Origin of the sequence: Nocardioides aestuarii, from assembly GCF_039527245.1 — a bacterium.
In the GTDB taxonomy this organism is placed as follows: Bacteria; Actinomycetota; Actinomycetes; order Propionibacteriales; family Nocardioidaceae; genus Nocardioides; species Nocardioides aestuarii.
Genome location: NZ_BAAAJT010000002.1, coordinates 2,379,232 through 2,492,838, shown reverse-complemented (window position 1 = coordinate 2,492,838; position 113,607 = coordinate 2,379,232). Strand labels below are relative to the sequence as shown.

The 113,607-nt window shown below is 71.7% G+C and carries 107 protein-coding genes and 1 tRNA gene (1 of these 108 only partly in view); 55 read left to right on the top strand and 53 right to left on the bottom strand.

Going from position 1 to position 113,607, the window contains the following annotated elements; genetic code table 11:
* Positions 1-946, bottom strand: partial view of a pirin family protein gene (locus ABD091_RS12590; RefSeq protein WP_343918904.1) — the 5' portion only. It extends 20 nt beyond the left edge of the window; 946 of the gene's 966 nt are visible here — the first part of the coding sequence; it begins with the start codon at positions 944-946; its stop codon lies off the left edge, out of view.
* A 15-nt stretch (positions 947-961) separates the two neighbouring features.
* Positions 962-3,316: an FdhF/YdeP family oxidoreductase gene (locus tag ABD091_RS12585; RefSeq protein WP_343918902.1), complete on the bottom strand. Its 2,355-nt coding sequence runs from the start codon at positions 3,314-3,316 to the stop codon at positions 962-964.
* A gap of 82 nt (positions 3,317-3,398) precedes the next feature.
* Here ABD091_RS12585 and ABD091_RS12580 point away from each other — a divergent pair, with 82 nt between their 5' ends.
* Entirely contained in the window at positions 3,399-4,574 is a 1,176-nt protein-coding gene (locus ABD091_RS12580; RefSeq protein WP_343918900.1) for an alkene reductase, read from the top strand.
* Between the two features lie 55 nt (positions 4,575-4,629).
* On the opposite strand, the gene ABD091_RS12575 is transcribed toward ABD091_RS12580, so the two are convergent.
* On the bottom strand, positions 4,630-5,856 hold the full coding sequence (locus tag ABD091_RS12575; protein ID WP_343918898.1) for a homogentisate 1,2-dioxygenase: 1,227 nt from the start codon (positions 5,854-5,856) through the stop codon (positions 4,630-4,632).
* Between the two features lie 173 nt (positions 5,857-6,029).
* Between ABD091_RS12575 and ABD091_RS12570 the strand changes: the two genes are divergently transcribed.
* From ABD091_RS12570 to ABD091_RS12555, 4 genes are read left to right on the top strand one after another with little or no spacing between them, the layout of a single operon-like run.
* Complete coding sequence (locus ABD091_RS12570) at positions 6,030-6,482, top strand: NAD(P)H-dependent oxidoreductase subunit E (RefSeq protein WP_343918896.1); 453 nt, start codon at positions 6,030-6,032, stop codon at positions 6,480-6,482.
* Positions 6,479-7,993 carry a formate dehydrogenase beta subunit gene (locus ABD091_RS12565; protein WP_343918894.1) on the top strand — a complete coding sequence of 505 codons (1,515 nt, stop codon included), beginning with the start codon at positions 6,479-6,481 and terminating at the stop codon, positions 7,991-7,993. Before ABD091_RS12570 ends, ABD091_RS12565 begins: the two co-directional genes overlap by 4 nt.
* Entirely contained in the window at positions 7,990-10,815 is a 2,826-nt protein-coding gene (gene fdhF, locus ABD091_RS12560) for a formate dehydrogenase subunit alpha (protein ID WP_343918892.1), read from the top strand. Before ABD091_RS12565 ends, fdhF begins: the two co-directional genes overlap by 4 nt.
* Complete coding sequence (locus ABD091_RS12555; RefSeq protein WP_343918890.1) at positions 10,812-11,084, top strand: formate dehydrogenase subunit delta; 273 nt, start codon at positions 10,812-10,814, stop codon at positions 11,082-11,084. Before fdhF ends, ABD091_RS12555 begins: the two co-directional genes overlap by 4 nt.
* Positions 11,085-11,093: 9 nt before the next feature.
* Here ABD091_RS12555 and ABD091_RS12550 read toward each other — a convergent pair whose 3' ends face one another.
* Positions 11,094-11,399, bottom strand: coding sequence for a WCX domain-containing protein (locus ABD091_RS12550; RefSeq protein ID WP_343918888.1), 306 nt, complete (start codon positions 11,397-11,399; stop codon positions 11,094-11,096).
* A 35-nt stretch (positions 11,400-11,434) separates the two neighbouring features.
* On the opposite strand from ABD091_RS12550, the gene ABD091_RS12545 reads away from it, so the two are divergent.
* The 3 genes from ABD091_RS12545 to ABD091_RS12535 all read left to right on the top strand — a co-directional run bounded on the left by ABD091_RS12545 (position 11,435) and on the right by ABD091_RS12535 (position 15,756).
* Positions 11,435-11,824 (top strand): VOC family protein, encoded by a 390-nt coding sequence (locus ABD091_RS12545; RefSeq protein WP_343918886.1) that lies wholly within the window; start codon positions 11,435-11,437, stop codon positions 11,822-11,824.
* 147 nt (positions 11,825-11,971) lie between these two features.
* Positions 11,972-13,834, top strand: a complete 1,863-nt coding sequence (locus ABD091_RS12540; protein WP_343918884.1) for an ABC transporter ATP-binding protein — start codon at positions 11,972-11,974, stop codon at positions 13,832-13,834.
* Entirely contained in the window at positions 13,831-15,756 is a 1,926-nt protein-coding gene (locus tag ABD091_RS12535) for an ABC transporter ATP-binding protein (protein ID WP_343918882.1), read from the top strand. The genes ABD091_RS12540 and ABD091_RS12535 overlap by 4 nt, the downstream gene beginning before the upstream one ends.
* Here ABD091_RS12535 and ABD091_RS12530 read toward each other — a convergent pair.
* From ABD091_RS12530 to ABD091_RS12520, 3 genes are all read right to left on the bottom strand, one after another.
* The gene (locus ABD091_RS12530; RefSeq protein ID WP_343918880.1) at positions 15,753-16,571 is read right to left on the bottom strand and encodes an alpha/beta fold hydrolase; all 819 of its coding nucleotides are present in this window, start codon (positions 16,569-16,571) and stop codon (positions 15,753-15,755) included. The two genes, ABD091_RS12535 and ABD091_RS12530, sit on opposite strands and share 4 nt — an antisense overlap.
* Positions 16,572-16,587: 16 nt before the next feature.
* Complete coding sequence (locus tag ABD091_RS12525) at positions 16,588-17,151, bottom strand: DJ-1/PfpI family protein (protein WP_343918878.1); 564 nt, start codon at positions 17,149-17,151, stop codon at positions 16,588-16,590.
* Between the two features lie 83 nt (positions 17,152-17,234).
* Complete coding sequence (locus ABD091_RS12520) at positions 17,235-18,020, bottom strand: GntR family transcriptional regulator (RefSeq protein ID WP_343918876.1); 786 nt, start codon at positions 18,018-18,020, stop codon at positions 17,235-17,237.
* A gap of 173 nt (positions 18,021-18,193) precedes the next feature.
* Here ABD091_RS12520 and ABD091_RS12515 point away from each other — a divergent pair, with 173 nt between their 5' ends.
* The 10 genes from ABD091_RS12515 to ABD091_RS12470 all read left to right on the top strand — a co-directional run bounded on the left by ABD091_RS12515 (position 18,194) and on the right by ABD091_RS12470 (position 29,419).
* Positions 18,194-19,468, top strand: coding sequence for an iron-containing alcohol dehydrogenase (locus ABD091_RS12515; protein ID WP_343918874.1), 1,275 nt, complete (start codon positions 18,194-18,196; stop codon positions 19,466-19,468).
* Positions 19,465-20,940, top strand: a complete 1,476-nt coding sequence (locus ABD091_RS12510) for an NAD-dependent succinate-semialdehyde dehydrogenase (RefSeq protein ID WP_343918872.1) — start codon at positions 19,465-19,467, stop codon at positions 20,938-20,940. The genes ABD091_RS12515 and ABD091_RS12510 overlap by 4 nt, the downstream gene beginning before the upstream one ends.
* Before the next feature lie 154 nt (positions 20,941-21,094).
* Positions 21,095-22,459, top strand: coding sequence for an extracellular solute-binding protein (locus ABD091_RS12505; protein WP_343918869.1), 1,365 nt, complete (start codon positions 21,095-21,097; stop codon positions 22,457-22,459).
* Between the two features lie 10 nt (positions 22,460-22,469).
* Positions 22,470-23,405: a carbohydrate ABC transporter permease gene (locus ABD091_RS12500; protein ID WP_343918867.1), complete on the top strand. Its 936-nt coding sequence runs from the start codon at positions 22,470-22,472 to the stop codon at positions 23,403-23,405.
* Positions 23,405-24,313: a carbohydrate ABC transporter permease gene (locus ABD091_RS12495; protein WP_343918865.1), complete on the top strand. Its 909-nt coding sequence runs from the start codon at positions 23,405-23,407 to the stop codon at positions 24,311-24,313. The genes ABD091_RS12500 and ABD091_RS12495 overlap by 1 nt, the downstream gene beginning before the upstream one ends.
* Positions 24,313-25,380 (top strand): ABC transporter ATP-binding protein, encoded by a 1,068-nt coding sequence (locus ABD091_RS12490; RefSeq protein WP_343918863.1) that lies wholly within the window; start codon positions 24,313-24,315, stop codon positions 25,378-25,380. The genes ABD091_RS12495 and ABD091_RS12490 overlap by 1 nt, the downstream gene beginning before the upstream one ends.
* The gene (locus ABD091_RS12485; RefSeq protein ID WP_343918861.1) at positions 25,380-26,462 is read left to right on the top strand and encodes an ABC transporter ATP-binding protein; all 1,083 of its coding nucleotides are present in this window, start codon (positions 25,380-25,382) and stop codon (positions 26,460-26,462) included. The genes ABD091_RS12490 and ABD091_RS12485 overlap by 1 nt, the downstream gene beginning before the upstream one ends.
* Positions 26,459-27,664, top strand: a complete 1,206-nt coding sequence (locus ABD091_RS12480) for a Gfo/Idh/MocA family protein (protein WP_343918859.1) — start codon at positions 26,459-26,461, stop codon at positions 27,662-27,664. The genes ABD091_RS12485 and ABD091_RS12480 overlap by 4 nt, the downstream gene beginning before the upstream one ends.
* A gap of 37 nt (positions 27,665-27,701) precedes the next feature.
* Positions 27,702-28,709, top strand: a complete 1,008-nt coding sequence (locus ABD091_RS12475) for a sugar phosphate isomerase/epimerase family protein (RefSeq protein WP_343918857.1) — start codon at positions 27,702-27,704, stop codon at positions 28,707-28,709.
* On the top strand, positions 28,706-29,419 hold the full coding sequence (locus tag ABD091_RS12470; protein WP_343918855.1) for a VOC family protein: 714 nt from the start codon (positions 28,706-28,708) through the stop codon (positions 29,417-29,419). Before ABD091_RS12475 ends, ABD091_RS12470 begins: the two co-directional genes overlap by 4 nt.
* Before the next feature lie 3 nt (positions 29,420-29,422).
* Here ABD091_RS12470 and ABD091_RS12465 read toward each other — a convergent pair whose 3' ends face one another.
* The 3 genes from ABD091_RS12465 to ABD091_RS12455 all read right to left on the bottom strand — a co-directional run bounded on the left by ABD091_RS12465 (position 29,423) and on the right by ABD091_RS12455 (position 31,526).
* The gene (locus ABD091_RS12465; RefSeq protein WP_343918853.1) at positions 29,423-30,349 is read right to left on the bottom strand and encodes a YihY/virulence factor BrkB family protein; all 927 of its coding nucleotides are present in this window, start codon (positions 30,347-30,349) and stop codon (positions 29,423-29,425) included.
* A gap of 139 nt (positions 30,350-30,488) precedes the next feature.
* A complete protein-coding gene (locus ABD091_RS12460; protein ID WP_343918851.1) occupies positions 30,489-30,950 on the bottom strand; it encodes a methyltransferase family protein in 462 nt (153 codons plus the stop codon).
* A 3-nt stretch (positions 30,951-30,953) separates the two neighbouring features.
* Positions 30,954-31,526, bottom strand: coding sequence for a maleylpyruvate isomerase family mycothiol-dependent enzyme (locus ABD091_RS12455; RefSeq protein WP_343918849.1), 573 nt, complete (start codon positions 31,524-31,526; stop codon positions 30,954-30,956).
* Positions 31,527-31,573: 47 nt separating this feature from the next.
* Between ABD091_RS12455 and ABD091_RS12450 the strand changes: the two genes are divergently transcribed.
* Entirely contained in the window at positions 31,574-32,017 is a 444-nt protein-coding gene (locus ABD091_RS12450; protein ID WP_343918847.1) for a MarR family winged helix-turn-helix transcriptional regulator, read from the top strand.
* 18 nt (positions 32,018-32,035) lie between these two features.
* On the opposite strand, the gene ABD091_RS12445 is transcribed toward ABD091_RS12450, so the two are convergent.
* Positions 32,036-32,410 carry a hypothetical protein gene (locus tag ABD091_RS12445; RefSeq protein ID WP_343918845.1) on the bottom strand — a complete coding sequence of 125 codons (375 nt, stop codon included), beginning with the start codon at positions 32,408-32,410 and terminating at the stop codon, positions 32,036-32,038.
* Between the two features lie 175 nt (positions 32,411-32,585).
* On the opposite strand from ABD091_RS12445, the gene ABD091_RS12440 reads away from it, so the two are divergent.
* Genes ABD091_RS12440 through fahA form a run of 9 tightly spaced genes read left to right on the top strand, consistent with a single transcriptional unit; the run spans position 32,586 to position 41,347 of the window.
* The gene (locus ABD091_RS12440) at positions 32,586-33,887 is read left to right on the top strand and encodes a 13E12 repeat family protein (RefSeq protein ID WP_343918843.1); all 1,302 of its coding nucleotides are present in this window, start codon (positions 32,586-32,588) and stop codon (positions 33,885-33,887) included.
* A gap of 28 nt (positions 33,888-33,915) precedes the next feature.
* Positions 33,916-34,569 carry a hypothetical protein gene (locus tag ABD091_RS12435; protein ID WP_343918841.1) on the top strand — a complete coding sequence of 218 codons (654 nt, stop codon included), beginning with the start codon at positions 33,916-33,918 and terminating at the stop codon, positions 34,567-34,569.
* A gap of 16 nt (positions 34,570-34,585) precedes the next feature.
* Entirely contained in the window at positions 34,586-35,110 is a 525-nt protein-coding gene (locus ABD091_RS12430) for a hypothetical protein (protein ID WP_343918839.1), read from the top strand.
* Positions 35,111-35,166: 56 nt separating this feature from the next.
* Entirely contained in the window at positions 35,167-36,498 is a 1,332-nt protein-coding gene (locus ABD091_RS12425; RefSeq protein WP_343918837.1) for a sensor histidine kinase, read from the top strand.
* The gene (locus ABD091_RS12420) at positions 36,491-37,159 is read left to right on the top strand and encodes a response regulator (RefSeq protein ID WP_343918835.1); all 669 of its coding nucleotides are present in this window, start codon (positions 36,491-36,493) and stop codon (positions 37,157-37,159) included. The genes ABD091_RS12425 and ABD091_RS12420 overlap by 8 nt, the downstream gene beginning before the upstream one ends.
* Before the next feature lie 55 nt (positions 37,160-37,214).
* A complete protein-coding gene (locus ABD091_RS12415; protein WP_343918833.1) occupies positions 37,215-38,120 on the top strand; it encodes an ABC transporter ATP-binding protein in 906 nt (301 codons plus the stop codon).
* Entirely contained in the window at positions 38,117-39,286 is a 1,170-nt protein-coding gene (locus ABD091_RS12410; protein ID WP_343918829.1) for an ABC transporter permease, read from the top strand. Before ABD091_RS12415 ends, ABD091_RS12410 begins: the two co-directional genes overlap by 4 nt.
* A 22-nt stretch (positions 39,287-39,308) precedes the next feature.
* Complete coding sequence (locus ABD091_RS12405; protein WP_343918827.1) at positions 39,309-40,139, top strand: hypothetical protein; 831 nt, start codon at positions 39,309-39,311, stop codon at positions 40,137-40,139.
* Entirely contained in the window at positions 40,136-41,347 is a 1,212-nt protein-coding gene (gene fahA / locus ABD091_RS12400; protein WP_343918825.1) for a fumarylacetoacetase, read from the top strand. The genes ABD091_RS12405 and fahA overlap by 4 nt, the downstream gene beginning before the upstream one ends.
* Before the next feature lie 7 nt (positions 41,348-41,354).
* Here the strand turns inward: fahA and ABD091_RS12395 are convergent, their stop codons facing one another.
* Positions 41,355-42,695, bottom strand: a complete 1,341-nt coding sequence (locus ABD091_RS12395; protein WP_343918823.1) for an MFS transporter — start codon at positions 42,693-42,695, stop codon at positions 41,355-41,357.
* A 38-nt stretch (positions 42,696-42,733) separates the two neighbouring features.
* On the opposite strand from ABD091_RS12395, the gene ABD091_RS12390 reads away from it, so the two are divergent.
* Both ABD091_RS12390 and ABD091_RS12385 read left to right on the top strand, forming a co-directional pair.
* Complete coding sequence (locus tag ABD091_RS12390; RefSeq protein ID WP_343918822.1) at positions 42,734-43,669, top strand: metallophosphoesterase; 936 nt, start codon at positions 42,734-42,736, stop codon at positions 43,667-43,669.
* A 16-nt stretch (positions 43,670-43,685) separates the two neighbouring features.
* Positions 43,686-44,408 (top strand): siderophore-interacting protein, encoded by a 723-nt coding sequence (locus ABD091_RS12385; RefSeq protein WP_343918821.1) that lies wholly within the window; start codon positions 43,686-43,688, stop codon positions 44,406-44,408.
* A 32-nt stretch (positions 44,409-44,440) separates the two neighbouring features.
* Here ABD091_RS12385 and ABD091_RS12380 read toward each other — a convergent pair whose 3' ends face one another.
* Genes ABD091_RS12380 through ABD091_RS12370 form a run of 3 tightly spaced genes read right to left on the bottom strand, consistent with a single transcriptional unit; the run spans position 44,441 to position 47,642 of the window.
* Positions 44,441-45,382 carry a carbohydrate ABC transporter permease gene (locus tag ABD091_RS12380; protein WP_343918820.1) on the bottom strand — a complete coding sequence of 314 codons (942 nt, stop codon included), beginning with the start codon at positions 45,380-45,382 and terminating at the stop codon, positions 44,441-44,443.
* Positions 45,379-46,293, bottom strand: a complete 915-nt coding sequence (locus ABD091_RS12375; RefSeq protein WP_343918818.1) for a carbohydrate ABC transporter permease — start codon at positions 46,291-46,293, stop codon at positions 45,379-45,381. The genes ABD091_RS12380 and ABD091_RS12375 overlap by 4 nt, the downstream gene beginning before the upstream one ends.
* An 11-nt stretch (positions 46,294-46,304) precedes the next feature.
* On the bottom strand, positions 46,305-47,642 hold the full coding sequence (locus tag ABD091_RS12370; protein WP_343918816.1) for an ABC transporter substrate-binding protein: 1,338 nt from the start codon (positions 47,640-47,642) through the stop codon (positions 46,305-46,307).
* A 210-nt stretch (positions 47,643-47,852) separates the two neighbouring features.
* Here ABD091_RS12370 and ABD091_RS12365 point away from each other — a divergent pair, with 210 nt between their 5' ends.
* Both ABD091_RS12365 and ABD091_RS12360 read left to right on the top strand, forming a co-directional pair.
* Positions 47,853-49,838, top strand: a complete 1,986-nt coding sequence (locus tag ABD091_RS12365; protein ID WP_343918814.1) for a beta-galactosidase — start codon at positions 47,853-47,855, stop codon at positions 49,836-49,838.
* A gap of 10 nt (positions 49,839-49,848) precedes the next feature.
* Positions 49,849-50,646, top strand: a complete 798-nt coding sequence (locus ABD091_RS12360; protein ID WP_343918812.1) for a DeoR/GlpR family DNA-binding transcription regulator — start codon at positions 49,849-49,851, stop codon at positions 50,644-50,646.
* 52 nt (positions 50,647-50,698) lie between these two features.
* Here ABD091_RS12360 and ABD091_RS12355 read toward each other — a convergent pair.
* Positions 50,699-50,780, bottom strand: a tRNA-Tyr gene (locus ABD091_RS12355).
* Between the two features lie 86 nt (positions 50,781-50,866).
* Between ABD091_RS12355 and ABD091_RS12350 the strand changes: the two genes are divergently transcribed.
* Positions 50,867-51,358, top strand: a complete 492-nt coding sequence (locus tag ABD091_RS12350; RefSeq protein WP_343918810.1) for a YajQ family cyclic di-GMP-binding protein — start codon at positions 50,867-50,869, stop codon at positions 51,356-51,358.
* Positions 51,359-51,380: 22 nt separating this feature from the next.
* On the opposite strand, the gene ABD091_RS12345 is transcribed toward ABD091_RS12350, so the two are convergent.
* Genes ABD091_RS12345 through ABD091_RS12330 form a run of 4 tightly spaced genes read right to left on the bottom strand, consistent with a single transcriptional unit; the run spans position 51,381 to position 55,024 of the window.
* Positions 51,381-52,361: a sulfate/molybdate ABC transporter ATP-binding protein gene (locus tag ABD091_RS12345; protein ID WP_343918808.1), complete on the bottom strand. Its 981-nt coding sequence runs from the start codon at positions 52,359-52,361 to the stop codon at positions 51,381-51,383.
* On the bottom strand, positions 52,358-53,164 hold the full coding sequence (locus ABD091_RS12340) for a sulfate ABC transporter permease subunit (RefSeq protein ID WP_343918806.1): 807 nt from the start codon (positions 53,162-53,164) through the stop codon (positions 52,358-52,360). Before ABD091_RS12340 ends, ABD091_RS12345 begins: the two co-directional genes overlap by 4 nt.
* Before the next feature lies 1 nt (position 53,165).
* On the bottom strand, positions 53,166-53,999 hold the full coding sequence (cysT, locus tag ABD091_RS12335) for a sulfate ABC transporter permease subunit CysT (RefSeq protein WP_343918804.1): 834 nt from the start codon (positions 53,997-53,999) through the stop codon (positions 53,166-53,168).
* Positions 53,996-55,024 carry a sulfate ABC transporter substrate-binding protein gene (locus ABD091_RS12330; protein WP_343918803.1) on the bottom strand — a complete coding sequence of 343 codons (1,029 nt, stop codon included), beginning with the start codon at positions 55,022-55,024 and terminating at the stop codon, positions 53,996-53,998. Before ABD091_RS12330 ends, cysT begins: the two co-directional genes overlap by 4 nt.
* Positions 55,025-55,263: 239 nt before the next feature.
* Between ABD091_RS12330 and ABD091_RS12325 the strand changes: the two genes are divergently transcribed.
* The 4 genes from ABD091_RS12325 to ABD091_RS12310 all read left to right on the top strand — a co-directional run bounded on the left by ABD091_RS12325 (position 55,264) and on the right by ABD091_RS12310 (position 60,346).
* Entirely contained in the window at positions 55,264-57,129 is a 1,866-nt protein-coding gene (locus ABD091_RS12325; RefSeq protein WP_343918802.1) for a 2-oxoacid:acceptor oxidoreductase subunit alpha, read from the top strand.
* Entirely contained in the window at positions 57,126-58,223 is a 1,098-nt protein-coding gene (locus ABD091_RS12320) for a 2-oxoacid:ferredoxin oxidoreductase subunit beta (protein ID WP_343918800.1), read from the top strand. Before ABD091_RS12325 ends, ABD091_RS12320 begins: the two co-directional genes overlap by 4 nt.
* Positions 58,208-59,125, top strand: coding sequence for an EamA family transporter RarD (gene rarD / locus ABD091_RS12315; protein ID WP_343920940.1), 918 nt, complete (start codon positions 58,208-58,210; stop codon positions 59,123-59,125). Before ABD091_RS12320 ends, rarD begins: the two co-directional genes overlap by 16 nt.
* Positions 59,126-59,206: 81 nt before the next feature.
* Positions 59,207-60,346 carry a flagellar hook assembly protein FlgD gene (locus tag ABD091_RS12310; protein ID WP_343918798.1) on the top strand — a complete coding sequence of 380 codons (1,140 nt, stop codon included), beginning with the start codon at positions 59,207-59,209 and terminating at the stop codon, positions 60,344-60,346.
* Positions 60,347-60,361: 15 nt separating this feature from the next.
* Here ABD091_RS12310 and ABD091_RS12305 read toward each other — a convergent pair whose 3' ends face one another.
* The 17 genes from ABD091_RS12305 to ABD091_RS12225 form a co-directional block, all read right to left on the bottom strand.
* Positions 60,362-61,804: a CBM96 family carbohydrate-binding protein gene (locus ABD091_RS12305; RefSeq protein WP_343918796.1), complete on the bottom strand. Its 1,443-nt coding sequence runs from the start codon at positions 61,802-61,804 to the stop codon at positions 60,362-60,364.
* Between the two features lie 126 nt (positions 61,805-61,930).
* Positions 61,931-62,929, bottom strand: a complete 999-nt coding sequence (locus ABD091_RS12300; RefSeq protein WP_343918794.1) for a polyprenyl synthetase family protein — start codon at positions 62,927-62,929, stop codon at positions 61,931-61,933.
* The gene (gene nuoN, locus ABD091_RS12295) at positions 62,926-64,515 is read right to left on the bottom strand and encodes an NADH-quinone oxidoreductase subunit NuoN (protein ID WP_343918792.1); all 1,590 of its coding nucleotides are present in this window, start codon (positions 64,513-64,515) and stop codon (positions 62,926-62,928) included. The genes ABD091_RS12300 and nuoN overlap by 4 nt, the downstream gene beginning before the upstream one ends.
* A complete protein-coding gene (locus tag ABD091_RS12290) occupies positions 64,515-66,041 on the bottom strand; it encodes an NADH-quinone oxidoreductase subunit M (protein WP_343918790.1) in 1,527 nt (508 codons plus the stop codon). Before ABD091_RS12290 ends, nuoN begins: the two co-directional genes overlap by 1 nt.
* Positions 66,038-67,921 carry an NADH-quinone oxidoreductase subunit L gene (nuoL, locus tag ABD091_RS12285; RefSeq protein ID WP_343920938.1) on the bottom strand — a complete coding sequence of 628 codons (1,884 nt, stop codon included), beginning with the start codon at positions 67,919-67,921 and terminating at the stop codon, positions 66,038-66,040. Before nuoL ends, ABD091_RS12290 begins: the two co-directional genes overlap by 4 nt.
* Positions 67,922-68,010: 89 nt before the next feature.
* The gene (gene nuoK, locus ABD091_RS12280) at positions 68,011-68,304 is read right to left on the bottom strand and encodes an NADH-quinone oxidoreductase subunit NuoK (RefSeq protein ID WP_343918788.1); all 294 of its coding nucleotides are present in this window, start codon (positions 68,302-68,304) and stop codon (positions 68,011-68,013) included.
* Positions 68,301-69,131 (bottom strand): NADH-quinone oxidoreductase subunit J, encoded by an 831-nt coding sequence (locus ABD091_RS12275; protein WP_343918786.1) that lies wholly within the window; start codon positions 69,129-69,131, stop codon positions 68,301-68,303. Before ABD091_RS12275 ends, nuoK begins: the two co-directional genes overlap by 4 nt.
* Positions 69,128-69,718 carry an NADH-quinone oxidoreductase subunit NuoI gene (gene nuoI / locus ABD091_RS12270; RefSeq protein WP_343918784.1) on the bottom strand — a complete coding sequence of 197 codons (591 nt, stop codon included), beginning with the start codon at positions 69,716-69,718 and terminating at the stop codon, positions 69,128-69,130. The genes ABD091_RS12275 and nuoI overlap by 4 nt, the downstream gene beginning before the upstream one ends.
* Complete coding sequence (gene nuoH, locus ABD091_RS12265; protein WP_343920936.1) at positions 69,711-71,048, bottom strand: NADH-quinone oxidoreductase subunit NuoH; 1,338 nt, start codon at positions 71,046-71,048, stop codon at positions 69,711-69,713. The genes nuoI and nuoH overlap by 8 nt, the downstream gene beginning before the upstream one ends.
* Before the next feature lie 8 nt (positions 71,049-71,056).
* Entirely contained in the window at positions 71,057-73,480 is a 2,424-nt protein-coding gene (locus ABD091_RS12260) for an NADH-quinone oxidoreductase subunit G (RefSeq protein WP_343918782.1), read from the bottom strand.
* On the bottom strand, positions 73,480-74,790 hold the full coding sequence (gene nuoF / locus ABD091_RS12255; protein ID WP_343918780.1) for an NADH-quinone oxidoreductase subunit NuoF: 1,311 nt from the start codon (positions 74,788-74,790) through the stop codon (positions 73,480-73,482). The genes ABD091_RS12260 and nuoF overlap by 1 nt, the downstream gene beginning before the upstream one ends.
* On the bottom strand, positions 74,787-75,554 hold the full coding sequence (nuoE, locus tag ABD091_RS12250) for an NADH-quinone oxidoreductase subunit NuoE (protein WP_343918778.1): 768 nt from the start codon (positions 75,552-75,554) through the stop codon (positions 74,787-74,789). The genes nuoF and nuoE overlap by 4 nt, the downstream gene beginning before the upstream one ends.
* Positions 75,551-76,897, bottom strand: coding sequence for an NADH-quinone oxidoreductase subunit D (locus tag ABD091_RS12245; protein ID WP_343918777.1), 1,347 nt, complete (start codon positions 76,895-76,897; stop codon positions 75,551-75,553). The genes nuoE and ABD091_RS12245 overlap by 4 nt, the downstream gene beginning before the upstream one ends.
* Positions 76,897-77,604, bottom strand: coding sequence for an NADH-quinone oxidoreductase subunit C (locus ABD091_RS12240; RefSeq protein WP_343918776.1), 708 nt, complete (start codon positions 77,602-77,604; stop codon positions 76,897-76,899). Before ABD091_RS12240 ends, ABD091_RS12245 begins: the two co-directional genes overlap by 1 nt.
* Positions 77,601-78,155, bottom strand: a complete 555-nt coding sequence (locus ABD091_RS12235; protein WP_343918775.1) for a NuoB/complex I 20 kDa subunit family protein — start codon at positions 78,153-78,155, stop codon at positions 77,601-77,603. The genes ABD091_RS12240 and ABD091_RS12235 overlap by 4 nt, the downstream gene beginning before the upstream one ends.
* 13 nt (positions 78,156-78,168) lie before the next feature.
* On the bottom strand, positions 78,169-78,528 hold the full coding sequence (locus ABD091_RS12230) for an NADH-quinone oxidoreductase subunit A (protein ID WP_343918774.1): 360 nt from the start codon (positions 78,526-78,528) through the stop codon (positions 78,169-78,171).
* Between the two features lie 175 nt (positions 78,529-78,703).
* Positions 78,704-79,396 (bottom strand): demethylmenaquinone methyltransferase, encoded by a 693-nt coding sequence (locus tag ABD091_RS12225; protein WP_343918772.1) that lies wholly within the window; start codon positions 79,394-79,396, stop codon positions 78,704-78,706.
* A gap of 106 nt (positions 79,397-79,502) precedes the next feature.
* On the opposite strand from ABD091_RS12225, the gene ABD091_RS12220 reads away from it, so the two are divergent.
* Both ABD091_RS12220 and ABD091_RS12215 read left to right on the top strand, forming a co-directional pair.
* Positions 79,503-80,582 (top strand): L,D-transpeptidase family protein, encoded by a 1,080-nt coding sequence (locus ABD091_RS12220; protein WP_343918770.1) that lies wholly within the window; start codon positions 79,503-79,505, stop codon positions 80,580-80,582.
* A 65-nt stretch (positions 80,583-80,647) separates the two neighbouring features.
* The gene (locus ABD091_RS12215) at positions 80,648-81,916 is read left to right on the top strand and encodes an isochorismate synthase (protein WP_343918768.1); all 1,269 of its coding nucleotides are present in this window, start codon (positions 80,648-80,650) and stop codon (positions 81,914-81,916) included.
* A 7-nt stretch (positions 81,917-81,923) separates the two neighbouring features.
* On the opposite strand, the gene ABD091_RS12210 is transcribed toward ABD091_RS12215, so the two are convergent.
* Positions 81,924-82,556, bottom strand: a complete 633-nt coding sequence (locus ABD091_RS12210; protein WP_343918766.1) for an MBL fold metallo-hydrolase — start codon at positions 82,554-82,556, stop codon at positions 81,924-81,926.
* A gap of 204 nt (positions 82,557-82,760) precedes the next feature.
* Here ABD091_RS12210 and ABD091_RS12205 point away from each other — a divergent pair, with 204 nt between their 5' ends.
* From ABD091_RS12205 to ABD091_RS12185, 5 genes are all read left to right on the top strand, one after another.
* Positions 82,761-84,425 (top strand): ABC transporter substrate-binding protein, encoded by a 1,665-nt coding sequence (locus tag ABD091_RS12205; protein ID WP_343918765.1) that lies wholly within the window; start codon positions 82,761-82,763, stop codon positions 84,423-84,425.
* A 140-nt stretch (positions 84,426-84,565) separates the two neighbouring features.
* Positions 84,566-85,576 (top strand): ABC transporter permease, encoded by a 1,011-nt coding sequence (locus ABD091_RS12200; protein ID WP_343918764.1) that lies wholly within the window; start codon positions 84,566-84,568, stop codon positions 85,574-85,576.
* 4 nt (positions 85,577-85,580) lie between these two features.
* Positions 85,581-86,546: an ABC transporter permease gene (locus ABD091_RS12195; protein ID WP_343918762.1), complete on the top strand. Its 966-nt coding sequence runs from the start codon at positions 85,581-85,583 to the stop codon at positions 86,544-86,546.
* 5 nt (positions 86,547-86,551) lie between these two features.
* Positions 86,552-87,547, top strand: a complete 996-nt coding sequence (locus ABD091_RS12190) for an ABC transporter ATP-binding protein (protein WP_343918760.1) — start codon at positions 86,552-86,554, stop codon at positions 87,545-87,547.
* Positions 87,540-88,649, top strand: coding sequence for an ABC transporter ATP-binding protein (locus ABD091_RS12185; protein WP_343918758.1), 1,110 nt, complete (start codon positions 87,540-87,542; stop codon positions 88,647-88,649). Before ABD091_RS12190 ends, ABD091_RS12185 begins: the two co-directional genes overlap by 8 nt.
* Before the next feature lie 107 nt (positions 88,650-88,756).
* Here ABD091_RS12185 and ABD091_RS12180 read toward each other — a convergent pair whose 3' ends face one another.
* Positions 88,757-90,619: a Na+/H+ antiporter gene (locus ABD091_RS12180; protein ID WP_343918756.1), complete on the bottom strand. Its 1,863-nt coding sequence runs from the start codon at positions 90,617-90,619 to the stop codon at positions 88,757-88,759.
* A 23-nt stretch (positions 90,620-90,642) separates the two neighbouring features.
* Between ABD091_RS12180 and ABD091_RS12175 the strand changes: the two genes are divergently transcribed.
* Positions 90,643-90,996 carry a nuclear transport factor 2 family protein gene (locus ABD091_RS12175; protein WP_343918755.1) on the top strand — a complete coding sequence of 118 codons (354 nt, stop codon included), beginning with the start codon at positions 90,643-90,645 and terminating at the stop codon, positions 90,994-90,996.
* Here ABD091_RS12175 and ABD091_RS12170 read toward each other — a convergent pair.
* Positions 90,993-91,904, bottom strand: coding sequence for a helix-turn-helix domain-containing protein (locus ABD091_RS12170; protein WP_343918754.1), 912 nt, complete (start codon positions 91,902-91,904; stop codon positions 90,993-90,995). The two genes, ABD091_RS12175 and ABD091_RS12170, sit on opposite strands and share 4 nt — an antisense overlap.
* A 129-nt stretch (positions 91,905-92,033) precedes the next feature.
* Between ABD091_RS12170 and ABD091_RS12165 the strand changes: the two genes are divergently transcribed.
* Positions 92,034-93,026, top strand: a complete 993-nt coding sequence (locus ABD091_RS12165; protein ID WP_343918752.1) for a hypothetical protein — start codon at positions 92,034-92,036, stop codon at positions 93,024-93,026.
* On the opposite strand, the gene menD is transcribed toward ABD091_RS12165, so the two are convergent.
* The 3 genes from menD to ABD091_RS12150 are packed head-to-tail and all read right to left on the bottom strand — an operon-like array spanning position 93,010 to position 96,544.
* A complete protein-coding gene (gene menD, locus ABD091_RS12160; RefSeq protein ID WP_343918750.1) occupies positions 93,010-94,599 on the bottom strand; it encodes a 2-succinyl-5-enolpyruvyl-6-hydroxy-3-cyclohexene-1-carboxylate synthase in 1,590 nt (529 codons plus the stop codon). The two genes, ABD091_RS12165 and menD, sit on opposite strands and share 17 nt — an antisense overlap.
* A complete protein-coding gene (locus ABD091_RS12155; protein WP_343918748.1) occupies positions 94,596-95,546 on the bottom strand; it encodes an o-succinylbenzoate synthase in 951 nt (316 codons plus the stop codon). The genes menD and ABD091_RS12155 overlap by 4 nt, the downstream gene beginning before the upstream one ends.
* Positions 95,543-96,544, bottom strand: a complete 1,002-nt coding sequence (locus ABD091_RS12150) for an AMP-binding protein (protein ID WP_343918746.1) — start codon at positions 96,542-96,544, stop codon at positions 95,543-95,545. Before ABD091_RS12150 ends, ABD091_RS12155 begins: the two co-directional genes overlap by 4 nt.
* 64 nt (positions 96,545-96,608) lie before the next feature.
* Here ABD091_RS12150 and ABD091_RS12145 point away from each other — a divergent pair, with 64 nt between their 5' ends.
* On the top strand, positions 96,609-97,973 hold the full coding sequence (locus ABD091_RS12145; protein WP_343918744.1) for an MFS transporter: 1,365 nt from the start codon (positions 96,609-96,611) through the stop codon (positions 97,971-97,973).
* On the opposite strand, the gene ABD091_RS12140 is transcribed toward ABD091_RS12145, so the two are convergent.
* Positions 97,956-98,204, bottom strand: a complete 249-nt coding sequence (locus tag ABD091_RS12140) for a hypothetical protein (RefSeq protein ID WP_343918742.1) — start codon at positions 98,202-98,204, stop codon at positions 97,956-97,958. The genes ABD091_RS12145 and ABD091_RS12140 overlap by 18 nt on opposite strands.
* 60 nt (positions 98,205-98,264) lie before the next feature.
* On the opposite strand from ABD091_RS12140, the gene ABD091_RS12135 reads away from it, so the two are divergent.
* Positions 98,265-99,596 (top strand): HNH endonuclease signature motif containing protein, encoded by a 1,332-nt coding sequence (locus tag ABD091_RS12135; RefSeq protein WP_343918741.1) that lies wholly within the window; start codon positions 98,265-98,267, stop codon positions 99,594-99,596.
* Between the two features lie 62 nt (positions 99,597-99,658).
* Here ABD091_RS12135 and ABD091_RS12130 read toward each other — a convergent pair whose 3' ends face one another.
* Positions 99,659-100,120 (bottom strand): P-loop nucleotide/nucleoside kinase family protein, encoded by a 462-nt coding sequence (locus ABD091_RS12130; protein WP_343918737.1) that lies wholly within the window; start codon positions 100,118-100,120, stop codon positions 99,659-99,661.
* Positions 100,121-100,154: 34 nt separating this feature from the next.
* On the opposite strand from ABD091_RS12130, the gene ABD091_RS12125 reads away from it, so the two are divergent.
* From ABD091_RS12125 to ABD091_RS12115, 3 genes are read left to right on the top strand one after another with little or no spacing between them, the layout of a single operon-like run.
* A complete protein-coding gene (locus tag ABD091_RS12125) occupies positions 100,155-101,021 on the top strand; it encodes a 1,4-dihydroxy-2-naphthoate polyprenyltransferase (RefSeq protein WP_343918735.1) in 867 nt (288 codons plus the stop codon).
* 6 nt (positions 101,022-101,027) lie between these two features.
* A complete protein-coding gene (locus tag ABD091_RS12120) occupies positions 101,028-102,308 on the top strand; it encodes a GNAT family N-acetyltransferase (protein WP_343918733.1) in 1,281 nt (426 codons plus the stop codon).
* A 20-nt stretch (positions 102,309-102,328) separates the two neighbouring features.
* Complete coding sequence (locus ABD091_RS12115) at positions 102,329-102,463, top strand: hypothetical protein (protein ID WP_343918731.1); 135 nt, start codon at positions 102,329-102,331, stop codon at positions 102,461-102,463.
* On the opposite strand, the gene ABD091_RS12110 is transcribed toward ABD091_RS12115, so the two are convergent.
* On the bottom strand, positions 102,464-102,724 hold the full coding sequence (locus ABD091_RS12110) for a DUF4229 domain-containing protein (protein WP_343918729.1): 261 nt from the start codon (positions 102,722-102,724) through the stop codon (positions 102,464-102,466).
* Between the two features lie 55 nt (positions 102,725-102,779).
* On the opposite strand from ABD091_RS12110, the gene ABD091_RS12105 reads away from it, so the two are divergent.
* From ABD091_RS12105 to ulaA, 3 genes are read left to right on the top strand one after another with little or no spacing between them, the layout of a single operon-like run.
* Positions 102,780-102,989, top strand: a complete 210-nt coding sequence (locus ABD091_RS12105; RefSeq protein WP_343918727.1) for a hypothetical protein — start codon at positions 102,780-102,782, stop codon at positions 102,987-102,989.
* Positions 102,990-103,007: 18 nt separating this feature from the next.
* Positions 103,008-103,802, top strand: a complete 795-nt coding sequence (locus ABD091_RS12100; protein ID WP_343918725.1) for a PTS sugar transporter subunit IIAB — start codon at positions 103,008-103,010, stop codon at positions 103,800-103,802.
* A gap of 19 nt (positions 103,803-103,821) precedes the next feature.
* Positions 103,822-105,369 (top strand): PTS ascorbate transporter subunit IIC, encoded by a 1,548-nt coding sequence (gene ulaA, locus ABD091_RS12095; RefSeq protein ID WP_343918723.1) that lies wholly within the window; start codon positions 103,822-103,824, stop codon positions 105,367-105,369.
* On the opposite strand, the gene ccsB is transcribed toward ulaA, so the two are convergent.
* Genes ccsB through hemL form a run of 6 tightly spaced genes read right to left on the bottom strand, consistent with a single transcriptional unit; the run spans position 105,366 to position 111,197 of the window.
* Positions 105,366-106,361 (bottom strand): c-type cytochrome biogenesis protein CcsB, encoded by a 996-nt coding sequence (gene ccsB, locus ABD091_RS12090; RefSeq protein WP_343918721.1) that lies wholly within the window; start codon positions 106,359-106,361, stop codon positions 105,366-105,368. The two genes, ulaA and ccsB, sit on opposite strands and share 4 nt — an antisense overlap.
* Positions 106,358-107,902: a cytochrome c biogenesis protein ResB gene (gene resB / locus ABD091_RS12085; RefSeq protein WP_343918719.1), complete on the bottom strand. Its 1,545-nt coding sequence runs from the start codon at positions 107,900-107,902 to the stop codon at positions 106,358-106,360. The genes ccsB and resB overlap by 4 nt, the downstream gene beginning before the upstream one ends.
* The gene (locus tag ABD091_RS12080; RefSeq protein WP_343918717.1) at positions 107,902-108,651 is read right to left on the bottom strand and encodes a cytochrome c biogenesis CcdA family protein; all 750 of its coding nucleotides are present in this window, start codon (positions 108,649-108,651) and stop codon (positions 107,902-107,904) included. The genes resB and ABD091_RS12080 overlap by 1 nt, the downstream gene beginning before the upstream one ends.
* Complete coding sequence (locus ABD091_RS12075) at positions 108,644-109,216, bottom strand: TlpA family protein disulfide reductase (protein ID WP_343918715.1); 573 nt, start codon at positions 109,214-109,216, stop codon at positions 108,644-108,646. Before ABD091_RS12075 ends, ABD091_RS12080 begins: the two co-directional genes overlap by 8 nt.
* On the bottom strand, positions 109,213-109,893 hold the full coding sequence (locus ABD091_RS12070) for a histidine phosphatase family protein (RefSeq protein WP_343918713.1): 681 nt from the start codon (positions 109,891-109,893) through the stop codon (positions 109,213-109,215). Before ABD091_RS12070 ends, ABD091_RS12075 begins: the two co-directional genes overlap by 4 nt.
* Positions 109,890-111,197, bottom strand: a complete 1,308-nt coding sequence (gene hemL, locus ABD091_RS12065; RefSeq protein ID WP_343918711.1) for a glutamate-1-semialdehyde 2,1-aminomutase — start codon at positions 111,195-111,197, stop codon at positions 109,890-109,892. Before hemL ends, ABD091_RS12070 begins: the two co-directional genes overlap by 4 nt.
* Before the next feature lie 214 nt (positions 111,198-111,411).
* Here hemL and ABD091_RS12060 point away from each other — a divergent pair, with 214 nt between their 5' ends.
* Positions 111,412-112,578, top strand: a complete 1,167-nt coding sequence (locus tag ABD091_RS12060; RefSeq protein ID WP_343918709.1) for a lytic transglycosylase domain-containing protein — start codon at positions 111,412-111,414, stop codon at positions 112,576-112,578.
* Positions 112,579-112,590: 12 nt separating this feature from the next.
* Here the strand turns inward: ABD091_RS12060 and hemB are convergent, their stop codons facing one another.
* Positions 112,591-113,586, bottom strand: coding sequence for a porphobilinogen synthase (gene hemB, locus ABD091_RS12055; protein WP_343918707.1), 996 nt, complete (start codon positions 113,584-113,586; stop codon positions 112,591-112,593).
* Positions 113,587-113,607: the final 21 nt, after the last annotated feature.

Genomic DNA, 113,607 nt, shown 5'->3' with positions numbered 1-113,607 from the left:
GGGCGTTGGGGAGCCCGGGGGCGGGGATCCGCTCCATCGGGTTGTCGACGACCCCGAAACGGCCGTCGCCACCCTCCTCGACCTGGCGCTGCCACTCCTCGCGGTAGCCGACGACCTCCTCGTGGGTGCGGCCGACGAAGTTCCACCACATGACGATGGACGCGCCGAACGGCGGGCCGCCGAGCACCAGCAGCCGGACGGGTTCGCTCCCGGCGGCGAGCCGGAGCGACGTCCGTCCCGGGGCGACGTAGGCGAGGTCGGCGGTCTTCGTCTCCTGTCCGCAGACCTCGACGACGCCGGTGTCGACGAGGACGCCGTGCTCGAACGCCTCGTCGACGTCGAGGTCGACGACCGTCCCGGCCTCGAGCAGCAGCTCGGCCCCGAGCAGCGGGGTGTGGGTGGTGACGGGCGACGTCGAGCCGAGCAGCGAACCGAGGAAGACGCGGGCCTCCCACCCGTCGCCGGCCACCGGCTCCGGGGCGTGGTGCTCGAAGCCGGGGTCGGCGTCACGGGTCGCGTCGGGCAGGGCGACCCACAGCTGGGCGCCGTGGAGGACCTCGGTGGCGGGCGTCGACACCTCGCTGTGACTGATGCCGCGACCGGCGGTCATCAGGTTGACCTCGCCGGGACGCACCATCGCGTGGTGGCCCGCGGAGTCGTGGTGCTCGACCTCGCCGGTGAACAGCCAGCTCACCGTCTGCAGCCCGGTGTGGGGGTGCGGGGCGACGGACATCCCGCCGGTGTCGGACACCCGGTCGGGCCCGTAGTGGTCGACGAAGCACCACGCCCCGATCAGCGAGCGGTGGCGCTGCGGCAGCGTGCGGCGTACGCGCATCGCCCGGGGCCCGCCGAGCGGCACCTCCCGCGCCGTCAGGACCTCGACCTCGTCGGCCGCGGCGCAGGGGTCGAGGTGCAGCTCGTCGGGGTCGCGCTCGGGGTTGGTCACCTCACCATTGTGACGTCAGGACAGCTGGTCGGGGTCCGTGGAACGCTTCGTCCCCGTCCCCGGGGTGTCGTGGCCGTCCCCGCTCGGGGCGTCGGGGCCGGGCGGCTCGAGCCGGACCACCACCGACTTCGAGGACGGGCAGTTGCTGCCCTCCGCGACGTGGTCGAGCGCGATCAGCGGGTTCGTCTCCGGGTAGTAGGCCGCCGCGCAGCCGCGCGGCTGGTCGTAGCCGACCACGCGGAACGCCTCGGCGCGCCGCTCGCCGTCGTCCCACTCGCTGACCAGGTCGACCCGACCACCCTCGACCAGGCCGAGAGCAGCGATGTCGTCGGGGTGGACGAAGACCACGCGGCGGCCCCCCTTGATCCCGCGGTAGCGGTCGTCGAGGCCGTAGATCGTGGTGTTGAACTGGTCGTGGGAGCGCAGCGTCTGGAGCAGCAGCCGCCCCTCGGGCACGTGGAGCACGTCGGTGGGACTGACGGTGAACTTCGCCTTCTCGACGTCGGTCGGGAAGGCCCGCGAGTCGCGCGGCGGGTGGGGCAGGACGAACCCGCCCGGCTGGTCGACCTTCGCCTCGTAGGCCTCGCACCCGGGCACGACCCGGCCGATGCGCCGCCGGATCCGGGTGTAGTCGTCGCGGAGATCGGCCCAGGGGACCACGTGGTCCTCGCCGAGCGTCGCGAGGGCGAGGCTGCAGACGATGTCGACCTCGGAGCGGAGGTGGGAGGACGGAGGGGAGAGCGGACCCTGGGACGCGTGGACCGAGGAGACCGAGTCCTCGACGGTGACGCGCTGGGCCCGGCCGCCGGTGTGGTCCTTCTCGCTGCGCCCGAGGGCCGGGAGGATCAGCGCCTCGCGACCGTGGACGACGTGGGAGCGGTTGAGCTTGGTCGAGACGTGGACCGTGAGCTCGGCGCCGCGCATCGCGGCCTCCGCGACCGCGGTGTCGGAGATCGCCCCGACGAAGTTGCCTCCCATGCCGAAGAACACCTTCGCCCGGCCGTCGCGCAACGCCTTGACCGCGTTGACGCTGTCGAGGCCGTGCTCGCGGGGTGACTCGATGCCGAACTCGGCGTCGAGGGCGTCGAGGAAGCTGTCGGGCACCTTCTCCCAGATCCCCATGGTCCGGTCGCCCTGGACGTTGGAATGGCCGCGGACCGGGCAGACGCCGGCGCCGGGCTTGCCGATGTTGCCCTGGGCGAGGGCCAGGTTGGCGATCTCCTTGATGGTCGCGACGGCGTTGCGGTGCTGCGTGATGCCCATCGCCCAGCAGAAGACCGTGGCCTGCGAGTCGCGCAGCATCTCGGCGGCGGCGCGGATCTCGGACCGGTCGAGCCCGGTCGCGCGGTCGACGGCGTCCCAGTCGAGCTCCTTGATGTGGGCGGCCCACTCCTCGAAGCCGTGGCCGTGCCGCTCGACGAAGTCGCGGTCGATCGCGTCCCACTCGAGCAGGTGGAAGGCCAGCGCCTGGAGCAGCGCGAGGTCGCCGTTGACCCGCACCGGCAGGTGGAGGTCGGCCAGGCCGGTGCCGTTGCCGACGACGCCCCGGACGTTCTGGGGGTTGTGGAACCGGACCAGGCCCGCCTCGCGCAGCGGGTTGACCGCGAGGATCTTCGCGCCGTTGCGCTTGGCCTTCTCGAGCGCGGTGAGCATGCGCGGGTGGTTGGTGCCGGGGTTCTGGCCCATGACGACGAGCAGCTCGGCGGTCTCGATGTCGCGCAGCGTCACCGAGCCCTTGCCGATGCCGATGACCTCGTCGAGGGCGACGCTGGTCGACTCGTGGCACATGTTCGAGCAGTCGGGCAGGTTGTTGGTGCCGAGGGAGCGGGCGAACAGCTGGTAGACGAAGGCGGCCTCGTTGGAGGTCTTGCCGGAGGTGTAGAAGACCGCCTCGTCGGGCGTGGCGAGGCCGCGCAGCCGCTCACCGAGCATCGAGAACGCGGCGTCCCAGCCGATCGGCTCGTAGTGGGTGGCGCCGTCGCGCAGCACCATCGGCTGGGTGATGCGGCCCTGCTGGCCCAGCCAGTAGTCGGTGCGTTGCTCGAGCTCCGCGACCGGGTGGGCGGCGAAGAAGTCGGGACCGACGGTGCGCTTGGTGCCCTCCTCGGCGACCGCCTTGGCTCCGTTCTCGCAGAACTCCGCGGTGTGGCGGTGGCCGGCCTCGGGGTCGGGCCAGGCACAGCCCTGGCAGTCGAAGCCGTCGACCTGGTTGAGCTTCAGCAGACCCTTCGTCGCGCGCAGCGGACCCATCTGCTCGATGGTCCGCTTCATCGCGACCGCCACGGCCGTCACCCCCGCAGCGGCGTCGCTGGGGAGGCTGACATCGAGGTCGGCCTCGTCGATGTCCTCGGCTGGAGCGCGTCGGGTCATGGGTTCCATCCTCACCCACGCTCCAAGGTGACTCGGCTCACCCCCGGGAATGACCCGGCGCCCGCCGCCCGTTGCACCCCGCGTGGCTGACCTCTTCGACGAGCTGACGATCGGCGCCGTTCGCGCGCCCCACCGGGTCCTGATGGCCCCGCTGACCCGGATGCGCGCCCCCGCCCCCGACCACCTGCCCAACGGGCTCATGCGCGAGTACTACGCCCAGCGCGCCTCGGCCGGGCTGCTGGTCAGCGAGGGCACCCAGATCTCCCCCGAGGGCCAGGGCTACGCCGACACCCCGGGCATCCACAGCGACGCCCAGGTCGCCGCGTGGCGCGACATCACCGACGGCGTGCACGAGGCCGGCGGCCGGATCGCCGCGCAGCTCTGGCACACCGGCCGGGTCAACCACCCCTCCCTCCACGGTGGTGAGCCGTCGGTGTCGGCCAGCGCGATCGCCTCGGGCGGGCGTACCTCGGTCCTCGGCGCGGACGGAAGGGTCACCCGCGCCGACTCCCCCGCACCACGGGCCCTCCTCGGCAGCGAGATGCCGCGCGTGGTCGAGGACTACCGCCGCGCGACCGCCAACGCCCGCGAGGCCGGCTTCGACCTCGTCGAGGTCCACGCGGCCCACGGCTACCTGCTCCACCAGTTCCTCTCCCCGAACAGCAACCACCGCGACGACTCCTACGGGGGGTCGCCGGCCAACCGGGCTCGACTGCTCACCGAGGTCGTCGACGCCGCGGTCGCCGAGTGGGGCGCGGACCGGGTCGGCGTCCGGATCTCCCCCGTCGGTGCCTTCAACGGTGTCGAGGACCCCGCCGGTGAGGCCACCGGACTGCTGGTCGCCGAGCTGCTCGCCGAGCGCGACATCGCCTTCCTCCACCTCTCCGAGCCCGACTGGGTCGGCGGGGACCAGCTGACCGACGGCTACCGCGAGCGGCTGCGGGAGGCCTTCCCCGGTGTCATCGTCGCCGCCGGCAGCTATGACCTCGCCAAGGCCGAGCGCGTGATGTCGCAGGGCTTCGTCGACGCCGTCGCCTTCGGTCGTGCCTTCATCGCCAACCCGGACCTGCCGCGTCGGCTCCAGGACGGGCTGCCGCTGAACGACCCCGACAAGGCGACCTTCATCGCCAACCCGGACCTGCCGCGTCGGCTCCAGGACGGGCTGCCGCTGAACGACCCCGACAAGGCGACCTTCTACGGCGGCGACGACGCGGGCTACACCGACTACCCGAGGTACGGCGAGGGCTCGGCGGCCTGACCCGGGCTCTGCGTCAGCCAGATTCGGTCACCGTGACCGATTCTGGCTCTGAGGTCTAGCTGTTGGAGTAGACCGCGGGGCCTCCGTCGCCGTTGTCGGCGTCGGGTCCGCGCCCCGCCCAGCTCCACGCGTAGGCCGGGTCCTCGGCGGCGAGGCCGCCCTCGCCGAGCTCGAGCGGCTTGAAGGTGTCGACCATGACCGCCGACTCCTCGAAGTAGTCGACGCCGAGGGAGGCCTCGATCGCGCTGGGCTGGGGACCGTGGGCGTGGCCGCCGGGGTGGAGGCTGATCGACCCGATGTTGATGCCCGAGCCCTTGCGGGCCTCGTAGTCGCCGCCGACGTAGAACATGACCTCGTCGGAGTCGACGTTGGAGTGGTAGTAGGGCACCGGGATCGCGAGCTCGTGGTAGTCGACCTTGCGGGGCAGGAAGTTGCAGACCACGAAGTTCCAGCCCTCGAAGACCTGGTGGACCGGCGGCGGCTGGTGGACCTTGCCGGTGATCGGCATGTAGTCCTCGATGTTGAACGTGTAGGGGTAGAGGCAGCCGTCCCACCCGACCACGTCGAAGGGGTGGGTGGCATACGTGAGCCGGGTGCCGACGACGCCGCGCGACGTCCGGTGCTTGACCAGCACCTCGACGTCGGTGCCGTCGACGAGGTGGATGGCCGTCGGACCGTGGAGGTCACGCTCGCAGTAGGGCGCGTGCTCGAGGAGCTGGCCGAAGCGGGAGAGATAGCGCTTGGGCGGGTGGAGGTGGCTGTTCGCCTCGATCGCGTAGAGCCGGCTCGGCTCGGCGGGCACCCAGCGGTGGTCGGTCGCGCGCGGCACCACGACGTAGTCGCCGGCCCGGTAGGGCACGACGCCGAAGACGGTCTCCACCGTCCCGCTGCCGGACTGGACGTAGACGCACTCGTCGCCGATGGCGTTGCGGTAGAGCGGTGAGGCCTCGACGCCGGTGACGACGTAGGCGATCCGCACGTCGGCGTTGCCGAGGACGAGGCGGCGCCCCTCGACCGGGCAGGCACCCGCACCGTCCTCGAAGAGCGAGTGGAGCCTCAGGTGGCGCGGCTTGAGCGGGTGGTTGGGGGTCAGAGCCTGGTCGCCGAGCTCCCAGACCTGGCTGTCGACGATCGCCGACGGGACGCCGCGGTGGTAGAGCAGCGAGGAGTCGGAGGAGAACCCCTCCTCCCCCATCAGCTCCTCGCGGTAGAGGTGGCCCTCGGGGTCGCGGTGCTGGGTGTGCCGCTTCGGGGGCACGGTGCCGACCTGTCGGTAGTACATGTCCGTTATCCGATCTTGCTCGTCCGCAATGAGTGCGTTGCTGGGCATCGTGCCACGCGGGTGTTGCGCATGCCGAACCACGAGGCCAAGTGATGGACAGGGGTCCGTCGTACCGTGTGGACTACGGGGTGAGACCCGGGTCACACCCCCGGCCCACCGTCTGCGGAGGCACCTTGACGACCGACTCCCTCAGCACCCACGCGCAACGCACGCGCGCCATCGCGGAGCAGCACCTCGGGGAACGGGGGCCCCTCATGCCCGTGCTCCACGACCTGATGGAGGAGCACGGCCACGTCTCCCGGGAGGACATCGAGGTGGTGGCCGACGTCCTCAACCTCTCGGTCGCCGAGGTCCACGGGGTCGTCAGCTTCTACCACGACTTCCGCACGACGCCGGCCGTGTCGCACACGGTCGCGCTGTGCCGTGCCGAGGCCTGCCAGGCGGTCGGCGCCGAGCAGGTCTTCGTCGACGCCGTCGCGGCCTACGACGCACGCGAGGCCGTCGAGGTGCGCGAGGTCTTCTGCCTCGGCAACTGCGCGCTCGGCCCGAGCGGCATGCTCGACGGCCGGCTCCACGGCCGGCTCGACGCCGCACGGCTCGAGCAGCTGACCCGGGAGTGGTCATGACGACCGTCTGGGTGCCGTGCGACGCGGCGGCGGTCTCCGTCGGCGCCGACGAGGTCGCCGTGGCCCTCGAGGCCGCCGGCGCGACCGTCCGCCGCAACGGCTCGCGCGGGATGCTGTGGGCCGAGCCGCTGGTCGAGGTCGAGACCGACGACGGCCGGGTCGGCTATCCGAACGTCTCCCCCGACGACGCGGCCGACGTGCTCGCGGGCCGCCACGAGTCGCTCGGCGTCGTCGACGACCATCCCTGGCTGACCGGCCAGCGCCGGGTCTCGTTCGCCCGGGTCGGCGTGATCGACCCCCAGGACATCGAGGGCTTCGAGGCCCAGGGCGGCTGGGCCGGCCTGCGGAGGGCGCTGGCGATGACGCCCGCCGAGGTCGTGCAGGAGGTCACCGACTCCGGCCTCCGCGGCCGCGGCGGTGCCGGCTTCCCGGCCGGCATCAAGTGGAAGACGGTGCTCGAGGCGCAGGCCGACCAGAAGTTCGTCGCCTGCAACTTCGACGAGGGCGACTCCGGCACCTTCGCCGACCGGATGGTCGTCGAGGGCGACCCGTTCACGCTCATCGAGGGCATGGCGATCGCGGCGTACGCCGTCGGCGCGAGCGAGGGCTACGTCTACGTCCGATCGGAGTACCCCCACGCGATCACGGCCCTGCGCCGTGCCATCGAGACCGCCTACACCCACGGCTTCCTCGGTCGCGACGTCCTCGGCAGCGGCCACGACTTCGACCTCCACGTCCGGGTCGGCGCGGGCGCCTACATCTGCGGCGAGGAGTCGTCGATGCTCGAGAGCCTCGAGGGCCGTCGCGGCGAGGTACGGGCCAAGCCGCCGATCCCGGCGCTCAAGGGGCTGTTCGGTCTCCCCACCGCCGTCAACAACGTGCTCACCCTGTGCGCGGTGCCGATGGTGCTGGCGGAGGGCAGCGAGGCCTACGCCGGACTCGGCGTCGGCCGGTCTCGAGGCACGCAGGTGTTCCAGCTCGCCGGCAACGTCGCCCGCGGCGGCATCGTCGAGCTGCCGATGGGCGTCACGCTCCGCGAGCTGGTCGACGACTGGGGCGGCGGCACCCTCACCGGCAGACCCGTCCGCGCGGTCCAGGTCGGTGGTCCGCTGGGCGCCTATGTCCACCCCGACCGCTTCGACGTGCAGATGGGCTACGAGGAGCTCGCCGAGATCGAGGCGATGCTCGGGCACGGCGGGGTCGTCGTCTTCGACGACACCGTCGACATGGCCCGCATGGCGCGCTTTGCCTTCGAGTTCTGCGCGCTGGAGTCCTGCGGCAAGTGCACGCCGTGCCGGATCGGCGCCGTCCGCGGCAAGGAGACGCTCGACCACGTGATCGCCGGACGCGACGTGAGCCGCAACCTCACGCTGGTCGACGACCTGTGCACCACCATGACCAAGGGGTCGCTCTGCGCCATGGGCGGCCTCACCCCGATGCCGGTGCGGAGCGCGATGCGCCACTGGCCCGAGGACTTCGACCGTTCCCAGCTGGAGGGGGCTTCCTCATGACGACCGTGGACGACTGGACCCCGGAGACCGACCTCGGCACGCCGTACGTCGACGGCGAGACCGTCGGCGTCACGATCGACGGCCGCACCGTCGACGTCCCCGCCGGGACCTCGGTGATGCGTGCGGCGGCGCTGGCCGGGATCGAGGTGCCGAAGCTCTGCGCGACCGACTCGATGAAGGCGTTCGGCTCCTGCCGGATGTGCCTGGTCGAGGTCGAGGACGCCAAGGGGGTGCCGGCCTCGTGCACGACGCCGTGCGCGGACGGCATGGTCGTCCACACCGACACCGAGCAGGTCCAGCAGCTGCGGCAGGGGGTCATGGAGCTCTACCTCTCCGACCACCCGACCGACTGCGACGGCTGCGCCCGCGGCAACTGCGAGATCCAAGCCCTCGCCACCCGCGTCGGCTCGGCCGAGGTGCGCTACGGGCTCGGCCAGCAGCACGTCGAGGAGGCCACCGACGCCTCGAACCCCTACTTCGACTACGACCCCGCCGCCTGCATCGTCTGCTCGCGCTGCGTGCGGGCCTGCAGCGACATCCAGGGCACCTTCGCGCTCACCGTCGAGGGCCGCGGCTTCGACTCCCGGATCAGCGCCGGCGGCACCGATTTCCTCTCCTCCGAGTGCGTCTCCTGCGGCGCCTGTGTCCAGGCCTGCCCCACCGACGCGCTCGCCGAGAAGTCGCTGGTCGACCTCGGGATGCCGACGCGGTCGGTCGACACCACCTGCGCCTACTGCGGCGTCGGCTGCTCCTTCCGCGCCGAGGTGAAGGGCGAGGGTGACGACACCCGCGTCGTGCGGATGGTGCCGAGCAAGGACGGCGGCGCCAACGAGGGCCACTCCTGCGTGAAGGGCCGCTTCGCCTACGGCTACGCCAGCCACGACGACCGCCAGATGCACCCGATGGTCCGCGACACGACGGCCGACGAGTGGCGGGTCGTCTCCTGGGAGGAGGCGATCGGCCGGGTCGCCGAGGGGTTCCGGGCGATCCAGGCCGAGCACGGCGTCGGCTCGATCGGCGGCATCTCCTCCTCGCGCTGCACCAACGAGGAGGTCTACGTCGTCCAGAAGATGGTCCGCGCGGCGTTCGGCAACAACAACATCGACACGTGTGCGCGCGTCTGCCACTCCCCGACCGGCTACGGGCTCAACCAGACGTTCGGCACCTCCGCCGGCACCCAGGACTTCAAGTCGGTCGAGAGCGCCGACGTCGTCCTGCTGATCGGCGCGAACCCGACCGACGCCCACCCGGTGTTCGCCTCCCGGATGAAGAAGCGGCTGCGGGCCGGCGCCCAGATCGTGGTCGCCGACCCCCGTCGCATCGACCTCGTCCGTACGCCGCACGTCGAGGCCGCCCACCACCTGCCGGTCCTCCCCGGGTCCAACGTCGCCTTCGTCAACGCGATGGCCCACACCATCGTGACCGAGGGCCTCCACGACGAGGAGTTCCTGCGCAGCCGATGCGAGGGCGTCGACGACTACCTCGCCTTCATCGCGCGCGAGGAGAACTCCCCGGAGTCGACGGCCTCAGCGACCGGCGTGCCGCCGGAGGAGCTGCGGGCGGCGGCCCGGCTCTACGCCGGTGCGCCCAACGCCGCGATCTACTACGGCCTCGGCGTCACCGAGCACAGCCAGGGCTCGACGATGGTGATGGGCATGGCCAACCTCGCCATGGTCACCGGCAACATCGGGCGCGAGGGCGTGGGGGTCAACCCGCTGCGTGGGCAGAACAACGTCCAGGGCTCCTGCGACATGGGGTCCTTCCCCCACGAGCTGCCCGGCTACCGCCACGTCTCCCGCGGCGAGGTCCGTGACATCTACGAGTCGCTGTGGGGCGTCACGATCCAGCCCGAGCCCGGGCTGCGGATCCCGAACATGTTCGACTCCGCGATCGGCGGCAGCTTCCGCGGCCTGTTCGTCCAGGGCGAGGACATCGCCCAGTCCGACCCCAACACCCAGCACGTCGAGGCCGCGCTGTCGGCGATGGACCTCGTCGTGGTGCAGGACCTCTTCCTCAACGAGACCGCGCGGTTCGCCCACGTCTTCCTGCCGGGTTCGAGCTTCCTGGAGAAGGACGGCACCTTCACCAACGCCGAGCGCCGGATCAACCGGGTGCGGCCGGTCTTCCCGAGCCGCGTCGGCAAGGACGAGTGGCGGGTGGTCTGCGAGATCGCGCAGGCGATGGGCTACGACATGCACTACGACTCGGCCGCCGAGATCATGGACGAGATCGCCGCGACCACGCCGACCTTCGCCGGCGTCTCCTTCGCCCGGCTCGACGCCGAGGGCTCGATGCAGTGGCCCGTCAACGACGCGGCCCCCCACGGCACGCCGACCATGCACGTCGGGGAGTTCGTGCGCGGCAAGGGCCACCTCGTCGAGACCGTCTACGTGCCGACCACCGAGCGCACCACCCGGCGCTACCCACTGGTGCTCACGACGGGACGGATCCTCAGCCAGTACAACGTCGGCGCCCAGACGCGGCGTACGGCCAACCAGACCTGGCACCCCGAGGACGTCCTCGAGATCCACCCCGCCGACGCCGAGGTCCGCGGCATCTCCACGGGCGACCGGGTCGAGCTCTCCTCGCGCGTCGGGACGACCACGCTCACGGCCGTCGTGTCGGAGCGGATGCCGGCGGGCGTCGTCTACACGACCTTCCACCACCCGGTGACCGGCGCCAACGTCGTGACGACCGAGAACTCCGACTGGGCGACCAACTGCCCGGAGTACAAGGTCACCGCCGTGCAGGTGGGTGTGGCCAACGCCGAGCAGCGGGCCGACGGCGCCGCAGCCCAGCGCGACCTGGCGGCCCAGCCGTGACCTCCACCTCCCACCAGGGGCTGCCGCCCGAGATCCGGATGGGCAACGACATCGCCCGTCAGCTCGCCCACCTCGACCCCGAGCAGGCGGCCGTGCAGGTCGGCACCCACCTCGAGAAGTTCTGGGAGCCGCGGATGCGACGCCGGCTCCACGAGCTGCTGGCGGCCGGTCACGCCGACGACGCCGACCCGCTGCTGGTCGCCGGGATGCGTCGCCTCGAGCGCGACGCGACCGACGACGCCGAGAGGCGGAAGGCGACCGGCGGCTGAGCCGACCCCTCAGTCGATGCGCCAGGCCTCGCGGAACTCCGAGGGATCGAGGACCTGCAGGTCCTCGCGCACCATCGCGAGCCAGGTCGCGGCGTCGTCGACCACCGGCACCGGGAGCCGGAGCTCCGCGACCCCGTCGTGGCGGCGCCGCACCACGACGTCGGCGGCCCGGCTCAATTCCATGCGCCCGCCGGTCTGGGCGCACCACAGGTCGAGGGCGCCGAGCAGCAGGCGGCGCGCGACCGTGCGCGGGCGTGGCTCGAGGGCCGCCGAGTAGACCTCGCCGGCGTCGTCCACGTCGAGCACACTGGTCACCGTGCCATCGTAGTGAACCGATCCGAGGGGGACCCGTGACCGAGCAGCACCTGACGCCCTACCTCTGCGTCCGCGACAGCCGCGCCGCGATCGAGTGGTACGCCGAGGCGCTGAGGGCGCGCGTCGTCGTGGAGCCGATCGTGATGGACGACGGACGCGTCGGCCACTGCGAGCTCGCGGTCGGGGACGCCCGCTGGATGATGTCCGACGAGTTCGAGGAGGCCGGGGTCGCGCCGCCGGCCCCCGATCGCGGCGCCTGCGCGACGCTCCACCTCGCGGTGGCCGACGTCGACGAGGTGGCCACCGCCGTGGTCGCGACCGGGACACCGCTCACCCGGGGCCCCGAGGACGCCGGCGAGGTGGGCCGCGTCGCGGTCTTCGTCGATCCCTTCGGCCACCGGTGGTTCCTCAACGCGCCCGCTTGAGGTGAAGGGCGCTCGAGGTCCTGGCGTCGGCGCGTGACCCTCAGCACGACGCCGAAAATCCATCGCGGTCCGTCGGCGCCGAGACCTACGCTGGACGACGCGATGCAGACAGATCAGACCAGGGGACTCCGGGACTTCCCCCCCACCGTGACGACGTACTGGTCTCCCGAGGGGGACCGGTCCCTCCAGCCACCCCCCGACGTCACCAGCCCGGTGCGCTTCCTCCGCTGGATCGTCCGCGAGCAGCGCGGGATCGTCTGGATCAACACGGTCCTCGGCGTGCTCTGGCAGCTGCCGCTGATCGCGGGCCCGTGGCTGTTCGGCCGCGCCGTCGACGTCGCGATCCTGCCGGGTGACGGCGCCAAGGTCGGCGAGTTCGCCGGGCTGCTGCTGCTCGTGACCGTGATCGGTGCCGTGTTCGGCATCCTGCTCCACACCCTCATCGTCCGGAGCTGGCTGATCAGCCTCTACGGCACGACGATGCTCGTGACCCGCAAGGCCGCCCAGATGGGCCACGTCCTGCCGCGCCGCTCCCCCACCGGCGAGATCCTCAGCGTCGCCTCGAGCGACTCCGACGAGTTCGGCGCGATGAACGAGATCCTCGCCCGCGCCCTCTCCCAGCTGGTCGCCTTCCTCGCGGTCGCCGCGATCGTGCTGGTCACCTCGCCCCGGCTGGGCCTCGTGGTGCTCGCGGCCGCGCCGATCCTGGTCGGCGTCGCGCTGCCGTTCCTCAAGCCGCTCCACCGCCGCCAGGAGGTCGAGCGCTCGCGCAACTCCGAGCTGACCTCGATGGCGACCGACATCGTGGCCGGGCTGCGCATCCTGCGCGGGATCGGCGGCGAACGGACCTTCGGCCGCAACTACGCCCGCCAGTCGCAGAGCTCCAAGGCCGCCGGCGTCTCGGCCGGCATCTGGCAGGCCGTGATCGAGGCGCTCGGGGTGCTGTTCTCCGGTGTCTTCCTCGTGCTGCTGCTCTGGCTCGGCACCCGGGAGGTGCAGGAGGGCCGGCTCACGATCGGCGAGCTCGTCAGCTTCCTCGGCTACGGGCTCTACCTGATCGGGCCGATCCGGACGTTCTTCGAGTTCGCCCAGAAGATCACCCGGTCGCTGGTCAGCGCGCGCAAGGCCATCGCGATCTTCGAGCCCGAGCCGCCGTGGCGCGACCCGTCCTCTCCGCTCGCCCTCGACCCGGCCGCCGGCCTGGTCGACGACGCCAGCGGCTTCACCGCGCGCCCGGGCGAGCTGACCGTCGTGGTCAACGCCGTGCCCGAGGAGAGCGCCCGGCTCGCCGACCGGCTCGGCCGCTACCTCCCGCCCGACACCGAGCCGATCAGCGAGGAGCCCGAGGAGGGCCTCAAGGGTCGCGCCGCCCGTCGGGCACGGTCCGAGCGCGCCCGGCGCCGGGCCGAGATCGCCGCGCGTGACGCCGAGCGCACCAGCGGCGCCTGGGGCGTCCGGCTCGGCGACGTCGACCTCGCCGCCGCGTCGCTGGGCGACGTACGCCGCACCGTCCTGGTCAGCGACACGACCAGCCAGCTGTTCGCCGGCACCCTGCAGGACGCCGTCGACCCCCACCGCCGGTTGAGCCGCGCGGAGGCCGAGGAGGCGCTGCTCGCGGCCAACGCCGAGGACGTCTACGACGCGATGCCCGGCGGCTGGCAGGGCATCCTCGACGAGCGCGGCCGTGGCCTGTCGGGCGGCCAGCGCCAGCGGGTCGTGCTGGCGCGGGCCCTCGGCATGGACGCACCCGTGCTGGTCCTGGTCGAGCCGACGTCGGCGGTCGATGCCCACACCGAGGCGCGGATCGCCGAGCGGGTCGCGCGGCTGCGCGCGCGGCGTACGACCGTCGTGTGCACGGTCTCGCCGCTGTGGCTCCACCACGCCGACCGGGTCGTGCTGATGGCCGACGGGCGGGTCGTGGCCGAGGGCCGGCACGACGAGCTGCTGTCCGACGACCCGACCTACCGCGAGGTCGTCGCCCGCGCGATGGACGAGGAGGTGACCGCATGAGTGACCTGCTGTCGACGTCCGCCGCCACCTGGAGCGACCACGCCGACGACGCGCCCGTCGTCGACCCGCGACTGCGTCCGCCCGCGGACGCCGCGTGGAACGAGCGCCTCTCCGCGTGGCGCGTGCGCCACCACCTGCGCCGCGACACCGCCGAGCAGGTCTACCGCGACTCGCGCTTCCCCGAGCGGGGCTGGCCGGTCGCGGGTGACCGCGTCGTGTTCCGGTTCTTCCGCGACCTCGTCCTCCAGCGGCGCGGGATGTTCGGCGCGCTGGTGCTGTTCAACGCGCTGGCGGCCGGACTCGGCCTCGTCGTGCCGCGGCTGCTCGGCGACCTCGTCGGACTGGTCGAGGAGGGGCGTGCCGACAGCGGCCGGCTCACCGACCTCGCGCTGCTCGTCGTCGTGGTCGTGCTCGCCCAGGCGCTGATGACCTTCCTCGCCCAGTGGACCTCCACCCTGTTCGGCCAGGACCTGCTGGCCTCGGCGCGCGAGTACGTCGTCCGGACGATCCTGCGGCTGCCGCTGGGGCAGGTCGAGAGCGCGAGCACCGGCGACCTCGTCACGCGCGTGACCCGCGACGTCGGCACGATGAGTCGGGCGGTCCAGTTCGGCCTGCCGATGGCGATCATCTCGCTGCTCACCGTCGTGCTGTCGGTCGTGGCGATGCTCGCCAACTCGCTGCTGCTGGCCGTGCCGTCGCTGCTGGTGATCGGCAGCAGCTACTTCGCCGTGCGCAACTACCTGCGCCGGGCACCCAAGGGCTACATCACCGAGGGCTCGACCTACTCGCGGATCAACACCACGCTGACCGAGACCGTCGAGGGCGCCCGCACCGTCGAGGCGCTGCGGCTCAGCGACCTCCGGGTCCGCCAGGGCGACGACGACATCGAGGTCTCGGCCCAGGCCGAGCGCTACACGATGTCGCTGCGCAACCTGCTCTTCGGCGTCATCGACATGGCCTTCAACTCCCCTCGGGTCGTGACCCTGGTCGTGGGCGCGTGGGGCTACTGGAACGGCTGGGTCGGCCTCGGCGAGATCACGACCGCGATGCTCTACGTCGAGGCGCTGTCGGGTCCGCTCGACCGGCTGGTCGGCGAGCTCGACCGGCTCCAGGTCGGGGCGACGTCGACCGCCCGCCTCCTCGGCATCGCCCAGGTGCCGCAGGACCGGACCCCGGGCGAGGCGCTGCCCGACGGCGTCGAGCTGGTCGGCGAGGACCTGCGGTTCGCCTACCGCGAGGGCCATGACGTGCTCCACGGCGTCGACCTGACGCTGCGCACGGGTGAGCGACTGGCGATCGTCGGTCCGTCCGGCTCGGGCAAGTCGACGCTGGGCCGGCTGCTGTCGGGCATCAACCGGCCGCGCACCGGGTCGGCGACGGTCGGCGGGGTCGAGCTGGTCGAGCTGCCGCTGGAGGTCCTGCGCACCGAGGTCGCGCTGGTGACCCAGGAGCACCACGTCTTCATCGGCACCGTCCGCGACAACATCGTCCTCGCCCGCGAGGACTCCTCCGACGACGCGGTGTGGGGCGCGCTGCGCGCCGTCGGCTCCGACGAGTGGGTACGCCGCCTGCCCGACGGGCTCGACACCCGGATCGGCTCGGGCCAGACCGCGCTGACGCCTGCGCAGGCCCAGCAGGTCGCGCTGGCGCGGCTGATCATCGCTGACCCCCACACGCTGGTGCTCGACGAGGCGACCTCGCTGATCGACCCGCGGACCGCCCGGTCGCTGGAGGGGTCGATGAACGCGCTCCTCGAGGGTCGCACGGTCGTCGCGATCGCCCACCGGCTCCACACGGCCCACGACGCCGACCGGATCGCCGTGGTCATCGACGGCGAGATCGCCGAGCTCGGCAGCCACCACGACCTCGTGGACCGGGAGGACGGCGAGTACGCCGCCCTGTGGCGGGCCTGGACCAGCTAGCTCGGTTCGTCGTCGAGGAAGCCGGCCAGCAGACCCTGGAAGGCATCGGGATGCTCCAGCTGCGGTACGTGACCGCACCTGTCGAGCACGTGGACGCGCACGTCCGGGAGGTGCTCGACCAAGGGTGACGTCGCCGTCGCGAGCGGGGTGACCTCGTCGTCAGCCCCGTGGATCAGCAGCACCGGAGCAATCACGGCCGCCAGCAGTGCGGGCGGGAGCGTCAGGTCGTCGACCCACCTCTGCCGTGGTGGCGGGAACAGGGCGGCGTAGGCGGGCGCGCCCGCCTCGATCGCGGCGGCTCGCGACCGGACGGCAGCGTCGGTGACGTGGGACTCGTCGTGCACGAGTGCCTGGAGCACGGCACGCGCACCGGACTCGCCCGGGGTCGTGCCCCAGAGCATGTCGAGCGCCGGCGAGAGCGGAGCGCCCGGAGCGCCCATGGTCGAGACGGCGACGACCTGCGTGACCTGCTGCGGCCGGGAGGCGGCGAGAGCCAACGCCACCGCACCGCCCATCGAGTGGCCGACGACCGCGTAGGAACCGAGACCGAGAGCCTCCATCAGGGCGGCCGCCCGGTCGGTCCACACGCGCAGCCCGCCCCGCGCTCCGGGCGGCAGGGGACTGCCTCCGAAACCTGCCTGGTCGGGAGCCACCAGGCGCCACCGGCCGGCCAGGGCCTCCGCGGTGGTCCCCCAGGCTCCGGACCCGGTCGTGCCGGGTCCGGAGCCGTGGAGCAGGAGCACCGGGGGGCCGACACCGACGTCGAGCACCTCGACCGGGGTGCCCTCGACGCTGACGGCGTGCGACGGGCTCACCCCGGAACCGCCGCCGTCACGTCGAGGCGACCGACTTGTCGAAGACGTCCATCATCGCCCGACCGAACTGCGGCATGTCGGGCCAGCCGCGGCACGACACCAGGTTGCCGTCGACCACGTCGGGAGCGTCGATGACCGTCGCCCCGGCGTTCTCCATGTCTCCCGTGATCGGCGGGAAGCAGGCGGTCTTCCGGCCCTTCATCAGCCCGTAGACCGCGGGCACCTGGGCACCGTGGCACACCAGGGCGATCGGCAGGTCACGGGCGAAGAAGTGCTCCGTGATGCGGCGGACGTCGTCGTCGACCCGGATCCACTCCGGGGCGCGACCCCCCGGGATGATCAGGGCGTCGTAGAGCTCGACGTCGACCTCGGCCCACGGGACGTCGACCGGCAGCTTGCGGCCGTTCTTCTCCACGTAGGCGTCGGAGTCGGGGTCGAATTCGTGGATGACCAGCTGCACGTCGCGCATCGTGCGAGACGCCACGTCGACGTCCCAGCCGCCCTCCTGCACGCGGTAGTAGGGATACATGGTGTCGAGCTCTTCGGCGGCGTCGCCGGTCAGGACCAGTGCTCTGGGCAACTGACTCTCCTTGCGTTCACGGGTGACTGCGCGGGTGCTGCCTCGTCGCAGCGACCGCAGAGATCAAATCCGATCCGATTCGATCAGTGATGCCTAGGATCGCTGGACGGTGCTCCGGCGTCAAGACCCGACGCGTCCTGGACGCGCCCGTCCGCCTCGTCGAAGAGCCGCCGGAACCGGTCGCCGGAGAGCAGGATGTGCTGGCGCATCGCGTAGGCCGCGGCATCGGGGTCCCTCGCGGCGATCGCCGACAGGATCTCGTCGTGCTCACCCATCGCCGCATAGGTGACCTCGCGGTCGTAGAGGAGCCGGAAGAGGTGGACATGGGTGTGCAGTCGACCCAGGGCCTCCCGCACCACCTGGTTGCCCGCGCTGTTGGCGACGAGGTCGTGGAACGCGGCGTCGCGCAGACCGAAGGCACCGTAGGCGAGGTGGCCGTCTCCGGCGGCGAGCTCCTCCATCTCCTCCAGCATCCGCCGGAGCCGTGAAACCTCCTCCGCTGAGGCACGTTCTGCCGCTCGACGCGCTGCTGCGGGCTCCAGCAACAGCCGGATCTCGAGCATGTCCTCGAACCTGACCCGGGTGATGGGTGGCGGGATCCGGTATCCGGCGTGGGGCACCCGCACGACGAGGTCGTCGGCCTCCATGCGGTTCAGAGCGTCGCGGATCGGGGTCTGCGAGACGCCGAGCTCGCGCGCCAGTGCGTCGATCGTGACGCGCGAGCCGGGCACGATCCGCAACGACATCAGCTGCTCGAGCAACGTGTCGTAGACCTCGTCCGCGAGCCGGCCGCGCGCTCGGCCCAGTCGGCGCTGCGACGTGCTCGTCAGGGACGCGAGGTCACCCTCGCTCACCGCGTCGTCGTCCACGTTCCCGTCACGTCCCTTCCTCGCCAGGCAGGAACTCGTCCTGACCACCTGTTGACAGCGGCTGCACCGCTCCCCCATGCTCTCGCACAATCAAATCGTATATGAAATGGGTCAGCAACCCCCGCCCCACCCCCTGGGTCGCGAGGGTCCGCCACCGGAGCACGGGAGATTCCATGAGCACGTTCGGCGTCCTGCGCGGGCCTCGTCAGGTCCTCTTCGGGGCCGGGCAGCGCCACGCCCTGGGCCGGGTGTCCGCAAGCCTCGGGGCACGGGCCCTGGTGTGCACCGACGCCCGGTTCGGCGAGACCCCGGAGTTCGCCGAGCTGGTGGGCCTGATCGAGGCCGCGGGGGTCCACGTCACCTCGTTCACCGAGGTGCTGCCCGACGTCCCTGTGCACCAGGTCGCACAGTGTGCCGAGCTCGCCGCGGCCAGCGACCCTGACGTCGTCATCGGCATGGGGGGCGGCAGCTGCCTCGACCTGGCCAAGGCCGTCGCGGTGGTGCACACCCACGGCGGTCAGGCCTCGGACTACTACGGCGAGCTGCGGGTGCCGGGGCCGGTGCTCCCGGTCATCGCGCTGCCCACCACGGCCGGCACGGGGTCGGAAGTCACTCCGGTCGCCGTGCTGACCGACCCCGAGCGCATCAGCAAGGTCGGCATCTCCAGCCCCTTCCTCATCCCCCACACCGCGATCTGTGACCCGGAGCTCACGCTCGGGTGCCCGCCGGCCCTCACCGCGAGCGCCGGTGCCGACGCTCTCGCCCACGTGATCGAGGCCTTCACCGCGGTCCGGCGCCCGGGGACGGCGGACCTGGCGGGCGAGCGGGTCTTCGTGGGCAAGAACGAGCTCACCGACACCTTCGCCCTGCTCGGGCTGCGCCTGATCTCGGCGAGCCTGCACCGGGCCTGGTCCGAACCCGGGGACGTCGCCGCCCGTGAGGCGATGATGCTGGGCGCGACCGCAGGGGGCTTCGCCCTCGGCACCGCGGGCACCGCCGCCGCCCACGCCATCCAGTATCCCGTCGGCGTGCTGACCCACACCCCCCACGGGGTCGGCGTCGGCACGCTGCTGCCCTACGTCATGGAGTTCAACCGTCCGGCGCGCGTGACCGAGCTGGGGGCAGTCGGTCGGGCCATGGGTCTCGAGCCGGGGGGCTCGGAGGAGGACCTGGCGGACCGGGCCATCGACGGGGTGTCCGACCTGCTGGCCTCGGTCGGGATCCCGGCCACCCTGGCCGACCTCGGCCTCCCGGCCGACCAGCTGCGCTGGACGGCCGAGCAGTCGCTCGGCGCCGAGCGACTGGTCTCGAACAACCCGAGGAGGCTCGACCTCGACGCCCTCGAACGCATCGTCCGGGCTGCCCACGCCGGTGACCGGAAGGCCCTCCGGGAAGCACCGTCACGGCGGTCCGTGCTCGATCCCGCAGCCCCGGCGGCCTCCTCATGACCGCCGTCGACACTGCCCTCGACGTCGTGACCGACGCCCTGGACGTGCCCTCCGGCCTGCTGGTGGGCGGCGCGTGGCGTGACGCCACCGGCCGCCGCCGGCTCGACGTCCACGATCCGGCGAGCGGTGCCGTCCTCGCGACCGTCGCCGACGCCGACCCCGCGGACGCCGCGGCGGCGATCGACGCTGCGTCGGCGGCTGCCCCGGGCTGGGCGGCCACCGCGCCGCGCTGCCGCGCCGAGCTGCTGATGCGGGTCTTCGAGGAGATGCAGGCACGGCGCGAGGAGCTGGCCCTCCTCATCTCGCTCGAGAACGGCAAGTCGCTGGCCGACGCTCGGTCCGAGGTCACCTACGCCGCCGAGTTCTTCCGCTGGTACGCCGAGGAGTGCGTACGCCTGCGCGGCCAGCTCGGCCAGTCCCCCACCGGCGCCAACCGGCTCCTGGTGAGCCACCTGCCGGTCGGCGTCAGCGTGCTCGTCACCCCGTGGAACTTTCCTGCGGCGATGGCGACCCGCAAGATCGCCCCCGCCCTGGCGGCCGGCTGCACGGTCGTGCTCAAGCCCGCGGCCGAGACACCGCTGACGGCGCTCGCGGTCGCCGCACTGCTCGAGGCCGCCGGCCTGCCGCCCGGTGTGCTCAACGTCGTCACGACGTCCCGTCCCGGGCCCGTCGTGGACGCGATGCTCACCGACCCGCGCACCCGCATGCTGTCCTTCACCGGCTCGACCGAGGTCGGACGCCTGCTGCTGCGCACGGCGGCCGACAACGTCCTCAAGTGCGCCATGGAGCTCGGCGGCAACGCGCCCTTCGTCGTCCTGGCCGACGCCGACCTCGAGGACGCCCTCTCGGGCGCGATGGTCGCCAAGATGCGCAACGGCGGACAGGCCTGCACGGCGGCCAACCGCTTCTACGTCCAGGCGCCGGTCCACGACGCCTTCGTCGCGGGCCTCGTGGAACGGATGGCCGCGGTTCAAGTGGGTCCCGGCAGCGACGAGCGCACCGAGTGCGGCCCGCTCGTCGACGAGGCGGCAGTGCGCAAGGTCGACGAGCTCGTGCGCGACGCAGTCGGCCGGGGCGCTCGAGCGGTGCTGGGCGGTCGCCCGGGCGACGGTCCGGGGTCGTTCTACCCGCCCACCGTGCTCGTCGACGTGCCTGCGGACGCGCGTGTCCTGCACGAGGAGATCTTCGGGCCGGTGGCACCCGTCGTGCGCTTCGAGCAGGAGGACGAGGTGCTGACCGCGGTCAACGACACCGCCTTCGGCCTCGTGAGCTACCTCTACACCGCCGACCTCGCTCGCGGCCTCCACCTGGCGGAACGCATCGAGAGCGGGATGGTCGGCCTCAACCGAGGGCTCGTGTCCGACCCGGCCGCACCGTTCGGCGGGACCAAGCAGAGCGGCCTCGGACGTGAGGGGAGCACCGAAGGGCTGCTCGAGTTCATGGAGACGCAGTACGTCGCGACGTCCTGGTGACGTCACCCGATCACCCAGAAGCAACAACACCACAACCACCACGGGCCCCGGCCCGCAGCACGACACACAAGGAAGCAGGAGACAGATGCGGTACGCAAAGCGAGTGGGACGACGGTCTCTTCCCCGCAGGCGGGCGGGACTGGCAGCGGCTGCCATGGTGATGGCCACCGCCCTGGCTGCCTGCGGCGGCGGAGGCGGCGGGAGCGAGAGCGACGACCCCGAGGCCACCGGACCCAAGGCACCCGGCACGATCCCGGAGCTGACCGACGAGCCGATCACGCTCAGCTTCATCTGGTTCGAGTGGCCTCCCGCACAGGCGCTGGAGGACTTCGCCAACTCGGAGTACGCGAAGGAGCGGCCCAACGTGACCATCGAGGTCAACACCGTGCCCAACGCCAACTGGCACGACGCGATGTTCACCCAGTTCGCGGCGCGCCAGACCGACTTCGACATCGCGATCCTGGACTCCCAGCACATCGGCGAGGCGGTCACCAACGGCAACATCCTCGACCTGACCGACTTCGTCGACGAGAACATCGAGGTCGACGCCTACGACCCCTACCTCCTGGCCGCGTACGGCCAGTACCCGCAGGCCGAGACCGGCCAGCGGGACGAGGACGCCAGCCTCTACGGGCTCCCGCTCCTCGGTGACACCTGGACCATGATCTACCGCAAGGACCTCATCGGTGACGAGCCGCCGCAGACCTGGGACGAGATGATCGACGCCGCCGCGCAGTGCCAGGAGGAGAACCCCGGCGTCAGCGGTCTCGCGTTCCACCAGTCCAACGGCTCCGACGCCGCGGCCGTCACCTACAACACGGTCAACGGCGTCTACGGCGGCAACCTGTGGAACGCCGGCGACCGCCAGATCGAGGGCATCATCAACGACGATGCCGGCCAGAAGGCGATGGACGTGCTGGTCAACGAGATGAAGCCCCTGACGGCCCCCGGCTCCGGGAACTGGTTCATCGACGAGGTGAACGCCGCGGTCGGCCAGGGCAAGGCCTGCATCGCGTTCCAGTGGATCGCGGCCAGCGGCGGTCTGCTCGATCCCGAGCAGTCGACGCTCGGTGAGACCCGCGACGAGATCCTGGACAAGCTCGGCTTCGCGACCCTCCCGTCGCAGGAGACCGACCTCGTTCCGCTGGGCGGAATGGGCATGCACATCTCGGCCTACGCCGCCGACGAGAACCAGGCGGAGGCGCTCAACTTCATGCGCTGGTTCGAGCAGGCCGACGTCCAGAAGAAGTGGGCAGCGGCGGGCGGCGTCCCGGCACGCACCGACGCGCTCGAGTCGCCGGAGTTCCTCGACGCTGCTCCCTTCAACCAGGTCTACGCGGACTCCGTCTCGCGGATGCGTGACATGTGGAACGTGCCGGTCTACGCCCAGCTGATCGACATCGAGAACACCAACGTCAACGCGGCCCTCAACGGGGCCAAGGACCCGAAGCAGGCGCTCGACGACATCGCTGCCGAGCAGCAGGAAGTGCTGGACTCCGGCTCCGGCGGCGGGCTGTGAGCTGACAACGATGTCGATCACCGACCACCCGGTGCAGGAGGCGTCCTCGACGCCTCCTGCACCGGGGAGATCACGCCGCCTCAGCGACCGCGGGCTGGCTGCGCTCTTCATCTCGCCGGCCATGCTGCTGCTGCTCGGCATGTCCATCTTCCCGCTGCTCTGGGCGCTCTACCTGTCGTTCACCGACTACTCGGCCACCCGGGACGTGCCGGCGAACTTCGTCGGCTTCGAGAACTACGTCGCGGTCCTCACCTCCGCGCAGGTCCACGAACGTGCCCTGACGACGTTGATGTACGTCGTCGGCGCGGTCACGCTCCAGACGGTGCTCGGCTTCTCCATCGCCTACCTGATCTCGCGACGCACCCGCGGTCGCGGGTTGCTCACCACCCTGTTCCTGGTCCCGATGATGCTCTCGCCCGTCGTGGTCGGCCTGTTCTGGCGCTTCATGCTCGACGCCCAGTTCGGCGTCATCAACAGCATGCTGGCCTCGCTCGGGCTGCCGCAGGTCGAGTGGCTCACCGGCCAGCGGACCGCCCTGCTGTCGCTGATCGTGGTCGACACCTGGCAGTGGACGCCGTTCATCATGCTGATCGCCCTGGCCGGCCTGACCGCCGTGCCCAACTACCTCTACGAGGCAGCCTCGATCGACCGGGCGTCGGAGTGGTTCCGGTTCCGCCACATCACGCTGCCCCTGGTGTGGCCCCTGCTGCTGATCGCGGTGATGTTCCGGGGGATCGAGGCCTTCCGGCTGTTCGACCTGGTCTACATCCTCACCAACGGCGGTCCCGGCGTCTCCACCGAGACCCTCTCGTTCCACGTCTACAAGGTGGCGTTCCTCGGCTTCAACACCGGCACCGCCTCGGCGTACGGGATCCTCATGGTCCTCGTCGTCATCGTCCTCACGCAGCTCTACCTGCGCTACCTGAACAAGCTCAAGGAGGGTTGATGGCCATCTCCGTCGACGAAGCCCTGCCCGCAGCGTCCGCCCCGGGCGACACCTCGACCGCGCCCCGAAGGAGGAGGGGACGTGCGGTGGTGGAGGTCGGGCTCCTGGCACTGCTCGCGGTCGCCATGCTCTTCCCGGTGCTGTGGATGCTGGAGACCTCCATCAAGGAGAACCGCGACGTCTACGCGGTGCCGGCCGAGTTCTTCGGGTTCACCGTCACGCTCGACCACTACAAGGACGTCTTCGTCGCGCCCGGCGGCGGGGCCTCGGACCTGTCGACGTCGCTGTTCAACTCGGTACAGGTCGCCGGCGCCTCGACGCTGCTGGCGACCCTCCTGGGCGTGCCCGCGGCCTGGGCCTACTCACGGTTCAGCCTGAAGGCGAAGAAGGACCAGCTGTTCTTCATCCTCTCCACGCGGTTCATGCCGCCGGTGGTGGTCGTGATCCCGATCTTCCTCATGTACCGGGAGCTCGGGCTCATCAACACCAAGCTCGGTCTGATCCTGATCTACGCCGCGTTCAACGTGCCCTTCACGATCTGGATGATGAAGGGCTTCGTCGACGAGGTGCCCTCGGAGTACGAGGACGCCGCGATGCTCGACGGCTACACCCGGCTGCAGGCGTTCTGGCGGGTCACGCTCCCGCTGCTCGTGCCGGGCATCGCCGCAACGGCGGTGTTCGCGCTGATCTTCTCCTGGAACGAGTTCGTGTTCGCCATCTTCCTCACCTCCAGCGAAGAGGTCCGGACGGCGCCACCCGCCATCGCCGGACTGATCGGCGGCACGACGGTCGACTGGGGTCTCGTCGCCGCGTCCGCGGTGGTGTTCGCGCTCCCCGTCCTCGTCTTCGCCTACCTGGTCCGCAAGCACCTGGTCGCCGGCGTGACCCTCGGGGCGGTGCGTCGCTGATGGCCGGCATCGAGGTCTCCGCGCTCCACAAGCAGTACCCGGACGGCACGGTGGCCGTCGACCGCGTCGACCTGTCCATCGGTGACGGCGAGCTCTTCGTCATGCTCGGCCCCTCGGGCTGCGGGAAGACCACGACCCTGCGGGCGATGGCCGGCCTCGAACGGCAGACGTCGGGCGACATCCACATCGGCAGCACGCTGGTCAACGACCTGCCCCCCGCCGAGCGGGACATCGCCATGGTGTTCCAGTTCTACGCCCTCTACCCCCACCTGAAGACCCGCGACAACCTCGCCTTCCCGCTGCGGGCCGAGGGTCTGCCCGAGCCGGAGGTACGCCAGCGGGTCGAGGCCGCCGCCGAGAAGATGCAGCTCGGCCACCTCCTCGACCGCCGCCCCCAGCGGCTCTCGGGTGGAGAGCAGCAGCGGGTCGCGCTCGCGCGGGCGCTCGTCCGCCGTCCCCGCGCGTTCCTCATGGACGAGCCGCTGACCAACCTCGACGCCGAGCTGCGGGCCGACGTGCGCACGGAGATCAAGCACCTGCAGGCGGAGCTCGGGACGACGATGGTCTACGTCACCCACGACCAGGTCGAGGCGATGTCCCTGGGCCACCGGATCGCGATCCTCAACAAGGGCAGGGTGGAGCAGGTCGGCACCCCGCTGGAGGTCTACAACCGTCCCGCCAGCCTCTTCTGCGCCGCCTTCATCGGGTCGCCGCCGATGAACCTGATCCCGGTCGACGTCGCCGAGGGCGAGCTGCGTGGCCCGGGCGGGCTCGCCCTCACCGTCCCCCCGGGACTGCCACGCGACCGCACGCTGGTCGCCGGCGTCCGGCCCGAGGCGCTGGAGGTCACCCCGCCGCAGGAGGCCGGGACCATCCCCGGACGGGTGGTGTCGGCCGAGACCCTGGGCGACGAGATCATCTACGTCGTCGACCACGGTGGTGATCAGGACGTCCGGGTCCGGATGCCTCCCACCACCCACTTCGCCGCCGAGGCGCCGGTCGGTCTGCGCCACGTCGGTGGGCCTCCTCCCGTCTACGACGTCGACAGCGAAGGGCTGGTGGCCTGATGGGCACCGTGTCGACGTCCGGGCTGCGCAAGGCCTTCGGCGACGTCCAGGCGCTGGACGGTGTCACCCTCGAGATCCCGGACGGATCCTTCTTCGTCGTGCTGGGGCCCTCGGGGGCCGGCAAGACCACGACGCTGCGGGCGATCGCCGGCCTGGAACGACTCGACGCCGGGACGGTCCACCTCGACGGCCGGGACGCCACCCACGACACCCCGGCAGCGCGGGACCTGGCGATGGTCTTCCAGAGCTACGCCCTCTACCCGCGCCGGACGGCGTACGAGAACATCGCCTCGCCGCTGCGTGCACGGCGGATGCCGTCCGACGAGATCGCCACGGCCGTCGAGCGGGTGGCCGGTCTCCTGCACATCGAGCGGCTCCTGAAGCGTCGGCCGGCACAGATGTCGGGCGGCGAGATGCAGCGGGTCGCCCTGGCCAGGGCCTTGGTCCGGCGGCCGCGAGCCTTCCTGATGGACGAGCCGTTGACGAACCTCGACCTCAAGCTGCGCGTCGAGATGCGGACCGAGCTCACGCGGATCCACCGCAGCCTGGGCGGCACGTTCGTCTACGTCACGAACGACCAGGTCGAGGCGCTGTCGATGGCCGACCAGATCGCCGTGCTGCGTGACGGACAGGTCCAGCAGGTCGGAACCCCGAGCGAGGTCTACCAGCGGCCCGCCAACCAGTGGGTCGCCGGCTTCGTCGGCAGCCCCCGGATCAGCCTGCTCTCCTGCAAGGCCAGCGGCGACCGCCTGGTCGGGTCGGAGGGCTGGTCGCTGCCTCGTCCCCGCTGGTCGACGGCCGAGGACGGCCGGCCGCTGCTGCTCGGCCTCCGTGCCGAGGACCTGTCGCTGGAGCAGCGGGGCGCCGCGCAGCTGCCCGGCGAGATCTACGGCCTCGAGCCCCTGGGCGACCGCACGCTCGTCGACGTCAAGGTGGGCAGCGAGATGCTCAAGGTCAAGGCCCGCGCGACGATCGGTGGCACCCTCGGGGAGAAGCTCCAGGTCACCGTGGACCTCGACCGTGCGCACCTCTTCGACGCCGACACCGGGCTCGCAGTGCCCCGGACGAGGGAGATGTCATGACCGACCACCCGGACCTTCCGGCCGACGCCGCGCGGGAGACCCTCTCCGTGGGCATGGTGGGCTACGCGTTCATGGGGGCGGCCCACTCCCAGGCGTGGCGCAACGCTCCCCGGTTCTTCGACCTGCCGCTGCGGCTGCGGATGAGGGCCGTGGCCGGTCGGAACCCGGACCTCGTCGCCGCTGCGGCCGCACGGTTGGGGTGGGAGTCCACCGAGACGTCGTGGCGCTCCCTGATCGACCGCGACGACGTCGACCTCGTCGACATCTGCACCCCGGGTGACACGCACGCCGAGATCGCGATCGCGGCCCTGGCGGCCGGCAAGCACGTCCTGTGCGAGAAGCCCCTGGCCAACTCGGTCGAGGAGGCCGAGGCGATGGTCGCGGCTGCCGAACGGGCGCGGCCGGCGGGTGTCCGGGCGATGGTGGGGTTCACGTACCGTCGCGTGCCCGCGATCGCCCTGGCCCGCCGCCTGGTCGCCGACGGGCGTCTCGGACGGATCCACCACGTGCGGGCGCAGTACCTGCAGGACTGGATCGTCGACCCGGAGGCTCCACTCTCCTGGCGGCTGGACAAGGACAAGGCAGGCTCGGGCGCCCTGGGCGACATCGGGGCCCACATCGTCGATCTCGCACAGTTCATCACCGGCGATGCCATCGCCTCGGTGTCCGGCAGGCTGGAGACCTTCGTGACGGAGCGGCCGCTCCCCGCCGACCACCACACCGGCCTCTCCGGTGCTGCCGACACGGCACGCCGGGGCCCGGTCACCGTCGACGACGCGGCTGCGTTCATCGCCCGCTTCCGTGGCGGGGCGCTGGGCGTGTTCGAGGCCACCCGGTTCGCCCTCGGCCGCAAGAACGCGATCCGTATCGAGGTCAACGGCTCCAGGGGCAGCCTGGCGTTCGACTTCGAGGACATGAACGTCCTGCACTTCCACGACGGCGACGACGACGCCGCCACCGGGGGGTTCCGGCGGATCCTCGCCACCGAGGCCGAGCACCCCTACATGGCGGCCTGGTGGCCCCCGGGCCACCTGATCGGCTACGAGCACAGCTTCACCCACCAGGTGGTCGACCTGGTGAACGACCTCGCGGCCGGCGGCGACCCGTCGCCGTCGTTCGCCGACGGACTCCAGGTGCAGCGGGTCCTCGCCGCCGTCGAGACCAGCTCGGACAGTGCCACGTGGCAGGACGTCACTCCGTGAGAGCCATTCCCACCCGCCCGACCCGAGAGGAACGACGATGACCCGTCCGATCACTCTGTTCACCGGCCAGTGGGCCGACCTCCCCTTCGAGGAGGTGTGCCGCCTGGCGTCCGGCTGGGGGTACGACGGCGTGGAGATCGCCTGCTGGGGGGACCACTTCGACCCCTGGGCAGCGGTCGAGGACGACGCCTACGTCCCCGCCAAGCAGGAGGTGCTGAAGAAGCACGGCCTGCAGGTGTTCGCGATCAGCAACCACCTCAAGGGCCAGGCGGTGTGCGACGACCCCATCGACGAGCGCCACCGAGGCATCCTTCCCGACCGGATCTGGGGCGACGGCGATGCCGAGGGTGTCCGCCAGCGCGCGGCAGAGGAGATGAAGATGACCGCGCGCGCCGCCCGTCTGCTCGGGGTCGACGTGGTGGTGGGCTTCACGGGCTCCTCGATCTGGAAGTACGTCGCCATGTTCCCGCCGGCGGGCCAGGACCTCGTCGACGCGGGCTACGAGGACTTCGCGGCGCGCTGGAACCCGATCCTGGACGTCTTCGACGGAGAGGGAGTCCGTTTCGCCCACGAGGTCCACCCCTCGGAGATCGCCTACGACTACTGGACCACCGTGCGCACGATGGAGGCGATCGGGCACCGGGAGGCCTTCGGGTTGAACTGGGATCCCTCGCACTTCGTGTGGCAGGACCTGGACCCGGTGGGCTTCCTGTGGGACTTCCGCGACCGGATCTACCACGTGGACTGCAAGGACGCCAAGAAGCTCGTCGGCAACGGCCGCAACGGACGGATGGGCTCCCACCTCGCGTGGGCCGACCCCCGACGGGGCTGGGACTTCGTCTCGACCGGCCACGGCGACGTGCCGTGGGAGCGGTGCTTCCGGATGTTGAACTCGATCGACTACACGGGGCCGATCTCGGTGGAGTGGGAGGATGCCGGCATGGACCGACTCGTCGGAGCCCCGGAGGCCCTCGACTTCGTCCGGCGCCTCGCCTTCGACGCCCCCTCCGCTGCGTTCGACGCCGCCTTCAGCACCCAGGAGTGACCCACATCCCCCTCACCGTCAGCACCCTGACCATCGACACCACCGACCCCGAGAGGATGGCGGCGTTCTACGGCGCGCTGCTGGGCTGGGACGTGACGACCGCCCGCGGTGCTCCGGCACTCGCGGGGCCGCCGGACGTGGGGTTCGGGCTGCGCTTCGCGCACGCGCCGTACGAGAAGTGGGGGCCCAACCAGATGCACCCCGACCTGCTCCCGGACTCGCTCGAGGAGCAGCGCGAGACCGTCGAGCGCGCGCTCGCCCACGGAGCGCGGCACCTCGACATCGGACAGGGGCCCGAGGCCGAGAACGTCGTGCTCGCCGACCCCGAGGGCAACGAGGTCGACGTGCTGGAGCCGGGGAGCAACTTCCTGGCCGGCTGCCCGTTCTACAGCTCGCTCGCGGGGGACGGGCTCGCCGAGATCGGCTACTTCTGGCGTGATGCGCTGGGGTGGCCGCTGGTGTGGGACCAGGACGGCGAGACCGCCGTCCAGGCACCGTGGGGCGGGCCGAAGATCACCTGGGGCGGAGACCCGGTCGCACCCAAGCTCGGGAAGAACCGGCTCCACCTCGACCTCGCCGTCGTCGACTCCACGCCCGACGGCGAGGTCGCCCGGCTGCTCGCTCTCGGGGCGACCCGCACCGACGTCGGGTGCGCGGGTGCCGTGGGGCTGGCAGATCCCGGCGGCAACGAGCTCTGCGTCATCGGCTGACGGTCAGCCTGTGTGCTGGTCCACGGCGGCCTGCTGCTCGGCGCGCTCGATGGTCGGCCAGCGCTTCTCGATCTCCGCGTTGAGCTCCGCACCGAGCAGCACCGCGATCGATGACACGTAGAGCCAGAGCACCACGGCGATCGGGGTGCCGAGCTGGCCGTAGACGGCCTCGTCGCCGCCCAGGACGCTGAGCGCGAGGTAGACGCGGAGTGCGGCGGCGGCCACCAGCCAGACCACCATCGCCAGCACGGCGCCGGGCAGGTCGCGACGCCACGGCGTGTGCCAGGGGACGCCGACGTGGAAGAGCGTGGTGAGACCCGCGAGCACCAGCGCCCCGAGGGCGGGCCAGTAGGCCCAGCCGAAGGCCGTCAGGGTCGCGGTGGCGATGGTGTCCGGCGCGACGTACTCCACGAGGCGGGGTCCGAGGACCAGCAGCGGCAGGAGCGCGACCGCCGCCAGAAGCGCACCGGCGGTGAGTCCCAGGGCGAGCAGGCGGCGCCGCCAGCCGGGCCGTGGAGATTCGATGTCGTAGACGATCACCAGCGTCTCGAGCACGCGACTGGTCGCGCGCGAGCCGGTCCAGAGCGCGAGGACGGCGCCGATGCCGATGACGTCGACCCTGCCGGCGTCCAGCACCTGCGCGACGATGTCCGCGTAGCTCTCGTAGGTGGTCGACGACAGGAAGGTCCGGGGGACGTCGTAGACGAGCCGATCGAGCTCCTCCTGGCCCGCGGGCCCGAGTCTCGCGGCGACGAAGCCCAGCGAACCCAGGACCACCAGGAGCAGCGCCGGGAGCGAGATGAGGACGAACAGGGTGGCCTCCGCGGCGAGGCCGGGCACGCGGTCGGCCACGGCGTCCCGGGTGGCGCGCTCGGCCAGCTCCACGCCGGCGCGGACCGGGCCCGGCAGCCGCTCGACGAGGCTCCGCACCCACTGGGACCCGCGTGAGCGGCGACGTCGCAGGCGGTCCTGCAGGCGTTCACGGGCAGCCGTCGCGCGTGCCCTCAGTCGCTTCCCCTCGTCGGCGGACCCCACCCGACCAGTGTGCGCGGTGTCAGCCCCGTCCTCGTCACCGGCCGACGCTGCGAGCGTCGATCCAGCGCGGCACGCTCGCGAGGTAGTCCTCGTAGGCGTCCCCGAACTTCTGCGCGAGCGCCCGTTCCTCGGCGCTGATCTGCACCCGGTCGATGAACGCGACGAAGGCCGCGGCCGGCAGGAGCGCCACCGGCGACCCGCGCCAGACGGCGTGCGCGACGAGCATCCCGGCCATCCCGACGTACATGGGGTTCCGGGTGATCCCGTTCGCGCCGTCCGTCACCAGGGCGGACGCCTGCTCGGGCCGGAAGGGCTCGACGGTCGTCCCGCTCACGCGGAACCGGTGGGATGCGGAGCTCGCGAGCGCCGCGGACACCGCGACCAACGCGGCCGATGTCACGACGCGGACCGGACCGGGTCTGGCCGTCGGGCCGGTGAGGACGCGCTGGCCGACGCCGGCGGCGAGGGCCAGCAGCGGGGGCGGGAGGACGGGCACGGCTCACGCAGCCCGGCCGGTGAGCCGCATCAGGTGGCCCTCCATCGAGTCGGGCACCTCGGTGCCGTCACCCCACGACCAGTCGGTGTCGGTCGCGACGAGGCGCACCCCCCTCGGGTTGCGCCACCGCTTGAGCCCGACGGGGGTGGTGAGCACCCGGTCGGCCGCTGCGGCGGCGGCCTCCGGCGGCATCGGGTGGTCGACGCCGAGCGGCCGCGCGATGTCCTGGTTGTGCACGAGGATGTCGATGAGTGGCTCGAGGTCGGTGATGAAGGCGACCCTGCGCCGAGATCCGAGGAAGCTCCGGATCTTCGCGACGATCTCGTCGTGGGTCAGCGGGCTCCTGATCGCCGAGTCGCGCACGAACACGTTGTAGCGGAACCCGGCCCGCAGCGCCGGGCCCAGGATCTCCGTCACCGACGACTGGGCGAAAGCGATGTGGGCGCCCACGTCTCGCACCGTCCAGGCGTCGCAGAGGCTCGGCATACGCCACTGCTCGTCGGTGAGGGACTCGAGCAGGTCGGCCATGAAGGCGCGTTCGAGGTCGATGTACTTCCAGACGGTGTCGGTGTCCATGGCGCGCCCCGGTCGAACTAGACAGATTATCTGTCTAATATGACGCCGTGCCCACTCCCCGTCAACAGCAGGAGCTCGGCGTCCTCCTCTTCGTCGCCAACCGGTCGATGGAGCAGCGTGCCTACGACGCGGTCGTGGCCGCGGGGATCACCGACATCACCGTGGCCCAGGCGCGCGTCGCCTCGCGGATCGGACCCGACGGGACCCGGGTCTCCGACCTCGCCGAGCAGGCGCGGGTGACCAAGCAGACGGCGGCCTACCTCGTGGACCAGCTCGAGGCCGCGGGCTACGTCGAGCGCCTGCCCGACCCGACCGACCGCCGAGCCCGGCTGGTGAGGCTCACCGACCACGCACGGCCGGCCATCGAGGCCGCCGGCGCGGAGCTGGTCCGGATCCTCGACGAGTGGGCCGACCACGTCGGTGAGGACCGGCTGTCAGCGATGTTCGAGACGTTGCGCGACCTGCGCGAGCTCACCGATCCGTGGCGGTGAGCTCGTGACGTCTCGGCGTCACGACGGCGACGGATGGTGCAGGCGTGGCGTGCGCCTGCGGGAGAACGCCGTGTCGGCGAACGGGGTGTCACAGACCTCCTCGAGGTCCACGGACGTGAGGCTCGACATGAAGTTCCGCATGCCCACGCGCACCCATGGCGGGCGACCGAGGCACGCGCGTGGCACCGACAACACCACGCGGTCCTCCGCGTAGCTCACGCGGTGGCGCAGGTCCTCGCACGGGAGGACGTCGTCCCCCGTGTCCGTGAGCACGCTCCTCCCCTCCCAACGGTGCCGACGAACGATGACGAAGGCGGTCGCCAGGTAGCCGCGGTGGGCGAACCAGGCGGCGTAGGCCTCGGGGTCGACGCGGCGCAGGTCCTCGAACTTCATGCGGACGCGCACCTGGTGCGCACGGTGCGCGACTGACACCCGGAGCACGTCGGCGGCAGGGTCCAACGGTTCATCGACACGGGCCCCAAGGCCCGCTCACCGACGTCGCCCCCATGCGTCGCAGACGCTCGGCGAGCCGCTGCGAGTGTCAGTGGGTCGTCCTAGAATCGAACACATGTTCGACATGCTCACCGAGGACCTCGACGCCGCGGCCACCCTCGCCGCGGTCGAGGACCAGGTCGTGGTCCGCCGTGCGGCCGAGGCCCGCGACCTCGCGCTCGCTGCTCGTTGGGCCGACCTCCACGCCGCCGACCCCCAGCGCAGCGACCTGCGCGGACCCCGCTCGTGGTCCGGGGAGGACCGGCTGATCGAGGTCGGGGGCGACGGAACCCCGATGGTCCAGGACCTCTGCCTCGCCGAGCTCGCCATCGCGCGCCGCGTCCACCACCACTCGGCCCGAGCAGTGGTGGCCGACGCCCTCGACCTGCGCCACCGGCTGCCCCGGTGGTGGCGGGCCGTCCAGGAGCTCCACCTCGAGCCCTGGGTCGCCCGCAAGGCCGCCGTGCTGTCCCGCCCGCTCGACATGGTCCGCGTCATGGTCGTCGACGCCGCACTTCCCGACGACCTCGCCGAGGTCTCGCCCGGCCGGCTCCTCGACATCGTCCGCGCCAAGGTCATCGAGGCCGACCCCGAGCGGCACGCCCGCCTGCTCGACGAACAGCTCCGGCGCCGCTACGTCACGCTCTCCCAGACCGACGAGTTCGGCCTGCGCCACCTCATCGCTCGCGTCAAGGCCGGTGACGCCGTGTGGATCGACGCCATGCTCGAACGGGTCGCCGACCTCCTCGCTCCTCGCTTCCCGGAGGGCACCAGCCGCGACGTCCTGCGTTCCGAGGCCCTCGGGTGGCTCGCCCGACCCGAGGACCTCGTGGCCCTGCTCCGCGGGGACGAGGCGCCGGATCCCACCCGGCAGGCCGTCATGGTCGTCCACCTCAGCGAGGACGCCGTCGGCACCGAGAGCGGTCTCGCCCGGGTCGAGGACATCGGTCCGGTCCTCACCCGGCAGGTCCAGGACTGGCTCGGCCACACCCACGTCACCGTCCGACCTGTCGTCGACCTCGCCGACCAGGTCGCCGTCGACGCCTACGAGCACCCCGCCTCGGTCCGCGAGCGCGTCAGCCTCCGCACCCCCGTCGACGCCTTCCCCCACGCCAACCAGGTCTCCTCGCACCTCGACCTCGACCACGTCGAGGCCTACGTCTCCGGAGCGCCGGGGCAGACCGGCGACCACAACTCCCAGCCCCTCGCCCGCACCAGCCACCGTGCCAAGACACACCTCGGTTACCGCGTACGACAACTCAGGCCAGGCGTCTACGTCTGGCGAACACCCCACGGACTCACCCGTCTCGTCGACCACCGAGGCACCACCGTCCTCCCCCACCGATCCTGCGACGACCTGTTCGACTCCCACGAGTGATCGGTCGATCCGTGGTGCACTGACGCCCGTGCGCATCGGGACCTGGAACCTTGCCGGACGATGGACGCCCGAACACCTCGGCTTCATCCAGGGACTGAGGTGCGACGTCCTGCTGCTGACCGAAGTCCGCGGGGACGTCGCGGTGCCCGGCATGCAGTGCCACGCAACGACCGAGCACATGGCCGAGGACCGGTGGTGGGCCGCCGTCCTCGCTCCTGAGCTGATGCCTCTTCCCGATCCGCACGGTGCATCGGCGTCCGCACTGGTCGACGACCTGAAGGTCTGCAGCACCGTGCTGCCGTGGAGGGCGTCGGGTGGCGATGCGCCGTGGAAGGGCGGGGACACGGGGCATCGGGCGGCCAATGCCGTCGCACGGATCGTCGAGTCCCGTCCGGAGGTCTGGGGCGGGGACTGGAACACGTCCCTCGAAGGTCGCGACTGGGTGGGGACGAGGCGTGGACGGGCCGCCGTCGTCGACGCGACGCGCGAGCTCGGACTCGCCGTCCACACGTCCGCCGCGCCCCACCGCGACACGGATCAGCGGGCCATCGACCACGTCGCCGTGCCGGAGGAGTGGCTTCTGACCCGTGTGGACCACGTGGTCGCGGCGGTGGAGGGGCGCTACCTCTCCGACCACGACGCCTACGTGGTCGAGACCGATCCGGCGACGGTTCGCGCGTGAGGGTCACACTGGACGGGTGACCACCGAGACCGGCGAGCCCGAGGTCCTCGAGTCGGACGCGCCTGCGGGGCGGTCCCTGCGGATCCTCGGCGTCCTCCTCCTGGCGGCCGTCGTCGTCGGAGCGGCCCTCTGGGCCGAGGGCACACGGCGGGCCGGGAGCGAGCGCCGTGCCATCGACGCCTGCGCGGCCGGTGCGACCGAGTCGGTCGCTCGGGCCGAGCGGCGGCTGGCGTCGATGGCGAGCTATGTGCGGCCTGCGTTCGGCACCGCGCCGGCCGAGGTCGAGGCCGGGCTCATGCGCCTGGTGTCCGGGCAGGTGCCCGAGGCCTCGGGGGCGGTTGACCAGGCCCTGGCCGACTGCCGCGCCATCGACGTCTGGCGTTTCAACACCTCCCACCGCGAGGCCCGGGACGCCTGGATCGCCTTCGCGGCCGCCGAGCAGCGCCGGCTGCGGGCGATCGCGGCCGAAGGTAGTCGCTACTTCACGGGTTTCGAGGCCGTCAGCGGCCGCCGCGAGGAGGCCGAGGCGCTCTGGCCCTGACCCGTCTCCGCCTCACGGCGGAGGTCGGCGGCACTCCTCGTCCCTAGGGTGGGGACGTGAGCACGCTGTCCACCTTCTTCGCCCTCGAGGACGACTGGTCGCGCCCGGTGCCACCGATCGGGCGCCGCGACGTCGCCACCGGCGCGGCGGTCGAGGCCATCGGCATCGCCACGCTCGAGATGGCCCGCAGCGCCGGCGCCTTCCACGGCGTCGACCAGCCCTTCTGGGTGATCTACCTCGTGATGTCCGCAGCGGCCGTCGCCGTCGTCCTGCGCCGCCGCTTCCCGGTCGCCACGGCCGTCTACCTCGCCGCGCACATGTTCGTCACCGGCGTGGTCATGCCCCAGGTCATGGCCCAGCTCTCGCTCCAGATCGTCTACTTCGTCGGCCTCTTCTCCGCGATGGCCTGGGGCCGGAGCCGGCGTACGTCGCTGCTGGTCAGCGGGACCATCCTCGCCTTCATGCTCTGCTGGGTGGGCTGGCAGTTCGCCATCGGCACCGGTCTCCAGCAGTACCTCGGCGACCAGGAGGCCACGCAGTCCGAGGGCTTCCTGCCCGCGATCCCGGCGCTCGTCCTGCTGACCTTCATCGTCAACGTCGCCTACTTCGTCGGCGCGATCATCGGCGGCCAGGTCGCCTGGCGCAGCGCCCGGCAGCGCGAGGCGCTGGCAGACCAGGCAGCCACCATCGCCAGCCAGGCCGAGACCCTGCGCCGCCGGGCCGTCGTCGACGAGCGGCTGCGGATCGCCCGCGAGCTCCACGACGTCGTCGGCCACCACGTCTCGGTCATCGGCGTCCAGGCCGCCGGCGCGCGCCGCGTCCACGACCGCGACCCGGAGGCGACCACCACCGCCCTCGGCGCGATCGAGGAGAGCTCCCGCGAGGCGGTCACCCAGATGCGCTCGCTGCTCGGCACCCTGCGCGACATCGAGGGCCAGGCCGAGGGCACCGGCCTCGACCAGCCCGACCGCACCACCGGCCCCGGCGCCGTCGACCTGCCGGCGCTGGTCGCCGAGCGCAGCGGCCTCCGCACGACGTACGACGTCGTCGAGGACCGCGAGGGCGCGGCGGGCCGGCTGCCCGGCCCCGTCGGGTTGTCCCTCTACCGCACGGTGCAGGAGGCCCTGGCCAACGTCGAACGCCACTCGACCGCCTCCCGCGCCTCGGTCACGCTCCGCGTCACGGAGGGCGGCAGCTCCCCCTTCGCCGAGGTCGAGGTCGTGGACGACGGCCGCCAGCGCAGTGGCACGTCGGGCACCGGCCTCGGCCAGCTCGGCATCCGCGAGCGGGTCGCGTCCCACCGGGGCGTCGTCGACATCGGACCGCGGGCGACCCGCGGCTACCGGGTCCGGGTCCGTCTGCCGCTCCACGGGGCAGCCGGTGACTGACCCCCTGCGCGTCCTGCTCGTCGACGACCAGGCCCTGGTCCGTTCCGGCTTCCGAATGATCCTGTCCGTGGAGCCGGACATCGACGTCGTCGGCGAGGCCGGCGACGGCGAGCAGGCCGTCTCCCTCGCCCGCGCGCTGCGGCCCGACGTCGTGCTCATGGACGTCCAGATGCCCCGCGTCGACGGCATCCAGGCCACCGCCGACGTCGTCGCCGAGGGCCTCGGCAAGGTCGTCATCCTCACCACCTTCGACCGCGACGACTACCTCTTCGCCGGCCTGCGCGCCGGGGCGAGCGGCTTCCTGCTGAAGAACTGCGAGGCCGACCGCCTCGTGGAGGCCGTGCGCGCCGTCGGCAACGGGCACGCCCTGCTCTCCCCCGAGGTCACCCGCCGCGTCATCGCCGAGATGACCGCCGCGCCCGCCGCGGACGCCGACGCCGCCGACCCCGAGGCGGTGGCGATGCTCGACCGGCTGACCGAACGCGAGCGCGAGGTGCTCGAGCTGCTCGGCGAGGGCCTGTCGAACGCCGAGATCGCCGCACGCCTCTACGTCGGCGAGGCCACCGTCAAGACCCACGTGTCCAACTGCCTGGCCAAGCTCCACCTCCGCGACCGCGTCCAGGCCGTCGTCCTCGCCCACAAGGCGGGCCTGGTCGGCTGACGATCTCCCCCGCCAGACGGATCCGCCTGGGGCCCCGACTCCCTAGCGTGGAGGCATGATCCAGGTACGCGGACTGACCCGTCGCTTCGGTGACACCACGGTCGTCGACGACGTCTCCTTCGAGGTCCCCCCGGGCCAGCTCACGGGCTTCGTCGGTGGCAACGGCGCGGGCAAGACGACCACCATGCGGATGGTGATGGGGCTGCTCGGTCTCCACGGCGGCGAGGTCCTCTGGGACGACCGGCCGATCACCGACGCCGACCGTCGCCGCTTCGGCTACATGCCCGAGGAGCGCGGCCTCTACCCCAAGCAGAAGGTGCTCGACCAGCTCGTCTACCTCGGCGAGCTCGGTGGCCTCGCCGCCGGCGACGCACGTCGTACGGCGCAGCGCGCCCTCGAGCGCTTCGGGCTCGCCGACCGGGCGGGCGACCGGGTCGAGAAGCTCAGCCTCGGCAACCAGCAGCGCGTCCAGATCATCGCCGCGCTGCTCGGCGAGCCCCAGGCCCTCGTCCTCGACGAACCCTTCTCCGGTCTCGACCCGAGCGCCGTCGACTCGATGGTCGACCTGCTGCGCGAGGAGACCGCTCGCGGCGTCCCCGTCCTCTTCTCCAGCCACCAGCTCGACCTCGTCGAGCAGCTCTGCGACCGGCTCGTCGTCCTCCGCGCCGGCCGCGTCGTCGCCCAGGGCACCGTCGAGGAGCTCCGCTCCCGCGGGCCCGCCCGACTCCGGCTCGTCGTCGACCGCGACGCCGGCTGGGTCCGCGACGTCCGCGGCCTCCACGTCGTCGACGTCGACGGCCCGGTCGCGGTGGTGGAGCTCGCGGAGCGCCCCAGCCCCGCGGCCGACCACGCCGACGTACGCCGGGCGCTGCTCACCGAGGGCCTGGCGCGTGGCGAGGTCGTCGAGCTCGCCGAGGTCCGCACGCCGCTCGCCGAGATCTACCGGGAGGTCACCGCATGAACACCGAGAACCCGTGGCTGCTCGTCGCCCGCCGCGAGGTGATGACCAAGCTCACCGACAAGGCGTTCCTCGTCGGCACGGCCATCACCCTCGTGCTGATCACCGGCTTCATCGGCTGGCAGGTCGTCAGCGAGAACGACACCGAGACCTACGAGGTCGTCGCGACCGCCGACGCCCTCGACGCCGCGACGCTGCTCGAGGAGCGCACCGCCGACGTCGACGAGTCGGTGCGGGTCGAGGTCCAGCAGGTCGCGACCGAGGCCGAGGGCGAGGCCGCGCTGCGGTCCGGCGACGCGGACCTCCTGATCAGGCCCACCGACGACGGCTGGCTCCTCATCGGCGACGAGGGGGTCCCCGGCGACGTCGAGCGCGCCGCGGCGACCGTGCTCCGCGACGCCGTCCTCGCCGCCAACGCCGAGGACGCCGGCACGACGCTGGGCGAGCTGCAGGCCGGCAGCGAGGTCTCGACCGACCTGCTCCAGGGCGACGCCGAGCGGCAGGGCTTCGCCCAGGCCATGGGGGTCGCGCTCGCCTTCCTCTTCTACTTCGCGGCGCTCGGCTTCGGCTACACGCTGGCCGGCAGCATCACCGAGGAGAAGTCGAGCCGGGTCGTCGAGATCATCACCACCAAGATCCCGGTTCGCCAGCTGCTCATCGGCAAGATCGCCGGCAACACGCTGCTCGCGATCGCGCAGACAGCCCTGCTGGTCACCGTCGGCCTGATCGGCATCTCCTTCACCGACTACGGCGGCTTCCTGCCCGCGCTCAGCGGCGGCCTCGGCTGGTTCGTCGCCTTCTTCGTCGTGGGCTTCTGCTTCCTGGCCTGCTGGTGGGCCGTGGCCGGTGCCCTCGCCAGCCGGGCCGAGGACCTCCAGACGACGGCGACCCCGCTCTCGTTCCTCATGATGGGGGTCTTCTTCGGGGCGTTCCTGTTCGAGGGGACCGCGTTGACGGTGGCGTCCTACGTCCCGCCGTTCTCCTGCGTGCTGATGCCGATGAGGCTGCTCCAGGGCGACGCCGCGTGGTGGGAGCCGGTCATCGCCATCGCGATCCTGGCCGCCGCCATGGCCGCGACGGTGGTCTTCGCCGAGCGGCTCTACCGCCGCGCGTTGCTGCAGACGCAGGGACGGGTGAGCCTCAAGCAGGCCTGGACGGCGGCCGACTGACCCGGCCCCTAGAGTGACGGTGATGACACCGACACTCGACCGGACCTGGGCCGGCCTCGTCGACGACGCGGCGGTCTTCCCACCCGGTGACGCTCCGCTGCCGACTGCCGTCGAGGACCACGCCGCACGGCGCGGCGAGTGGTGGTCCGACCTGGTCGGGTCGTTCGTCGTCACCGACCGAGCGGTCCCCGAGGTGGCCCAGCCGCTGCGCCTCTCGGTCGTCGTGACCGGTGGCGCGGGCGGCATCGACCCGGCTCTCCGGCTGGTCGAGCGCGGTGGCCACGAGCTGGCCGGCGTCGAGGTCGCGTTGCGTGACCTCGACGACCTGCCCGGCAACGCACGCCGGGTCGCCGCGGCCGTCGACGCGGCCGGCCTCGACCCCGAGTCGGCGTACGTCGAGCTGCCGCACGTCGCCGACACCGGGGGCTGGCTGCGCGCGGCCGACGTGGTGGCCGAGTCGGGGCTCCGGCTGAAGTTCCGCACGGGCGGCCTCGAGGAGCACCTCTTCCCCCACCCGCACGCCCTGGCCGGCTGGATCGACGCCGCCCTCGACCGCGAGACGCCGTTCAAGTGCACCGCCGGGCTCCACAACGCGCTGCGCCACGAGAACACGGACGGGTTCACCCACCACGGCTTCCTCAACGTCCTCGCCGCCACGATCCGCGCGTTCGACGGGGCCTCCCGCGACGACGTCGTGGCCCTGCTCGAGCAGCGCGAGGCCGGCCCCCTGCTCGACGCCGTCGACGACGGCGACCTGCGCCGCGCGCGCCGGTGGTTCACCTCGTTCGGTTCCTGCTCGGTGGTCGAGCCGCGCGACGACCTGATCGCCCTGTCACTCCTGGAGGACTCGTGACCGACTGCTGGGTCGAGGGTGCCGCGGGCTCCCTCTTCGACGTCGACAACCTGCCCTGGGGTGTCTTCTCCCTCCCCGGCGAGGAGCCGCGGGTGGGGGTGCGGATCGGCGACCTCGTCCTCGACGTAGCGCCCGTCGCCGCCGCCGAGATGCTCGACTCCCACCACGTCTTCCAGGAGCCCTCGCTCAACGCCTTGATGGCCGAGGGCCGCCAGGTGCGCGCGTCGCTGCGCACGTGGCTCACCGGCCTGCTCACCGACGAGACCGAGCGCGACCTCGTCGAGCCCCACCTGCTGCCGCTGGGCGAGGTCACGCTCCACCTGCCGGTCGAGGTCGCCGACTACGTCGACTTCTACGCCTCCCTCGACCACGCCTCCAACGTCGGGAAGATGTTCCGCCCCGACGCGGAGCCGCTGCTCCCCAACTGGAAGCACCTGCCCGTCGGCTACCACGGCCGCGCCGGCACGGTCGTCCCCAGCGGCACCGACGTGGTCCGCCCGTGCGGCCAGCGGAAGGCGCCGACGGAGGACTCCCCGTCCTACGGCGCCAGCCGGCGTCTCGACATCGAGGCCGAGCTGGGCTTCGTCGTCGGCACCGGGTCGGCGCTGGGCTCGCGGGTCGCGGTCGCCGACTTCGCCGACCACGTCTTCGGAGTCGTCGGGCTCAACGACTGGAGCGCCCGCGACATCCAGGCGTGGGAGTACGTCCCGCTCGGCCCCTTCCTCGGCAAGTCGTTCGCGACCTCGATCTCCCACTGGGTGACGCCCCTGGAGGCGCTCGACGCCGCGTGGTGCGACCTGCCCGGCCAGGACCCCGAGCCGCTGGCCTACCTCGCGCCGGGCAGCGCACGTGGCCTCGACATCGCGGTGGAGGTCGAGCTGGACGGCGAGGTCGTCAGCCGGCCGCCGTACTCGTCGATGTACTGGTCGCCCGCCCAGATGCTGGCCCACATGACCGTCAACGGGGCGTCGCTGCGCACCGGCGACCTCGTCGCCTCGGGCACGATCTCGGGCGCGGAGCGCGACCAGCGCGGGTCGCTGCTCGAGCTCGGCTGGGGCGGCCAGGAGCCGTTCACGGCCGCGGGTCGCGAGCGGACGTTCCTCGAGGACGGCGACACCGTCACCCTGCGCTACACCGCCCCCGGCACCCGGGGCGGTCGGATCGCGCTCGGCGAGGTCACCGGCACGATCGTGCCGGCACTCGACTGACCAGCCGTCAGACGCCCTCGCGGTCGCTGAAGCCGGGGTGGACGAAGGGCTCACCGCGCTTCATCGACTCCACCGCGCCGGGGTGGACCCGTCGCAGGTGGGCGAGTCCGCGGTGGCGGTAGCGCAGGATCTGGACCACGCCGATCGTCCAGAAGAGGTACTGCACGCACAGGGCGGCCCGGAAGTCGTCGAGGTCGTAGGCGTTCATGCCGCCCGGCTGACGGAGGTCGAGGACGATCCCCACCAGCGCCATCGTCATCAGCGAGGCCGCGAAGCCGCCGATGTTGACCAGCCCGTTGGCCCGGCCCAGTGACTCCAGCGGGGTGAACGAGCGCGCGAGGTCGAAGCCGACCATCGACGCCGGGCCACCGGTCGCGGTCGCCAGCACGAGGACCACCAGCAGCCACATCGGCGCCGCGGTGTCACGGAGCAGGACGACGGTCCAGGTGGTCGCGATCAGCCCGACGACGCCGATCACGATCCAGGAGCGGTAGAGCGGCAGCCGGGTCACGAGCCAGCTCAGCACCAGGCCGCTGATGATCACCCAGCCGGTCATCAGCATCAGCAGCGTGCTCGCGGCGCCGGTCGAGAGCCCCTGCCCGCGCACGAGGAAGGGAAAGCCCCACAGCATCGCGAACACCGTCGGGGAGAACTGGGGCGTGAAGTGCGACCACATCCCGAGCCGCGTGCCGGGGTTGCCCCAGACCGTCTGCACGGACCGGGCCAGCGCCCGCAGCTTCACCGGCGTGATCCCGCTCGCGGCGTACGGCGAGTCCTTGACCACGAGTGCGACGGCGACCATCAGCACGACACCGACGGTCGAGGCGAGGCCGAAGGCGGCGGTCCAGCCGAGCTCGTGGAGGGCCCACGACAGCGGGGCCGCGGCGATGATCGCGCCGACCTGGCCGACCTGGCCGGTGAGCTGGGTGACCAGCGGGGCCTGCCGCACCAGGAACCACGCACCGACCAGCCGGATCACGCTGATGAAGACCATCGCATCGCCTGCGCCGAGGACCGCCCGGGCGAGCACCGCGGTCGGGAACGACTCGGAGAAAGCGAAGGCCACCTGGGCGGCGGTCATGAAGACCAGGCCGGCCAGCAGCATCGCGCGAGAGCCGTAGCGGTCGAGCAGGACGCCGACCGGCACCTGCATGCCGGCGTAGACGAGCAGCTGGAGGACGGTGAACAGCGACAGCTGGGTCGCCTCGATGTCGAAGCGGTCGGCCGCGATCAGCCCGGCGACGCCGAGCGAGCTGCGGTGGAAGACCGCGAGCAGGTAGACGGCCAGCGCCACCAGCCAGATCGCCCACGCCCGGCGTCTGCCGATGTCGTGGATCTGCTGTGGCACGTGCTCCATCGTCCCACCCGGCGGCCTAGAGTCGGCGCGTGGTCCAGTTCGGGCAGTACCCCCGCCCCGTGCACACCGTCGCCCACCTCAGCGACCCCCACCTCCTCGCCGGGGGCGCTCGCCAGTACGGCGCGATCGACCCGGAGGCGGGCCTGCTGCTCGCCCTCGACCGGCTGCGGCGGCTCGACCCCGTCCCCGACGTCGTGGCGTTCACCGGCGACCTCGCCGACAGGGGCGAGCCCGCGGCCTACGCGCGGCTGCGCGAGCTGGTCGACCCGGTCGTCGCCGACCTCGGTGCCCGGGTCGTCTGGACGATGGGCAACCACGACGAGCGGGCGCCGTACGCCGCCGGACTGTTCGGCAGCAGCCCCGACCACGACGCCGTCGGGCCCCAGGACCGCGCCTACGACGTCCGCGGGCTGCGCGTCCTCGCCCTCGACACCAGCGTCCCCGGCTACCACCACGGCGACCTGGAGGACAGCCAGCTCGACTGGCTCGCCGACCAGCTGGTCGTCCCGTCCGAGCACGGCACCCTGCTGGCGCTCCACCACCCGCCGATCCCGGTCCCGATGCTGCCGGTCGCGGCGGTCATCGAGCTGCAGGACCAGCACCGGCTCGCCGAGGTCGTGCGTGGCTCCGACGTGCGCGCCATCGTCGGTGGCCACTTCCACTACACGTCGTGGTCGACCTTCGCCGGCATCCCCGTGTCGGTCGCCTCCGCGAGCTGCTACACCGCCGACCCGGCTCCGCTCGACCGGCTGATCTCCGGCGTCGACGGCCACCAGGCCTTCACGGTCCTCCACCTCTACGGCGACGACGCCGACCGCCAGGTGGTCCACACGGTCGTCCCGCTGGCCCAGGCCCACGAGGTCAGCGGTCACGGGCTTGACGTCGTACCGGCGCTCGAGGCGCTCTCGCCCGAGGAACGGCGCGAGGTCATCAGCAACAAGGCGTCCGACCTCAACCAAGGGTGACCTAGCGTTGTCTCCTGTGACGCGATGGCAGGGACAGGTCGAGAGCACCGAGTGGCTGACGCCGCTCCTCATCAGGGTCGTCCTCGGCGGTGAGGGCCTTGCCGGGTTCGAGATGCCCGACGCGACCGACACCTACGTCAACGTGGCGCTCCCGCCCGACGGCCTGCGCCGTCGCTACACCGTCCGGTCGTGGGACCCGGCGACGGGGCGGCTCACGCTCGACTTCGTCGTCCACGGTGACGACGGCGTCGGCGGTCCGTGGGCGGCCGCGGCTGCGCCGGGTGATGCCCTCGACTTCGACGGACCGTCCGGCGGCTACCGCCCTGATCCGACGGCCGACTGGCACCTGCTCGTCGGCGACGAGTCCGCCCTGCCCGCGATCGCCGCGTCGCTCGAGGCCTGCCCTGACGGCGTCCCGGTGCTCGTACGACTGCTCTGCGACGGCCCCGACCACGAGATTGACCTCGCGACGCCGTCCGGGCTCGACCTGCAGTGGCTGCACCGTCCGGCGTCGCTCCCCGACGCGGTCGCCGGGCTGAGCCTCCCGTCCGGCCGGGGGCACGCCTTCGTGCACGGCGAGGCGGAGGAGATCCGCGCGATCCGCCGTCACCTGCTCACCGACGGCGGGTTCACCCGGCCCGACATGTCCTGCTCGCCCTACTGGCGCCGCACGATGACCGACGAGGCCTGGCGGACGGTGAAGAAGGACTTCGTCGCCGCCATGGAGGCCGACGTCTGACCAGCTCCTGACCCGCACTGGTCAGGTCCTGGTCAGCCCTTGGTGGCACCCAGCGTCAGGCCCGACACGAACTGCTTCTGCAGGGCGAAGAAGACGACGAGCACCGGCAGCGCGACCAGGACCGAGCCCGCCGCCACCAGGTTGGTGTCGGTGAAGAACTGGCCGCGGAGGTTGTTCAGCCCCGAGGTGACCGGCAGCTTGTCGAAGTCCTGGATCAGCACCGTCGCCCAGAAGAACTCGTTGTAGATCCACGTCACCTGGAGCGTGGCCAGCGCAGCGAGCGCCGGCCGCACCAGCGGCATCGTCAGCTGCCAGTACTGCCGCCACACGCCCGCCCCGTCGATCTGGGCCGACTCGTAGACCTCCTTGGGGATGGTCTTCATGTAGTTGCTCAGCACGAACGTGCAGAAGCCGATCTGGAAGGCCGTGTTGACCAGGATCAGCGCCCAGTAGCTCGACAGCATCGACCCGGAGTCGCTCATCCACAGCGGCAGCGGGATCTCGCGGAACATCCGGAACACCGGGATCAGCAGGGCCTGCGGCGGAAGCAGGTTGGCGGCGAGGAAGAAGCCGAGGAGCGCCAGGTTGAAGCGGAAGCTGAAGCGGGCGAGCACGAAGGCGACCAGCGACGACAGGAACAGCGTCAGGAGCACCGCCGGGACCGTGATGTAGAGCGAGTTCACGAAGTACTGGGAGAAGTTGCCCTGCCGCCATGCCTGCTCGTAGTTGTCGAAGGTCCAGCCGCCGAGCGAGAGATAGCCGTTGGCCTGGGTGTACTCATAGCTCCGGAAGGAGTTGAGGACCGCCCACACCAGGGGGAAGAGCCAGACGAGGGCGAGGACCAGCATCACCACGGTGGCGACGGCACCGCGCCGTCGGTTCAGCACGCCCCCCTCGACCCGCTCGGGCGGGGTGTCGGCCCGGGCCTCGGTGGCGGGGACCGCCACCGCGGTCCCGCTGTCGGACCAGCTCATCGTTCCTCCTGCTCGCGGAAGACGATCCGCAGGTACATGGCGATGAAGACCGAGGAGATCACCATCATGATCACGGCCAGCGCCGAGCCGAAGCCGTAGCGGGTCGCCTCGCCGATGACGTTCTGGTTGACCAGGGCTCCGATCAGCTCGAGCCCGTTGCGCCCCTTGTTGATGACCCAGACGATGTCGAAGGCGCGCAGCGACTCGATCACCACGATGACCAGCACGATCATGTTGATCGGCTTCATCACCGGGAAGACGACGGAGAAGAACGTCTTCGACTCCGAGGCCCCGTCGACCGCCGCGGCCTCGCGCAGGGACTGGTCGACGCCCTTCAGCCCGGCCAGGTAGATCAGCATGATGTAGCCGGTGTGCCGCCAGGCGGTGGCGACGAGCACGGCCCACAGGTTGACGTTCGGGTCGCCGTACCAGTCGACCTCGCTTCCGAAGACCTGGTTGATCAGGCCCTGGTCACGCGAGTAGAAGAGCTGCCAGATGAAGCCGACGAGCGCGAGCGACAGCACGACCGGCATGTAGAACGCCGTCTGGTAGAACCGGCCGCCCCGCATCTCCCGGTCGAGCACCACCGCCAGCAGCATGCCGAGCAGGGTCGGGAAGACGAAGAGGAACACCAGCCAGATGAGGTTGTGGCGCACCGCTGGCCAGAACGGCGGGTAGATGGTCGTGACGTCGCGGTAGTTCTGGAAGCCGATCCACTCGATGGTGCTCAGGTCACCGAAGCCGTTCCACCGCCCGAAGGACAGCGCGATCGATCCCAGCGCCGGCAGCCACACCAGCCACAGCACGAGCAGCGCCGGAACCACGACCATGAGGGTGACCACGAGCCGGTCGCCCGCCGCCATCCGGCGGCGACGGGGGACCGCCCTCGTCGTGGTGGTGTCGTTGTCCACGGCTCCGCCGCTCAGAAGATCGACTGCTTCTGCTGCTCGATCGAGGCGGTGATGCCGTCGATGTCGCCGGGGTTCTTCAGGAAGTCCTGGATCGAGGGGATCATCACCGTCGACGCGAAGTCGGAGTTGGTGTCGCGGTCGAGGAACTGCGCGATGTTGGCGGCCGCGCCGACGACCTCGGCCGACTTCTTCTGGAGGTCGGAGTAGGTGTCGGTGGAGGCATTGGCGTTGGCCGCGATCATCGGGGCGTCAGCTCCGTTGTTGGCCGCGTCGGCGGCCTCGGCGGTGCCGATGAACTTCAGCATCTCCTTGCCCCCCTCCTGGTTCGGCCCGCCCGCCGCGAGGCAGAAGCCGTCGATCGGGGCGTCGAGCGCGTCGCTGCCGATCGAGTCGTCGAGCGCCGGGAACGTGAAGAAGTCGAGGTCGTCCTGGGTGTCGGCGATCGCGTCGACGACGAAGGTGCCGAGCAGGTACATGCCGCAGTCGCCCTTGGCCATGGAGGTGGCCGACTCCTGCCAGGTCCGGCCCAGCGGGTCCTCCTGGTGGTAGGGCAGCAGGTCGCCCCAGGTCGAGAAGACGTTCTTGACCTCGGCGCTGTCCCACGCCGCGTCACCGGCCATCAGCTCCATGTGGAAGTCGAAGCCGTTGAGCCGCATGTTGAGGATGTCGAAGGTGCCCATCGCCGGCCAGCCGTCCTTGTCGCCGAAGGCGAACGGCGTGATGCCCTTGCCCTGCATGTCCTGCATCAGGGCGTCGAGGTCGTCCTTGTTCTCGGGTGCGACCCAGCCGTTCTTCTCGAAGACCGACTTCCGGTAGAACACCGCCCACGGGTAGTAGGCGACCGGCACGAAGTACTGCTTGCCGTCGGGCGCGGTGGCCGCGGTCTTGAAGGCGTCGGTCATGCCGTCGATCGGCCACACGTCGCTGATGTCCGAGATCAGGCCGTTCTCGGCGAGCTGGGCCATCCGGAAGCCGGCGAACCAGGAGAAGACGTCGTCGGGCGCACCCTGGAGGTAGGTGTTCAGGTTCTCCTGGAAGGTGTTGTGGTCGACGGCGTTGACGTCGACCGTGCGCCCGGTCTTCTTCTCGTAGGCCGCCACCATGGCCGCCGCGCGGTCGTAGGCGGGCCCGGAGCCCTGCGCCTCGTTGAGGCCGAACTTCACCGTGCCGTCGGCACTGCCGCCGCCACCGCCCGAGTCACCGCCGCACGCCGCGAGCAGGCTCGGCGCGCCGAGGATCGCCCCGCCGAGGGCGGCGTTGCGCAGGAAGCTGCGCCGCGTCGAGGCGGCCGTGGCAATCGCCGAGCCGGGGATGCTCTGTCCGAACCGGGGACGGGGAGCGCTGACCATGTGAACCTCCAACACCTGTGACCGCCGAAACGGACAGAACTGAACACGTTCCGAGCAGCGTGACGGTCGTCACTGACGCTGTCAACCCCCTCGTCAGCAACGATTCGGACTCGTAACGCCGCTATCCGGTAGTTGCACGATCAAACATCTCTGGACGACCCTGTGATGGTTTCTGTTGACTTCGCCACAGGCCGGGTCCACAGTGTCCGCATGCCTGCCCCACTCCCGCGCCTCGCCTACGGAGGCGACTACAACCCCGAGCAGTGGCCCACCGAGGTCCAGGTCGAGGACGTCGCCCTCATGCAGCAGGCCGGCGTCGACCTGGTCACGCTCGGGGTGTTCTCGTGGGCGTGGATCGAGCCCGAGCCGGGGCGCTTCGAGCTCGGCTGGCTCGACGAGGTCGTCGCACGGCTCCACGCCGGAGGCATCCGGATCGACCTGGCCACGGCGACCGCGTCGCCACCGCCGTGGCTGGCGCACCGCCACCCCGAGACCCTGCCCGTGACCGTCGACGGCACCACCCTCTGGCCCGGCGCCCGGCAGGCCTACTGCCCCTCCTCCCCCGTCTACCGGGAGCACGCCCTGCGCCTGGTCCGGGTCCTGGCCGAGCGCTACGGCCACCACGACGCCCTGGCGCTGTGGCACGTCGGCAACGAGTCGGGCTGCCACGTCGCGCGCTGCTACTGCGACGTGAGCGCCGCGGCGTTCCGGGGCTGGCTCGAGCAGCGCTACGGCACGGTCGAGGCGCTCAACGAGGCCTGGGGCACGGCCTTCTGGTCGCAGCGCTACGCCGACTTCGCGGAGGTCAACCCGCCCCGGTCGGCCCCGGCGTTCCCCAACCCCACCCAGCAGCTCGACTTCCACCGGTTCTCCTCCGACCAGCTCATCGAGAACTTCGTCGCCGAGCGCGACCTGCTCCACGAGCTGTCCCCGGGCGTCCCCGTCACGACCAACTTCATGGTCACCGACCACGTGCGCGACATCGACTACTTCGCCTTCGCCCGCGAGGTCGACCTGGTCACCAACGACCACTACCTCCGCGCCGAGGACCCCGAGGGCTTCCGGGAGCTCGCGTTCTGCAGCGACCTCACCCGCGGGGTCGCCGGCGGCGCCCCGTGGCTGCTGATGGAGACGTCGACCAGCGCCGTGAACTGGCAGCCGCGCAACGTCGCGAAGCGTCCCGGCCAGCTGCGCCGCAACGCGATGGCCCACGTGGCCCGCGGGTCCGACGGGATCCTCTTCTTCCAGTGGCGCGCCTCGCGGGCCGGGGCGGAGAAGTTCCACTCCGGCCTGGTCCCCCACGCCGGCACGGACACGCGCCTGTGGCGCGAGGTCTGCGGCCTCGGCGCCGACCTCGATGCCCTCGAGCCGGTCGCCCGCGCCCGGGCCGACAACAGGGTCGCGATCCTCTTCGACTGGGAGGCCTGGTGGGCCAGCGAGCTCGACTCCCACCCCAGCATCGACGTCCGCTACCTCGACCGCGCCCACGACCTCCACCGCTCCCTGACCGACCGTCAGGTCGGTGTCGACGTCGTCCACCCCGAGCACGACCTGTCCGGCTACGACGTCGTGCTCGTCCCCACGCTCTACACCGTGACCGACCGGGCCGCCGACGCTCTCCGGGCGACCGCGGAGGCCGGCGCGGTCGTCGCGGTCACCTACTTCAGCGGCATCGTCGACGAGCACGACCACGTCCGCCTCGGCGGCTACCCCGGCGCCTACCGCGACCTGCTCGGGGTGTGGGTGGAGGAGTTCCTTCCCCTGCCGGCCGGCGAGACGGTCCACCTCGACGACGGCGGCCGCGCCGACACGTGGGCCGAGCACGTCCACCTGCGCGGCGCGGAGCCGGTGGCGTCGTACGTCGACGGGCCGGCGGCCGGGCTCCCCGCGATCACGCGACGCACCGTCGGGGAGGGCGAGGCGTGGTACGTCGCCACCCGGCTGGACCGGGCCGGCACCGACCGTCTGGTCGAGTCGCTGCTCGACCGCGCCGGGGTCGCCCACGGTCTGGCGCCTGCCGGCGTCGAGGTCGTGCGCCGCCACGGCGACGGCGGCTCGACCTGGTCGTTCGTCATCAACCACACCGACGCCGCTGCCGCGGTCGAGGTCAGCGGCCGCGACCTGCTGACGGGCGGGAGGTTCCCCGGTAGCGTCCCCGCCGGCGGCGTGGCCGTCGTCGACCACGGGGAGGTGTGAGGTGCTGGCGGTGCAGCGGCGCAGCCGCATCCTGGGCGAGCTGGAGCGTGATGGCACGGTCCGGGTCTCCGACCTGGTGACGCTCCTGGGCGTCTCGGACATGACCATCCGCCGGGACCTGCAGGTGATGCACCGCGAGGGGCTGCTGGAGAAGGTCCACGGCGGGGCCACGGTGCGCGCCGAGCCCTCCAGCCTCGAGCCCGGCTTCGAGGCGAAGTCGGCGCGACGGCTGGCGGAGAAGGAGGCGATCGCCGCCCGGGCCGCCTCCCTGGTGCGCCCCGGCTCCGCGATCGCGATCTCCGCCGGCACCACCACCCACGCCCTCGCGCGGCACCTCGTGGACGTCCCCGGGCTGACGGTGGTCACGAACTCGATCTGGGTCTCCGACGTGCTGCACCGCACCGCCCAGGAACCGGTGTCGGTGCTGCTCACCGGTGGCCTTCGCACTCCCTCCGACGCCCTGGTGGGCCCGGTCGCGATTGCGGCCCTCGAGTCGCTCCACGTCGACACCGTGTTCCTCGGCGTGCACGGCATGGACTCGCGCGCCGGCCTGAGCACCCCCAACATGCTCGAGGCGGAGACCAACCGGGCGATGATCCGCTGCGGCCGCCGGCTGGTCGTGCTCGCCGACTCCACGAAGTGGGGTGTCGTCGGTCTCAGCTCGATGGCCGAGCTCTCTCAGGCCTCGGTGATCATCAGCGACACCGGCATGCCGGCCCAGGTCAGCGCCCAGCTCGCCGAGCAGTGTGAGGAGCTGGTGCTGGTGTCTCCGGGCGAGCCGGTCCCGGACGACGCCGAGGAAGCCTAGGTGGCCCGGCCCCGGAGACGACAAGACCCCCACCGCTGGTGGGGGTCTGGCGTGGCAGGTGAAGGATTCGAACCTTCGAAGGCAAAGCCGACGGATTTACAGTCCGCTCCCATTGGCCGCTCGGGCAACCTGCCGTGTCGGTGCCCCGGCTGTGACCGGGACGCGACGAGCGATAAGAATACAGAAGGTACGACGCAGAGCCGAAACCGGAGGGGACCCCATGGCTGACTCGTCCTTCGACATCGTGAGCAAGCTGGACCGGCAGGAGGTCGACAACGCACTCGGGCAGACCGCACGCGAGGTCGCCACCCGGTTCGACTTCAAGGGAACCGGTGCCACCATCGAGTGGCAGGGTGAGCAGGCGATCGAGATCACCGCCTCCGCCGACGACCGTGCGAGCGCCGTGCTCGACGTCTTCAAGCAGAAGCTGGTCAAGCGCAACGTCTCGCTCAAGGTGCTCGACGCCTCCGAGCCGCGCCAGTCCGGCCAGCAGTCCAAGATCGGCATCGCGCTGAAGGAGGGCATCTCCTCGGAGGACGCGAAGAAGATCAGCAAGCTGATCCGCGACGAGGGCCCCAAGGGCGTGAAGGCACAGATCCAGGGCGACGAGCTGCGGGTGTCGAGCAAGAAGCGCGACGACCTCCAGGCGGTGCAGCGGCTGGTGAAGGAGCAGGACTACGACTTCGCGGTGCAGTTCACCAACTACCGCTGAGGCTCCTCCACCAGCGCGCTCCTCACCCCGCCGCGAGCTCCATCCGTGGGACGACCGTGGCGCCGGTGGTGGGCGTGAGCCACACCGTCTGGCCCTCGGTCACGTCCAGGCCGCGGGCGTGGGCGCGGGTCATCGTCACGTCGACGCTCTGCCCGTCCGTGGTCAGCACCGTCAGCCGCACCTCGAAGCCGACGCGGAGGTAGCGCGAGACCGTGCCCTCGATCGAGCCGGCGAGCAGCGGTGACACCGCGACGTCGACGTCGTGCGGCCGCAGCCGTACGTCGCCGAGCGTCGTCACCTGGCCGAGGAAGCCCATCACGAAGTCGTTGGCCGGCTCGTCGTAGAGCTGGTCGGGCGTGCCGACCTGCTCGATCCGGCCGTCGTTGATCACGACGATCTCGTCGGCGACCTCGAGCGCCTCTTCCTGGTCGTGGGTCACGAAGACGGTGGTCACGTGCACCTCGTCGTGGAGTCGTCGGAGCCACTCCCGCAGCTCCTTGCGGACCTTGGCGTCGAGGGCACCGAACGGCTCGTCGAGCAGCAGCACCGTCGGCTCGACCGCGAGCGCACGGGCCAGCGCCATGCGCTGCCGCTGACCGCCGGAGAGCTGCGACGGCAGGCGGTGGGAGAACTGCGAGAGGTGGACCAGGTCGAGCAGCTCCTCGACCCGGCGCAGCACCTCCGGCTTGGGCTTCTTGCGGATCTCGAGCCCGAACGCGACGTTCTTCGCCACCGTCATGTGCTTGAAGACGGCGTAGTGCTGGAAGACGAAGCCGACGTTGCGCTTCTGGGGCGGCAACCGGGTGGCGTCGGTGCCCTCGATGGTCACCGTGCCGGAGTCCGCGGACTCCAGGCCGGCGATGATCCGCAGCAGCGTGGACTTGCCGCCGCCCGAGGGCCCGAGCAGCGCGGTCAGCTGGCCCGTCGGGATGGAGACGGAGACGTCGTCGAGGGCGACGAAGTCCCCGAACTTCTTGGTGACGCGGGAGATGTCGATGCTCATGCTGTTGACCCTTCCTTGGGACGCAGGAGCGAGACCACGACGATGCAGACGACGCTGACGAACGCGAGCAGGAACGCGACCGCGTAGGCCGTGGGCTGCTCGAAGTTCTGGTACCTCTGCTCGACCACGAGCGTGGCCGTCTGGGTCTGCCCGGTGAAGTTGCCCGAGACGATCTTGACCGCGCCGAACTCGCCCAGCGACCGTGCGAGCGAGAGGACGACGCCGTAGACGACGGCCCACTTGATGCTGGGCAGCGTGATCCGCCAGAAGGTCTGGCGGCCGTTGGCGCCCAGGCTGCGGGCGGCCTGCTCCTGGTCGTCCCCGATCTCGGTCAGGACCGGGACGACCTCGCGGATCACGAGCGGCAGTGCGACGAAGCAGGTCGCCATGATCATGCCGGGGGTGCTGAAGATGACCTGGTAGCCCAGACCCTCCAGCGTGGGACCGAACCAGCCGGTCCGGCCGTTGTAGACGAGCAGCAGTGCGAGGCCGACCACCACCGGCGAGACCGAGAGCGGCACGTCGATGAGGGCGGACAGCACGCGCTTGCCCGGGAACTCGTGGCGCACCAGGAGGATCGAGATCGACACCCCGAAGACGAGGTTGATCAGGACCGCCCAGAAGGCGACCTCGACCGTCAGCAGCAGCGCGCTCCGCACCAGCGGGTCGGCCAGCGTCTCGAGCAGCGTGGTCGTGCCGTCGGCGAAGGTGTCCTTCACGACGAACGACACCGGCCAGGCGACGAGCATGACCACGTAGCCCACGGCTAGCAGCCGCAGCAGCCAGCGCAGGGGCGGGGACACCTCAACCACGGCGCGACACCCGCCTCTGCACGACGTCGAGGACGACGATCACGGCGAGGGCGATGGCGAGCATCACCGACGCGACCGAGGCGGCGGCCGCCGTGTTGCCCCCCTCGATGAAGGAGATCACCCGAACCGAGACCACCTCGGTCCGGAACGGCAGGTTGCCCGACAGCAGGACGAGCGAGCCGTACTCCGAGATCGCCCGGGCGAAGGAGAGCGCCGCTCCGGCCGCGATGGCGGGGACCAGGCTCGGCAGGATGATCCGGCGGAACACCGTCAGCCGCCCCGCGCCCAGCGACGACGCGGCCTCCTCGACGTCGTGCTCGAGCTCCTCGAGGACCGGCTGGACGGTCCGGACGACGAACGGCAGGGTCACGAACGCCAGCGCGAGCCACACGGCGGTCCGCGTGTTGGCCCAGTCGACCCCCAGCGGCCCCTGGCGCCCGTAGAGCGACAGCAGCACCAGGCCGGCGACGATCGTCGGCAGCGCGAAGGGGATGTCGATGACGACGTCGAGGGCGCGCTTGCCCCAGAAGTGGTCGCGGACGAGCACCCAGGCGACGACGGTGCCGACCACGACGTTGACCGCCGTGACGCCGAACGAGACGCCGACCGTGAGGCTGATGGCGGCCCACGTCTGCGGGTTGGTCAGGGTCGTGACGTAGGCGCTCCACCCACCGCCGGCCGCCGTGACCACCAGCGCGGCCAGCGGGATGAGGACGAGCAGGCTGAACCAGGTGACCGAGACCCCGAGGGCGAGCGACGACCCACGCCCGAGCGTGGTCGTCGTCCTCGGCCGCCGTCGCCCTGCTTCCAGAGCGACGGTGCTCATTCCGCGGTGCCTGTCTCGGCCTGGAGCCGCGGGATGATGCCCGACTCCTCGTCGAAGAACTTCGTGTTGGCCTCGGCCCAGCCGCCGAAGTCGTCATCGATGGTGTAGAGCGTGCCCGGGTCGGGGAACGGGTTCGACGGGTCGTTGGCCCCCTCGACGTCGGGCAGCTCGACGCCGTCGACGACCGGCCGGAAGCCCGAGAGGGCGTAGTCGGCCTGCGCCTCGGGCGTGGTCAGGAACGTCAGGAAGGCCGAGGCCGCCTCGGGGGCGTCGGTGGTGACGGCCGCCGGGTTCTCGATGAGCAGGGTGTCGTCGGGCACGACGTAGTCGAAGGCCTCGCCGTTCTGGCGGGCGAGGATCGCCTCGTTCTCGTAGGAGATGAGGACGTCGCCGTTGCCCTCGGAGAAGGCGGTGGTGGCCTCGCGGCCCGAGGACGGCAGGGCGATGGTGTTCTCGAGGAACTTCGTGACGAAGTCCTCGGCCTCGGCGTCCGACCCGCCGGCGCCGGCGACGTGGGCCCACGCGCCGAGGATGTTCCACTTCGCGGAGCCCGACGACGCCGGGTTCGGGGTGATGATCTCGACCCCCGGCTTCACGAGGTCCTCCCAGCCCTCGATGCCCTCCGGGTTGCCCTCACGGACGACGAAGGTGACGACCGAGGACGTGGCGATGCCCTTCGTCTCGTTGTCCTTCCAGTCCTCGGCGACGAGGCCGGCGTCCACGAGCCGCTGCATGTCGGGCTCGAGGGAGAAGTGGACGACGTCCGCGTCGAGGCCGCCCTCGACGGCGCGGCTCTGGTCGCCGGAGGCGCCGTAGGACGTCTGGAAGCCGACACCCTCGCCCTCGGAGGTACCGGCGAACTCTTCGAAGACAGGGGCGTTGGCAGCCTCGAGGACCGAGAAGCCGACGAGGCTCAGCTGCTCCCCCTCGTCGCCGGCGGCAGTGCCACCGGCGGCGGAGCAGGCGGTGGTGGTCAGCAGCACGGCTGCGGAGGCGGCGGCGGCCTTGACGAGTGATGACGACATGGGTGACTCCTTCTGTGACGACGTCCCTGGGAGACGTCGTACTGAACAATGTCGCGCAGCCTACTCGACTTACTAGCCCAATAGTGGGGAAGGGTGCACACCGGCGTGGCAGGAGTCACCTGTCCGCAGGCGGAGACCGGTGGGGACACGGCCGGGCGAGGGCTATCGTGGAGGGTCGGTGCGCCCCTCCCCCGGAGCGCCACCGGACATGTCCAGAGACGATCACGGAGAGGCCCGAGGTGACCAAGCAGGTCAAGCAGCTCGACCGCGTCATCATCAGGTTCGCCGGCGACTCCGGTGACGGCATGCAGCTGACCGGCGACCGCTTCACGCAGGAGTCGGCCGCGTTCGGCAACGACCTGTCGACGCTGCCCAACTTCCCCGCCGAGATCCGCGCACCCCAGGGCACGCTGCCCGGCGTCTCGTCGTTCCAGGTCCACTTCGCCGACCACGACATCCTGACGCCCGGCGACAGCCCCGACGTGCTGGTGGCGATGAACCCGGCGGCGCTGCGCGCCAACCTCGGCGACCTGCGTCACGGGGCGACGGTCATCGTCGACACCGCCGACTTCACCAGCCGCAACCTCACCAAGGCCGGCTACACCCAGAACCCCCTCGACGACGGCTCCCTCGACGAGTACGCCGTCCACCCGGTCGACCTGACCGGCATGACCGTCGAGGCGGTCAAGGAGTTCGGGCTCACCCGCAAGGACGCCTCGCGCGCGAAGAACATGTTCGCCCTCGGCCTGCTCTCGTGGCTCTACGGACGCCCCACCGAGTCGACGATCAGCTTCCTCGAGCGCCGCTTCGCGAAGGTCCCCGACATCCGCGACGCCAACGTGACCGCCTTCAAGATGGGCTGGAACTTCGGCGAGACGACCGAGACGTTCGCGGTCACCTACGAGATCAAGCCGGCGCCGATGTCGGTCGGCACCTACCGCAACATCACCGGCAACCTCGCGCTCTCCTACGGCCTGGTCGCCTCGGGCGTCCAGTCCGGGCTGCCGGTCTTCCTCGGCTCCTACCCGATCACGCCGGCCTCCGACATCCTCCACGAGCTGAGCAAGCACAAGTCGTTCGGCATCACGACGTTCCAGGCCGAGGACGAGATCGCCGGCATCGGCGCGGCGATCGGCGCCTCGTTCGCCGGCTCGCTCGGCGTCACCACCACCTCCGGCCCCGGCATCGCCCTGAAGTCGGAGGCCATCGGCCTCGCGGTCATGACCGAGCTGCCGCTGCTCGTCGTCGACGTCCAGCGCGGCGGGCCCTCGACCGGGCTGCCCACCAAGACCGAGCAGGCCGACCTGCTGCAGGCGATGTTCGGCCGCAACGGCGAGTCGCCCGTGCCGATCGTCGCCCCCCGCTCCCCCGGCGACTGCTTCGACGCCGCCCTCGAGGCCGCCCGGATCGCGATCACCTACCGCACCCCGGTCATGCTGCTCTCCGACGGCATGCTCGCCAACGGCTCCGAGCCGTGGCGGATCCCCGAGCTCTCCGAGATCCCGACCATCGACCCCGCGTTCGCCACCGCTGACGGGCTGGGTGACGACGGCTTCCAGCCCTACCAGCGCGACGCCGAGACCCTCGCCCGTCCGTGGGCCGTCCCCGGCACCGCGGGCCTCGAGCACCGCATCGGCGGCCTCGAGAAGGGCGACGGTCACGGCAACATCTCCTACGACCCCGCCAACCACGACTTCATGGTCCGGACCCGGCAGGCCAAGGTCGACCGCATCGCGGAGTCGCTGCCCCCCACGCAGGTCGACGACCCCAGCGGCGAGGCCAAGGTGGTCGTGCTCGGCTGGGGCTCGACGTACGGCCCGATCGGCGCCGGCTGCCGCCGCGTGCGCAACGCCGGCGGCAACGTCGCGCAGGTCCACCTGCGCCACCTCAACCCGTTCCCGAAGGACCTCGGCGAGATCCTCGCCCGCTACGACAAGGTCCTGGTGCCCGAGATGAACCTCGGCCAGCTCTCGATGCTGGTCCGCGCGAAGTACCTCGTCGACGCGGTCGGCTACAACCAGGTCCGCGGCCTGCCGCTCAAGGCGGCCGAGCTCGCGGAGGTCATCGGCAAGCTGGTCGCCGAGGCGGAAGGAGACGCACGATGAGCACCACCGAGCTCGGCCTGCCCGGCCTGCGCACCGGTACCGAGGGCGTCCCGACGACCGAGGACACCCAGACCGGCAAGGACTTCACCAGCGACCAGGAGGTCCGCTGGTGCCCCGGCTGCGGCGACTACGCCGTCCTCAAGGCCGTGCAGGGCTTCCTGCCCGACCTCGGCCTGCGCCGCGAGAACATCGTCTTCGTCTCCGGCATCGGCTGCTCCTCGCGCTTCCCCTACTACCTCGACACCTTCGGCATGCACTCGATCCACGGACGCGCGCCGTCGATCGCGACCGGCATCGCCACCGCCCGCGAAGACCTGTCGGTCTGGGTCGTGACCGGCGACGGTGACGCGCTCTCGATCGGCGGCAACCACTTGATCCACGCGCTGCGCCGCAACGTCAACATGACGGTCCTGCTCTTCAACAACCGGATCTACGGGCTCACCAAGGGGCAGTACTCCCCCACCTCCGAGCCGGGCAAGATCACCAAGTCCACGCCCATGGGCTCGCTCGACCACCCCTTCAACCCGGTGTCACTCGCCCTGGGCGCCGAGGGCACGTTCGTCGCGCGGACCATCGACTCCGACCGCAAGCACCTCACCTCGGTGCTGGCCGCGGCCGCCGCCCACCGCGGGACGTCGTTCGTCGAGATCTACCAGAACTGCCCGATCTTCAACGACGGCGCCTTCGACGCGATCAAGGACCGCGACACCAAGGAGGACGCGATCATCCCGCTCCGCCACGGTGAGCCGATCCGGTTCGGCGTCGGGGGGACCAAGGGACTCGTGCGTGACACCGTCACCGGCGGCGTCCGCGTCGCCGACGTCGGCTCGGGCGAGGGTGAGGTCGGCGAGGACGCGCTGCTCGTCCACGACGCCCACGCCGAGGACCCGACGACGGCGTTCGCGATCTCGCGGCTCACCGATGCGGGCTACCTCCACCAGGCGCCGATCGGCATCTTCCGGCAGGTCGAGCGCGGGACCTACGACGACCAGGCCCGCGCCCAGGTCACCACCGCCCGCGGCGGTGTCGACGGCGACGACTCCTCCCGGCTCGACGCGCTCCTCCACGGCGGCGACACCTGGACGATCGCCTGAGCAGCCAGCGTGGCGTCGGCTACGGCGTCGCCGCCTACTCGATGTGGGGGCTGTTCCCCCTCTACTGGACGCTGCTCGAGCCCGCCGGTGCGGTGGAGATCCTCGCCCACCGGGTCCTGTGGTCGCTGGTCACGGTGTCGCTGGTCGTCGCCGTCCTGCGGCGGGGGCGGGACGTCGCGGCGGTGCTGCGCAACCCGCGCACGCGGTGGCTGCTGCTGGTCGCGGCCGTCGTGATCAGTGTCAACTGGGGCGGCTACATCTGGGGCGTCAACAACGGCCGGGTGGTCGAGACGTCCCTGGGCTACTTCATCAACCCGCTCGTCACGGTGCTGATGGGCGTGGTCGTGCTCGGCGAGCGGCTGCGGCGGTTGCAGTGGGCGGCCGTCGGCCTCGCGGCCGTGGCGGTCCTGGTGCTCACGATCGACTACGGCAGGCCACCCTGGATCGCCCTGCTGCTGGCCTTCTCGTTCGCGACCTACGGCCTCGCCAAGAAGACCGCCAACGTCGACGCCGTCGAGTCGCTCGCCGTCGAGACCCTCTACATCGGCCCGGTCGCGGCGGCGTACGTCGGGTGGCTGGTGGCGACCGGCGCGTCGTCGTTCGGGACCGAGGGCGCCGGCCACGCCGTCCTGATGACCACCACCGGCATCGTCACCGTCATCCCGCTGCTGTGCTTCGGCGCTGCCGCGATCCGGATCAGCATGGTCACCATCGGCCTGCTGCAGTACATCGCGCCGATCCTCCAGTTCGCCCTCGGCGTGCTCTGGTACGACGAGCCGATGCCGGCCTCGCGCTGGATCGGCTTCGTGCTGGTGTGGATCGCTCTCGTCGTCTTCACGTGGGAGGCGCTCACCCACCGCCGCCGCCAGCTCCGCCTGGTCGCCGAGGCCTCCGCGCTCTGACGGGTTCCGGCGACCGGGTGGCGACGCCTGCCCTAGGCTTCGGCCGTCAGCTGACACGACATCACACTCGGGGGAATCACCGTGCTGCACGCCGTCGCGACCACGGGCCTGGGCCTCGCCCTCGCTGTCACCTCTCTTGCGGCGCCGTCCTTCCCCACCGCGTCGCACCGCGATCCCGTCGTCGGGGCTCCGTCCATCACCAGCCCGCTCCCGGACGAGCTGGTGGAGCGGCCGGGCCCGGCCTGGGTGACCGTGGACTACTCGGGAGCCGCAGCCGGGAGCTACGTCGTGCAAGGTCGGTGCACGTTCCACGTCTCGGGTCGCTCGTTCACCTACCAGGAGTTCCGCCACACCTACGACCCGGCCGCCCCGGAGAGTGCGCTGCAGCAGGTCCCGATCGAGCCGTCGGGCCCCACCTGCACCTACTCGGTGTCCGACGGCTCCGGAGTGGCGGACTCGGTCACCTTCGACGTCATGCACGAGGACCGGCGCGAGGTGACCAGCAGCACCCACCTGTGGCCGGAGGAGCCGAACCGGCAGGACCATGCGCGCAGCGTCGTCGACATCCTGGAGCCCGGCTCCTACCGGATCGACGTGGTCCGTCACGACGCGGTCGTCCTCAGCGAGGATCTCGGACACCGCGAGCGCGGCCGGATCCACTGGGACTGGTCCGGGCTCGCCCCCGACGGCACGGTGCTCCCGGAGGGGATCTACGAGATCTGGCTGGTCGGGACCCCGAGCGGGGGCGCGGCCCTGCTCCGCCGCCAGCAGGTGCGGCTCGTCCACCAGGTCGCGGTGCTCGACTACGTGGACGGCGACGGCGACCTGGGCGACGGAGCAGCGGACGTCCGGCGCGGCCGCCTGACCAACGGCACCCCGCGCGCCGTCACCGTCGACACCATCTTCGCCACTCGCTCGCTCCGTCTCCTCCGGCGACTCGACGTCCTCGTGCGCGGAGCCTCACGCCAGCATCCCGCTCGCGTCGTGGTCACGCGCAGCTCCGACAGGTGGCGCGTGCGCGCACCGCGGCTCGACGGGTGCCGCGCCGCCGCGACGAGCGCGGGGCGCCGCGTGCGGGTCACGGTGACCCGTGCCTGCTTCGGCGGCGCCCTGGGAGTGGCCGCACGAGTCGTCGCCCGCGACCGCGACGGTGGCACCGACGTGCTCCCGGGCGAGCGGCACTGGACGACCACGATCCACTACCAGCCCATCCCGGACTGACGGCCCGGCCGCCGCTCAACGCGAGGCGCGGGAGTCTGACTTGGTGCGCTGGTAGGCGGTGATCCGGTCCCCCTCGAGCGGGACGTGGTTGCCGGCGGTGGAGTTCCAGACGGCCGCGAACCACAGGTCGGGGGTGGACAGGATGACCTCACCCGCGTCGGCGACGGCCTCCGCGGTGAAACCGTTGTACTCGCCCAGGCCGAGCGGCTTGTCGGGGTGACCCACCGAGCTCAGCCATCGCTCGAGCAGCGGGATCGCGCGGGCGGGCATGGCGGGTCCGGGGTTGCTGACCGTCCCGGACTGGTAGGAGTCCACCGCGACGAAGTCCCACCGGTCGAGCAGCTCGGCGTCGGTGAAGGACGCGAAGGTGGAGACCTTCCGGTCCAGCAGCCAGCCGTTGAGGATGGGGCCGACGGCGATCCGGGGTGCGTCGACGCCGTCGAGGAACCGCAGGCTGGCGGCCCGGAACGTCGCGGGGTCCATGTCGCCGTAGGGCTCGTGCCAGAAGGTGGCAGTGACATCGGCGTCCAGGCTGGTCAGCTGGGTCCGGAGGTTCGCCAGCCAGGCGTCGTAGCCCCCGGCCGCCATGACCGCGGGATCGGGGACCTTGTAGGAGATCACCGGGAGCATGCCGTCGGCGATCGCCTCACGGATCAGCTTCAGCTGGTCGGTGCCGGTGGGTGTGAGGTCCGCGAAGATGCGGCGCGCGGTCACCCCCGAGGAGCCGACCTCGTCGATGCGCTGGTCCCACAGGTAGGCCGGCGCGCTCATGCCGATCCGCTTGGTGGAGAACGGTCCCGACCGGGTGGGGTCGGCCGGGTCGCCGGGATCCGTGGGGGTGCCCGGTTCGGTGGCGCCCGGCCCGGTGGGGTCCGTGGGACCCTCGGGCGTGCTCGCCGCCGGCCGGGTGGTGATCATCAGGCGCGGACGGTGTGCCGCCGCACGCGCCTCCGACGACGCGAGGCGCAACCGGACCGGGGCCGACGTGCCCAACCGCACCGTGAGCCAGCGCCCGGGGCGGATGCCGTCGACCTTCAGGTCGATCACCTCGTCGACGCCCCTGCGGAGCGCGTCGGAGGAACCGAGGAACTCGTGGGAGGCCGGACGCGTGTGCCAGGTCAGCCGACGCTCGCGCCAGGCGTTGCCGGCCCTGACGACGTTGAGGTCGTGCGCCGAGCTCGTCAGTGGGTGCACCGACAACCGGACCGTGGCGAGCTCGAGGTCCTCGCTGATGGCCGGGACCCGGAACTTGAGGTAGCCGCGCTTGTAGAGGCCTCGCCGGTTGTCCACGACGACGGCGGTGCGCGACCCGTAGCTGCGCGCCTTCGCGGCCGCGTTGCTGAACGAGTCGGAGCTCGCGGTGGCCGACAGGGCCGTGGCCTGCGCGGGGGCTGACGGGACGACCGTCAGGCCGGTCAGCAGCAGGGCGGACGAGAGCGCGCTGATGGTTCGCCACATGTCGAGTAGACCTCTGGCTCGGCCCGGGGGGAGGGCGGGGGGTTGGGGGGACCTCCACTATCGGCACGAGGGGTCGTCCGCGGACCCTTTCGCGCCGGATTTTACCTTCGGAGGTGGCGCGCCGGGCTAGGCCGTGCGGGTGGCGACGACGTCGGCGAAGTCCTCCAGAGCGCGACGGACCGAGCCCTCGGGGAGCACGGCCAGGACGGCCTTGGCCTCGGCGGCCTGGGCGACGACGTAGTCGCGCGCCTCGGCCATGGCGCGGTGGGACCGCAGCAGCCCCAGCGCCTCGGTGTGGAGGGCGTCGTCGGTGAGGTCGGCGTCGAGCAGCTCCAGCAGCCGGGCGTCCGCCGGGTCGGTCGAGGCCCGCGCCATCAGGACCGGCAGCGTCGGCACCCCCTCACGGAGATCCGTGCCGGGCGTCTTGCCGGAGTCGGCCGACTCCGCGGCGACGTCGAGGATGTCGTCGGAGAGCTGGAAGGCCGAGCCGACGATCTCGCCGTAGGCGCTCAGCGCCTCGACCACCTCGGGCTCGGCGCCGCCGAACATCGCGCCGTAGCGCGCCGAGGTGGCGATCAGCGAACCGGTCTTGCCGGCCACGACCTCGAGGTAGTGGGCGAGCGGGTCCTCGCCCGGTCCCGGCGGCACGGTCTCGAGGATCTGGCCCTCGACGAGCCGGGTGAAGGTCCGTGCCTGGATCCGGACGGCCTCCGGACCGAGGTCCGCGGTCAGCTCGGAGGAGCGACCGAAGAGGAAGTCGCCGGTCAGGATCGCCACGTGGTTGTCCCACCGTGCGTTGGCGGTGTCGGCGCCCCGCCGCAGCGCGGCCTCGTCCATGACGTCGTCGTGGTAGAGCGACGCGACGTGGGTGAGCTCCACGACGCAGGCGGCGGTGTGGACCTCCTCGGCCTCCGGGTGGGAGCCGGTCTCCGCCGCGAGCAGCACCAGCAGCGGCCGGAAGCGCCGGCCGCCTGCCATCATCAGGTGGGTCGCCGCCTCCGAGACGTAGGCCGTGCGGCCCTGGCAGTGGCCCGCGAGCAGCTCCTCGACACGGGCCAACCGGTCGACCAGCCGCGCTTCGAGGGCAGCGTCGACGACGGGCAGTGCGAGGGTCGAGTCCGTCACCTGATGAATTCTCCCGCACGGGCCGCGAGGTCGAGCACCGGGCCGGGGACGACACCGAGGACGAGCGTGACGGCCGCCCCGACAGCGATGGTCGCCGCGGTCAGGATCGAGGGGTGGGTCACGGTCGCCGCCTCGCCCGTGGGCTCGGTGAAGTACATGACCCGGATGACGCGGACGTAGAAGAACGCCGCCACGACGCTGCTGAGGATGGCGACCACGACGACCGGGTAGGCCCCGGCCGACAGCGCGGACGCGAACACCGCCCACTTGCCGATGAAGCCGGAGGTCAGCGGGATGCCGGCCATCGCGAGCAGGAAGAAGGCGAACACGCCCGCCACCAGCGGTGAGGACTTGCCCAGACCGGCCCAGCGCGACAGGTGGGTCTGCTCGCCACCGGAGTCGCGCACCAGGGTGACGACGGCGAAGGCGCCCATGGTGGTGAAGCCGTAGGTGACGAGGTAGAAGAGCACCGCCTGCAGCGAGGTCAGCTGGCCGATCGCGAGGTCGGTGGAGCTCTGGACGCCCAGCACACCGGTCAGCAGGAAGCCGGTGTGGGCCACCGAGGAGTAGGCCAGCATCCGCTTCACGTCGGTCTGGGCGACCGCGAGCACCGCGCCCACGACCATGGTGAGGATCGCGACGACCCACATCATCGGCTGCCACGTCCAGCGGTCGGCCCCGAAGGCGACGTAGAAGAGCCGCAGGATCGCACCGAAGGCGGCGACCTTGGTCGCGGCCGCCATGAACGCGGTGACCGCGGTCGGCGCACCCTGGTAGACGTCGGGGGTCCAGGCCTGGAACGGCGCGGCACCCACCTTGAAGAACAGGCCGACCGCCAGCATGCCCATGCCGATCAGCAGCAGCGTGCGGTTGCCGAGGTCGTTGCGCACCGCCTCGTTGATCGCGGCGAACTCGAAGGAGCCGGCGAAGCCGAAGACCAGCGCCACGCCGTAGAGGAAGAAGCCGGAGGAGAAGGCGCCCAGGAGGAAGTACTTCAGCGCGGCCTCCTGGCTCAGCAGGCGGCGGCGACGCGCCAGTCCGCAGAGCAGGTAGAGCGGCAGCGAGAGCACCTCGAGCGCGACGAACATCGTCAGCAGGTCGTTGGCGGCCGGGAACATCATCATGCCGCCGACCGCGAAGACCATGAGCGGGAAGACCTCGGTGTGGTCGAGGCCCGACGTCGACGCCTGGCGCTCCGCCTCGGTGCCGGGCAGCGCCGCGGCCTGCCCCGCGAACGCGGACACGCCGCCCTCGAGCTGACGCTCGGCGAAGAGCATGACGCCGCCGATCCCGAAGAGCAGGATGACGCCCCACAGGAAGACCGTCGGGCCGTCGAGGGCGAGCGTGCCCTCCATGGCGAGGTTGCCGCGCGCGACGCCGTCGCCGAGGCTGGCCAGGTCGGCGCCGACCAGCGCGGTGCCGACGAGGGCGGCGGTGAGGCCGAGGCCGGCGAGCAGGGCCTGCACGACGTAGCGGGACCGGCGGGGCAGGAACGCCTCGACCAGGACCCCGGCGCAGGCGGTGCCGAAGACCACGAACAGCGGCCAGAGCTGGCCGTACTCGATGGTGGGCTTCACGAACTCCATCAGTGACCCTCTCCCTCGGTCGCCGGGGCAGCCGGGACGGTGGGCTCCTCGTGCACGACACCCACCTGCGTCAGCGTCTGCTCGACGCTCGGGTTGATCACGTCGAGCAGCGGCTGCGGGTAGAACCCGAACAGCACGAGCGCGACGAGCAGCGGCGCGACGACGCCCACCTCCCGCCGGTCGAGGTCGGTGAAGCCCTCGAGGTCGGCGGCGGTCGGACCGGTCATGGCGCGCTGGTACATCCACAGCACGTAGATCGCGGCCAGCACGATCGCGGTCACCGCGACGGCACCGGCCCACCAGGCGTAGTCGAACGCCGAGATGATCACGAGCATCTCGGAGACGAACGGCGACAGCCCGGGCAGGCCGCAGGCGGCGAGGCCCGCGACCAGGAACATGCCCGCCAGCACGGGGGCGACCTTCTCGATGCCGCCCATCTGGCTGATCAGCGCCGTCCCGCGGCGGCGAACGGCGAACCCGGCGAGCAGGAACAGCGCGGCCGTGGCGATGCCGTGGTTGACCATGTAGAGGATGGCGCCGGCGCCGCCCTCGCTGGTGAACACGAAGATGCCGAGCACGATCAGGCCGAAGTGGCTCAGCGACGTCAGGCCGATCAGGCGCAGCATGTCGTCCTGGCCGATCGCGACGAGGGCGCCGTAGACGATCGAGATCAGCGCGAGCACGACGACGAACGGCGTGGCCCACTGCGACGCGTCGGGCAGCAGCCCGAGGCAGAAGCGGATCATGCCGAAGGTGCCGATCTTGTCCAGGACGCAGACGAGCAGCACCGAGGTGCCGGTGGTCGCCTTCTCGGTCGTGTCGGCCAGCCAGGTGTGGACCGGGAACATCGGCGCCTTGATCGCGAAGGCGACGAAGAAGCCGGCGAAGATCCACTTCTGGGCGGTCGGGTCGATCGAGAGCCCTTGGAGGTCACTCAGGAGGTAGGACGGCGAGCCGGCCTGGGCCGAGACGACGTAGAGCCCGATTACCGAACCGAGCATCACCAGACCACCGGCGAGCTGGTAGATCAGGAACTTCACCGCGGCCCGGGTGCGCCCCTCGCGGCCGAACCCGCCGATGAGGAAGTAGGCCGGGATCAGCGTGGCCTCGAAGACGATGTAGAAGAGGAAGACGTCGGTGGCCGCGAAGACGGCGATCGAGAAGGCCTCGAGCGCCAGGGTCCACGCGAAGAAGACGTCGGCCTTCGGATCGGTCTCGTGCCAGGACGCGATCATCACGATCGGGACCAGGACCACCGTCAGCAGCACCATCAGCAGCCCGAGGCCGTCGACGCCGAGCGCGTAGTGGGCGCCGAAGGCGCTGATCCACTCGTGCTCCTCGGCGAACTGGTAGCCGCCGCCGACGTCGTACTGGGTGGCCATCACCACGGCGACGACCAGCGTGACCAGGGCGACGCCCAGCCCCACCTGCCGCGCGATGATGCCGCGGCTGGGGAGGTAGCCGGTCACGACCGCGCCGAGGAGCGGCAGCACGACCAGCGTGGTGAGCCAGGGGAAGTCGCTCATGCGAAGTTCACCACCATCAGGGTCAGCACGACCAGCAGCACGCCGGCCAGGAGCGAGAGGGCGTAGGAGCGGACGAAGCCGTTCTGGACGGTGCGCAGCACCTGGGCGAGCCCGCCGACGGCGGACGAGCCGCCCTCGACGGCACCGTCGACACCGCGGTTGTCCATCGTGGTCAGGCCGGAGACCAGGTGGCGGCCGGGGCCGACCACCAGCCCCTCGTTGATCGCGTCGCCGTAGAGGTCGGCGCGGGCCGCCCGGGTCACGAAGGACACCTGCTGGGGTGCCTCGCGCGGGACGTCGCGCCGGCCGACGAAGAACCAGGCGGCCGCGACACCGAGGGCGACGGTGGCCACGACGATGAGCGTGATGACCAGTGCCGGCAGCGGCGGCTCGTGGTGCTCGACCTCGCCGACGACCGGCGCGAGGAACTCCACGATCCAGTCGCCCGCGATCATGACGCCGCCCAGCACCGACAGCGCGGCGAGCACGATCAGCGGCACGGTCATCACCTTCGGCGACTCGTGCGGGTGGACGCCCTTCTCCCAGCGCTTGCTGGTGAAGTAGGTCAGGAGCATCAGGCGCGTCATGTAGAAGGCCGTGATGCCGGCACCGAGGACGGCCAGGATGCCCACGACCAGGTTCTCGGCGAGTGCGGTCTCGATGATCTTGTCCTTGGACCAGAAGCCCGAGAAGCCGGGGAACCCGATGATGGCGAGGTAGCCCATCGCGAAGGTCAGGAAGGTGACCGGCATCGCCGAGCGCAGGGCGCCGTAGTGGCGCATGTCGACGTCGTCGTCCATGCCGTGCATGACCGAGCCGGCACCGAGGAACATGTTGGCCTTGAAGAAACCGTGGGTCAGCAGGTGGAAGATCGCGAACGCGTAGCCCGCGACCCCGAGGCCCGCGCCGAGCATCATGTAGCCGATCTGGCTCATCGTGGAGCCGGCGAGCACCTTCTTGATGTCGTCGCGGGCGCAGCCGAGGATCGCACCCCAGAGCAGCGTGACCGTGGCGACGACGACGACGACGGTCTGGGCGACCGGCGCGAGCTCGAAGATGAAGTTGGAGCGCACCACGAGGTAGACGCCGGCGGTGACCATGGTCGCCGCGTGGATCAGCGCCGACACCGGGGTCGGGCCCTCCATCGCGTCGAGCAGCCAGGCCTGGAGAGGCACCTGGGCCGACTTGCCGCAGGCGCCGAGGAGCAGCAGCAGGCCGAGCGCGGTGAGCGTGCCCTCCCCGACCTCGCCGGTCACGGCGCTGATCGCCGCGAAGTCGGTGGTGCCGAAGGTGACGAACATCAGCGCGATACCGAGCGAGAGCCCGATGTCACCGACACGGTTGATGACGAAGGCCTTCTTGGCGGCCGCGGCGGCCGACGGCTTGTGCTGCCAGAAGCCGATGAGGAGGTAGGACGCCAGACCGACGCCCTCCCAGCCGAGGAACAGGCCGAGGTAGTTGGCCGACAGGATCAGCGTCAGCATCGCGGCGACGAAGAGGTTGAGGTAGCCGAAGAACCGGCGGCGGCGCGGGTCGTGCGCCATGTAGCCGATGGAGTAGACGTGGATCAGCGAGCCGACACCGGTGATCAGCAGCAGGAAGAGCGCCGCCAGCGGGTCGTAGAGCAGGTCCATGCCGACGCTCAGGCCTCGGGTCTCGAACCACGTGAACAGGTGCTGGGAGACCTGGCGCTCCGACTCCTCACGGCCGAGCAGCTCGACGAACATCAGCACGCTGATGACGAACGAGCCGATCGGCAGCGCGGTGCCGAGCAGGTGGCCCCACCGGTCGATGCGGCCCTTGGTGAGCGGGCCGCCGAGCAGCAGCACCACCGCACCGAGCAGCGGCAGCGCGATCACGAGCCACAGCAGGCCGAGCACGCCGTCGGCGGCGCCCGGGTCGACGACCGGGACGTGGGAGACCGCGTGGTCCCCTCCCTCGAGGAAGATGTTGGTCACCGTCTAACCCCTCAGTACTTCAGCAGGCTCGCGTCGTCGACCGAGGCCGAGCGACGGGTGCGGAAGATGGTCATGATGATGGCCAGCCCGACCACGACCTCGGCCGCAGCCACCACCATCACGAAGAAGGCGGCGATCTGGCCGTCGAGGTTGCCGTGCTGCTTGGCGAAGGTCACCAGCGCCAGGTTGGAGGCGTTGAGCATCAGCTCCACGCACATGAACACCACGATCGCGTTGCGGCGCACGAGGACGCCGACGCAGCCGATCGTGAAGAGGATCGCCGACAGGACGATGTACTCGGTCACGCCTGCTCCTCCCCGGACTCGGGCCCCGTCTCGGTGGTGTCACCGGTGGCGCCGGCCTTGCCGGCACCCTCCGGTCGATGGCTGGGATCGCCGATCTGGCGCTCGATGCGCTCGACGTCCTCGGCGGGCGCCGTACGCACGGTGCCGCGGGCCGCGAGGACGCGGGAGACCGAGGCCTCGGCCGCTGTGCCGTCCGGCAGCAGCGCCGCCGTGTCGACCGCGTTGGTGCGGGCGAAGACACCCGGCGAGGGCAGCGGGCCCAGGTGGGCGCCACGCTCGGCGTAGTCGCGCATCCGCTTGGCGGCGAGGTCGGCCTGCGACTCCTTGGGAGTCGTGCGCTCGCGGTGGGCGAGCACCATCGCGCCCAGCGCCGCGGTGATCAACAGCGCGCTGGTCACCTCGAAGGCGAGGACCCAGGTGGAGAACAGGACGTTGGCCAGCCCCTGGACGTTGCCGTCGGCGTTGGCCTCGTCGAGGCCGGTCGCGGTGCCGAGGGACGCCTGGGCGACGCCCACGACGAGCAGGACCCCGAGCAGCAGGCCGCCGATGGTCGCCAGCGCGCGCTGGCCCTTGATCGTCTCGACGACCGAGTCGGAGGCGTCGACGCCGACCAGCATCAGCACGAAGAGGAAGAGCATCAAGATGGCGCCGGTGTAGACGATGATCTGCACCGCGAAGAGGAACGGCGCGTCGAGCGCGGCGTACTGGACGGCGAGCGAGATCATCACGACCGCCAGCAGCAGCGCGGCGTGGACGGCCTTGCGCACGAAGAGGATGCCGAGCGCGGCCAGGACCATCACGGGGGCGAGGACCCAGAAGCTGATCACTGCTCCGCCACCTCCGGCTCGGGCGCGGCGTCCGCGTTCGTCTTGAAGGTGCCGCGGTAGTAGTCGCCCTCGTCGTCGCCGAGGCGCATCGGGTGGGGCGGCTGCTCCATGCCGGGAAGCAGCGGGGCGAGCAGGTCGGACTTCTCGTAGATCAGCGACTCACGGGAGTCGTCGGCGAGCTCGTACTCGTTGGTCATCGTCAGCGCGCGCGTCGGGCACGCCTCGATGCAGAGCCCGCACAGGATGCAGCGCAGGTAGTTGATCTGGTAGACGCGGCCGTAGCGCTCACCGGGGGTGAAGCGGCCCTCGCCGTCCTCGGAGTCGTCGTTCGACGCACCCTCGACGTAGATGGCGTCGGCCGGGCAGGCCCAGGCGCACAGCTCGCAGCCGATGCACTTCTCAAGGCCGTCGGGCCACCGGTTGAGCTGGTGGCGTCCGTGGAAGCGTGGTGCCGTCGGCAGCTTCTCGAAGGGGTACTGCTCGGTCACCACCTTCTTGAACATGGTGCGGAAGGTGACGCCGAACCCCGCGACGGGGTCCCAGAACTGTTCCTTCAGCGAGCGAGACCCTGAGGTCTGGTCAGCCATCGCTGTCCCTTTCGTCGCGGACGGTCGTGCCGGAGTCGAACGTGAGCGGGGCGGCGGCACCGCGGACGGCGCCACCAGCGGGCATGGGCGGCACCGGGAAGCCGCCGGAGAACGCGTCGTCGGAGGCCCCGGTGGCTGCGGCCTCGGGCTGGCCCTCCTCGCCGACGAAGAAGAGCACCAGGAACAGGCCGGCGATGACGCCGGCGCCGACGAGGAGGTACTGCCGGTCGAGGCCGCCGCTCTGCGACAGCGCCCGGACGGTGGCGACGGCGATGATCCAGACCAGCGAGATCGGGATCAGCCGCTTCCACCCGAACGCCATGAACTGGTCGTAGCGCAGCCGCGGCAGCGACCCGCGCAGCCAGATGAACATGAAGATGAAGGCGAGGACCTTGCCGAAGAACCACAACACCGGCCAGTAGCCCTCGTTGGCGCCCTCCCAGAGCCCGGGGAGCGTGAACGAGCCGATGCTGAACTCGGCCAGCGGCCAGGGGGCGCGCCAGCCGCCGAGGAACAGCGTGGTCGCCATCGCCGACACCGTCGCCATCGAGACGTACTCGGCGAGGAAGAACAGCGCGAACTTGAGGCTGGAGTACTCCGTGTGGAAGCCGCCGACGAGCTCGCCCTCGGCCTCGGGCAGGTCGAACGGCGCGCGGTTGGTCTCGCCGACCATCGCGATCACGAAGATCACGAACGACGGGATCAGGATCAGGCCGTACCAGAGGTTCTCCTGGGCGGCGACGATCTGGGAGGTCGACATCGACCCGGCGTAGAGGAACACCGCGACGAGGGAGAGCCCCATCGCGACCTCGTAGGAGATCATCTGGGCGCTCGAGCGCAGACCGCCGAGCAGCGAGTAGGTCGAGCCGCTCGACCAGCCGCCGAGGACGATGCCGTAGATGCCGATCGAGGCGATCGCCATCACGAAGAGCACCGCCACCGGCATGTCGGTGAGCTGGAGGGGTGTCGAGATGTCGGTGAACGGGACGTCGACGACGGGCCCGAACGGGATCACCGAGAACGTCACGAAGGCCGGGATCACGATGATCACGGGGGCCAGGAGGTAGACCACCCGGTCGGCGGCCTTGGGGATGATGTCCTCCTTCAGCGCCAGCTTCACGCCGTCGGCCAGCGACTGCAGCAGGCCGAAGGGGCCGTGGACGTTGGGGCCGATCCGGTGCTGCATGCGCGCCACGACGCGCCGCTCCCACCAGATGTTGAAGAGCGTGAGCAGCACCAGGACCACGAAGATCAGCACCGCCTTGACGATGACGAGCCACACCGGGTCCTGGCCGAAGGCCGACAGGTCGTCGGCCGCCAGGGGGAGCATCTGGCTGATCACTGGGCACCTCCTGCTGCATTCGTCGCCGGGGTGATCGTGACCCGGCTGCCCGGCGACGCGAGGTCGGCGAGCACGCCACGACCGAAGGAGTTGGCCGGGACCCAGCAGGTGTCCTCGGCGATGTCGGCGACCTCGACCGGCAGCGTGACCGAGCCGCGGTCACCGGTGAGGGTGGCGGTGGCACCGACCTCGGACGCGACGGCCTCCGAGACGCGGACGACCGCGGTCCGGGCGGTGGCCCGGAGGGCGGCGTCGCCGTCCTGGAGCCGGCCGTTGTCGAGCATCTGCTTCCACGACGCGAGCCGCAGCCCCCCGTCGTGGGCGGCGCCCTCGTCGGTCACGGGGTCGACGGCCGGGGCGGCCACCCGCTCGCCGTCCCAGGGGCCCATCTCCTCCATCTCGGCCCGCGCCTCGGCGACCGTGCGGAAGCCGAGCGTGGCGCCGTGACCGAGCGCGGCGAGCTCCTCGGCGATGCCGGCGAGCGCGCGCAGGTCGGGCAGCGAGGCAGGGTTGTGGAGCACCACCTCGAAGGGCCGCGGGCGGCCCTCCCAGGTCACGAACATGCCGGCCTTGTCGGTGACCGGGGCGACCGGCAGCACCACGTCGGCCAGGCGGGTCACCTCGGACTCCCGCAGGTCGAGGGCGACCACGAACCGCGCGGCCTCGAGACCCGCGCGCGTGGCGGCGGGGTCGGCGGTGTCGTCGGGGTCGACGCCGGCGACGACGACGCCGCCGAGCTCGCCCGCGGCGAGGGCGGCCACGATCGCGTCACCGTCACGGCCCGGGGACTCCGGGAGCGAGTCGACGCCCCACGTCGCGGCGGCGTCGACCCGCGCGGCCGCGTCGGCGACCGGACGGCCCCCGGGCAGCAGGGTCGGCAGGCAGCCGGTCTCGAGGGCACCGCGATCACCGGCGCGGCGCGGCACCCACGCCAGCCTCGCGCCCGTGCGGCGGGCCAGGTCGGCGGCAGCGGTCAGCGCTCCCGGGACGGCGGCGAGCCGCTCGCCCACCAGCACGATCGCCCCGGTGTCGATGCCGTAGTCGGCGTGCTCGACCAGGCTGGCGAGGGCCGCGGGCTCGGCGCCCGGCGCGGTCTGCACCAGCTGGCCGCCCATCTTCTGCAGGCCGCGCGAGGCGTAGGGGGCGACCGACACGACACGGGTGCCGGGGCGACCCATGGACGCCTTGCGCAGCCGCAGGAAGATCGCGCCCGCCTCGTCCTCGGGCTCGAGGCCCGCGAGGACGACCGTGGTCGCGTGCTCGAGGTCGTCGTAGGTCACCGGCGAGCGCAGCACGACCTCGCTGGCGAGGAAGTCGGCCTCCTCGGCCGAGTGGGGCCGGGCCCGGAAGTCGATGTCGTTGGTGCCGAGCGAGACCCGTGCGAACTTGGAGTAGGCGTAGGCGTCCTCGGCGGTCAGCCGGCCACCCGTCAGCACGCCGGCCGCTCCGGCCGCCGCGAGGCCGCGGGCGGCGACGGCGAAGGCCTCGGGCCAGGAGGCGGGCCGGAGCTCGCCGTCCTCGCGGACCATCGGGTGGGACAGCCGGTCACCGGACTGGGCGTAGCGGAACCCGAACCGGTCCTTGTCGGTGATCCACTCCTCGTTGACCTCCGGGTCGTTGCCGGCGAGGCGGCGCATGACCTTGCCGCGGCGGTGGTCGACGCGGATCGCGGAACCGCAGGAGTCGTGCTCGGCGACGGCCTGTGCCGAGACCAGGTCGAACGGACGGGAGCGGAAGCGGTACTCGGCCGAGGTGAGCGCGCCCACCGGGCAGATCTGGATCGTGTTGCCCGAGAAGTAGGACTCGAAGGGCTCCTTCTCGTAGATGCCGACCTGCTGGAGCGCGCCGCGCTCGACCAGCGCGATGAACGGGTCGCCGGCGATCTGGTCGGAGAAGCGGGTGCAGCGGGCACACAGCACGCAGCGCTCACGGTCGAGCAGCACCTGGGCGGAGATGTTGATCGGCTTGGGGTAGGTCCGCTTGACGCCACCGGTGGCCTGGAAGCGGCTCTCCCCGCGGCCGTTGCTCATGGCCTGGTTCTGGAGCGGGCACTCGCCACCCTTGTCGCAGACCGGGCAGTCGAGCGGGTGGTTGATGAGCAGGAACTCCATCACGCCCTGCTGCGCCTTGTCGGCCACCTCGCTCGTCGCCTGCGTGTTGACGACCATGCCCTCGGCGACCGGCAGCGTGCAGGAGGCCTGCGGCTTCGGGAAGCCGCGTCCGTTGCCGGCGTCGGGGACGTCGACCAGGCACTGGCGGCAGGCGCCGACGGGCTCGAGGAGCGGGTGGTCGCAGAACCGGGGGATCTGGACCCCGACCTGCTCGGCGGCGCGGATGACCAGGGTGTCCTTGGGGACACTGACCTGGACGCCGTCGATGGTGAGGGTGACCAGATCGGTCTTCTCCGGTGCAGTGGTCATCAGGCCAGCGCTCCTTCGGACGCGAAGGCGGTGGAGGCGGCCGGGTCGAACGGGCAGCCGCCGTGGGTGAGGTGGGCGAGGTACTCGTCGCGGAAGTACTTGATCGAGCTCGAGATCGGCGAGGTGGCACCGTCGCCGAGCGCGCAGAACGAGCGGCCGAGGATGTTGTCGCACTGGTCGAGCAGCAGGTCGAGGTCGCTCTCCTGGCCCTCACCCCTCTCGAGCCGGGCGAGGGTCTGCACCAGCCACCACGTGCCCTCGCGGCACGGGGTGCACTTGCCGCAGGACTCGTGCTTGTAGAACTCGGTCCAGCGCAGCACCGCGCGCACGACGCAGGTCGTCTCGTCGAAGACCTGCAGCGCCCGGGTGCCGAGCATCGAGCCGGCCGCGCCGACGCCCTCGAAGTCGAGGGGCACGTCGAGGTGCTCCTCGGTGAGCAGCGGGGTGCTCGAGCCGCCCGGGGTCCAGAACTTGAGCTCGTGGCCCTCCCGCATGCCGCCGGCGAGGTCGATCAGCTCGCGCAGGGTGATGCCGAGCGGCGCCTCGAACTGGCCGGGGTTCTTCACGTGGCCCGAGAGGGAGAAGATCCCGTGGCCCTTGGACTTCTCGGTGCCCATCGAGGCGAACCAGTCGGCGCCGTGGTCGATGATCGCCGGGACGGACGCGATGGACTCGACGTTGTTGATGACCGTCGGGCTCGCGTAGAGGCCGGCCACGGCCGGGAACGGCGGCCGCAGGCGCGGTTGGCCGCGACGGCCCTCGAGGCCCTCGAGCAGCGCGGTCTCCTCGCCGCAGATGTAGGCACCCGCACCCGCGTGCACCACGACGTCGAGGTCGTAGCCGGAGCCGTGGATGTCCTTGCCGAGGTGGCCGGCGAGGTAGGCCTCCTTGACCGCCTTCTGGACGCGGCGCACGACGTGGAGCACCTCGCCGCGGATGTAGATGAAGGCGGTGTTGGCGCGGATGGCGAACGAGGAGATGATCACGCCTTCCACGAGGACGTGGGGGTTGGCCATCATCAGCGGGATGTCCTTGCAGGTGCCCGGCTCCGACTCGTCGGCGTTGACGACGAGGTATTTCGGGTTCGGGTTGTCCTGGGGGATGAAGCCCCACTTCATGCCGGTCGGGAAGCCGGCGCCGCCGCGTCCACGGAGGCCCGAGTCCTTGACCTGCTCGATGATCTCGTCGGGCTGCTGGCGCAACGCCTTCTTCAGTGCGCCGTAGCCGCCGCGGTCCTCGTAGGCCTGCAACGTCCAGCTGCGCTCGTCGCCCCAGCTGGCGGTGAGCACCGGGGTCAGGGTGTCGCTCACTTGCCCTCCTGCTTCTCGGCGGCGGTCTCGTCGCTCGGCGAGTCCTGCTCGATCGCGGCGTCCTCGGCGACCGGGTCGTCGGTCTCGGCCGGAGCCCCGTCGGGCCGTGCGGAGGCCCGGCTCGACGGAGCGCTCCAGCCCTTCTCGCGGGCGAGGTCGAGGCCGAGCAGGCTGGCCGGACCGGCCGCCGGGCCCTCGTCGGCGAGGCCGTCGTCGTAGCCGGCGAGCACGCGCTCGGCCTCGCGCCAGGTGCAGAGCCTCGGCCCACGGGTGGAGTGGACGGCCTTGCCCTCGCGGAGGTCGTCGACGACCTGGACCGCCGACTCCGGGGTCTGGTTGTCCATGAACTCCCAGTTGACCATCATCACCGGGGCGTAGTCGCAGGCCGCGTTGCACTCGACGTGCTCGAGGGTGATCTTCCCGTCGGCGGTCGTCTCGTCGTTGCCGACGTCGAGGTGCTCCTTGAGCCGCTCGAAGATGAGGTCGCCGCCCATGACGGCGCACAGCGTGTTGGTGCAGACGCCGACGTGGTAGTCACCGACCGGCTTGCGCTTGTACATCGTGTAGAAGGTCGCGACCCCGCTCACCTCGGCGGCGGAGATCCCGAGGATGTCGGCGCAGGCCTCGATGCCCTCGGGGGTCACGCGACCCTCGACGGACTGCACGAGGTGGAGCATCGGCAGCAGGCCCGAGCGCTTCTGCGGGTAGCGCGCCGCGATCTCCTCCAGCTCGCGCCAGGTGTTCTCGTCGATCTGGGTGGTCACCGATCGACACCTCCCATCACGGGGTCGATCGAGGCGATCGCGACGATGACGTCGGCGACCTGGCCGCCCTCGCTCATCACGCTCGTCGCCTGCAGGTTCGTGAACGACGGGTCGCGGAAGTGCGCCCGGAACGGGCGGGTGCCGCCGTCGGAGACCACGTGGGCGCCGAGCTCGCCGCGCGGCGACTCGACGGGCACGTAGGCCTGGCCGGCGGGGACCCGGAAACCCTCGGTCACCAGCTTGAAGTGGTGGATCAGGGCCTCCATCGACTCGCCCATGATGTGGCGGATGTGGTCGAGGCTGTTGCCCATGCCGTCGCTGCCGATGGACAGCTGGCTGGGCCACCCGATCTTCTTGTCGCCGATCATCACCGGCGCGCCCTCGAGCCCGGCGAGCCGGTCGGCGCACTGCTCGACGAGCTTGAGCGACTCGTGCATCTCGTTGAGGCGCACCCGGAACCGGCCGTAGGCGTCGGCCGTGTCCCAGGTCTGGACGTCGAAGTCGTAGTCCTCGTAGCCGCAGTAGGGCTGGGTCTTGCGCAGGTCCCAGCCGTAACCGGTGGCGCGCAGCGGCGGGCCCGAGAGACCGAGCGCGAGGCACCCGGCCAGGTCGAGGTGGCCGACGCCCTCGAGGCGGGCCTTGAAGATCGGGTTGGCGTTGCACAGCGCGGCGTACTCCTTGAGCCGCTTGTGCATGAGCGCGATGAAGTCGCGGATCTCGTCGAGCGCGCCGGACGGGAGGTCCTGGGCGACGCCACCGGGACGGATGAAGGCGTGGTTCATGCGCAGGCCGGTGATCAGCTCGAAGAGGTCGAGCACGAGCTCGCGCTCGCGGAACCCGATCGTCATCACGGTGAGCGCGCCGATCTCCATGCCGCCGGTGGCGATGGCCACGAGGTGGGAGGAGATCCGGTTGAGCTCCATCAGGAGCACCCGCATGACCTGGGCCTTCTCGGGCACCTGCTCCTCGATGTCGAGGAGCCGCTCGACGCCGAGCACGTAGGTCATCTCGTTGTAGAACGGGGAGAGGTAGTCCATCCGGGTGCAGAACGTCACGCCCTGCGTCCAGGAGCGGTACTCCATGTTCTTCTCGATGCCGGTGTGGAGGTAGCCGATGCCGCAGCGGGCCTCGGTGACCGTCTCGCCCTCGATCTCGAGGATCAGCCGGAGCACACCGTGGGTCGACGGGTGCTGGGGGCCCATGTTGACGACGACGCGCTCGTCGGCGACGCCCTCACCGAGGCCCTCGGTGATGGAGTCCCAGTCCTGGCCGGTGACGGTGAAGACCCGGCCCTCGCTGGTCTCGTTGCTGCCTGCGTACAGGTCCTGATCGGCGGTGCTCATCAGTTGTACGACCTCCGCTCGTCGGGCGGGGGTACGGAGCCGCCCTTGTACTCCACGGGGATGCCGCCCAAGGGGTAGTCCTTGCGCTGCGGGTGGCCCGGCCAGTCGTCGGGCATGAGGATGCGCGTGAGCGCGGGGTGGCCGTCGAAGACGATCCCGAACATGTCCCAGGCCTCGCGCTCGTGCCAGTCGGCCGTGGGGTAGGTCGCCACGAGGCTCGGCACGTGGGGGTCGCTGTCGGGGACCGACACCTCCAGCCGGATCCGGCGGTTGTGGGTCATCGAGAGCAGGTGGTAGACGGCATGGAGCTCGCGGCCGGTGTCGGCGGGGTAGTTGACCCCGCTGACGCTGGAGCAGAACTCGAAGCGCAGCCGCTCGTCGTCGCGCAGGTGGCGGGCCACGGCGGCGAGGTCGTCGCGGCGTACGTGGAAGGTGATCTCGCCGCGGTGGACGACGACCCGCTCGACCGCGGTCTCGAGGCCGTCGGCGCCGAGTCGCTGCTCGAGCGCGTCGGCGACCTCGTCGAACCAGCCGCCGAAGGGCCGCTCGGCCGAGCCGGGGTAGACGATCGGTTGGACCAGCCCGCCGTAGCCGCTGGTGTCGCCGCTGCCCTTCGTGCCGAACATGCCGCGACGCTCGCCGACCGCGCGGACCTCGCCCTCCTGGGCGGGGACGGAGCCCGTGGGCTGGTTCTGCTCCTCGGTCACCGGAGAAGGCCCTTCATCTCGGAGGTCGGGAGGGCGGCCAGCGCGGCGTTCTCACGCTCCTCGATCTGGGCGAGGCGGTTGACGCCGAGCTTGCCCTCCTGCACCTGGTCGTGGAGCTTGAGGATCGCGTCGATGAGCATCTCGGGCCGCGGCGGGCAGCCGGGGAGGTACATGTCGACCGGGACGACGTGGTCGACGCCCTGGACGATCGCGTAGTTGTTGAACATGCCGCCGGAGCTCGCGCACACGCCCATGGCGAGCACCCACTTCGGCTCGGCCATCTGGTCGTAGATCTGGCGCAGGACGGGGGCCATCTTCTGGCTCACCCGGCCGGCCACGATCATCAGGTCGGCCTGGCGCGGGCTGGCCCGGAAGACCTCCATGCCGAACCGGGCGAGGTCGTACTTCGGGCCGCCCGAGGTCATCATCTCGATGGCGCAGCAGGCCAGGCCGAAGGTCGCCGGCCAGAAGCTGGCCTTGCGGAAGTAGCCGGCGACGCCCTCGACCGTGGTCAGCAGCACGCCGCTGGGGAGCTTCTCCTCGATTCCCATGATGCTTCGCCTCTCAGTCCCACTCGAGTCCGCCGCGGCGCCACACGTAGGCGTAGGCGACGAACACGGTGGCGATGAACAGGACCATCTCGACCAGACCGAAGAGGGCCATCGCGTCGAAGTGGACGGCCCACGGGTAGAGGAAGATGATCTCGATGTCGAAGACGATGAAGAGCATCGCCGTGATGTAGTACTTCACCGGGAACCGGCCGCCGCCGACCGCCTGCGGCGTCGGCTCGATGCCGCACTCGTAGGAGTCGAGCTTGGCCCGGTTGTAGCGCTTCGGCCCGGTCAGCGCGCTGACTGCCACGGAGAACACCGCGAAGCCGGCCGCCAGGATGGCCAGCGCCAGGACCGGCGTGTAGAGCTCCATCCCTGCAGTTCCTTCCCTCGTCCGGATCGCGTCCGCCTTGTGACCTTGTGAACGAGTTCACAAGACGTGGCGCGGAGCACAGTCTAGGACGATGCAGATCACACCGGAACCCGGGGGTGGGCCCCGCCACACAGCCCCTGACCTGCGGATTTAGGTCACGCGGGCGTGGCCTAAATCAGCCCTTGACGGCTCGGTGCAGCGCCACCACGCCGCCGCTGAGGTCGAGCCACTCGACGTCGCGCCACCCCGCCTCGCCGAGCATCGCGGCAAGCCCGGCCTGGTCGGGCCACGCCCGGATCGACTCGGCGAGGTAGACGTAGGCGTCGGGACTCGACGACACCGCGCGCGAGATCGCCGGCAGCGCCTTCATCAGGTATTCGAGGTAGACGGTGCGGAAGGGCGCCCACGTCGGGTGGCTGAACTCGCAGACCACGACGCGGCCGCCCGGGCGGGTGACCCGGAGCAGCTCACCGAGCCCGGCCAGCGGGTCGACGATGTTGCGCAGCCCGAAGGAGATGGTGACGGCGTCGAACACGCCGTCGGCGAAGGGGAGTCGCGTCCCGTCGCCGGCCGTGAAGGGCAGGTGGGGCCGGGCCTGCTTGCCGACGCGCAGCATCCCGAGGGAGAAGTCGCACGGCACGACGGTGGCACCGCGCTCGGCGAACGGCTCGCTCGACGTCCCCGTGCCGGCAGCGAGGTCGAGGACCTTCTCCCCCGGCTGCGGGTCGACGGCGTCGAGGACCTCCCGCCGCCACCGGCGGTCCTGGCCCATCGAGAGCACGTCGTTGGTCACGTCGTAGCGCCGGGCGACGGCGTCGAACATCCGACGGACGTCGGAGGGCTGCTTGTCGAGGTCTGCACGGGCCACGGCTGAAGGGTACGGGGGCCGGATCGCAACCAATCCCGTGGTCGTCGCGTCTTGACGGGTGACAGACCCCCGCACGACCGCACCATCCCGCAATCCGGAGGACACCATGAAGCTCGTCCGAGCACTGCTCGTCACCCTCGTCGCCCTGGCGCTCGCCGCCGGCACGGCGTACGGCGCCGGCTGGGCCGTGCGCGACGACCCCACGCGCGCCGGCACCGACCCCGTCGCTGCGCCGGCACCCGCCCCGCGGGCACCGGCCCCCGGCCAGCCGGTCGTCGACCGCCCGGTCGTGAAGCCGGGCCCGGTCCTCGAGCCCGGTGACCGCGGCGTGCAGGTGAGGGAGCTGCAGTCGCGGCTGTTCCAGCTCGACTGGTTCCCCGAGCTGACCACCGGCAGCTATGACGACGACACCGAGGGCGCCGTCCGCGGCTTCCAGGAGAAGCGCGGCTTCCGCGCCACCGGGCGGGTCGACCTGCGCACGTGGGAGCGACTGGTCGCCATGACCGAGGAGCCCACGCAGGACCAGCTCCACAACGTGCTGCACGCCGGCCCGGCGCTCCTCGCCTCCGGCGACTCCGGCGGACGGGTGCGCGACCTCCAGGCGCGCCTCAAGCAGATCGCCTGGCTCTTCGGCGACGTCTCCGGGAGCTATGACGCCGAGACGGTGGAGGCGGTCCGCGGCTTCCAGGAGAAGCGCGAGATCCCGGTCACCGGCGAGGTCGACCAGCGCACGATGGACCGGTTGCTCGACATGACCCGCGAGCCGACCCACGAGGAGCTGCACAACGTGGCCCCCGAGCCGGGCGCCCTCGACCCGCGCTGCACCACGGGACGGGCCCTCTGCGTCGACAAGACCACCAGCACCCTGCGCTGGGTCGTCGACGGGAAGGTGAAGCTGACGATGGACGCCCGCTTCGGCTCGGTCGTCAACGACACCCCGACCCGCGAGGGCCTCTTCCACGTCTACTGGAAGGACGAGGACCACGTGTCGAACGAGTTCGGCTCCGCGATGCCGTTCTCGATGTTCTTCGACGGCGGCCAGGCCGTGCACTACTCGTCCGACTTCGCCGCCCGTGGCTACGCCGGCGCCAGCCACGGCTGCGTCAACATCCGCGACTACGACGGGCTGGACTGGCTCTTCGACCAGGTCGTGGTCGGCGACAAGGTCGTCGTCTACTGGAGCTGAGCACCGCGCACCCCGGGGCCCGTCGACTGCGGGCCCCGGGGTCGCCGGGCGTAGGCTTCCCCCTCGTGACGACCAGCGCGACCCCCCGCGACGAGGCCGGCCGCCTCGTCGTCCGCACGGTCTCGCTGGACCTGCCCGCGGAGACCTCCCTCCTCGACCTGCTGCCCGCCGACGCGCCGGTCTCCTGGCTACGACGCGGCGAGGGCCTCGTGGGCTGGGGCGTCGCCGCCGAGGTCCGTACGTCGGGCCCGGCGCGCTTCTCCGACGCCGCCAAGTGGTGGACCGAGACGACCGCGCGGGCGGTCGTCCGCGACGAGGTCGACGAGCCCGGGACGGGCCTGGTCGCCTTCGGCAGCTTCGCGTTCGCCGACGAGCCCGGCTCGTCGGTCCTCAGCGTCCCCTCCGTGGTCGTGGGTCGCCGCGGCGACCGGTTCTGGCTCACCACGGTGAGCCGTGGCGCGATCGACCACCCCGCCACCGTCGCGCTCGCCGACCCCCCGCGCCCGCCGGCCGGCATCGTCTTCGCCGACGGCGCCCTCGACGGCGAGCGCTGGATGGGCGTCGTGGCCGACGCCGTCGCGCGCATCAACGCCGGCGAGCTCGAGAAGGTCGTGCTCGCGCGCGACCTGGTCGCCACCGGCCAGGAGGACGTCGACGTCCGCTGGCCGCTGCGACGCCTCGCCGAGGGCTACCCCATGTGCTGGACCTTCCACGTCGACGGCCTCTTCGGCGCGACGCCGGAGATGCTGGTGCGCCGCGAGCGCGGCCTGGTCACCAGCCGGGTGCTCGCCGGCACGATCCGGCGTACCGGTGACGACGAGCGCGACCTCGCCCTCGCCGCCCACCTGGCCCGCTCGTCGAAGGACCTCGAGGAGCACGAGTACGCCGTCCGGTCGGTCGCCGACGCCCTGGACCCGCACTGCTCCTCGATGAACGTGCCCGAGGCGCCCTTCGTGCTCCACCTCCCCAACGTCATGCACCTCGCGACCGACGTGGCCGGCGTGGTCCACGACTCCCGGACCGTGTCCTCGCTGCAGCTCGCCGAGGCGCTCCACCCGTCCGCCGCCGTGGGCGGCACCCCGACCCCGACCGCCACCGCGCTGATCTCCGAGATCGAGGGCATGGACCGCGGCCGCTACGCCGGCCCGGTGGGCTGGATGGACGCCGCCGGTGACGGCGAGTGGGGCATCGGGCTGCGCTCCGCCGAGGTCAGCGGCCCCACCGTGCGGCTGTTCGCCGGTTGCGGGATCGTCGGCGACTCCGACCCCGAGGCGGAGCTCGCGGAGTCGCAGGCGAAGTTCGTGCCGGTGCGCGACGCCCTCGTCGCCGACTGAGCGGCCGCTACAGGTCCGAGCCCTCGGCCAGGCGCACGTAGGACTGGTCCTCGCCCAGCAACCGGCCGAAGTGGCCGTCGACGATGCCGAGCCCCTCCTCGGAGTAGACCCGGTCGTGGATCGCGAGGTTGCGGGCGGCGCCGACGGCGCGGGCGAAGTCGACCGCCTCCGACGCCTTGAGCCACGGCGCCGAGACCGGGGCGCAGAGCACGTCGACGGGCCGGTCGGGCCCGGTGAGCGCGTCGCCGGGGTGGAACACGGTCGTGCCGCCGGCCTCGAGGAGGAAGCCGGAGTTGTCGAAGCGCGGCAGGTCGGGGTGGATCACCGCGTGGAGCTCACCCACCGCGCGCACCGGCAGCCCTGCGTCGAACGACTCGCCCGGCGCCACCACGGTCACCCGCTCGGCCACGTCGGGTGCCTGCTCGCGCAGCATCCGGGCCACCGCCTCGATCGTCCAGATCGGCGCCGTCGTCCGCCGGAGGTGCTCGGGGTGGACGTGGTCGGGGTGCTCGTGGGTGAGCAGCAGCGCGGTCGCGCCGTCGACCGCCTCCGGGGAGGTCCAGCCGCCGGGGTCGACCACCAGCACCGTGTCGTCCTGCTCGACCCGGATGCACGCGTGCCCGAACTTGGTCAGCCGCATGCCGCACACGCTACGCCCCGGCGTACGCCGAGCAGCGCGGGTCACGGACTCATAACAGGTGGGCCAAGTCCCCTGTGTGCGTCCTGTTCACCGGTCCAGTCCTGGGTCTAGGGTGCGCGGGACGTCGTGCGGCGTGGCTCACGTCCCGCGACAACAGGTCCACCCTTTCGGAGTGGGCACCGAACGATGAGTGAGGTTTCGCTGATGACAACGATCCGCAAGGTCGCTCCCGTGGCACTCGCCGCGGCGCTGGCCCTCGGCGTGACGTCCTGCGCCGAGTCCGACCGCAGCGACGAGGGTGGTGGCAGCGGCGACGGTGGCACGTTCACCTTCGGCGCGGCCGGCGCCCCGGAGATGTTCGACCCCTTCTACGCCACGGACGGTGAGACCTTCCGGGTCACCCGTCAGATGTTCCAGGGGCTGCTCGGCATCAAGCCCGGCACGGCCACCGTCCAGCCCGAGCTGGCCACCGAGTGGTCGGCCGACGAGGCCGGCACGACCTGGACCTTCCAGCTCCGCGACGACGTGACCTTCCACGACGGCGAGCCCTTCAACGCCGACGCGGTCTGCTACAACTTCGACCGCATGTTCGACCAGAACGAGGCCGGCCAGGTCGCCGGTGAGTACTGGGGCTACGTCATGGGCAGCTTCTCCAACGACCCCGAGGGCTCGCTCTACAAGAGCTGCGAGGCCACCGGCGAGTTCGAGGCCACCATCGAGATCACGCGGGCCACGTCGGGCTTCCCGACCATGCTGACCCTCGACTCCCTCTCCATGCAGTCGCCCAAGGCGCTCGAGGAGGGCGACGCCAACGGCATCGCCGCCGAGGGCGAGGGCTTCTCCTTCCCCGACTACGCGTTCGCGCCGGTCGGCACCGGAGCCTTCAAGTTCGGCGAGTACGACGAGGCCAACGGCACCATCACCCTCGAGCGCAACGACGACTACTGGGGCGACCCGGCCAAGACGTCCGAGCTGGTCTTCCGGGTCATCCCCGACGAGTCGACCCGTCGCCAGGAGCTCGAGGCCGGCAGCATCAACGGCTACGACCTGCCGAACCCGGCGGACTGGAGCGGTCTGGAGGACGACGGCAACGAGGTCGTCATCCGCGACCCGTTCAACATCTTCTACGTCGGCCTGACGCCGGAGAACAACCCGGCCCTGAAGGACCTGAAGGTCCGCCAGGCGCTCTACCACGCCATCGACCGTGAGCAGCTCGTCCAGAGCCAGCTGCCCGAGGGCGCGGCCGTCGCCACGCAGTTCATGCCGGAGGCCGTCAAGGGCTGGAACGCCGACCTGGCTGCCTACGACTACAACCCCGACGAGGCCAAGCAGCTCCTCGCCGACGCCGGCCAGGAGGACCTGACGATCGACTTCGCCTACCCGACCGAGGTCAGCCGGCCCTACATGCCGGACCCGCAGGCGCTCTACGAGGCGATCCGGGCCAACCTCGAGGACGTCGGTGTCACGGTCAACGTGAAGACCGCCTCCTGGAACGGTGGCTACCTCGACAACGTGACGGCGGGCAAGTACGACGCCTACCTGCTCGGCTGGACCGGTGACTACGACTCGGCCGACAACTTCATCGGCACGTTCTTCGGCAACCTGAACAGCAACGACTTCGGCACCAAGGCCTACCCCTGGGGCGCCCAGCTGTCGCAGGACCTCAAGGACGCCGACGCCATCGTCGACGAGGACGAGCGTGCCGCCCGCTACGAGGAGCTGAACCAGCAGATCATGGAGGACTACCTCCCCGGTCTGGCGATCAGCCACTCCCCGCCGGCGCTCGTCGTCGGGCCGGGCGTGTCCGGCCTCACGCAGAGCCCGCTCACCGCGGAGCAGTTCGACACCGTCGAGGTCGGCGGCGAGTGACGACCGCTAGCTCCGGCTAGCAGCTCCGCCACATCAGCGGTCGAGGGGGGTCACCCACCCAGGGTGACCCCCCTCGTTACTGTTCACAGGCTGCCCCCTCGGGCTCCCGACCCGCACCACCAGGAAGAAGGCACACCCCCATGATCCGGTTCATCGTGCGCCGGCTGATCCAGATGGCCGGCGTGGTGCTGGTGCTCTCGCTGCTGCTGTTCATGTGGCTGCGGTCGCTGCCCGGCGGCACCGTCTCGGCCATCCTCGGCGAGCGCCAGACCCCTGAGCGCAGGGCCGCGCTCGAGGCGGCGCTCGGCCTCGACCAGCCGATCTGGGTGCAGTACGGCAAGTTCCTCGAGCGCGCCGTCCACGGCAACTTCGGGGTCTCCACCAAGGTGCTCCCGGGGACGGACGCGTTCGAGGTCTTCCTCATGCGCCTGCCCGCCACCATCGAGCTCTCCCTGCTCGCGATGCTGATCGCGGTGTCGCTCGGCATCCCGCTCGGCTACCTCGCGGCCAAGCGCAGCGGCTCGGTCTTCGACAACTCCGCCGTCGTCTTCTCCCTCGTCGGTGTCGCCGTGCCGGTGTTCTTCCTGGCCTTCATGCTGAAGTACTGGTTCGCGGTCGAGTGGAACATCCTTCCCGTGTCCGGGCGCCAGACCGTCGGGATCGACGCGACGCGCATCACCGGCTTCTTCGTCCTCGACGGCCTGATGACCCGCGAGTGGGACGCCGCCTGGGACGCCTTCAAGCACCTGATCCTCCCCGCCGTGGCGCTCGCGACGATCCCGTTCGCGGTCATCTTCCGGATCACCCGCGCCGCGGTGCTCGACGTCCTCGACGAGGACTACGTCCGCACGGCCGAGGCGAAGGGCCTGACCTCGCGGGTCATCCGCGGCCGCCACGTGCTGCGCAACGCGATGCTGCCGGTGACCACGACGATCGGTCTCCAGATCGGCGCCCTGCTCGCCGGGGCGATCCTGACCGAGACGGTCTTCTCGTTCCCCGGGCTCGGCGACGCGCTCGCTATCTCCTTCCGCGACAAGGACTACGCCGTGCTGCAGGTGCTGATCATGGCGGCGGCGGCGATCTACGTCGTCGTCAACCTGCTCGTCGACATCTCCTACGCCATCATCGACCCCCGCGTCCGGACGAGGTGACCAGATGAGCCCCTCGAAGAAGAATCCGTTGACGTCCTTCGGCGACCGCCGCAAGCAGCAGATCGACGAGCTGGCGGAGACCTCGGTCGGCGACGACGCCGGCGTCTCGCTGATCGCCAGCGCGTGGCGACGGCTGCGCCGCAACCCGGTCTTCCTGATCGGCCTCGCCATCACGGTGCTGTTCGTCGTGCTGGCGTTGATCTCCCCGTGGCTCGCGCCGTGGGACCCGTCGGACAACCCGATGATCGACGAGGTACGCCGCCAGACGAACCCGGTCCCCGGGCCGGAGGCCGGCCACCCGCTCGGCGGCGACGACCGCGGCCGGGACCTGCTCTCCCGGCTCCTCGTCGGCAGCCGGCAGACCCTCTTCGTCGGCGTGTTCGCGACGCTCTTCGGCCTCGCCGGCGGTCTGGTCCTCGGCACCCTCGCGGGCGCCCTCAGCGGCTGGGTCGACTCCGCGGTCATGCGCCTGGTCGACGTGATGCTGTCGATCCCGTCGCTGCTGCTCGCCTTCTCGATCGCAGCACTGTCGTCCCGGCCGAGCCAGTGGACGGTGATCATCGCGATCGCGACCATCCAGGTCCCGATCTTCGCGCGGCTGCTGCGCGGGTCGATGCTCGCCCAACGGGTGAGCGACCACGTCCTCGCGGCGCGAGCGCTCGGGGTCAACCCGGCGGCCATCGTCTTCCGGCACATGCTCCCCAACGCGCTCGGACCGGTGATCGTGCAGGCCACCCTGGTGCTGGCGACCGCCATCATCGACGCCGCCGCGCTGTCCTTCCTCGGCCTCGGCAACCCCGACGACCGCCAGCCGGAGTGGGGCCAGATGCTCGGCCGCGCCACGGCGTACATCAACGACTACCCGCACCTCGCGGTCTATCCCGCGCTCTGCATCATCGTGGTCGCCCTCGGCTTCACGCTGATGGGCGAGTCGCTGCGCGAGGCCCTCGACCCGAAGTCCCGGAGGTGACCGGCATGACGCGACCCACTGGTGAGCCGCTGCTCTCGGTGCGCGACCTCAGCGTCACGTTCCAGCGCCACGGCGAGAAGGCCTTCACGGCCGTCGACGGCGTCTCCTTCGACGTCCGCCCCGGCGAGACCCTCGGCCTGGTCGGCGAGTCCGGCTGCGGCAAGTCGGTGACGTCGCTGGCGCTGATGGGGCTGCTCCCCGCGCGCGGCAACACGGTGACCGGCACGGCGACCTACGAGGGCACCGACCTGCTGTCGCTGTCGCGCTCGGAGATGCGCGACAGGCGGGGCCGCGACATCGCGATGATCTTCCAGGACCCGCTGTCCTCCCTGAACCCGGTCGTGCCGATCGGGCTCCAGGTCACCGAGGTGATGGAGCGCCACCGCAACCTGTCGCGCAAGGAGGCGATGCCGGAGGCCGAGGAGCTCCTCGCGCGGGTCGGCATCCCCGACCCCCGGGCTCGCCTGAAGAACTATCCCCACCAGCTGTCCGGCGGCATGCGCCAGCGCGCGCTGATCGCGATGGCGCTGGCCTGCCAGCCGCGGCTGCTCATCGCCGACGAGCCGACCACCGCGCTCGACGTCACCATCCAGGCCCAGATCCTCGCGCTGCTCAAGGAGCTCGTCGAGGACACCGGGACGGCGCTGATCATGATCACCCACGACCTCGGCGTCGTGGCGGGGCTGTGCGACGAGGTCAACGTCCTCTACGGCGGCCGGATCGTCGAGCGGGGCGACCGGCACCGGCTCTTCGCCCACGCGGCCCACCCCTACACCAACGGCCTGCTGGGCTCGATCCCCCGCCTCGACGCCCCACGCGGCGAGCGGCTCGAGGCGATCCCCGGCTCGGTCGCCGACAACCTGCCCTGGGACTCCGCGTGCGCGTTCGCGCCCCGCTGCCCCCGGGCGCTCGACCGGTGCCGTGAGGAGACCCCGGTGTGGGAGGAACGTCCCGCCACCGGCCTGCGGTGCCACAACCCTGCGGAGGTGCAGCGTGACTGACGTCCTGGTCGACGTGCGGGGGGTCAAGGTCCACTTCCCCATCAAGCGCGGCGTCATCTTCGACAAGACCGTCGGGCACGTCTACGCCGTCGACGGCGTGAACCTCCAGATCCTCAAGGGCGAGACCTACGGCCTCGTCGGCGAGTCCGGCTGCGGCAAGTCCACCCTCGGCAAGGCGATCCTCAACCTCGAGACGCCGACCGAGGGCAGCGTGGAGTTCGACGGCACCGACATCGCCGCCCTGAAGGGCAAGGAGCTGCGGCGCAAGCGGCAGGACATCCAGATGGTCTTCCAGGACCCGATGTCGAGCCTCGACCCGCGACAGTCGGTCGAGTCGCTCCTCACCGAGGGGATGAAGGCCCACGGCCTCGCCGACGACAAGGAGGCCACCCGCAAGCGCCTGCGCGAGCTGCTCTCCGCGGTCGGCCTGCCGCCGTCCGCGCTGTCGAAGTACCCCCACGAGTTCTCCGGCGGCCAGCGGCAGCGCATCGGCATCGCCCGCGCGCTCTCGGTCAACCCGAAGCTGATCGTCGCCGACGAGCCGGTCTCGGCCCTCGACGTGTCGGTGCAGGCCCAGGTGCTCAACCTGCTCGAGGAGCTCCAGGACGAGTTCGAGCTGACCTACCTCGTCGTCGCCCACGACCTCGCCGTCGTACGCCACATCAGCGACCGGATCGGGGTCATGTACCTCGGCGGGCTGGTCGAGGAGTCGGAGGCCGGCGAGCTCTATGAGACGCCGCTCCACCCCTACACCCGCGCCCTGATGTCGGCCGTCCCGGTGCCGGACCCGGCGGTCGAGGACCAGCGCGAGCAGATCCTGCTGATGGGCGACCTCCCCTCGCCGTCGAAGCCGCCGACCGGCTGCCGGTTCCACACGCGCTGCCCGTGGCGCCAGGAGACGCGCTGCGACGACGAGCGGCCCGAGCTGCGCGTCGTCGAGATCGACGGCGTCACGCCCGGCCACCGGGTCGCCTGCCACTGGGCCGAGCAGATCGCGGCCGGCGAGGTGGAGCGCCACGAGGTGACCGCGACGATGACCGAGCAGTCCGGCCCCGACGAGGTCGACGACGGACCGCCGCAGTACTTCGTCGACCCGCTCTGAGCGCGAGTCGTGGGTGTGTGACCGTCCAGTCGCGGGCAGGTGACCGGCGTACGCGGACTCGACCGTCACAAGCCCACGACTCACCTGTCACACACCACGACTCGGCCTCAGGCGGTGAGGTGGTGCACGAAGCACCACCGCCACTGCTCGCCGGGCTCGGCGGACTGCATCACCGGGTGGGACGTGTCGTGGAAGTGGGCCGAGGCGTGGCGCTGGGGCGAGGAGTCGCAGCAGCCGATGTAGCCGCACTCCAGGCACAGGCGCAGGTGGACCCACCGGGTGCCCTCCTCCAGGCAGGTCTCGCAGCCCTCGCCGGGGTCGGCGTCGACGACCGGTGAGCGCTCGAGGTCCTCGCACTCGGTGACCTGCTGGCTGCGCTCGCCGGTGCGCTCGCTGCGCAGCTCCTCCCGCGACTGGCGGGCGGCGTCGAGCATCGACTCCTCGACGTCGAGCATGACCAGCACCTCGGCGACGACGTCGGAGGCGACGCGGCCCTCGCTCCGGATCTCGAGGACCCGGCCGCGCTCGGCGTCGATCATCGCCCGCCGCAGCCGGGTGTAGTGCTCGCTGGGCGTCTCCTCGTCGAGATTGGGCCCGAGCCGCTCCCACGCGGCGTTGTTGCGCTGCTCGACCCGGGTCCGGATCGAGCCCACGACGTCGTGGGGGTCCTCGTCCTCCTGCTCGCGCAGCACCCGCTCCCCTGCCTTCGCCGCCTCCTGGAGGAGGGACGCACGGGCGAGCGCGTCCTCGGCCGGGTCCGGGGTCGGTACGTCGAGGCGACGGGCCAGCCAGGGCAGGGTCAGGCCCTGCGCGAAGAGGGTCCCGGCCACGACGGTGAAGGCCGCGAGCAGCAGCACCTCGCGGTAGTCGCTCTCCTCGGGGATGACGAAGGCCGCGGCCAGGGTGACGACGCCGCGCATGCCGGCCCATCCGACCAGCAGGCTGATCGCCGCCGGCGGCCGCTCGCTGGACGGCCGGGTCAGCAGCTGGGAGGTGGTGAAGACCCAGACCAGCCGCAGCACGACCACGGCCACGAGGGTGCCGGCACAGACGAGCGCCACCTGCGAGGCCGGGATCTCGCTCTCCGCGAGACCGTCGACGATCCAGCGCGCCTGGAGGCCGATGAGCAGGAAGACCGTGTTCTCGAGGATGAAGGCGATGGTCCGCCAGTTCATCCGCTCCGCGATCCGCGACTGGGCGGTCTGGAGGATCGGGGCCTTGTGGCCGAGGAGCAGGCCCGCCACCACGACCGAGATCACCCCGGAGGCGCCCACCTCCTCGGCGAGGAGGTACGACGCGAACGGGACCACCAGGGAGATGCCGGTGTCGAGCAGCGGGTCGTGCACGCGGCGGCGTACGCGGGCGACGACGAGGAAGACGGCGAAGCCGATCACCGCACCACCGACCGCGGCGAGCAGGAACTCGCCACCGACCTCCAGCACGCCGACGCCGCCCGCGGCGGCGGCCAGCGCGGTCCGCAGCGAGACCAGGGCGGTGGCGTCGTTGAAGAGCGACTCGCCCTCGAGGATGGTGACCACCCGTCTCGGCAGCCCGATCCGGCGGCCGATGGCGGTCGCCGCGACGGCGTCGGGCGGGGCCACGACCGCCCCCAGCGCGAGGGCGAGGGGCCACGACAGCTCCGGGAGGATCAGCCGCACGACCGCGGCGACGCCGACGGTGGTGAAGAGGATCAGGCCGACCGACAGCAGCAGGATCGGGCGGCGGTTGGCGTTGAAGTCGACCAGCGAGGTCTGCAGCGCCGCGGCGTAGAGCAGCGGTGGCAGCAGCCCCAGCAGGACGACCTCGGCCTCGAGGTGCACCTCCGGCATCCCGGGCAGGTAGGAGCCGAGGACCCCCACCACCACGAGCACCAGAGGGGCCGGGACGTTGACGCGGTCGGCGACGGCCGTCCCGGTCAGGACGACGACGGTCAGCGCGACCAGGAACAACGCGATCTCCACCCGGCCCATTCTGCCGCCCTACACTCACCGGCATGCCGAGCAGGACGATCGCTGGGATGGATCACGTCGCCGCGTTCGACGCCGCGGTCGACTCCGGCGACTGGGAAGGCTTCGCGCGGCGCTTCTCCGAGGACGCCGTCATGGTCTTCCACGGGGTGCCGGCCGGACCGTTCGAGGGACGCGCCGCCATCGCGGCGGCCTACGCCGCCGACCCGCCCGACGAGCCGCTCGAGGTCGTCGGGCCGGTCGTCGTCGACGGCGACTTCCTGGTGCTGCACTTCTGCTGGGTCGACTCCGGCGGCACCGGCACGATGCGGCTCCGGCTCGACCCGGCCGGGCTGGTCGCGCGGCTCGAGGTGTCGTTCGACCCGCCGTCCGACGGCTAGACCGGCTGCGCCACCCACTGCATCGGGTCGCCCCAGCCGAGGTCCTCGACGCCGTGGGACGCCAGGGCGAGCGCGACGAGGGTGCGCCGGTGGGCGGCGAAGGTGAGCACGTGGGCGACCATGCCGCCGTAGGTGAAGACCTCGGCGGGCTCGCACAGCGCGTCGACGAAGGTGTCGTCGAGGCGGCGCTGGTCGACCACGTCACGCACGTGCCCGAGGAAGGTGGGTCCCTCCTCGGCCAGCCGCTCGCGCAGCGAGGCCAGCGACTCGCGGTCCTCCACCGACCAGTCGTAGTCGCGGGTCGCCATCGCCGCGTTCCACATGCCCATCTGGCCGACCAGGCGGGACAGCAGGGACCGCACGGTCTGGCGGTCGTCGTCGACGTCGAGCTCGATCGGTCGGTCGAGCTGCTCGTCGTCGAGGCGCGCGGCGACGCGCACCATCTCACCGGTGAGCCACACGTGGTGCTCGACCATCCTCGTCAGCAGGTCCATGCTCGTTACCTCGTCTCGTGCGGGCAGCCGGAGGCCGCCGGGTGGGTGGAAGTGGACGCCGCTCGGTGCCTCGATCTGCAGGTGACCGGGCCGCCGGCGCCAGGCGGCCGGCGTGGCGCCGTACGCGCGGGAGAAGGCCCGGGTGAAGGCCTCGTGGGAGCCGTAGCCCGCCTCGACGGCGACGTCGAGGATCGGGGCGCTGGTGGTCACGAGGCGGTAGGCCGCGCGCTCGAGGAGCACCCGGCGCCGGAACGCCTGCGGCGGCTCGCCCGCGACCTGGCTGATCATCCGGTCGAAGTGGAAGCGCGAGAAGTGGAAGCGTCCCGCCACCTCCTCGGCCGGTGCCTCGTGGTCGTCGAGCGCGCCGGCCAGGTGGTCGACGAAGTCGGCGAACGTGTCAGCGGCGGTGGTCATGGGTCCCAGCCTGACGCCCCACCGTCCCGCCGCGCTTGATCAGCGTTGCCCGGCGCGGCAGGCGCGCACCCACTACTGTCCGTCCAGCGCACCGGAACGGGTCCGGTCGCAGACCGACGGGGGACGTCGATGGCCGTCACGATCCGCACACTGGCCGGGAGCACCAGCGCCGTGGCCCTCGCGCTCGCCCTGGCGGCCTGCACGAGCGAGGCGACCCCGGAGCGGCCCGAGCAGCCCGAGTCGCAGGAGGTGGTGCGACCGCCGCTGGTCCAGGAGGACCTGGCCGCGGTGATGGGCGACCAGCAGTCCCGCACCAACGACGCCCGCGACCGCGCCGACGCGCCGGACTACGACCCGAAGGGCTGGAGGAAGTCGGCGGCGGGCTGGCTGCTGGAGGTCGAGCAGGCCGGGACGAGGTTCTCGCGGCTGTCGGACTATCCGAACGACACCGGTCGCGTGACCGGACGCTCCGGCGACGTCTATCCCGTCACCTCCACCGGGGACCCCGTGTTCGCCGTCGTGACGAACGGCGCCAACACCACCGCCCCCGGGCCGGACACGCGGCAGGTCCAGGTGTTCGCCCGCAGGACGGAGGACGCGCCCTGGCTCTCGGAGGTCGCGGTGACGGTGCCCGACCGGCAGCTCCCGGGCCCGACCGAGGCCCGCGACCTGACCGAGGACGACTGGACGCAGGCGGCCGACGCGGCGGCGGCCTACACCCGCTACCTCGAGACCGGCAGGGCCCCGGGGCTCGACGACCGCCGCGCCCGGGTGACGGCCCGCAAGGAGCTGCTCGACGAGGACGAGGAGGACGACGCCGAGCTGGCGTCGATCACGATCGAGGCGAAGCCCTACGGCGGCAACACCACGGGTGAGGACGGGGTCTGGGTGGCCCCCACCGCGAAGGGGCTGCTCGTCGTGGTGACGCTGCGCACCGAGACCACCCTGACGGCGGCCGAGGGCAGCCGCTACCGCTGGAACGACCCCTACGACGACTTCTGGGGCGGTGGCGAGCTGACCGACGTGATCCGCCGGGCCGACCTCGTCGGCGCCGTGCTCCACGTGACCGACGGCGACCCGCAGCTGCTCGGCGACCGGGTGGAGATCACGGCCGCGCGCTGAGCCCCCGGATCCGGGCGTCGAGGTCGCGCCGGTTGTCGCGGCGCACCCGCACCTCCACGACCTCGATGCCGCCGTTGGGCGAGGCGAGCGCCTGCTCGAGCTCGGCCAGCGACCCGACCCGCCAGTGGGGGGTGCGGGTGGCGGCGCAGAGGGCGGCGAGGTCGGCGCCGTGGGGCGTTCCGAACAACGTGTCGTAGCGGTCGGCGTACTGCTCGGCGCCCTGCTCGAGGGTCGCGAAGATCGAGCCGCCGTCGTCGTTGACGACCACGATCGTCAGGTCGGGACGCTGCTCTCCGGGACCGATCACGAGGCCGGTCATGTCGTGGAGGAAGGTGACGTCGCCCATCAGGGCGAACGCGCGGCTGCTCCGGGGCCGACCGAGCGCGGCGCCGATCGCGGTCGAGACGGTGCCGTCGATGCCGGAGAGGCCGCGGTTGGCGATGACCTTCCGGCGGTCGCCGACGGCGTACGGCGCCACCATCAGGTCGAGGTCGCGGACCGGGTTGGAGGCGCCGACGACCAGCAGTCCCTCGGGGGGCAGCGCGCGGCTGACCGCACCGGCGACCTCGTGGGGGGTCAGGTCGGGCTCGGCGGCGAGCAGCACGTCGAGGGCGCGCGAGACCTCGCGGTCGGCGCCCTGCCACGCCTCGAGCCAGGCGGGGTCGTCGGCCTCCTCGACGTTCGGGCGCCCGGAGACCAGGCGGCCGTCGACGGCGAAGGGACGATCGGTCCACACCCCGCGGCTGCCCGCGTCGACCACCGTGACGTCGTCGCGGGCGAGCAGCCGGCTGACCGGGCGGCTGAGCGTCGGGTGGCCGAAGACGATCGCGCGCTCGACCTGCTGCCCGAGCTCGCCGTCGAGGAGGAGGCGGTAGGTGCGGACCGGGTTGGCGCCGGTGCGGGAGCCACTGGTCGGCTCCGCGAGCAGCGGCCAGCCGGCCTGCTCGGCCAGGACGCGTGCCGGCGGGCCGGCGTCGTCGCCGGCGACCACCACGGTGCGAGGTCCGAGGGCGACGGTCTCGAAGACCATCGGCCGGATCTCCTGGGGACCCTCGCCGGGCACGATGCCCTCGGGCGCCCACCGGTCGTCCGGCACGAGCGGCTCGTCGAACCGGACGTCGAGGTGGAGCGGTCCGAAGCCGAGCGGCAGCCGGTCGGGCAGGTCCTCGATCGTCTCGACCAGCCGGCCGAAGACACCGACCTGGTCAGTCGTCTGGTTGGCGCCGGTGCCAGCCAACCGGGCCGGCCGGTCGGCGGTCACCGCGACCAGCGGCAGCCCCGCGTGGGCGGCCTCGAGGACGGCCGGGTGGAGGTTGGCCACCGCGGTGCCCGAGGTGCAGACGACGGCCGCGGGACCGGCGGTGCGCGTCAGGCCGATCGCGAGGAATCCGGCGGTGCGCTCGTCGATCCGGGTGTGGAGCGTCAGCAGTCCCGCCGCGGCGGCGTCGTGGGCGGCGAACGCGAGAGGCGCGTTGCGGGAGCCGGGAGCCAGCACGACGTGGCGGACGCCGGCCTCGACCAGCCGGGTGACCACGGCGCGGGCGGTGTCGGTGGCGGACGCAGTGGCGCTCATGGCGTTCGATCCTGCCGTACGCCGCGCACGTCCCGCAGCCGCTGCTCCCAGTGGGCGACCCGCGCCGGGTCGGCGGCGAGCCGGTCGAGCGCCGCTTGGTCGACCGCGGGGCGGCGTACGGGAAGGGCGCCGGCGACCGGCAGCAGCGGTTCCGCCACGAGGTCGTCGGTGAGGAGCTGGACGGTCGCGAGGCCGCAGGCGTGGGGCAGCTCGGGCAGCGCCGCGGCGAGGGCGACCCCGGCCGCGATCCCGAGGCTGCTCTCGAGCGCGCTGGAGACGACGACGGGGAGACCGATGTCCTCGGCGATCCGGAGGCAGGCGCGGACGCCGCCGAGCGGCTGGACCTTGAGCACGGCGACGTCGGCGGCCGCGAGGTCGCGGACCCGGTAGGGGTCGGCAGCCCGCCGGATCGACTCGTCGGCGGCGATCCGGACGTCGACGCGGCGGCGCACGAGGGCGAGCTCCTCGACGGTCGCGCAGGGCTGCTCGACGTACTCCAGGCCACCGACAGCACGGTCGAGCGCCCGGATCGTGGCGACCGCGGTGTCGACGTCCCAGAGGCCGTTGGCGTCGATCCGGACGTGGCCGTCGGGACCGAGGGCGTCGCGCACCGCCTCGAGCCGGGCCGCGTCGTCGGCGAGGGTCTGGCCGGGCTCGGCCACCTTGACCTTGGCCGTCCGGCAGTCGCCCGCGAGCGTGATCCGGTGGGCGTCCTCGGGTCCGACGGCAGGGACGGTGACGTTGACGGGGACCTCGTCGCGCAGCGGCTCGGGCCAGTCGCCGGCGGCGGCCTCCTCGGCGCAGCGCAGCCAGGGCTCGGCGACCTCGGGCGGGTACTCGAGGAAGGGGCTCCACTCCCCCCAGCCCGCGGGGCCCTCGACCAGGGCACCCTCGCGGACGGTGATGCCGCGGAAGCGGGTCCGCATCGGGATGCTCCAGACCTTCATCCGCGAGCCCTCTCCTGCAGGGCGAGCCGGTCGAGCTTTCCGTTGGCGAGCAGCGGGAGGTCCTCGACGACGTGGAGCTCGCGGGGTGCCCACGACCGTGGGTGGACCGCCGAGACCCAGTCGCGCGCGGCGCCGAGGTCGAGGCCACCGACGACGAAGGCGACGACCCGGTTGCCCCACTCGTCGTCGGGGACGCCGACGCACGCGGCGTCGGCGACGTCGGGGTGCTCGCGCAGCCGTGCCGCGACCTCCGGCGTCGGGACGTTGACACCGCCGGAGACGACGACGTCGTCGAGCCGGCCGAGGACGTGGAGCCGGCCGTCCTCGTCGAGCCGGCCGGCGTCGGAGGTGAGGAACCACCCGTCGACGAGGACCTCGTCGGTGAGGGCCGGGTCTCCGTCGTAGCCGGCGAACAGGGTCGGGCCGCCGAGCCGGACCCGGCCGCCGGCACCGATGGCCACGGCGACGCCGTCGAGGGCGAAGCCGTCGTAGACGCAGCCGCCGCAGGTCTCCGCCATGCCGTACGTCGCCACGACCGTCACGCCGAGGTCGGCCGCGCGGCTCCGGAGCGCGGGGTCGACCGGGCCGCCGCCGAGGAGGACCGCGTCCATGGCCGCGAGCCGCTCGACCTCGGCCGGGTCGTCGAGCAGGCGGAGCAGCTGGGTCGGGACCAGGCTCGTCAGCGTCGCGGGCTCGTCGTCGGGGCCCCAGCCGTCGAGGACCGGGTCGTGGCCGGCCACCAGCGAGCGGACCACCACCTGGAGTCCCGCCACGTAGGAGGCGGGGAGGCGCAGCGCCCAGCGGCCCTCCGTGCCGAGGCGCCGCGCGGTGGCGGAGACGCTCGCGAGCACGGCCGCGCGCGGAAGGAGCACGCGCTTCGGCGACCCCGTCGACCCCGACGTCTCGACGACGAGCGGTGGCGGGTCGGCGGCGTCCAGCCAGCGGCGTACGGTCCCGACGACGGAGGCGGGGTCGCCGGTGACGGGCAGGGGGTCCACGACCCAGACGCTAGTCGGCCGATAACCGGGTGCGCCCACCGCCGCCCGGTGGTGTGATCGACGGGTGTCGACCAGCCTCGTGAGCCGCGTGCGCGACTACGCGACCCCGCCTTCCGCGCTGGCGGGCCGGCTCTCGGCGCAGTCGCTGCTGTTCGCGATCGGCGAGGGCACGTTCATGACCGGCTCGGCGGTGTTCTTCCTGCTGGTCGTCGGGCTCTCCCCCGCCCAGGTCGGGCTCGGCCTCACCCTCGCCGGCGCGGCCGCCTTCGTCACCGCCGTGCCGCTCGGCAAGGCGGTCGACCTGTTCGGGCCGAAACGGATGTGGACGCTGAGCGCAGCGCTGCAGGCGGCCCTGTTCTCGGTCTGGCCGTTCATCGACGGCTTTGCGGGGTACGCCGCCATGGCCGTGGCGATGGAGGTCGCCGGGACGCTCGGCGGCGCCGCCCACGGCGCCTACACGATCGACGTCCTGCCGCCGCACGAGCGGGTGAGGTCGCGCGCCTACATGTACTCCGCGCTCAACGTCGGGTTCACCCTCGGCTCGCTGTTCGGGGGAATCGCCCTGGCCTTCGAGTCCAACGAGGTGCTGCGGGTGCTGCCGTGGTTCACCGCGACCGTCTTCGTCGTCAACGCGATCGCGATCGCGCGGCTGCCGAAGGCCCCCCACGACGAGCGCTCGCCCGACGTACCCCGGGTGAAGCCGGCCGGACCGGGGCCGCTGCGCAACCCCGGCTGGCTGGCGATCGAGTTCTTCGGTGGCGTCATGTGGACCAACCAGGTCCTGCTCAACCTGGTCATCCCGCTGTGGCTGGTCGCGAAGACCGACGCCCCGCAGGTCCTCCTCGCCTTCCTCTTCGGCACCAACACCGTCATGTGCATCGTGCTGCCGATGGCAGCGTCGCGCGGGGTGAAGGACGTGACCACGGCGCTGCGGGCGCTGCGGTTCTCGGCCGCCTTCTTCGTGCTGTCCTGCGTCATCACCCTCGCCACCCACGAGACGGTCGGCTGGCTGACGATCGCCCTGATCTGGCTCGGCCACGTCACCGTGACGGGCGCCGAGCTCTACCTCTCCGCCGCGAGCTGGTCGATCGAGGCCGAGCTGATGGACCCGCGGCGGCGCGGCGACTACCAGGGCGCCAGCGAGCTCTCCGGGACGCTCGGCCGGGTCTGGGCGCCCGCGCTCTACACGTGGCTGGCGATCGAGTGGGGGGCCGGCGGGTGGCTCGTCATCGCGGCCATCGTGGCCCTGGCCGCCGCGGGTGCACACCCGGCGGCCCGCGCGGCCGAGCGGTTCCTCGACCGGAACGTGCCCCCGTCCGAGCGGGAGGACGCGACCTCCGGGGCGGTCGCGACACCGCCCGTCACCGACCCGGTCGTCGGGCCACCGGCCGGGGGGCCGGTCACCCAGGGGTCACCGGGTGAGCTCTGAGCGCTCCGGGTCCTGAGCGGCTCGGTGCGCCTGCAGCGCGTCGCTCACGCCGTAGCGGACGGCCAGCCTGATCAGCCAGAAGGCGGCCCACGCACCGACCAGCCAGAATCCCGCGATCCCCGCGAACATCGGGCCGATCATCAGGCTCACGAAGACCAACGACGCGACCACCGCAGCGAGGATCGCCCAGCTGAGGGCGGTGGCGGGTGGGCGGCTGCTGGTCTGCGTCACGGGCTGAACCTCATCACGCCTCCGGCCGAACTGTCAGACGTTCCGCCTAGAATCGAACACATGTTCGACATGCTCGCTGACGCCGACACCGGGGCCACCACGGCCGCGGACGTCCTCGCGAGCGCGGTCTCCGAACGACAGGCCGCGGACGCGGCCGAGGCCAGGCTGCTGGAGCGGGCTGCAGTGTGGGCTGACCTCCACCCGCCCGAGTCGCTCCACCACGCCGCGACCTTCGGCGTCGTTGTGCCCGGCTCCGAGCACGAGGTCCCCATCGCCGGGCACGGCTGCCCCCTGGTCGCGGAGTTCTGCATCCCCGAGCTCGCCGCCGCCCTCGCGATGTCCACCACCGCCGGCAAACGCCTCATCGGCCACGCCCTCGAGCTGCGCCACCGCCTCCCCCGCCTCTGGGACGCCGTCCACACCGGCGCCGTGCCCGCCTGGCGGGCACGCCGGGTCGCCGAGGCCACCATCCACGCCGACCTCACCCCCACCGGCGCCCGCTACGTCGACCAGATGGTCACCCCCTACGCCAGCCGGATCGGGATCGCCCAGCTCGACCGGATCATCGCCGAAGCCCTCCACCGCTACGGCACCCACACCACCGCCACGGCGCAGGAGTCGGAGGCACCGCACGACCCCCGGTACGTCCAGATCGACCCGCCCGTCGAGCCCTACGGCGGCACCGCCCTGCTCCGCGGCGAGCTCGACCCCGCCGACGCCCACGACCTCGAAACAGCCCTCGCCGCCGGCGCTGCCGCGTTGAAGGACCTCGGATCCCAAGCCCCGCTCGACGTACGCCGCGCCATGGCCCTCGGCGACCTCGCCCGCCACCAGAACAGCCTCGACTACGACACCGACCCCGACGAGACCGAACACGCACGCCCTGCTCGGCAGGTCGTGCTCCACGTCCACCTCGCCGCCGCCGTGACCGGCCAGGGAGACATCGAGTTCGACCGGCTCGCGACCCTCGAGACCGGTCAGCTCCAGGTCCTCCTCGACCAGGTCCGCTCCTGGTGCACCACCACCCACACCACCGTCACCGTCCAACCGGTGCTCGACCTCGCCACCCGCATCCGCTCGGCCGGCTACCAGCCCTCGACGTTCCTGCGCGACCAGGTCATCGAACGCGACCGCACCTGCGTCTTCCCTTGGTGCTCACGCCCCGCCCGCGCCTGCCAGCTCGACCACATCAAGCCCCACGACCCGGACGACCCCGACGCCGCGACCGAGTCGGGCAACCTCGCCTGCCTGTGCACCTTCCACCACCGCCTCAAGACCCACGGCGGCTGGCGCTACCGCATGACCGCCCCCGGCGAGTACGCCTGGACCAGTCCCCATGGCCACCACTACCTCCGCGACCACACCGGCACCCGAGAACAACCCCGCCCCTGACCCCACCGACGATCGGTGGGGCCACCAGCACGCCCGGACCTCGGTCCAACGAACCAGCAGCCTCACTGCACGACGGTCAGCGGACCCTCGTCGGGCGTGGGCGGCTCGAAGTGGTCGACGTACGCCGCGGCGAGCTCGCCGGACAGCACGGCGTCGTCGGCGTGGACGCCCTGGCGGGCCCGCACCCGCTCCAGCACGGTCTCCCGCGGGGTGGCCAGGTAGACGGTCTCCGGCACGACACCCGTCGGCGCGAGCAGCGACCGCCACGAGTCGCGCATGTCCCGGGACCAGAAGGAGAAGTCGCAGACGACGTCCTGCCCCGAGGCCACCAGCTCGAGGAGTCGCGTCCGGAGCTCGTCGGCCACCTCGCTGTGGACCGACGCCGGCGGCGGGACGGCGGTGACGCCGCGCTCCCACAGCAGCGCGTCGAAGGACAGCCGCACCATTCCCTCGGCCTCGAGCCCGCGCGCGTACGTCGTCTTGCCCGACCCCGAGGGGCCGCACATGAAGACCACCCGGACCATGCGGGCAGGCTACGGCCCTGCTTGAATCCGGGGCGTGACAGACGCGAAGCACTGGGTCGCCGGCGCCCGCCCGCGCACCCTCCCCGCCGCCGTGGCCCCGGTGCTCGCCGGCACCGCCGTCGCCCACGCCGCGAGCGGCGCGGTCTGGTGGAAGGCACTGCTCGCGCTGGTCGTCAGCCTCGCGCTCCAGGTCGCGGTCAACTACGCCAACGACTACTCCGACGGCATCCGCGGCACCGACGACGACCGGGTCGGCCCGATGCGCCTGGTCGGCAGCGGCACCGCGACCCCGCAGGCGGTCAAGCGGGCGGCCTACCTCGCCTTCGCCGTCGCGGGCGTCGCCGGGCTGGTGCTCGCCGCCACGACCGCGTGGTGGCTGGTCGCGGTCGGCGCGCTCTCCATCGTCGCCGCCTGGTTCTACACCGGCGGCGAGAAGCCCTACGGCTACCTCGGCCTCGGCGAGGTCATGGTCTTCGTCTTCTTCGGCCTCGTCGCCGTCATCGGCACCACCTACGTCCAGACCGAGAGCTTCGAGCTTCCCGCGCTCTACGCCGGCTGCGGCATCGGCGCGCTCGCCTGCGCGATCCTCGTCGTCAACAACCTGCGCGACATCCCGACCGACGAGGTGGCCGGCAAGCGCACTCTCGCGGTCCGGCTCGGCGACGAGCGCACCCGCGGCCTCTACGCCCTGCTCGTCCTCGCCGCCGCCGTCGCGATCGGGGCGGTGGCGGTCAGCACCCAGTGGCTCGCCGTGCTCGGCCTGGTCTTCCTGGTCCCGGCGGTCCGCGCGCTCCGCACGGTCCTCGGCGGCGCCACCGGCCGCGACCTCGTCCCGGTCCTCCAGCAGACCGGTGTCGCGGAAATCCTGTGGGCACTGGGGGTGGCCGTCGGGCTAGCGTGACCCGACGTGAGCCAGATCGACTACGAATTCGCACGCCTCGACCACGCCGACGACTCCGACGAGGGTCGCGCCCGCTCCGCGGGCTGGCTCCAGGGGGTGCAGTACGGCTTCCACCAGGGGCGCAGCGACGACGAGTTCGCCCGGATCTGGCGGGAGCACGTCGACGCCGACGACGTCGTGTGCGTCGGCGCCTGGCTCCCGGCCGGCGCCTACGGCGCCTCGCCGGTCCCGGTGGCCACGACCGCGTGGTTCGACAAGACGCTCCACTGCGGCCGGGAGCAGCTGCCGCTGCGGATGATCACCGACGTCACGGCCAGCCCGGCCCACCGGCGGCGGGGGCTCGTGCGCCGGCTGATGGAGGACTGCCTCCGAGACGCCGTCGACGCCGACGTCCCGCTGGCCGCCCTCACGGTCTCCGAGGCGACGATCTACGGCCGCTGGGGCTTCGGGATCGGGACCTTCGTCCGCTCGGTGGTCGTCGAGACGACCGACCGCTTCGGGCTCCGCGGCTTCACCGACCCGGGCCGCGTGGAGATCATCGACCCGCGCGACGCCTGGGACGTCGTACGCCGGCAGCTCGACCTCTTCCAGGAGCGCACCCGCGGCGCGGTGGGGCTCCCGGGCTTCTACGAGTCGATCCTCACCGGCCGCTACGACCAGGGCGAGAAGGGCGAGGACAAGCAGCTGCGGGCCGCGGTCCACCTGACGGCGGACGAGGAGGTCGACGGCATCGCGCTCTACCGCGTCGACGGCCGCGACGACCAGAACTGGCGCAAGATCAGGGTGGTCGCCCTCGTCGGCGAGAGCGCCGAGGCGCACCTCGCGCTCTGGCAGTTCCTCGCCGGCATCGACCTGGTGCGCTCCCTCCACCACCACGCCTTCGCCCCGGAGGACCCGCTGGCATGGGCGCTGGTGGACATCAACGCCCTGAAGGTCGAGTCCGACACCGAGTTCCTCTGGATCCGGCTGCTCGACGTCCCCCGCGCCCTCGCGGCCCGGTCGTGGGCCGGCGACGGGGAGGTCGTGCTCGAGGTCGACGACGCCCAGGGCCATGCCTCGGGCCGGTGGCACGTGCGGGTCGCCGGAGGAGTCGCGACGACGGAGACCACGAAGGCCGAGCCCGACGTCCGGCTCGACGCCGAGACGCTCGCGACCGTCTACCTCGGCCCGGTCGACGTGGTCACGCTCCACCGGGCCGGTCGGATCGGTGGCACCACCGACGGGGTGCGCCGGCTGGCTGCGCTGGCCGACCTCCCGGACCGGCCGTTCAACATGGTCGGTTTCTGAGGCCACACTAGGCTGGACCCATGGGTTGGATCATCCTCATCGTGCTGGTGGTCGGCGGCTTCCTCGCCTGGCGCAACCGCGACGCGCTGCTGGCGCGGGTGCTGGGCCAGGACCAGTCGCGCGTCCGCCGCCAGATCACGCGCCGCGACCGCTAGTCAGTCGCTGTCCTCCTTGGCCTTCGACGCCTCGAAGGCGGCCGACGCACGGCCCGCCCGCTCCTCCACCCGCCGGGCGAAGGCTTCCCGCTGAGGGTTGAGCACGACATAGCTGGCCACGCCCGAGAGCACGAACGCGATGACGACGACCCAGAACAGGGGCACCTCGTCGGACACCAGCATCCACACCCCGGCGACCACGCCGAAGCTCGCCACGAACAGGGCGATGCGCAGGCCGGTGTAGGTCCAGAACTCCTTCATCCCCTCAGGGTAGATACCGGACCCGTCGTCACCACCACGGGCCTATCCTGAGGTCATGAAGGCTGTGCTCGTCGTCGCACTGATCGCGGTGGTCATCTACCTCGTGATCCGGTTCGCCGAGCGCCTGAACGACCGGCGCCGCGGCGTACGCCGTCCGGGTGACGGCGGCCGACCCGCCCCGCGGGTCAGCGGGCCCGACGACGACCCCGACTTCCTGCGTGACCTCGAACGCAAGCGCAAGCGCCCCGAGAAGGACGACACCTGACGCGCTAGTGTGCTGCGGGTGGGAACTCTCGGAGAGCTGGTCCACGACGACGCGGTCGCCCTCGACGTCACCGTCGACGGGTGGGAGGACGCCGTGCGTCACGCCGGCCGCCTGCTCGAGCGGGTGGAGGTGGCCGGGGCCGCCTACACGCAGTCGATGATCGACTCGGTCCACGAGAAGGGCCCCTACATCGTCATCGCGCCCGGCTTCGCCTTCGCGCACGCGCGACCGTCCGAGGCCGTGCTGCGCACCGGGATGTCGTGGGTGCGCCTCGCCGAGCCGGTCGAGTTCGGCCACGACAGGAACGACCCGGTGACCCTGGTGGTCGCCCTCGCCGCCAAGGACGCCGACGCCCACCAGGCGGCCATGGCCGAGCTCGCGACCGTCATCGCCGATCCCGAGCGCAAGGCGGCCCTCGACGCGGCGGCCACGCCGGACGAGGTGCTGGAGCTGCTGCGCGGGGGCGGCGACGAGGCCGCCCCGGAGCCGCAGCCTGAGCGCGCCCGGCAGCGGCGCCGGGGCTCGACCAGGAACCACATCCTCACCGTCTGCGGCAACGGGGTCGGCACCAGCCTGTTCCTCAAGAACACCCTCGAGAAGGTGCTCGACCAGTGGGGCTGGGGTCCCTACATCACCGTCGAGGCCACCGACACGGTCTCCGCGCGGGGCAAGGCCAAGGAGGCCGACCTGATCATGACCTCCGCCGAGATCGGCCGGGCGCTCGGCGACCTCGGCGTCCCGATGCGGATCATCGACGACTTCACCAGCACCAAGGAGATCGACGCCGCCCTGCGCGCGAGCTACGACGTCTGAGGAACGACGAGAGGAAACCATGGACTGGTTGGTAGGACTGGCCGAGTTCGTCGTCAACGAGATCCTGAGCGTCCCGGCGTTCCTGATCGGCATCATCACCGCCGTCGGCCTGGTGGCGATGGGCAAGAGCACCGGCCAGGTGCTCGGCTCCGCGCTGAAGGCGACGCTGGGCTTCCTGCTGATCGGGGCGGGCGCGACGCTCGTGGTCGCGTCGCTCGAGCCGCTGGGGGCGATGATCCAGGGCGCGACGGGAGCGCAGGGCGTCGTGCCCACCAACGAGGCGATCGTCGGCATCGCCCAGGCCGACTACGGCGCGCAGGTGTCGTGGCTGATGATCCTCGGCTTCGCGATCAGCCTGCTGCTCGCGCGGTTCACCCCGCTGCACTACGTCTTCCTGACCGGCCACCACATCCTCTTCATGGCCACCCTGCTCACGATCGTCCTCGCCTCGGCCGGCTACGCCTCGGCCCTGGTCGTCGGGCTCGGCGGTCTGCTGCTCGGCATCCTCATGGTCGCGCTGCCGGCGTTCGCCCACCCGTGGACCCGGCGGATCACCGGCGACGACACCATCGCCATCGGCCACTTCGGCACCCTCGGCTACATCGTGTCCGGCAGCGTCGGGCGCGTCACCGGCGGCGGCCGCAGCCGCTCGACGGAGGAGCTCAAGCTCCCGGAGTCGCTGCGCTTCCTGCGCGACTCGATGGTCGCGACGGCGCTGTCGATGGTCATCATGTACGTCGTCCTCGCCAGCCTCTTCGTGATCCGCGAGGGGCAGGAGGAGGCGTTCACGGCCTTCCCCGACGGCGCGACCGGCGTCGGCAACTACCTGATGCAGTCGGTGACGCAGGGCCTCCAGTTCGGCGTCGCCGTCGCGGTCATCCTCTTCGGCGTCCGTACCATCCTCGGTGAGCTGGTGCCGGCCTTCCAGGGCATCGCCGCCAAGGTCGTGCCCGGCGCGATCCCCGCGCTCGACGCCCCGATCGTCTTCCCCTACGCCCAGAACGCCGTCCTCGTCGGCTTCCTGTCGAGCTTCAGCGGCGGCCTCGTCGGGCTCGTGCTGCTCTCGGTCTGGCTCAACCCGGTGTTCGGCCTCGCCCTCATCCTCCCGGGCCTCGTCCCCCACTTCTTCACCGGCGGCGCCGCGGGCGTCTACGGCAACGCCACCGGCGGTCGCGTGGGTGCGATCACCGGGGGCTTCGCCAACGGGCTGCTGATCACGCTGCTGCCGGCCGGGCTGCTCGAGGTCCTCGGCAGCTTCGGCGAGGCGAACACGACCTTCGGGGACGCCGACTTCGGCTGGTTCGGCATCCTCGTCGGCTCGAGCGCGAAGGCCGGGGCCGTCCTCGGCCTCGTCCTCATCTGCCTGGTCGGTGCCGCCCTCCTCGTGGGGGCGATCGTCTTCCAGCGTCGGGTCGTCGACACGGGCTGGGACCCCTCACCCCACCGGGAACGACCCGGCGCGGACGACGCGGACGACGAAGGGTCCGGCGACCTGCCGGCCAGCACCGAGTTCGCCCGGATCGCGCCGCCCGAGGGCGCGCCGGCTCCCCCGCCGCCGCCGGCCTAGCGGCGGACGACCTCGACGACGGCCGTGGCCGGAGCCTCGGGCGCGGCGTAGGAGTGCTGGCTGGTGCTGGAGAAGAAGTTGATCCCGATGAAGTTGAACCACAGCGTCGCGAGGCCGACGAGGGCGAGGTACGCCGCGTTGCGCCCACGCCACCCCGCGGTCGCCCGGGCGTGGAGGTAGGCCGCGTAGACGACCCAGGTGATGAACGCCCAGACCTCCTTGGGGTCCCAGCTCCAATAGCTGCTCCACGCCTGGTGGGCCCAGATCGGTCCGGTGATGAGGACCGCGAAGGTCCACACCGGGAAGCCGAAGGCGTGGAGCTTGTAGGCGAGCCGGTCGAGGTCGACCGGGGCCGGCACGCGCGAGAGGTAGCCGCCGGCCGCACCGTCGGGCGCACCGGCGCGCGACTTCACGAGGTAGAGCAGCGAGGTGATGCCGCCGAGGGTGAAGGCGCCGGTCGCGATCACCGCGGACACGACGTGGATGACCAACCACGGGGAGTAGAGGGCCTCGGTCAGCGGCGCGATCGGGAGGTAGAGCCAGATGACGGCGACCATCAGCAGCGTCAGGACGATGCCGGTGACGATCGGTCCCATCCACGCCAGCCGGTAGCGCCGGAAGAGCGCGAGGTAGAGGGCGGCGACCACGAACGTCCCGGCGAGGGTGAACTCGTACATGTTGCCCCAGGGCACCCGGTTGGGGTCGGCCGCCATCCCCCGGGCGACCAGCGCCAGCAGGTGGACGAGGGCCGCGACGCCGGTGAGGAGCACGCCGATCCGACCGAAGAGCGCCTCGCGGTGGGCGCGGTCGGGAGCGGCAGGACCACCCGTCGCGACCACCACGTCACCCGCGGCCTCCTCGGAGACGGCCGGCTCGGCCACGCGGCGTACGGCGGAGAGCTCGACGAGGTGGGCGAGGAAGGCCAGGAAGTAGACCACGCCGGCGGCGGCAACCGCTTGGTTGCTCAGCGCCTCCCAGGCAGCATCGGTCACGACGTCTTCTCCTCACGTTGCAGGTCGGCGACCAGCTCCTCGAGCACCGCGGCCACGTCGTCGCCGCCGGCCCGGTCGAGCACGGCCACCTCCACGAGTGTGCCCTGCTCGTCCTCACGCACCCGCACCCAGGCCCGCCGCGGCCGGATGAAGAGTGACCCGAGCAACCCGAGGAGGGCGAGCACGACTCCCCCGAGGGCGATCAGCTTGCCGGGCGTCTGGCTGATCTCGATCTTGTTCCAGCGCTCGACGCGCTCGAAGGTCACCGACCCGAGCCCGTCGGGCAGCTCCTGGGTCTGGCCCGGGGCGAGGTCGACGCGGAACATCGACCCGTCCTCCTTGGTCACGAGCTCGGCGTTGCTCTTGTCGAGCGCGTAGACCGACTGCGGGGTCCCGGAGTCGAGGCCGAGGTCGCCGGCGTAGACCTGCATCGAGATCGCCGGGTTCTTCAGGTCGCCGTAGACCGAGAAAGGGCCGCTCTCGTCGGTGAAGGCGTAGGTCGGGTAGAACCAGCCCTCCAGCCCGATCTGGGTCGGCCGGGCACCGTTGGCCTTCACGACGCCGATCGACTGGAACGACTGGTTCTCCGGCAGGAAGATCGTCGGTCCGCTGTAGGCGATGTCGCCGTTGCCGTCGCGCACCGTGATCACGGGCGCGTATCCGTGGCCGATCAGGAAGACGGTCGTGTCGCCGATCGTGAGCGGGTGGTTGACTCGCAGGTCGTAGTCCTGGGGCTCGTCCACGCCCTCGGCGTAGGCCACGTGGGAGGTGAAGCCGCGCGCCTGCCCCTGCGACGGCCCGTCCTGGATCCACGAGACGTCGAAGTCCTCGATGTCGAGGAAGAAGTCGTCGAGCTGGTCGGCGCTGAACAGCGAGCCGGGGTCGAACTCGTCGTACTGCGTCAGCGTGTTGGCCATGCCGTTGCCGACGATCACGATCGAGCCGGCGCGGTAGCCGAGCAGGCTGCCGATCGCGAACCCGATGAGCACGACGAGCACGGAGACGTGGAAGAGCAGGTTGCCGGCCTCGCGGAGGTAGCCGCGCTCGGCGCTCACGGACCCACCACCGGACTCGTCCTGGACCCGCAGCCGGTGTCGCCTCAGCGCCCGCTGGGCGCGGTCGAGCACCTCGCCCGGCGCCAGGTCGGTGCGGTAGGACGCGTGGTCCGGCAGCCGGTCGAGCCGGGCCGGTGTCGCGGGCGGCTGCGCCCGCAGCGCGCGCGAGTAGACCGCGATGCGCGGGACGAAGCAGCCGACGAGCGAGACCAGCAGCAGCAGGTAGACCGCGGCGAACCAGGGTGAGCCGTAGACGTTGAACAGGCCGAGCGTCTCGTAGACCGGCGTGAGCGAGGGGTGGTCGTCGCGCCACTGCTGGGTCTTGAGCGCGTCGACGCCCTCCTGGGGGATGACCGAGCCCGGGATCGCGGCCAGCGCCAGCAGGAGCAGCAGCACGAGCGCGGTGCGCATCGAGGTCAGCTGGCGCCAGGTCCAGCGGGCGAGCTCGCGCAGGGTCAGCTCGCCGGGTCGGCGGGTGTCGCTCATCAGATGCTCGTCTCGTAGCCGGAGACCAGCTGGAGCTGGATCCAGGTGACGATCTCGGCCCACAGCCCGGTCACGAGCAGCACGCCGACCGCGACGAGCATCAGCCCGCCGATGCGGGTGACCCACTGCTGGTGGCGCCGGATCCACCCGAAGGCGCCGAGCATCCGGCGGTAGGCCAGGGCGGCGAGCACGAACGGCAGCCCGAGCCCGAGGGCGTAGACCCCCGAGAGGAGCGCGCCGCGGGCCGCGGTCGCCTCGTTGATCGAGAGCGTGGTGATGACGCCGAGGGTGGGGCCGATGCACGGCGTCCAGCCCAGCCCGAAGAGGACGCCGAGCAGCGGGGCCGCCGCCAGCCCGACCGCCGGGACCCGGTGGACGCGCCAGTCGCGCTGGAGCCACGGGACCAGGCCGGCGAACGCGAGGCCGAGCACGATCGTCAGGACCCCGAGGACGACGGTGATCTGGCGCTGCCACGTGATCAGCCAGGCCCCGAGCGCGCCCGACAACGAGCCGAGGGCCACGAACACCAGCGAGAAGCCGAGCACGAAGAGGACGGCACCGGCGACCATCCGGCCGCGGCGTGCGTGCTCGAGGTCGGCCCCGCCGAGGCCGGTCGCGTAGGAGAGGTAGCCCGGGAGCAGCGGGATCACGCACGGGGAGAAGAAGGAGACCAGGCCGGCGACGAGGGCCACCGGCACGGCGAGGGCGAGCGAGCCGGATCCGGCCGTGGTCGCGAACCAGTCACCCACGACCGGCTCCCTCGGCGTCGCGCACCAGGTCGACGAGGGTCTGGGTCGACGGCAGCCCACCGTTGATGCTGGCCGCGACCCGGCCCTCGGCGTCCAGCACGACGAACGCCGGGATCGACCGCGGCGTCAGCACGCCCCGGAAGGCGAGCATCTCGCGGCCGTCGGGCGAGTAGAAGGACGGGAACGGCACCTCGTAGTTGCGCTCGAACGCGAGACCCTGCGCCTGGTTGCCGTCGCGGAGGTTCAGCCCCACGAAGGCGGCGTCGTCGCCGAGCCGCTCGGCGGCCTCGACCACGTCGGGCGCCTCGGCCACGCAGGGCGGGCACCACGAGCCCCAGACGGTGACGACCACGGGCTTCCCGCGCAGCTCCTCGAGGCTGAGCGGCTCACCCTCGAGGTCCTCGCCCTCGAGGCTGATCGGCTCCTCGCGCTCGTCGACGGCGCGCTGGACGATCGCGCCGTCGCCGCTGATGTAGCCCTTCTCACCGGTGCCGTCGAGGCCACCGAACGCGGAGCAGCCGGTCAGGAGGGAGAGGGAGAGCAAGAGGGGGGCGAGCCGCCTCACGGGCGGTCCTCCTCCGTGGCCCCGCCGGCCGAGAACGGCGCCTGCTTGTCGCGCGTGGGGATCAGGTCGCCCGCGGGCTCGGAATAGCTGACCCGGACCAGCCGGTCGTCCTCGAAGTGGAGGCTCGTCAGCGAGCAGAGCGTGCACTGGCGCTTGCGCGGGTCGTGGAGGAAGGAGCGGCCCTCGACGTGGAGCCGGGTCGTCCAGATCGGCAGCTGGTGGGAGACCAGGACCGCCTCGTGGCCCCGGGCCGCGTCGCGGGCGTCGTGCACCGCGCCCATCATCCGCTCGACGATGTCGGCGTAGGGCTCGCCCCAGGACGGCCGGAACGGGTTCCACAGATGGCGCCAGTTCTTCGGGTGGCGCAGCGTGCGCGCACCGGCCCCGAACCGCTCGCCCTGGAAGACGTTCTCGGACTCGATCAACCGCTCGTCGGTGGCGATCTCGACGCCCCGGGCGTCCGCGAGCGGCTGTCCGGTCTCGCACGCCCGCTCGAGCGGGGAGGAGACCATGTGGACGATGTCGCGGTCGCCGACGACGTCGGCGACCTGACGGGCCATCCGCTGGCCGAGGTCGGAGAGGTGGAACCCCGACATCCGGCCGTAGAGCACGCCGCCGGGGTTGTGCACCTCGCCGTGGCGGAGCAGGTGGACCGTCGTCTCGGTGGCCGCGCTCATGCCCGGGCCTCCGCGGCCGCCCGCGCGGCCCCCGGCAGGGCGTCGACCACCGTCTGGATCGCGCGGTCGTCGTGGGCCGAGGACAGGAACCAGCCCTCGTAGGCCGACGGCGGCAGGTAGACGCCGGCGTCCAGCATGGCGTGGAAGAAGGCGGCGTAGGCGGCCGTGTCCTGGTCGGACGCGTCACGGAAGTCACGCACCGGCGCGCCGCGGAAGAAGACCGAGAACATGGTGCCGGTCGACTGGACGACGTGGGGCACGCCGGCCTCGGACAGCGCCTCGGTCGCGGCCTGCTTGACCACGTCGCCGGCCTTCGTCAGGTGGTCGTAGACCGCGTCGTCGGCCAGGCGCAGCGTCACCAGCCCGGCGGTGGTCGCGATCGGGTTCCCCGACAGGGTGCCGGCCTGGTAGACCGGGCCCTCGGGCGCGAGGTGGGCCATCACGTCGGCGCGACCGCCGAACGCCGCGGCCGGGAAGCCGCCACCCATGACCTTCCCGAACGTCATCAGGTCGGGCCGCCAGCCCTCGAGCGCGCCGTCGAGGCCCCACTGGCCGTGCTTGCTGGCACGGAAGCCGGTCATCACCTCGTCGGAGACGAAGAGCGCACCGTGCTCGGCGCAGGTCCGGGCGAGGAACTCGTTGAAGCCGGGCTCGGGCGGCACGACGCCCATGTTGCCCGGGGCGGCCTCGGTGACCAGGCAGGCGATCCGGTCGCCGTGCTCGGCGAAGGCCGCGGTGACGGCCGCCCGGTCGTGGTAGGGCAGGACGAGCGTGAGGCCCGTGGCCGACTCGGGCACGCCGGGCGTGCCGGGGATGGCCAGCGTCGCGACACCCGACCCCGCCTCGGCGAGCAGCGCGTCGACGTGGCCGTGGTAGCAGCCGGCGAACTTCACCACGACGTCGCGGCCGGTGAAGCCGCGGGCGAGGCGGATCGCGCTCATGGTCGCCTCGGTGCCGGAGGAGACGAACCGGACCGAGTCGATCGGCGTGCGCGCGACCATCTCCTCGGCGAGCTCGACCTCGGGCTCGGTCGGGGCGCCGTACGACGTGCCGCGGCCGACCGCATCGGCGACCGCCGCCTGCACCTCGGGGTGGGCGTGGCCGAGCAGCATCGGACCCCACGAGCAGATCAGGTCGACGTAGTCGTTGCCGTCGACGTCGGTCAGCCAGGCGCCCTGTGCCGATCGGATGAACCGCGGGGTGCCGCCCACCGCGCGGAAGGCGCGGACCGGCGAGTTGACCCCGCCGGGGGTGACGGCTCGGGCGCGCTGGAACAGGTCGCTGGAGCTGTCGGTGTCTACCACACCTCCATTGTCACCGAGAGGCCCCAGCAGCCGTATTCCGGGGCGGGGGGGCACCCCACCAGATCCTTCGCTCGTGATGCACGCCACACGCCCGGGAGGTACGGTGAATGTGAACGTTTCGTAACCCGATGGACGGGGCATCGTTGAAGAGACGTCCCGTGCTGGAGGGAGCACGTCTCGGGGACACCGCCCACACGCGAATGAGGGAACACTGATGACCGCACCGAGGTTCGGCCGGTTCCAGAAGGCCACCGCGTTGCTGCCGCTCGCGCTGCTGTCCGCCGCCGTCACGAGCACGCTGGTGGGCGCCGGGCCGGTGACCGTCGCCGTCGCCGACGAGCAGGCGCCCGCCGTGCTGCCCGACGGCACCACGGTCCCCGAGGCCGCCTACGAGGACCCTGCCAGCGTCTCGACGCCCGGCTCGACGACCCGCCGGGTCGACGGGTCACTGGGCCGCGAGGCCCAGACGGCGTCCGCCTCCGGCATCCCCGCCGCCGCGCTCGCGGCCTACCAGCGGGCCGAGACGGTCATCAACTCCGCCGACCCCCGCTGCCGCCTCCCGTGGCAGCTCGTGGCCGCCATCGGCCGGGTCGAGTCCGACCACGGTCGCTACGGCGGCAACACCCTCACCGACGAGGGCGTCTCCACCCCCGGCATCTTCGGTATCGCCCTCGACGGCACCCGCGGCACCCGCGCCATCCGCGACACCGACGCCGGTCAGTACGACGGAGACGCGAAGTGGGACCGCGCGGTCGGTCCGATGCAGTTCATCCCCTCCACGTGGTCGGTGGTGGGCGTCGACGGCGACAACGACGGCAAGCGCAACCCGCAGGACATCGACGACGCGGCCCTCTCCACCGCCGTCTACCTCTGCTCCGGCAACGACGACCTGTCCACGGTCGTCGGCCAGCGCTCCTCGGTCTACCGCTACAACCACAGCGACGACTACGTCGACCTGGTGCTGTCCTTCTACGAGGCCTACACCTCCGGCGACTTCACCTCCGTCCCCAACGGCGTCTCGAGCGCCGGCTACTTCGCCCCGGCTCCCGAGCCGAAGCAGCCGAAGGGCCCCCAGGGTGACGGCGGCGGCAACGGCGGGGGCGACTCGCAGGTCAGCAACCCGGGCACCCCTGACTCCACCGACGAGCCGACCGACGAGCCGTCCGTGCCCGTCGGCGGTGGTGGCGGTGGCAACGGCGGCAACGGTGGCAACGGCGGCGTCGACGTCCCCGACCTCCCCGACACCGGGGTCGACCCCGTCGACGACACGCTGACCAAGGCGGAGGCCACCGCCCAGTGCATCGCCGACGGCGTGATCGACAACCCGCTCACCTCGGTCAACGAGCTTCTCGAGTGCGTCAACGACGCCCTCAACGGCTGACCTGATCCGAGCTCAGCGGCGGAGCAGGCGGGCGGCCTCGGCGGCCCAGTAGGTGAGGACGACGTCGGCGCCGGCGCGGCGGATCGACGTGAGCGTCTCGAGGATCGCGGCCTCGCGGTCGATCCAGCCGTGGGCGGCCGCGGCCTCGACCATGGCGTACTCGCCGGAGATGTTGTAGGCGGCGACGGGGACGTCGACGGCGTCGCGGACCGCACGCACGACGTCGAGGTAGGCCAGGGCCGGCTTCACCATCACGATGTCGGCGCCCTCGGCGACGTCGAGCAGCGCCTCGCGCACGCCCTCGCGGGCGTTGGCGGGATCCTGCTGGTAGGTGCGCCGGTCGCCCTGCAGCGACGAGTCCACGGCCTCGCGGAAGGGACCGAAGAAGGCCGAGGCGTACTTCGCGGAGTAGGCCAGGATCGAGACGTCGGTGTGCTCGGCCGCGTCGAGCGCCTCACGCACGACCCGGACCTGGCCGTCCATCATCCCGCTGGGGCCGACCATGTCGACGCCGGCGGCCGCGTGGGCCAGCGCCATCTCGGCGTAGCGCGCCAGCGTCCGGTCGTTGTCGACCTGGCCCTGGGCGTCGAGGACGCCGCAGTGGCCGTGGTCGGTGAACTCGTCGAGGCAGAGGTCGCTCATCACCGTGAGCGCGTCGCCGACCTCGGCGACCACGTCGGTGATGGCGAGGTTGAGCACGCCGGAGGGATCGGTCGCACCGCTGCCCTCGGCGTCCTTGTGCTCGGGGATGCCGAACAGCATGACCCCGCCGAGGCCCAGCTCGGCTGCCTCGTCGACCGCCGCGAGCAGCGAGGAGCGGGAGTGCTGGACGACGCCCGGCATCGAACCGATCGGCCGGGGCTCGTCGAGGCCCTCGCGGATGAAGACCGGCAGCACCAGCTGCTGCGGCTCGACGGAGGTCTCGGCGACCATCCGGCGCAGGGCCGGGGTGGTCCGCAGGCGTCGCGGCCGCAGCAGGGGGCGCTTGATCTCCGGCAACTCGCTCATCTGCACGACTCCTTGGGTCTC

What these genes read in the sequence shown, in the direction of transcription:
- ABD091_RS12260 (WP_343918782.1), bottom strand. Translation starts at nt 73,480, where the DNA reads ATGACCACTGCACCGGAGAAGACCGATCTGGTCACCCTCACCATCGAC.
- ABD091_RS12490 (WP_343918863.1), top strand. Translation starts at nt 24,313, where the DNA reads ATGGCCGGCATCGAGGTCTCCGCGCTCCACAAGCAGTACCCGGACGGC.
- ABD091_RS12210 (WP_343918766.1), bottom strand. Translation starts at nt 82,556, where the DNA reads ATGCGGCTGACCAAGTTCGGGCACGCGTGCATCCGGGTCGAGCAGGAC.
- menD (WP_343918750.1), bottom strand. Translation starts at nt 94,599, where the DNA reads ATGAGCGCCACTGCGTCCGCCACCGACACCGCCCGCGCCGTGGTCACC.
- hemB (WP_343918707.1), bottom strand. Translation starts at nt 113,586, where the DNA reads ATGAGCGAGTTGCCGGAGATCAAGCGCCCCCTGCTGCGGCCGCGACGC.
- ABD091_RS12405 (WP_343918827.1), top strand. Translation starts at nt 39,309, where the DNA reads ATGACACCGACACTCGACCGGACCTGGGCCGGCCTCGTCGACGACGCG.
- ABD091_RS12220 (WP_343918770.1), top strand. Translation starts at nt 79,503, where the DNA reads ATGAAGCTCGTCCGAGCACTGCTCGTCACCCTCGTCGCCCTGGCGCTC.
- ABD091_RS12445 (WP_343918845.1), bottom strand. Translation starts at nt 32,410, where the DNA reads ATGAAGTTCGAGGACCTGCGCCGCGTCGACCCCGAGGCCTACGCCGCC.
- ABD091_RS12200 (WP_343918764.1), top strand. Translation starts at nt 84,566, where the DNA reads ATGATCCGGTTCATCGTGCGCCGGCTGATCCAGATGGCCGGCGTGGTG.
- ABD091_RS12305 (WP_343918796.1), bottom strand. Translation starts at nt 61,804, where the DNA reads ATGTGGCGAACCATCAGCGCGCTCTCGTCCGCCCTGCTGCTGACCGGC.
- ABD091_RS12205 (WP_343918765.1), top strand. Translation starts at nt 82,761, where the DNA reads ATGACAACGATCCGCAAGGTCGCTCCCGTGGCACTCGCCGCGGCGCTG.
- ABD091_RS12180 (WP_343918756.1), bottom strand. Translation starts at nt 90,619, where the DNA reads ATGGGCCGGGTGGAGATCGCGTTGTTCCTGGTCGCGCTGACCGTCGTC.
- ABD091_RS12130 (WP_343918737.1), bottom strand. Translation starts at nt 100,120, where the DNA reads ATGGTCCGGGTGGTCTTCATGTGCGGCCCCTCGGGGTCGGGCAAGACG.
- ABD091_RS12370 (WP_343918816.1), bottom strand. Translation starts at nt 47,642, where the DNA reads ATGGTCAGCGCTCCCCGTCCCCGGTTCGGACAGAGCATCCCCGGCTCG.
- ABD091_RS12105 (WP_343918727.1), top strand. Translation starts at nt 102,780, where the DNA reads ATGAAGGCTGTGCTCGTCGTCGCACTGATCGCGGTGGTCATCTACCTC.
- ABD091_RS12415 (WP_343918833.1), top strand. Translation starts at nt 37,215, where the DNA reads ATGATCCAGGTACGCGGACTGACCCGTCGCTTCGGTGACACCACGGTC.
- ABD091_RS12060 (WP_343918709.1), top strand. Translation starts at nt 111,412, where the DNA reads ATGACCGCACCGAGGTTCGGCCGGTTCCAGAAGGCCACCGCGTTGCTG.
- ABD091_RS12480 (WP_343918859.1), top strand. Translation starts at nt 26,459, where the DNA reads ATGACCGACCACCCGGACCTTCCGGCCGACGCCGCGCGGGAGACCCTC.
- nuoH (WP_343920936.1), bottom strand. Translation starts at nt 71,048, where the DNA reads ATGCTCCCCCTGGCGGCCGACGACCTGTCGGCCTTCGGCCAGGACCCG.
- ABD091_RS12155 (WP_343918748.1), bottom strand. Translation starts at nt 95,546, where the DNA reads ATGAAGGTCTGGAGCATCCCGATGCGGACCCGCTTCCGCGGCATCACC.
- ABD091_RS12135 (WP_343918741.1), top strand. Translation starts at nt 98,265, where the DNA reads ATGTTCGACATGCTCGCTGACGCCGACACCGGGGCCACCACGGCCGCG.
- ABD091_RS12410 (WP_343918829.1), top strand. Translation starts at nt 38,117, where the DNA reads ATGAACACCGAGAACCCGTGGCTGCTCGTCGCCCGCCGCGAGGTGATG.
- ABD091_RS12235 (WP_343918775.1), bottom strand. Translation starts at nt 78,155, where the DNA reads ATGGGAATCGAGGAGAAGCTCCCCAGCGGCGTGCTGCTGACCACGGTC.
- ABD091_RS12455 (WP_343918849.1), bottom strand. Translation starts at nt 31,526, where the DNA reads ATGGACACCGACACCGTCTGGAAGTACATCGACCTCGAACGCGCCTTC.
- ABD091_RS12230 (WP_343918774.1), bottom strand. Translation starts at nt 78,528, where the DNA reads ATGGAGCTCTACACGCCGGTCCTGGCGCTGGCCATCCTGGCGGCCGGC.
- fdhF (WP_343918892.1), top strand. Translation starts at nt 7,990, where the DNA reads ATGACGACCGTGGACGACTGGACCCCGGAGACCGACCTCGGCACGCCG.
- ABD091_RS12585 (WP_343918902.1), bottom strand. Translation starts at nt 3,316, where the DNA reads ATGACCCGACGCGCTCCAGCCGAGGACATCGACGAGGCCGACCTCGAT.
- ABD091_RS12195 (WP_343918762.1), top strand. Translation starts at nt 85,581, where the DNA reads ATGAGCCCCTCGAAGAAGAATCCGTTGACGTCCTTCGGCGACCGCCGC.
- ABD091_RS12515 (WP_343918874.1), top strand. Translation starts at nt 18,194, where the DNA reads ATGAGCACGTTCGGCGTCCTGCGCGGGCCTCGTCAGGTCCTCTTCGGG.
- nuoN (WP_343918792.1), bottom strand. Translation starts at nt 64,515, where the DNA reads ATGGAGTTCGTGAAGCCCACCATCGAGTACGGCCAGCTCTGGCCGCTG.
- ABD091_RS12115 (WP_343918731.1), top strand. Translation starts at nt 102,329, where the DNA reads ATGGGTTGGATCATCCTCATCGTGCTGGTGGTCGGCGGCTTCCTCGCC.
- ABD091_RS12350 (WP_343918810.1), top strand. Translation starts at nt 50,867, where the DNA reads ATGGCTGACTCGTCCTTCGACATCGTGAGCAAGCTGGACCGGCAGGAG.
- ABD091_RS12380 (WP_343918820.1), bottom strand. Translation starts at nt 45,382, where the DNA reads ATGAGCTGGTCCGACAGCGGGACCGCGGTGGCGGTCCCCGCCACCGAG.
- ABD091_RS12485 (WP_343918861.1), top strand. Translation starts at nt 25,380, where the DNA reads ATGGGCACCGTGTCGACGTCCGGGCTGCGCAAGGCCTTCGGCGACGTC.
- ABD091_RS12070 (WP_343918713.1), bottom strand. Translation starts at nt 109,893, where the DNA reads ATGAGCGCGGCCACCGAGACGACGGTCCACCTGCTCCGCCACGGCGAG.
- ABD091_RS12330 (WP_343918803.1), bottom strand. Translation starts at nt 55,024, where the DNA reads ATGTCGTCATCACTCGTCAAGGCCGCCGCCGCCTCCGCAGCCGTGCTG.
- cysT (WP_343918804.1), bottom strand. Translation starts at nt 53,999, where the DNA reads ATGAGCACCGTCGCTCTGGAAGCAGGGCGACGGCGGCCGAGGACGACG.
- ABD091_RS12245 (WP_343918777.1), bottom strand. Translation starts at nt 76,897, where the DNA reads ATGAGCACCGCCGATCAGGACCTGTACGCAGGCAGCAACGAGACCAGC.
- ABD091_RS12495 (WP_343918865.1), top strand. Translation starts at nt 23,405, where the DNA reads ATGGCCATCTCCGTCGACGAAGCCCTGCCCGCAGCGTCCGCCCCGGGC.
- ABD091_RS12175 (WP_343918755.1), top strand. Translation starts at nt 90,643, where the DNA reads ATGCCGAGCAGGACGATCGCTGGGATGGATCACGTCGCCGCGTTCGAC.
- ABD091_RS12170 (WP_343918754.1), bottom strand. Translation starts at nt 91,904, where the DNA reads ATGACCACCGCCGCTGACACGTTCGCCGACTTCGTCGACCACCTGGCC.
- ABD091_RS12345 (WP_343918808.1), bottom strand. Translation starts at nt 52,361, where the DNA reads ATGAGCATCGACATCTCCCGCGTCACCAAGAAGTTCGGGGACTTCGTC.
- nuoI (WP_343918784.1), bottom strand. Translation starts at nt 69,718, where the DNA reads ATGGCTGACCAGACCTCAGGGTCTCGCTCGCTGAAGGAACAGTTCTGG.
- ABD091_RS12575 (WP_343918898.1), bottom strand. Translation starts at nt 5,856, where the DNA reads ATGTACTACCGACAGGTCGGCACCGTGCCCCCGAAGCGGCACACCCAG.
- ABD091_RS12165 (WP_343918752.1), top strand. Translation starts at nt 92,034, where the DNA reads ATGGCCGTCACGATCCGCACACTGGCCGGGAGCACCAGCGCCGTGGCC.
- ABD091_RS12365 (WP_343918814.1), top strand. Translation starts at nt 47,853, where the DNA reads ATGCCTGCCCCACTCCCGCGCCTCGCCTACGGAGGCGACTACAACCCC.
- ABD091_RS12505 (WP_343918869.1), top strand. Translation starts at nt 21,095, where the DNA reads ATGGTGATGGCCACCGCCCTGGCTGCCTGCGGCGGCGGAGGCGGCGGG.
- ulaA (WP_343918723.1), top strand. Translation starts at nt 103,822, where the DNA reads ATGGACTGGTTGGTAGGACTGGCCGAGTTCGTCGTCAACGAGATCCTG.
- ABD091_RS12190 (WP_343918760.1), top strand. Translation starts at nt 86,552, where the DNA reads ATGACGCGACCCACTGGTGAGCCGCTGCTCTCGGTGCGCGACCTCAGC.
- ABD091_RS12110 (WP_343918729.1), bottom strand. Translation starts at nt 102,724, where the DNA reads ATGAAGGAGTTCTGGACCTACACCGGCCTGCGCATCGCCCTGTTCGTG.
- ABD091_RS12565 (WP_343918894.1), top strand. Translation starts at nt 6,479, where the DNA reads ATGACGACCGTCTGGGTGCCGTGCGACGCGGCGGCGGTCTCCGTCGGC.
- ABD091_RS12475 (WP_343918857.1), top strand. Translation starts at nt 27,702, where the DNA reads ATGACCCGTCCGATCACTCTGTTCACCGGCCAGTGGGCCGACCTCCCC.
- resB (WP_343918719.1), bottom strand. Translation starts at nt 107,902, where the DNA reads ATGAGCGACACCCGCCGACCCGGCGAGCTGACCCTGCGCGAGCTCGCC.
- ABD091_RS12320 (WP_343918800.1), top strand. Translation starts at nt 57,126, where the DNA reads ATGAGCACCACCGAGCTCGGCCTGCCCGGCCTGCGCACCGGTACCGAG.
- ABD091_RS12535 (WP_343918882.1), top strand. Translation starts at nt 13,831, where the DNA reads ATGAGTGACCTGCTGTCGACGTCCGCCGCCACCTGGAGCGACCACGCC.
- ABD091_RS12290 (WP_343918790.1), bottom strand. Translation starts at nt 66,041, where the DNA reads ATGAGCGACTTCCCCTGGCTCACCACGCTGGTCGTGCTGCCGCTCCTC.
- ABD091_RS12500 (WP_343918867.1), top strand. Translation starts at nt 22,470, where the DNA reads ATGTCGATCACCGACCACCCGGTGCAGGAGGCGTCCTCGACGCCTCCT.
- ABD091_RS12510 (WP_343918872.1), top strand. Translation starts at nt 19,465, where the DNA reads ATGACCGCCGTCGACACTGCCCTCGACGTCGTGACCGACGCCCTGGAC.
- ABD091_RS12440 (WP_343918843.1), top strand. Translation starts at nt 32,586, where the DNA reads ATGTTCGACATGCTCACCGAGGACCTCGACGCCGCGGCCACCCTCGCC.